Origin of the sequence: Microcoleus sp. S36a_B3 (assembly GCF_036700745.1) — a bacterium.
In the GTDB taxonomy this organism is placed as follows: domain Bacteria; phylum Cyanobacteriota; class Cyanobacteriia; order Cyanobacteriales; family Microcoleaceae; genus Microcoleus.
Window position 1 is genome coordinate 1 of sequence record NZ_JAUBPN010000019.1, and the last position, 115,343, is coordinate 115,343.

General features: G+C 45.7%; 84 protein-coding genes (1 of these 84 running past the window's edge). 36 read left to right on the forward strand and 48 right to left on the reverse strand.

Annotation, left to right across the window (positions count from 1 at the left end; genetic code table 11):
- Positions 1-363 precede the first annotated feature (363 nt).
- On the forward strand, positions 364-969 hold the full coding sequence (locus tag QUA01_RS19390) for a hypothetical protein (protein ID WP_333092218.1): 606 nt from the start codon (positions 364-366) through the stop codon (positions 967-969).
- Between the two features lie 66 nt (positions 970-1,035).
- Here the strand turns inward: QUA01_RS19390 and QUA01_RS19395 are convergent, their stop codons facing one another.
- The 3 genes from QUA01_RS19395 to QUA01_RS19405 form a co-directional block, all read right to left on the reverse strand.
- On the reverse strand, positions 1,036-7,737 hold the full coding sequence (locus QUA01_RS19395) for a glycosyltransferase (RefSeq protein WP_333092216.1): 6,702 nt from the start codon (positions 7,735-7,737) through the stop codon (positions 1,036-1,038).
- A gap of 151 nt (positions 7,738-7,888) precedes the next feature.
- Positions 7,889-8,521 (reverse strand): class I SAM-dependent methyltransferase, encoded by a 633-nt coding sequence (locus QUA01_RS19400; protein WP_333092214.1) that lies wholly within the window; start codon positions 8,519-8,521, stop codon positions 7,889-7,891.
- Positions 8,522-8,555: 34 nt separating this feature from the next.
- Entirely contained in the window at positions 8,556-9,506 is a 951-nt protein-coding gene (locus tag QUA01_RS19405) for a cephalosporin hydroxylase family protein (protein WP_333092212.1), read from the reverse strand.
- 443 nt (positions 9,507-9,949) lie between these two features.
- Here QUA01_RS19405 and ftsH3 point away from each other — a divergent pair, with 443 nt between their 5' ends.
- Positions 9,950-11,788 (forward strand): ATP-dependent zinc metalloprotease FtsH3, encoded by a 1,839-nt coding sequence (gene ftsH3 / locus QUA01_RS19410; protein ID WP_333092211.1) that lies wholly within the window; start codon positions 9,950-9,952, stop codon positions 11,786-11,788.
- A gap of 174 nt (positions 11,789-11,962) precedes the next feature.
- Here ftsH3 and QUA01_RS19415 read toward each other — a convergent pair whose 3' ends face one another.
- Positions 11,963-12,604 (reverse strand): hypothetical protein, encoded by a 642-nt coding sequence (locus QUA01_RS19415; RefSeq protein ID WP_333092210.1) that lies wholly within the window; start codon positions 12,602-12,604, stop codon positions 11,963-11,965.
- Between the two features lie 179 nt (positions 12,605-12,783).
- Positions 12,784-12,975, reverse strand: coding sequence for a hypothetical protein (locus QUA01_RS19420; protein ID WP_333092209.1), 192 nt, complete (start codon positions 12,973-12,975; stop codon positions 12,784-12,786).
- 144 nt (positions 12,976-13,119) lie between these two features.
- On the opposite strand from QUA01_RS19420, the gene QUA01_RS19425 reads away from it, so the two are divergent.
- Complete coding sequence (locus QUA01_RS19425; RefSeq protein WP_333092208.1) at positions 13,120-13,758, forward strand: bifunctional 4-hydroxy-2-oxoglutarate aldolase/2-dehydro-3-deoxy-phosphogluconate aldolase; 639 nt, start codon at positions 13,120-13,122, stop codon at positions 13,756-13,758.
- 101 nt (positions 13,759-13,859) lie between these two features.
- Complete coding sequence (locus QUA01_RS19430; RefSeq protein WP_333092206.1) at positions 13,860-14,381, forward strand: L,D-transpeptidase; 522 nt, start codon at positions 13,860-13,862, stop codon at positions 14,379-14,381.
- Positions 14,382-14,512: 131 nt separating this feature from the next.
- Here the strand turns inward: QUA01_RS19430 and QUA01_RS19435 are convergent, their stop codons facing one another.
- Both QUA01_RS19435 and QUA01_RS19440 read right to left on the reverse strand, forming a co-directional pair.
- Positions 14,513-15,340, reverse strand: a complete 828-nt coding sequence (locus QUA01_RS19435; protein ID WP_333092204.1) for a YwqG family protein — start codon at positions 15,338-15,340, stop codon at positions 14,513-14,515.
- Positions 15,341-15,469: 129 nt separating this feature from the next.
- A complete protein-coding gene (locus tag QUA01_RS19440) occupies positions 15,470-17,059 on the reverse strand; it encodes an Hsp70 family protein (RefSeq protein ID WP_333092221.1) in 1,590 nt (529 codons plus the stop codon).
- A gap of 210 nt (positions 17,060-17,269) precedes the next feature.
- Between QUA01_RS19440 and QUA01_RS19445 the strand changes: the two genes are divergently transcribed.
- From QUA01_RS19445 to QUA01_RS19470, 5 genes are all read left to right on the forward strand, one after another.
- Entirely contained in the window at positions 17,270-17,956 is a 687-nt protein-coding gene (locus tag QUA01_RS19445) for a CPBP family intramembrane glutamic endopeptidase (protein ID WP_333092203.1), read from the forward strand.
- A gap of 396 nt (positions 17,957-18,352) precedes the next feature.
- On the forward strand, positions 18,353-18,637 hold the full coding sequence (locus QUA01_RS27485; RefSeq protein ID WP_442921571.1) for a glycosyltransferase: 285 nt from the start codon (positions 18,353-18,355) through the stop codon (positions 18,635-18,637).
- Positions 18,638-18,877: 240 nt separating this feature from the next.
- Positions 18,878-20,248, forward strand: a complete 1,371-nt coding sequence (locus QUA01_RS19460; protein WP_333092201.1) for an O-antigen ligase domain-containing protein — start codon at positions 18,878-18,880, stop codon at positions 20,246-20,248.
- Between the two features lie 411 nt (positions 20,249-20,659).
- Positions 20,660-21,418: a WecB/TagA/CpsF family glycosyltransferase gene (locus QUA01_RS19465; protein ID WP_333092200.1), complete on the forward strand. Its 759-nt coding sequence runs from the start codon at positions 20,660-20,662 to the stop codon at positions 21,416-21,418.
- Positions 21,419-21,750: 332 nt separating this feature from the next.
- Complete coding sequence (locus QUA01_RS19470) at positions 21,751-22,194, forward strand: DUF4079 domain-containing protein (protein WP_194008195.1); 444 nt, start codon at positions 21,751-21,753, stop codon at positions 22,192-22,194.
- Between the two features lie 57 nt (positions 22,195-22,251).
- On the opposite strand, the gene QUA01_RS19475 is transcribed toward QUA01_RS19470, so the two are convergent.
- Complete coding sequence (locus QUA01_RS19475; RefSeq protein ID WP_333092199.1) at positions 22,252-23,148, reverse strand: alpha/beta fold hydrolase; 897 nt, start codon at positions 23,146-23,148, stop codon at positions 22,252-22,254.
- A gap of 589 nt (positions 23,149-23,737) precedes the next feature.
- Between QUA01_RS19475 and QUA01_RS19480 the strand changes: the two genes are divergently transcribed.
- The 4 genes from QUA01_RS19480 to QUA01_RS19495 all read left to right on the forward strand — a co-directional run bounded on the left by QUA01_RS19480 (position 23,738) and on the right by QUA01_RS19495 (position 27,473).
- On the forward strand, positions 23,738-24,106 hold the full coding sequence (locus tag QUA01_RS19480; RefSeq protein ID WP_333092198.1) for a FeoA family protein: 369 nt from the start codon (positions 23,738-23,740) through the stop codon (positions 24,104-24,106).
- 162 nt (positions 24,107-24,268) lie between these two features.
- Positions 24,269-24,511, forward strand: coding sequence for a FeoA family protein (locus QUA01_RS19485; protein WP_194067931.1), 243 nt, complete (start codon positions 24,269-24,271; stop codon positions 24,509-24,511).
- A complete protein-coding gene (feoB, locus tag QUA01_RS19490) occupies positions 24,511-26,853 on the forward strand; it encodes a Fe(2+) transporter permease subunit FeoB (protein ID WP_333092197.1) in 2,343 nt (780 codons plus the stop codon). Before QUA01_RS19485 ends, feoB begins: the two co-directional genes overlap by 1 nt.
- Positions 26,854-27,206: 353 nt before the next feature.
- On the forward strand, positions 27,207-27,473 hold the full coding sequence (locus tag QUA01_RS19495) for a FeoC-like transcriptional regulator (protein WP_333092196.1): 267 nt from the start codon (positions 27,207-27,209) through the stop codon (positions 27,471-27,473).
- A gap of 57 nt (positions 27,474-27,530) precedes the next feature.
- Here the strand turns inward: QUA01_RS19495 and QUA01_RS19500 are convergent, their stop codons facing one another.
- From QUA01_RS19500 to ubiG, 5 genes are all read right to left on the reverse strand, one after another.
- A complete protein-coding gene (locus tag QUA01_RS19500) occupies positions 27,531-27,725 on the reverse strand; it encodes a hypothetical protein (protein WP_333092195.1) in 195 nt (64 codons plus the stop codon).
- A 323-nt stretch (positions 27,726-28,048) separates the two neighbouring features.
- On the reverse strand, positions 28,049-28,786 hold the full coding sequence (locus QUA01_RS19505) for an alpha/beta fold hydrolase (protein ID WP_333092193.1): 738 nt from the start codon (positions 28,784-28,786) through the stop codon (positions 28,049-28,051).
- 223 nt (positions 28,787-29,009) lie between these two features.
- The gene (gene fldA / locus QUA01_RS19510; protein WP_333092191.1) at positions 29,010-29,522 is read right to left on the reverse strand and encodes a flavodoxin FldA; all 513 of its coding nucleotides are present in this window, start codon (positions 29,520-29,522) and stop codon (positions 29,010-29,012) included.
- A gap of 162 nt (positions 29,523-29,684) precedes the next feature.
- A complete protein-coding gene (locus QUA01_RS19515; protein WP_194008199.1) occupies positions 29,685-30,011 on the reverse strand; it encodes a cupin domain-containing protein in 327 nt (108 codons plus the stop codon).
- A gap of 383 nt (positions 30,012-30,394) precedes the next feature.
- Positions 30,395-31,246, reverse strand: coding sequence for a bifunctional 2-polyprenyl-6-hydroxyphenol methylase/3-demethylubiquinol 3-O-methyltransferase UbiG (ubiG, locus tag QUA01_RS19520; protein ID WP_333092190.1), 852 nt, complete (start codon positions 31,244-31,246; stop codon positions 30,395-30,397).
- Positions 31,247-31,487: 241 nt separating this feature from the next.
- Between ubiG and QUA01_RS19525 the strand changes: the two genes are divergently transcribed.
- On the forward strand, positions 31,488-32,219 hold the full coding sequence (locus QUA01_RS19525; RefSeq protein ID WP_333092189.1) for a TIGR04283 family arsenosugar biosynthesis glycosyltransferase: 732 nt from the start codon (positions 31,488-31,490) through the stop codon (positions 32,217-32,219).
- 32 nt (positions 32,220-32,251) lie between these two features.
- On the opposite strand, the gene QUA01_RS19530 is transcribed toward QUA01_RS19525, so the two are convergent.
- The 11 genes from QUA01_RS19530 to QUA01_RS19575 all read right to left on the reverse strand — a co-directional run bounded on the left by QUA01_RS19530 (position 32,252) and on the right by QUA01_RS19575 (position 37,629).
- A complete protein-coding gene (locus QUA01_RS19530; protein ID WP_333092188.1) occupies positions 32,252-32,572 on the reverse strand; it encodes a glutathione S-transferase family protein in 321 nt (106 codons plus the stop codon).
- 32 nt (positions 32,573-32,604) lie between these two features.
- On the reverse strand, positions 32,605-32,703 hold the full coding sequence (locus tag QUA01_RS19535; protein WP_333092187.1) for a glutathione S-transferase N-terminal domain-containing protein: 99 nt from the start codon (positions 32,701-32,703) through the stop codon (positions 32,605-32,607).
- A gap of 76 nt (positions 32,704-32,779) precedes the next feature.
- Positions 32,780-33,259: a hypothetical protein gene (locus QUA01_RS19540; protein ID WP_333092186.1), complete on the reverse strand. Its 480-nt coding sequence runs from the start codon at positions 33,257-33,259 to the stop codon at positions 32,780-32,782.
- Entirely contained in the window at positions 33,213-33,707 is a 495-nt protein-coding gene (locus QUA01_RS19545) for a hypothetical protein (protein WP_333092185.1), read from the reverse strand. The genes QUA01_RS19540 and QUA01_RS19545 overlap by 47 nt, the downstream gene beginning before the upstream one ends.
- An 87-nt stretch (positions 33,708-33,794) precedes the next feature.
- The gene (locus tag QUA01_RS19550) at positions 33,795-34,160 is read right to left on the reverse strand and encodes a hypothetical protein (protein WP_333092184.1); all 366 of its coding nucleotides are present in this window, start codon (positions 34,158-34,160) and stop codon (positions 33,795-33,797) included.
- Between the two features lie 27 nt (positions 34,161-34,187).
- Entirely contained in the window at positions 34,188-34,547 is a 360-nt protein-coding gene (locus QUA01_RS19555) for a hypothetical protein (protein WP_333092183.1), read from the reverse strand.
- Positions 34,548-34,638: 91 nt separating this feature from the next.
- Positions 34,639-34,851 carry a DUF6887 family protein gene (locus QUA01_RS19560; protein WP_333092181.1) on the reverse strand — a complete coding sequence of 71 codons (213 nt, stop codon included), beginning with the start codon at positions 34,849-34,851 and terminating at the stop codon, positions 34,639-34,641.
- The gene (locus tag QUA01_RS27490; protein WP_442921572.1) at positions 34,848-35,048 is read right to left on the reverse strand and encodes a DUF6888 family protein; all 201 of its coding nucleotides are present in this window, start codon (positions 35,046-35,048) and stop codon (positions 34,848-34,850) included. The genes QUA01_RS19560 and QUA01_RS27490 overlap by 4 nt, the downstream gene beginning before the upstream one ends.
- Before the next feature lie 184 nt (positions 35,049-35,232).
- Entirely contained in the window at positions 35,233-36,873 is a 1,641-nt protein-coding gene (groL, locus tag QUA01_RS19565) for a chaperonin GroEL (RefSeq protein ID WP_194067944.1), read from the reverse strand.
- 136 nt (positions 36,874-37,009) lie between these two features.
- A complete protein-coding gene (gene groES, locus QUA01_RS19570; RefSeq protein WP_194008182.1) occupies positions 37,010-37,321 on the reverse strand; it encodes a co-chaperone GroES in 312 nt (103 codons plus the stop codon).
- An 86-nt stretch (positions 37,322-37,407) separates the two neighbouring features.
- Positions 37,408-37,629 (reverse strand): hypothetical protein, encoded by a 222-nt coding sequence (locus tag QUA01_RS19575; RefSeq protein ID WP_333092180.1) that lies wholly within the window; start codon positions 37,627-37,629, stop codon positions 37,408-37,410.
- On the opposite strand from QUA01_RS19575, the gene QUA01_RS19580 reads away from it, so the two are divergent.
- Both QUA01_RS19580 and QUA01_RS19585 read left to right on the forward strand, forming a co-directional pair.
- Positions 37,623-38,048 carry a (2Fe-2S) ferredoxin domain-containing protein gene (locus QUA01_RS19580; protein WP_333092179.1) on the forward strand — a complete coding sequence of 142 codons (426 nt, stop codon included), beginning with the start codon at positions 37,623-37,625 and terminating at the stop codon, positions 38,046-38,048. The two genes, QUA01_RS19575 and QUA01_RS19580, sit on opposite strands and share 7 nt — an antisense overlap.
- A gap of 58 nt (positions 38,049-38,106) precedes the next feature.
- Positions 38,107-38,346 (forward strand): hypothetical protein, encoded by a 240-nt coding sequence (locus QUA01_RS19585; protein ID WP_333092178.1) that lies wholly within the window; start codon positions 38,107-38,109, stop codon positions 38,344-38,346.
- An 86-nt stretch (positions 38,347-38,432) separates the two neighbouring features.
- Here QUA01_RS19585 and QUA01_RS19590 read toward each other — a convergent pair whose 3' ends face one another.
- Positions 38,433-38,639, reverse strand: a complete 207-nt coding sequence (locus QUA01_RS19590; RefSeq protein WP_333092177.1) for a hypothetical protein — start codon at positions 38,637-38,639, stop codon at positions 38,433-38,435.
- A gap of 108 nt (positions 38,640-38,747) precedes the next feature.
- On the opposite strand from QUA01_RS19590, the gene QUA01_RS19595 reads away from it, so the two are divergent.
- From QUA01_RS19595 to QUA01_RS19620, 6 genes are all read left to right on the forward strand, one after another.
- Positions 38,748-39,392, forward strand: coding sequence for a response regulator transcription factor (locus QUA01_RS19595; RefSeq protein WP_194011504.1), 645 nt, complete (start codon positions 38,748-38,750; stop codon positions 39,390-39,392).
- A gap of 334 nt (positions 39,393-39,726) precedes the next feature.
- Positions 39,727-40,248 (forward strand): LabA-like NYN domain-containing protein, encoded by a 522-nt coding sequence (locus QUA01_RS19600; protein WP_006633075.1) that lies wholly within the window; start codon positions 39,727-39,729, stop codon positions 40,246-40,248.
- 271 nt (positions 40,249-40,519) lie between these two features.
- Complete coding sequence (locus QUA01_RS19605) at positions 40,520-42,154, forward strand: 2-isopropylmalate synthase (RefSeq protein ID WP_333092176.1); 1,635 nt, start codon at positions 40,520-40,522, stop codon at positions 42,152-42,154.
- Between the two features lie 144 nt (positions 42,155-42,298).
- Entirely contained in the window at positions 42,299-43,099 is an 801-nt protein-coding gene (locus QUA01_RS19610; protein WP_194069830.1) for a class I SAM-dependent methyltransferase, read from the forward strand.
- 150 nt (positions 43,100-43,249) lie between these two features.
- The gene (locus tag QUA01_RS19615; protein ID WP_333092175.1) at positions 43,250-43,546 is read left to right on the forward strand and encodes an antitoxin family protein; all 297 of its coding nucleotides are present in this window, start codon (positions 43,250-43,252) and stop codon (positions 43,544-43,546) included.
- Positions 43,540-44,022: a type II toxin-antitoxin system VapC family toxin gene (locus tag QUA01_RS19620; protein ID WP_333092174.1), complete on the forward strand. Its 483-nt coding sequence runs from the start codon at positions 43,540-43,542 to the stop codon at positions 44,020-44,022. Before QUA01_RS19615 ends, QUA01_RS19620 begins: the two co-directional genes overlap by 7 nt.
- Positions 44,023-44,094: 72 nt before the next feature.
- Here the strand turns inward: QUA01_RS19620 and hisC are convergent, their stop codons facing one another.
- From hisC to psaK, 7 genes are all read right to left on the reverse strand, one after another.
- Positions 44,095-45,141 carry a histidinol-phosphate transaminase gene (gene hisC / locus QUA01_RS19625; protein WP_333092172.1) on the reverse strand — a complete coding sequence of 349 codons (1,047 nt, stop codon included), beginning with the start codon at positions 45,139-45,141 and terminating at the stop codon, positions 44,095-44,097.
- 44 nt (positions 45,142-45,185) lie between these two features.
- On the reverse strand, positions 45,186-45,899 hold the full coding sequence (locus QUA01_RS19630; protein ID WP_333092171.1) for a glycerophosphodiester phosphodiesterase: 714 nt from the start codon (positions 45,897-45,899) through the stop codon (positions 45,186-45,188).
- Entirely contained in the window at positions 45,899-46,762 is an 864-nt protein-coding gene (locus tag QUA01_RS19635) for an alpha/beta fold hydrolase (protein WP_333092170.1), read from the reverse strand. Before QUA01_RS19635 ends, QUA01_RS19630 begins: the two co-directional genes overlap by 1 nt.
- Positions 46,763-47,414: 652 nt before the next feature.
- The gene (locus QUA01_RS19640; protein ID WP_333092168.1) at positions 47,415-48,224 is read right to left on the reverse strand and encodes a DUF928 domain-containing protein; all 810 of its coding nucleotides are present in this window, start codon (positions 48,222-48,224) and stop codon (positions 47,415-47,417) included.
- 38 nt (positions 48,225-48,262) lie between these two features.
- On the reverse strand, positions 48,263-50,227 hold the full coding sequence (locus QUA01_RS19645) for a CHASE2 domain-containing protein (RefSeq protein ID WP_333092166.1): 1,965 nt from the start codon (positions 50,225-50,227) through the stop codon (positions 48,263-48,265).
- A gap of 180 nt (positions 50,228-50,407) precedes the next feature.
- Positions 50,408-51,604, reverse strand: coding sequence for a site-2 protease family protein (locus QUA01_RS19650; RefSeq protein WP_333092164.1), 1,197 nt, complete (start codon positions 51,602-51,604; stop codon positions 50,408-50,410).
- An 81-nt stretch (positions 51,605-51,685) separates the two neighbouring features.
- Positions 51,686-51,970, reverse strand: a complete 285-nt coding sequence (psaK, locus tag QUA01_RS19655; RefSeq protein ID WP_194069813.1) for a photosystem I reaction center subunit PsaK — start codon at positions 51,968-51,970, stop codon at positions 51,686-51,688.
- Between the two features lie 136 nt (positions 51,971-52,106).
- On the opposite strand from psaK, the gene QUA01_RS19660 reads away from it, so the two are divergent.
- The 3 genes from QUA01_RS19660 (at position 52,107) to QUA01_RS19670 (ending at position 55,067) form a co-directional block, all read left to right on the forward strand.
- On the forward strand, positions 52,107-52,754 hold the full coding sequence (locus QUA01_RS19660; protein ID WP_333092162.1) for a phosphoribosylanthranilate isomerase: 648 nt from the start codon (positions 52,107-52,109) through the stop codon (positions 52,752-52,754).
- A 417-nt stretch (positions 52,755-53,171) separates the two neighbouring features.
- Positions 53,172-53,723, forward strand: a complete 552-nt coding sequence (locus tag QUA01_RS19665; protein WP_333092160.1) for a CPBP family glutamic-type intramembrane protease — start codon at positions 53,172-53,174, stop codon at positions 53,721-53,723.
- A 45-nt stretch (positions 53,724-53,768) separates the two neighbouring features.
- Positions 53,769-55,067 carry a HEAT repeat domain-containing protein gene (locus QUA01_RS19670; RefSeq protein WP_333092159.1) on the forward strand — a complete coding sequence of 433 codons (1,299 nt, stop codon included), beginning with the start codon at positions 53,769-53,771 and terminating at the stop codon, positions 55,065-55,067.
- Positions 55,068-55,236: 169 nt separating this feature from the next.
- Here the strand turns inward: QUA01_RS19670 and QUA01_RS19675 are convergent, their stop codons facing one another.
- The 3 genes from QUA01_RS19675 to QUA01_RS19685 all read right to left on the reverse strand — a co-directional run bounded on the left by QUA01_RS19675 (position 55,237) and on the right by QUA01_RS19685 (position 57,915).
- Complete coding sequence (locus QUA01_RS19675; RefSeq protein ID WP_333092157.1) at positions 55,237-56,910, reverse strand: BamA/TamA family outer membrane protein; 1,674 nt, start codon at positions 56,908-56,910, stop codon at positions 55,237-55,239.
- Between the two features lie 321 nt (positions 56,911-57,231).
- Positions 57,232-57,432, reverse strand: coding sequence for a hypothetical protein (locus QUA01_RS19680; RefSeq protein WP_194069799.1), 201 nt, complete (start codon positions 57,430-57,432; stop codon positions 57,232-57,234).
- Positions 57,433-57,657: 225 nt separating this feature from the next.
- Entirely contained in the window at positions 57,658-57,915 is a 258-nt protein-coding gene (locus tag QUA01_RS19685) for a hypothetical protein (protein ID WP_333092155.1), read from the reverse strand.
- Between QUA01_RS19685 and QUA01_RS19690 the strand changes: the two genes are divergently transcribed.
- The 4 genes from QUA01_RS19690 (at position 57,890) to QUA01_RS19705 (ending at position 62,454) form a co-directional block, all read left to right on the forward strand.
- Positions 57,890-58,717 carry an alpha/beta fold hydrolase gene (locus tag QUA01_RS19690; RefSeq protein ID WP_333092154.1) on the forward strand — a complete coding sequence of 276 codons (828 nt, stop codon included), beginning with the start codon at positions 57,890-57,892 and terminating at the stop codon, positions 58,715-58,717. The genes QUA01_RS19685 and QUA01_RS19690 overlap by 26 nt on opposite strands.
- A gap of 125 nt (positions 58,718-58,842) precedes the next feature.
- Positions 58,843-60,321: an ATP-binding protein gene (locus tag QUA01_RS19695; RefSeq protein WP_333092152.1), complete on the forward strand. Its 1,479-nt coding sequence runs from the start codon at positions 58,843-58,845 to the stop codon at positions 60,319-60,321.
- A gap of 489 nt (positions 60,322-60,810) precedes the next feature.
- Positions 60,811-61,170 carry a VOC family protein gene (locus QUA01_RS19700; protein WP_194069792.1) on the forward strand — a complete coding sequence of 120 codons (360 nt, stop codon included), beginning with the start codon at positions 60,811-60,813 and terminating at the stop codon, positions 61,168-61,170.
- Positions 61,171-61,173: 3 nt separating this feature from the next.
- A complete protein-coding gene (locus tag QUA01_RS19705; RefSeq protein ID WP_333092150.1) occupies positions 61,174-62,454 on the forward strand; it encodes a recombinase family protein in 1,281 nt (426 codons plus the stop codon).
- Positions 62,455-63,068: 614 nt separating this feature from the next.
- Here QUA01_RS19705 and QUA01_RS19710 read toward each other — a convergent pair.
- From QUA01_RS19710 to QUA01_RS19720, 3 genes are all read right to left on the reverse strand, one after another.
- On the reverse strand, positions 63,069-64,202 hold the full coding sequence (locus QUA01_RS19710; RefSeq protein WP_333092148.1) for an adenylate/guanylate cyclase domain-containing protein: 1,134 nt from the start codon (positions 64,200-64,202) through the stop codon (positions 63,069-63,071).
- A 36-nt stretch (positions 64,203-64,238) separates the two neighbouring features.
- Positions 64,239-67,310 carry an ATP-binding protein gene (locus QUA01_RS19715; RefSeq protein WP_333092146.1) on the reverse strand — a complete coding sequence of 1,024 codons (3,072 nt, stop codon included), beginning with the start codon at positions 67,308-67,310 and terminating at the stop codon, positions 64,239-64,241.
- Positions 67,311-67,455: 145 nt separating this feature from the next.
- Positions 67,456-68,985: a sensor histidine kinase gene (locus QUA01_RS19720; protein ID WP_333092145.1), complete on the reverse strand. Its 1,530-nt coding sequence runs from the start codon at positions 68,983-68,985 to the stop codon at positions 67,456-67,458.
- Between the two features lie 579 nt (positions 68,986-69,564).
- Here QUA01_RS19720 and QUA01_RS19725 point away from each other — a divergent pair.
- From QUA01_RS19725 to QUA01_RS19745, 4 genes are all read left to right on the forward strand, one after another.
- Positions 69,565-70,887: an AAA-like domain-containing protein gene (locus QUA01_RS19725; RefSeq protein WP_333092144.1), complete on the forward strand. Its 1,323-nt coding sequence runs from the start codon at positions 69,565-69,567 to the stop codon at positions 70,885-70,887.
- 200 nt (positions 70,888-71,087) lie between these two features.
- Positions 71,088-74,627 (forward strand): AAA-like domain-containing protein, encoded by a 3,540-nt coding sequence (locus QUA01_RS19735; protein ID WP_333092142.1) that lies wholly within the window; start codon positions 71,088-71,090, stop codon positions 74,625-74,627.
- 27 nt (positions 74,628-74,654) lie between these two features.
- Positions 74,655-78,221, forward strand: a complete 3,567-nt coding sequence (locus tag QUA01_RS19740; RefSeq protein ID WP_333092140.1) for an AAA-like domain-containing protein — start codon at positions 74,655-74,657, stop codon at positions 78,219-78,221.
- 24 nt (positions 78,222-78,245) lie between these two features.
- A complete protein-coding gene (locus tag QUA01_RS19745; RefSeq protein ID WP_333092138.1) occupies positions 78,246-81,833 on the forward strand; it encodes an AAA-like domain-containing protein in 3,588 nt (1,195 codons plus the stop codon).
- 123 nt (positions 81,834-81,956) lie between these two features.
- On the opposite strand, the gene QUA01_RS19750 is transcribed toward QUA01_RS19745, so the two are convergent.
- From QUA01_RS19750 to QUA01_RS19765, 4 genes are all read right to left on the reverse strand, one after another.
- Positions 81,957-85,271 (reverse strand): DUF4347 domain-containing protein, encoded by a 3,315-nt coding sequence (locus tag QUA01_RS19750; protein WP_333092137.1) that lies wholly within the window; start codon positions 85,269-85,271, stop codon positions 81,957-81,959.
- A 699-nt stretch (positions 85,272-85,970) separates the two neighbouring features.
- The gene (locus QUA01_RS19755) at positions 85,971-89,468 is read right to left on the reverse strand and encodes a DUF4347 domain-containing protein (RefSeq protein ID WP_333092136.1); all 3,498 of its coding nucleotides are present in this window, start codon (positions 89,466-89,468) and stop codon (positions 85,971-85,973) included.
- 754 nt (positions 89,469-90,222) lie between these two features.
- On the reverse strand, positions 90,223-90,711 hold the full coding sequence (locus QUA01_RS19760) for a hypothetical protein (protein ID WP_333092134.1): 489 nt from the start codon (positions 90,709-90,711) through the stop codon (positions 90,223-90,225).
- A gap of 353 nt (positions 90,712-91,064) precedes the next feature.
- Complete coding sequence (locus QUA01_RS19765) at positions 91,065-92,558, reverse strand: hypothetical protein (RefSeq protein ID WP_333092133.1); 1,494 nt, start codon at positions 92,556-92,558, stop codon at positions 91,065-91,067.
- A gap of 191 nt (positions 92,559-92,749) precedes the next feature.
- Here QUA01_RS19765 and QUA01_RS19770 point away from each other — a divergent pair, with 191 nt between their 5' ends.
- Positions 92,750-94,411 (forward strand): ArnT family glycosyltransferase, encoded by a 1,662-nt coding sequence (locus QUA01_RS19770; protein WP_333092130.1) that lies wholly within the window; start codon positions 92,750-92,752, stop codon positions 94,409-94,411.
- Positions 94,412-95,542: 1,131 nt separating this feature from the next.
- Here the strand turns inward: QUA01_RS19770 and QUA01_RS19775 are convergent.
- Together QUA01_RS19775 and QUA01_RS19780 are read right to left on the reverse strand one after the other, a co-directional pair.
- Complete coding sequence (locus QUA01_RS19775; RefSeq protein WP_333092128.1) at positions 95,543-99,982, reverse strand: response regulator; 4,440 nt, start codon at positions 99,980-99,982, stop codon at positions 95,543-95,545.
- 1,023 nt (positions 99,983-101,005) lie between these two features.
- Positions 101,006-104,107, reverse strand: coding sequence for an MFS transporter (locus QUA01_RS19780; protein WP_333092126.1), 3,102 nt, complete (start codon positions 104,105-104,107; stop codon positions 101,006-101,008).
- Between the two features lie 233 nt (positions 104,108-104,340).
- On the opposite strand from QUA01_RS19780, the gene QUA01_RS19785 reads away from it, so the two are divergent.
- Positions 104,341-104,547 (forward strand): DUF4915 domain-containing protein, encoded by a 207-nt coding sequence (locus tag QUA01_RS19785; protein WP_333092124.1) that lies wholly within the window; start codon positions 104,341-104,343, stop codon positions 104,545-104,547.
- Here QUA01_RS19785 and QUA01_RS19790 read toward each other — a convergent pair.
- From QUA01_RS19790 to QUA01_RS19800, 3 genes are all read right to left on the reverse strand, one after another.
- Positions 104,501-105,346, reverse strand: coding sequence for a lysophospholipid acyltransferase family protein (locus QUA01_RS19790; protein WP_333092123.1), 846 nt, complete (start codon positions 105,344-105,346; stop codon positions 104,501-104,503). The two genes, QUA01_RS19785 and QUA01_RS19790, sit on opposite strands and share 47 nt — an antisense overlap.
- 312 nt (positions 105,347-105,658) lie before the next feature.
- Entirely contained in the window at positions 105,659-109,153 is a 3,495-nt protein-coding gene (locus QUA01_RS19795) for a response regulator (protein WP_333092122.1), read from the reverse strand.
- Positions 109,154-109,677: 524 nt separating this feature from the next.
- Positions 109,678-109,941 carry a hypothetical protein gene (locus QUA01_RS19800; protein WP_333092121.1) on the reverse strand — a complete coding sequence of 88 codons (264 nt, stop codon included), beginning with the start codon at positions 109,939-109,941 and terminating at the stop codon, positions 109,678-109,680.
- Positions 109,942-110,685: 744 nt separating this feature from the next.
- Here QUA01_RS19800 and QUA01_RS19805 point away from each other — a divergent pair.
- Entirely contained in the window at positions 110,686-111,330 is a 645-nt protein-coding gene (locus QUA01_RS19805; RefSeq protein ID WP_333092120.1) for a GNAT family N-acetyltransferase, read from the forward strand.
- 668 nt (positions 111,331-111,998) lie between these two features.
- Here the strand turns inward: QUA01_RS19805 and QUA01_RS19810 are convergent.
- Positions 111,999-115,343, reverse strand: part of the annotated coding region (locus QUA01_RS19810; RefSeq protein WP_442922022.1) for an Ig-like domain-containing protein (this coding region is incomplete at its 5' end). 1,001 nt of the annotated region lie beyond the right edge of the window; 3,345 of its 4,346 annotated nt are in view.

The following is a 115,343-nucleotide window of genomic DNA, read 5'->3' on the forward strand; positions in this document are numbered from 1 at the left end:
GATTTTTGGCTGGCATACACTATAACTAATGATTGCTTATTTTTTTATATTATACAATCTAGCTGCGTCTCAGCTTACCCGAAGGGGCAAAAGTATTAGTAACAGTTTTACCTGATGAAGAAGCTGAGTTTTGGCTTCAAGCCAGTCAAACATCACTAGATAGAGTTTGGGACAATACTGAGGATGATGTTTGTGCCCAGTTACTCTAAAAATGACATAATTTTAGTTAGATATCCCTTTTCAAACTTGTCTAGTTCTAAGGTAAGAGTAGTGTAGTATTTACTACCCGATGGGTTCGGTTGTTCGTAAGCTGAGCTTTTTAGCAGACGTTAGACTTGAGAAGTCGTCATTAAGTAACAAATTATGCCTTTTACAACCTATGGCTTAGATAACTTCTTCGCTCAGGAACTTTCAGCATTGTCTGAGTGTAATGCTCCCGATTTAGCAGAGCACTTCGCTGAGGTAGAACCTTTGATTGATAACTTTATCCTTAATTCTATATTCACATTTCCTATTAAAACTGAGTACAAACCTTATATTTTTGGAATCATCCGTCGCGTACAAATGGCTTTAGTTGAGTATCAAAATGGTCGTACTCTACTGCTTTTATATTTAAATGAGAGCAAAAAGAACACATCTTTATATTTCCAAGCGCTTTCTCATTTTGAAATAGCAGTTACCCTCTTATATCAGGCTTACGAATTTTGGAGAAAACTAGGAAAAAAGATAGAGTCAAAGGAAACGAATTTGTTTAAGACAGGAGACGGTAGCTCTCTTGAAAAGCTTAATAAACTTTACAATATTAGCAAACATCTTGAAGCGTCAACTACACCTGAAGGAAATTTACACCATGTTTGGATTTCCAACAATGGTATTTGTGCAAACGGAGTCACAATGTCGTTTACAGAGTTAGCAGACCTTGTTAAAGAATACGTAGCTCTTGCTAAGGGCTTTTCTAATCCAAATTAAGTTTCAATTCCCTAACTAACGGCTCTTGCGTAGGGCGGGCCGCAGCCCACCCTAGGTTATATCCGTTTACTTCACAGCCACCTTAACCGCACCCCCAACCAACTGCTCGTAATCCGCCAACAACCAAGAAGGCAAACAACTATTCGCATCCTGAACCCGCAACTGTCCAGCCCGACAAAACAGCATCGCCGCCAACAAATTATTCACAGCTTCAGCCGCTCCAAACCCTTTACTCAACTCAGCAACCAACGAATTGAAAAACGCGCGATCGCTCTCCTTCACAGGCTCATTCACAAACCCGCAGCCCAGCAGAGCCTTGTAACCCTTCCCGAAATCGCTCCGATACAAAAGTTCTAATTTTTCGCCAGAAACACTCAGCCACAAATCAGCAATTTGTCTGCGAATTGACCGCAAGTCTGCTATTACCAATTCCGCCGTCGGGTCAATTTCATAAAGATTGACCGCAGCAGTTAATTGATTTAGCAACTGCGGCAAATAATCTTGTTTCACAATTGTTTGTTCCGATGCCAACAATGCGCTTTCAAACACATTTTCGTAATCCTCAATCAGCCACTTGGGCAAGCGGGTGCGAGCATCGGGAACCCGCATTTTTCCCGGCACAAAATACAGCATCGCACCAAGCAAAGCATTGATAGCTTGAGGATTCACTAACCCTTTACTAATTTCAGTTAATTGCTGCAAAAACTTCTGTTCTGCTTCCGTCATTGACTCGGCTTGCAACCCGCAGCTAAGTATTGCTTGATATCCCTTACGAACTTCGCCTCGGTAAACTGTTTCCAGTTGTTCTAAAGGAACAATCAGCCAAAAATCAGCCAGTTGTTTGCGGATTTGGCGTAGTTCCAAAACTACCGATACGTCAGAAGGATCTATGCGATAAAGATTGACGCATCCTAACAGTTGATTGGCAAATTGCGGAGATTGAATGTATTGCAATAACAAGTCAGAACTTGACTCGGACTTGACGGCAGCTTCTGTCTCAAAAACTTGTTCGTAATCTCCAATTAACCAGTGTGGCAAACGGTTACGAGCGTCGGGAATCCGCATAGTTTCTGGTGGAAAATATAGCATTCCCGCCAGCAAGGCATTGACAGCTTTAGGATGGACTAATCCTTTGCTAAGCTGAGTTAGTTGCTGCAAGAATATTTGTTCGCTTTCTATCATTGGTTGATGTTGAAAGCCGCTTTTGAGAAGGATTTGATAGCTATTACCGGGCGCGCTTTGGTAAGCTGTTTCGAGATTTTCGGCGGGAAGGTTCAGCCAAAAATCAGCGATTTGTTTGCGAATTTGACGCAGTTCGGATATTAGTGAAATGTTTGATGAGTTTCTCTGGTAAAGCTGGACGGCATTCGAGAGTTTTTCACCCAAGTCGGCTGGTTTGGGAATGCTATCCTGCAAGCTGCGGGCTGCTTCTAGGTGGCTGCTTTGCCAGTTGCTAAAGAGTTCTTGGAATAATTTCGCGATCGCCCCTGAATATGCCACACTATCAAAACAGGCGGGATTGCCCTGCATTCTTTCCTTAATTTCCTGCCGTTTTTGCAGCCGCAACTGCGGGTTAGTGCCGAGATTAACAGCTAGCTGAATATAAGATGCTTCGTCACGCGCAATTAAATCGGGCATTTGCAATTCCCGCAACATCGCCGCACCTTGGCGGAAGCGCAAAGCATTTCCCTCCACAACCACCGCCGGCAATCCTACTTGCAAAGGATCGATTAACGATGTAGCCCCAGCGTAGGGATAGGAATCGAGATAAACATCTGCTAGCTGCAAAAACTCTTTGACATCCGCGCGGCTGGGCAGTTGTTTCACGAACCGCAAGCGGTTGTTATCCACGCCGTATTTAGCGCAGATAGCGTTCATATTGTTAACAAAAGGTGTCACTGGATAGGTACGAGTCCATGCCGGCCCGAAGGGATATAAAATCAAGATTGAATTCGGTACAGCAGCTAGAATTTTTACCCAGGTTTCTCTCAATTCCGGCAGAATTTTGTAGAAGTTAGCGCCGGAAACAAAAACAGTTGTGTTGTCGGAAATGCCGAGACTTTGGCGCGTAGGTTTGACTGTAGCTACTTCCGATTCTGTAGCGTAGTTGAAACAAAAACCGCTACCTTCGAGTACAGCCAACTGTTCGCGATATTGTGCTTGATAACTAGCATCAGGCGCGGTAAATTTGCCTGCGATGTAGTAATCCATGTGCCGGATGCCGGTGGTTGTTGGGGAACAGAAAGAGGTAGTTTGTACCCTAGCTAAACGGTGCATTGCTAGGGAACCAACGGGTTTGTTGATAGCTGTTAAATTCGTACCAAAAAACAGGATATCTAAGTCGTCGGCGCGGATGGTTTGGACTTGCGATGCAAAGTCTTTCGGGAGTGCAACCAGTTTGTCGGCGCGACTTTGACAGTATTGTTCTAATTGGTGGCCGCTGGTGTTGAGGGCGTACAGGTAAATCTCGAACTGGTTGCGGTCTAAATGCTCGAAAACCGGGATGGTGGCGAAGGTTTCGGTTTGCGGGGCGAAATGGTCGCTGATAATGCCGAGGCGGATTTTTGTCCGGTTGGGCGATCGCGCCGGGAAGATACAATCAATAGAACAACCGCGATTTTTCAGCGCAAACTCGATAATTTCTGCTCGTTTGGTATAAATATCGCGCAGGTTTTCCGTCGTAAAGTACAGCGGAATAAAGTTAGCAATTTGCGCGAATAACACACCAATATTCTGCCACAGAGGCGACTCAGAATTTTTGAACAAATTCCTATGTACGTAATCAATCCATCCTCGAATAAATTGATAGTAACTCTCTGCTTCTCCTTTGGTTTGAAAAAGGTTAGGACAGGTGAACATAAATTTGAGATATTCGTTGGCGAACCAGTTAGGAATTGTCGCGCGATCGTAGTCGATCGGCAATTGGTCGGCGCGACGGTACAGCATCGCTGCTAGCAGGTAATTGATAGCTTTCTGGTCGTTAAATCCTTTCGCCACATTGGCTGCTAATTCCCTCGCAAAAGTCTCTTCTGCATCGCTTAGCGGTTCATCTCTAATTTCGCTGGTAAGCAGGGCTTGGTGCTGTTTTCCTGTATCGCCCGCAAAGGCGCTTGCCACTTGTTCGGCAGGTAAATTCAGCCAAATATCAGCAATTTCTTTGCGGGTAGTTCGAGTGTTTACCGCAGCAGATGTGTTGCTTGACTCTTGCGGTTGCCGATCGATAGAGCTGGAAAATCCGGTAGAAGGTTGATGAGATTCACCAAGCAATAGCAGTGAAACTAATGCTTCTTTTAATTGGGCAGATTGACTGCATTTGAGTCCTTCTCGAATTTGAGCGATCGCCGCCTCATGTTCTCCATCTGTCAGGAGTTTTTTAGCTGTCTCCAAAGCATAGAAAGCATAGTGTTCTCGGGCTTGATTCGATAACTTATCGGCGATCGCCCTTGGCAAATATGATTGAGAAATGTCGATCGATCTTCGCACATCAGCAATTAGCCCGCCAGATTTGAGCAAGCGAGTATTGTCTGACGAAGAATGCTGGCGATACCAAGCCAGCGGTTCCGGTTCGTACCAAATCGGATAATGCACTGCAACTCGCTTCCACATCTCCCAATCAGAAGCAGCACCAGCTTGAGGGCAAAAACCTCCCAAACTTTCGTAAACACTGCGTTTAACTGCGATGGGAGAAGCTTGCAGGCGACACATCACAATAATCTGTTCCAACCAATCAGTCAGTACCCCAGGAGTTTCTCTTTCTAACCAAGATACCCAACGCTGATTTCCCGCTTCGTCTGTATAAATGTGGCGGCAAAAAGCTGCACCCACACTCGGTTCTTTTTCTATACCTTCTCGCAAGCGACTGTAAAATCCCGGCAATACAACATCGTCGTCGTGCAAAATGTGAACCCACTCACCGCGCGATCGCTGAATGCAGAGATTAAAGATAGCAGTTTGACCGATATCTTGCTCTGGATGTCGGTAAAAATTAACTCGTCCACCGCCTACAGCATTAACAATTGCCTCCATTTCATCTTGGATAGATTGGTTCGAGCAATCGTTAACAACTTCTATTTGCATTTCCTCAGAACCAGGAGCCTGTTGCAGCACACTTTTTAACGCTTGCTCCAAATATTTTACCCGGTTGTAAGTAGGAATCATTACAGACCAAAAAGGTCGGTAAATATTAGAAGCAACAGGAGAAATTTGCGCCACTTCTAAAGCCGCAGCCGGAACAACAGGAACAGCAGTAACATTTACCTGCTGTTTTTTTCCTCCAGCTAATAGTTGCATCCAGTCTGCCGCTTGATTAGTATCACTCATCCGATTTTTTACTTCAGAGTTCAATAAATTAAAATACGAACTGTGTAAAATTTTCTGGTGCAATCTTTGGACATCTTGCACGATTTCTCCCTTCAGCAAGTTTTCTCTTGTCAGTTGATCGAGGTGAACGCGCCAGTTGGATAAACTTTTGTTGACAAAACCAATTTTGTAGTGGCTCATAATTCTGAACCACATTTCAACATCCACTAATTGCTGCAATTCTACATCAAAAAATCCGACGCGATCGAAAACATCCCTTCTAATCAAAACTGTACTCGGTTCTCCAATTTTATTAATCGGATTGTTCAACAGATTAGGATCTGCCAGCAGTGTTTTGCCATCTTGTACTCGCTGCAAGTTTGACCAGTTTTGAGATATTTCTAAAGCACCTCTACCGATTGCTTGACAAGCCGCATCGGAGTTAGCGTCTCCTGCTAGCAAAACTCCCCGCCGCGAAAATACCAAACCTATTTGCTCGTCTTGTTCTGCTAAATTCACCAGTTCGGCAATACAGTCCGGTTCTAGCAAATCATCTTGACATAACAGCTTAATATATTTCCCTTTTGCCTGAGAAATACAGTGATTCCAATTTTTAACTAATCCAAATTTCTCGTGCACAGAAAAGTTGAACTCGCCGGGAAACTTGTCAGTGAGTGACTTAGCGATCGCCATTGTGCGATCGGTCGAACCGTCATCCGAAATAATAATTTCTAGGTGGGGATAAGTCTGACCCATAGCGCTAAAAAGTGCCTCGCTCAGATATTTCTCGCCGTTATAAGTAGGAATGCAGATGCTAACTAAAGGCTCCCTTCTTTCAGTCGGGTTTAACTGTTGGTGCATCTTCCTCACTAAATACTGGCTGAAGCAACGATCGCGATCTATTAAATTTTTCCACCTTGATACCATCAATTTAGACGCTGATTCTTCAATCTTTAACTGTTCTTCATCACTCAGTTCAAACGCCCAACCTTTTAATTCTTGATGCCAGACTTTGGTGTGACTTATATATATATTGTGATAGCCCTGAGCCATCATTTTTAAACACAAGTCAAGATCGCTGAATACAATGGGTAAATTTTCATCAAAACCGCCGCTACTGGTAAATACTTCCCGGCGACACATCAAGCACGATCCCGTAACAGCCGAGACATTATTAGTAAATCCTATGTGTACTATGTCCTCATACTGTAATACCTTCTTAACTCCCTTGTAGGCATGACTGGCAATCCCGTTCACACCTAAGATAAATCCTGTATTTTGGATAGAATTATCAGGATATAGCAACAGCCCTCCCACAGCGCCAATTGACTGTCTTTGAGCTTGCTCGACCATACCATTTAGCCAGTCTTTCTCCCTGATTTCGGTATCGTTATTTAAAAAGAGTAAGTAATCTCCTTGTGCTTTTTGTGCGCCAAAGTTATTCAGGCGAGAATAATTGAATGGAATGTCTGATCGGTAGCATTTAAACTTATTTGGCTGTAAAGTTAGCCACTTGTTGATAAAATTATTGGTTTCAACTTCTACACTGCCATTGTCTATTACCACCACTTCGTAATTAGGATACGAAGTTAGGGCAAAAATTGATTGTAAACATTTATTTAAAATACTCCCAAAATCCCTGGTAGGAATGATAATACTAACCAGTTTGTAACTCTCGATCGCGTACCGAACAGTATAGTGACCGGGGTAATTTTGATGCGCTATAACTTGTCCGGCTTCCCCTCTTCTGTGAATTGTATCTGTGATGGCTCTCGCTGCTGCTTCGTAGGCATAAGGTTTAGCATCCCTAGAAGCAGAGGCAGATTCGGGGTGAAATCTCCAGTGGTAAAGGATTTTAGGTATGTGGAATATTTTGTTAGTTTTTTCTGTAAGCCTCAAAACCAGATCGTAATCTTGACTGCCATCATAATCTGCTCTAAATCCACCGATTTCGTTAATTAGCGATCGCCGGTAAGTACCCAGATGGCAAGTATACATCCGAGACAAAAATGAATCGGGACACCAATCTGGCTTGTAACAGGGAAGACAAAAATTGTTGCGCTCGTCTACCTTATCTTCATCTGAATAAATCATGTCTGCATCGGGATGCTGGTTCAGCAGCATTACCACTTCCTGCAAAGCATCTGCAGTGAGCAAATCGTCGTGATCTAGCAGCGATATAAACTCACCAGTTGCTAATTGCAGTGCCGAATTTGACGCGCGAGATATGTGACCGTTTTTACTTCTAAGAATTCCCTTAATTCTTGCATCTTTTGCCGCATATTCTTCTAAAATTAGCTTGACATGAGGCTGTGTAGAAGCATCATCAGCAATGCACAATTCCCAGTGAGTGTAGGTTTGATTTAAAACAGATTGAATTGCTTCTCTCAAAAACTGCTCTGGTGTATTGTAAACTGGCATCACAATACTGATAAGCGGCTGATATTTCAACTGATTTGTAGAATTCATTTCTGGGAAACCTCTGTGTTAAATAATTAATTTTGAGCTTGCTTGTCTTGAAAAATGCTGCTGTTAGCAGCCAATTAGCTCAGGTACGAGGGGAGCATCTCAGTTTTGATTTTATAGCGTGCGAGCTTAATATCTCACACAGTAAATTTTTTCAAAAAGGAGATGCTCCCACTCGGTAAGCCAGCCAAAACCCGTTTCCTACCTTGCTGTCGGGATCTTCGGTACCTAGCAGTTGCCAATTCACAGCCGGAATGCCGTCATTAGCTGTTTTGAGATTCTCAAAGAATTTTCTTAGAGTTGTTGAGGTAAATTTCCAGTAGTGCCCGCCTTTACCACCGTATAAATTCTCCGCTGGAGCAGTCTCGATCGTCCATTTTTCTCGGTGTGCTTTAATTAATTGCGCGTAGGTAGATAGGGGGCGATTGTCTCCGGCGAGAGCATCCGGCTGGGGGACAATCATCACCACATATCCCCCAGGCTTGAGAACTCTTTGCCATTCTAATAAAGCAGATATGGGATCGGGAATGTGTTCAAATACGTGACTGGATAAAACAAAATCCTGGCTGTTGTCTTTGACAGGAATGTTGTCTGCTTCGCCGTACATATCGATCTTTGTCGGTTGCTCTCCCATGTTAACTTGGTTGTCTTGAAACAAATCTTCGTCAAATTTTGGAGCAACATTAATTGCATTCACTCCGTAGGGATTGTGCGAGGCTGCTCCCAGTTCGACTCCTGAGAGTCCTGTCAATAACTGGAGGGTTGGTTGGTGCAGTGGAAATTTCATGGCAATCTTTGAGTTGCAGTACAATTTTAAATATTTAGCGTCGAATCAAGAATCCAGCAGTTGCAAAAGTAAAGCCAAATTTCTGTTCGCGCAAATCATCTCTTTGATAATCATCAGGGTAAATGGCAAAATATTCTTCCATTGCTTCGTATGGCCCTTCTCCCCATCCGGGCAAAACTGGGTGTCCGTTTATATTGCTATCTTCAACTACGACGTAATCGCCTGTTTGCAGTAGCGGTCGCAGCAGTTGCATCTCGCCCAAAACGTGCTGCTTTTCATGGTTGCTGTCCAGGATAGCAAATATCGGCCCGGGAAATTCTCTGCGTAATTCGACTATTCTTTGAGAAACTTGAGGGGCGGTTGAGGATGACAGCATTAACTCGATGCGGGGATGATTTCTCACTTGGGGATTGAGAGATGTATGGTCAATATCTACCGAAAACACTTGAGATTTATTATTGATTTTTTCAAGGAGCGAGGCAAAAAATAAAGTACCTCCACCATAGAAACTGCCAAATTCTACGATCAAACTAGGTTTCAAATCCCAGATGATTTCTTGGTAACTCCACATATCGCTGGGAGATTTTAGTGCTTTGACTCCTGCCCATGTGGTGGTATTCCAAATTTGGTTGTTGTAGTACCACAAATGATAGCGCAGGCTTGCGTCTGTTGTCGAAGCGAGCTGATTTTTTGAGAGTTGATATTTGATTTTTCCCAACAAACACAAAGCATCTGAATTGTCTGGCTGACTGTCAAGAATTTTGGTACAAATTAACTCTGCCTGAAAGTGGTCGCCACAATTATATAAATTAGTTGCCACTATAATATTATCTGCGAGGTTGTGCATATCAGTTAAAAAGCCAGTTATTTCAATTTTCCTATGCGGCGTTTTTTCTGTGCCGAAGATGGCGATCGCCTCATGTATATTTTTTCTCAATACCCCAGCGCTCAAACTGCTGTCAGCTTGGTAGAGTACATCAGCCAACCGCATCCGCACTCAGAAAATCTGAACTGTTGCCGCGCTGAGTCAGGTAGTTGCCGGGGCTTCACTACCGCTATACATTTGTTCTGCCTCAAAAACAGCAAGAGATTGCACCCATATTACCTCTAACTCAAGCATCGATCGCGATGCGCGCTTGATTGAGACGACGATCGTCCATCTCCCTCTTGGCCTCAACTCGTTACCCACTCAATCTGCACATTGACAAAAATCACTCGATCGTGTAAGCAAAAATTTACCTTTTGCGAGGAAAGCATTTCATCACCTGACGCAGTGAAGCCACGTTCGGTTTCCACCACCATGCAAGCAAGATCGCCCTAACGGGGATTCTTGCAGGCCGCAAACAAGTTACAATTACGTTAAGATTGATGAACATAAATAAAAAATCCCAAACTGTAGGGACTAAATAATTAGGAGGATCGACCTCGGTGAATAAACGGTGGAGAAACGCTGGACTGTACGCACTGCTGGCTATTGTAGTCATTGCCCTAGCCACGGCATTTTTTGACAAACAGCCCCCAAGCCGGGAAGTTTGGAAGTACAGCCAATTCATTCAGGAAGTAGAAGGCAAGAGAGTAGACAAAATAAATATCAGTTCCGATCGCAGCAAAGCCCTCGTAACGGCTCAAGATGGCAACAAGGTACTCGTCAACCTGCCGAACGACCCCGAACTGATCAACATCCTGACCAAAAACAACGTAGACATTTCAGTTCTGCCCCAAAGCGACGAAGGTTTCTGGGTAAAAGCCCTCAGCAGCCTGTTCTTCCCGATCCTGCTGTTAGTGGGACTGTTTTTCTTGGTGCGGCGCGCCCAAAACGGGCCCGGCAACCAAGCCATGAACTTCGGCAAATCCAAAGCTAGAGTTCAAATGGAACCTCAAACTCAGGTGACATTCGGCGACGTAGCCGGCATCGAACAAGCCAAGCTAGAACTCGCAGAAGTCGTGGACTTCCTGAAAAATGCCGATCGCTTCACCGCAGTCGGAGCAAAAATCCCCAAAGGCGTGCTTCTGGTAGGCCCTCCCGGAACAGGCAAAACCTTGCTCGCCAAAGCAGTTGCTGGCGAAGCAGGCGTTCCCTTCTTCTCGATTTCCGGTTCAGAATTTGTGGAAATGTTCGTAGGTGTGGGTGCTTCCCGCGTCCGCGACTTGTTTGAACAAGCTAAAACCAACGCTCCTTGCATCGTATTTATCGATGAAATTGACGCGGTAGGCCGCCAGCGGGGAGCTGGTTTGGGCGGCGGTAACGACGAACGGGAACAAACCCTGAACCAGTTGCTGACCGAAATGGACGGTTTTGAGGGCAATACTGGGATCATTTTGATTGCTGCTACGAACCGCCCCGACGTGCTGGATGCTGCGCTGCTGCGTCCGGGCCGTTTCGATCGCCAAGTTGTGGTCGATCGCCCCGACTTCGGAGGCCGCCTCGAAATTCTCAACGTTCACGCCCGCGGCAAAACCTTGTCGAAAGATGTGGACTTGGAGAAAATCGCCCGCCGGACTCCCGGTTTCACAGGTGCGGATTTGGCTAACCTGCTGAATGAATCGGCAATTTTGGCAGCCCGCCGCAACTTGACCGAAGTCTCGATGGATGAAGTCAACGATGCGATCGACCGCGTGCTCGCCGGCCCGGAAAAGAAAGACCGCGTGATGAGCGAAAAGCGCAAAACCTTAGTAGCCTACCACGAAGCCGGTCACGCTTTAGTCGGTGCCCTGATGCCTGACTACGATCCAGTGCAGAAAATTAGCATTATCCCCCGCGGCCGCGCTGGCGGTTTGACTTGGTTCACACCGAGCGAAGATCGGATGGATTCTGGCTTGTATTCTCGCTCTTACTTGCAAAATCAAATGGCGGTAGCCTTGGGTGGCCGCATTGCTGAAGAGATTGTCTTCGGGGAGGAAGAAGTCACGACTGGCGCTTCCAATGACTTGCAGCAAGTGGCAAGAGTAGCGCGGCAAATGGTAACTCGCTTCGGAATGAGCGATCGGCTAGGCCCTGTAGCTCTCGGTCGCCAACAAGGGAATATGTTCATGGGTCGCGATATCATGGCCGAACGGGACTTTTCTGAAGAAACCGCTGCCACGATCGACGATGAAGTCCGCTTGTTGGTAGAGCAAGCTTACCTGCGCGCTAAAGACGTGCTGGTTGGCAACCGCCACGTCCTAAACTCCTTGGCAGATATGCTAATAGAAAAGGAAACTGTGGATGCTGATGAATTGCAAAATTTGCTAGCCAACAGCGATGTCAAGATGGCAACAATTGCCTAATTGATTTGGGATTTAAGATTTAAAATTTTGGATGGAATCTAAAGTTTGAAATCAATAATTGGGGTGATTCTGGGATTGTCTGGAATCGCCCCAATTTTTTATAGTAGGGTGCGTCGCTGCGACAATTCTCGCTATTTGCAGTTATCCCAGAGGGACGCACCCTACCCCTACCTACTAAACCTTGATTGTCCTGCCTGATTTTGGCTGACGAGCTTTGGCAACAACGGCACTGCTCATACTTTTTACCATTAGCAATAACATGACCGACAAACCCAGGCCTACTACATCATTAAGCAAGAACAACCATAAAGGCTCTATTTCTGGACTCTGCCTCTGCATTCTTGAAAATTCACGGTTCAACATATTTGAGGCAATAGTTAAAGCATAAAACCCTCCGATCAGGGGATTTATATACTCGGCAAACTTTGCTAATTCTCCCCCTTCCTGATTAAATCTGTTGGCAAATGTTGAGAGTGCATTCCAAATTCCCCATATACTGTATATCGGTATGAGAAATCTTGCCATCGCTCCTCCTGGGGTGATAGGATAATCATTGAAAAGAACCTTGAGATCGACGTGCAAGCGATATAGCCAGACTAGAAAAAGCACGAACAAAATCAAGGCGACAAGAATTGTAACAATCAACAAAATCTGCTGCAAACCTTGAAGTGGCGCCTCAATCGTTGGTGCAATTGCTTTCACCGAAGTTAAAAGCAGGGAAACGACGTTTAACGAGACGTTAGCCCAAGCGAACTGCATTAATAATCGACTAACTCCGTGGGACTTGAGAGGAGTAGCTGCATCAGAATTCTTCATTAGGTCTCCCAGAAAATTTGCCGCAGGAGGCTGCACCCACAGCAGACACGACTATATTAGTTTACATTTTTTTGTAGAGAGCAGCAACGGGTAACTTCTTCCCAAGGAACTCTTGGTTCATCTTTTCTAGATTCAATAGTCAGACAGTCGTAAACATCCTCCCAAAGTTCGCCGTGCTTCTAGAAGTCAAGTAGCACCGCAATTTTTTCGCCTTGAGAATCAACTAAAAACTGAAAGTCTGTCGGTTCGCCACATTCGGCCAGCACGTCGGCCCAAAATGCACTGTGTTCTTTGAGGTCAACAATTGCAGCGGTTTTGTTGCCTAGATTGTCTGTTAAAAATTGCACGCCGCGCATATTGTAGTTTGGCATATATCGGAGTTAGTAATGTGTACTAAAATTATATGGGAGTCAGAATGATATGAGTGTCAAATTTAAGCTCGTTCCCAATTTAAAATCCTTCGACTGAGCGATCGCACCGAAGTCTAAAATCTAAAATCTAAAATCTAAAATTGTATGAATCGTCAATCTTGGTTGGCACAACTCAAAAAACACCGCGGCATCGCCGTGATCCGTTCCTCCGAAAAGGAACTCGCTTGGCAGATGGCATCAGCGGTAGCAGTAGGCGGATTTTTGTTTATTGAAATTACTTGGGACACTCACAAAGCTGCTGAATTAATTGCCGAACTCCGCTCGGAATTTCCTACTTTTAGTATTGGTACTGGCACTTTATTAAACTTAGAACAGTTGCAGGAAGCCATAGATTGCGGCGCTCAATTTTTGTTTACTCCGCACACAGATGTAGCTATGATTAAAACAGCAGTTGATGCCGGAGTGCCGATCGTCCCCGGTGCTTTTTCTCCCACGGAAATAGTGACAGCGTGGCAAGCAGGCGCTACCTGCGTTAAAGTGTTTCCGATATCGGCTTTGGGAGGCGCAGCTTACCTGAAAAGCCTGCAAGGCCCTCTGGGACACATTCCTTTGATTCCCACTGGCGGGGTGACAGTGGAAAATGCGAAGGTATTTATTGACGCTGGGGCGATCGCCGTTGGTTTGGCGGGAGACTTATTTCCCAAACACTTAGTGGAAAATCGCGATTGGCGGGCGATCGGTCAAATTGCCCGAACTCTTACCAAAAAGTTAACAACTTGTTAAGCCCTCTTTCCCAATCTAAAATCTATAATCTACAATCTAAAGTAGTACAAGCTAATCTAAAATCTACAATTTCAAGTCTAAAATCGTTTTGGGTGTGAGGAATGAACAGCATTATCAACTCAACTTACTTTCGCCGCGCCGGCATTTTCTGTGCCGGCTGCGCCCTCACAGTTGCTGCATTTTGTGGCGGGCCAAATCCTGCAATTGCCGGCTCGCAGCACAACAAAATTGCCAATAGAATTATGCAGTTGCAGCAGTCCAGTCAGCGCTGGATTGAAATTGATTTGTCAAGACAAAGATTAACAGCTTGGGAAGGAAGCAAACCTGTTTATGCGGTGACTATTTCCAGCGGCAAATCATCGACTCCCACCCGCACGGGAACCTTTGCCGTTCAAACCAAATACCGCGTTGCCAGAATGACAGGGCCGGACTACGATGTGCCCGACGTTCCCTATACAATGTATTACGACGGAGGAATGGCAATTCACGGCGCTTACTGGCACAATTTGTTTGGCAATCCCGTCACTCACGGCTGCACGAATGTAGCTGTAAATCACGCTAAATGGCTGTTCAATTGGGCTTCGGTGGGGACACCCGTGGTTGTGCACAAATCTGAAATTTAGACCCTTGGGCATTGGGCATTGGGCATTGGGCATAGTCAAACACTATTCAATCTGTTAGAACCCCTACTTCTTAAAGAAGTCGGGGTTCTGGGTACTATGTTTTTTTAGGTGTGCTTACTTAACTGCTGCTTTTAACAACAATCCCAATTGTATAAAACCTTACTAAAATCTAATTCTCTGAGTGCTGATTCATTAATAAAAAAGTTACCGACACCACTGTCTCCCCACATGATATCTACTGTCTCATTGGCATCGGTATCCATTTGGAATAGAAGAATATCTAGCTTTTGTTTTTGCTCAGATGTATTACTATATTTTCTTGCGTCGTCTTGTGTAAAATAAGGATAACCACCTATTTTATGACCAAAGGAATGCGATATTTCTCGGTACTCATCCTCAATTTCAGGGTTCATAAATAACTCTTCAATTTCCGATCCTAAAATTTGTGTAAATTGGTAGTCACTGGTACTAATCGGCGCATATTTTTTAGTAAATTGCAAGCCGTAACAGCCCTGAACAGGAAAATATTCTGGTTCCGGCAAAAAATCATAATTGGTAATGATGTTTTCAACTTTGAAGTCGGGCTGAGGAAAATAGATTATTTTGAATTGGTCTTCGATTGTATGATTATCTGCATTGGCAGAATTGTCCAAATTTAAACCATATAGGTCATCGTCAGCTATATAAAACTGCAAAATTCCGCGATCGGGAAAACCATCTAAAGGCAGTATTTCATCAAAGTTGAGTTGTGCTAGCAAGAATAAATATTTACCGTCAGCAGTTTTTGGATACTCAAAGCCTTTAGGTAAATAGGGCAATCCCCCAAATTTACTCTGCCACAAATTAACCCGAGCATTATTCTGGATTTTAATTTCAATGTAAGGTTTAATGGTAGCTTCGATTCGGTCGCGATACTTTTCTAGTTCGGGAGAGAGTGGAAATTCTAGTTTGTAGTTCATCTGCTTTTAATAATTTTAGTCCTGGACACACTCCATCAAAGAAACCGGGTTTTTCACTTAATCTGCGGGCTGCAACGAAGGATTTTCGTAAAAAACCCGGTTTCTGAGATCCCATGCGTTCAGGAATGCTTAACTTAGCTGCACCACGGGTTTATCCTCCAACAAAGTTTGATTTGTCAGCAAATCTTCCACGGTAATGCGTAAAAAGCGCTGTTCGTCAACGCGAAACAAAATTTTGACGCGATCGCCCCCCGGATACCCCGGCGGTGTCAATTGCGCGATACTGCGAGCTCCATCTTTGTCATTGAGCGGCTGTACCGAGGTTTGGCCCGCGATTTGGCGAGTAATAAGCCTGTCGCCGTCAAAATATATCTCCGTGCCGCCAGTTTCCGCTCCCAATTCACCGATAATTAATTCAATACTCGGCTGATTTTCTAAAGAAGCTCCCAAGACTAATTCTACCGGTTCGCTCATCGGATAAGACTGGCCGGATTTGATTAAACTGTGCCAACTGTGGCAATTTTCGCGGCGGTTCCAGTAGCGAATTCCGTAACTGTGATAGAGAAAATCTTTGATTTCTATGCCTTGACTCAGTTGCAGAGCACCTTGGGCGATCGCCTCAAAGGGTTTGTCGCACCGAATCTTTGCCGGCTCGAAATATTGCTCAACCCAACGCTTTACGGCGGGAATTTGAACAGTACCGCCAACGAGCAAAACTGCATCAATGTCGTCAATTTCTAAGCCTTGGCGGCGCGCTTGCTGCAATACTTGATTCATGCACTCGTCGAGGTTGTCAAAAAACTGATGTTCGGCGAGGATAGATTCAAAGCGCGATCGGTCTAATTCTAATTCGTAACTCTCAAAATTTTCATCATCAAAATAAACTTCAACCGCCTGATTTACCAAAGATAACTGAATCTTTAACCGTTCTGCCAATCTCGTTGTAATCGGAGATTTGGCCAGCCCTTTTGTTTTGACAAAATAGTCAACCAGCCAATTATCAATATCCGAACCGCCCAAATTTTGTCCGGCTTTAGCCAAAACCCGAGCAACTTTTGCCTTTTGTGCGGAAGATTCAGCTAATAATTTTTCGCCCCATTTGAGCAGAAAACCCAGGGGCTTTTGGCCAGCAGAAATGTCGAGGCGCACTAAAGAAAGGTCGAGAGTTCCGCCGCCGAAATCAATGACTAAGAGAATTTCGCGATCGGCTAAACCATAGCCCAAAGCAGCCGCCGTCGGTTCGTCCAACATCCGCACCTGTTCTACTTGCAGAGATTCAGACACTTTACCCAACCAATGGCGGTAAGCTTCAAAACTATCTACAGGCACTGTAAAAATCAAAGAATCTACCGGCAAGGGCAGTTCGCGAATTGAGCTGACAATTTTGCTCAAATACCACTCACCTACTCGTACAAAATCCACAATTTGCCCGTCTAGTTCCGGCACAAAACCCTGAACCGAAGTGCCAATTCCTCGCTTGAAATTGCGGAAAAACCGAGAATCTCCACTCAGATCGAGACCTCTGTCGCGGACTTGTTGACCGAGTATTATTTTATTTTGAGCAGCGTCCTCAACGTAGAGCAAACTGGGAATTAGGGGCGGGTTTTGAGCTGAGATTGCCGACAATCCCGGTAATTTCAAAGTTTCTGGCTGCTGGATGGCCTGATTCCAGCGAGCGACGACGGTGTTGCTAGTTCCAAAGTCAATGGCGATCGTCATTGGGCCAAAATACACAGCTATTAGGGATTAGATTATATTATGGTATTTTGAGCCGCAAATGCAAAGAGGCGATCGAATTGTTCTTACATGAACATTTTGTTGCAACTGAAAAGGCACGCCACTTTGATAAGCGGCACAAAACTCCCCTGTCTGCAGCAGCCAAGCTTTTACCTTCGATCTCAATACAATTTTTCAAATGTAGCGTAAAAAATGCTGGATAATGGCGATCGCAAAACAGCACTCTTAGCTATCACATTGCTTGTCCCTGCCGCCAGTATTGGTGCAGTAACAGCATTGTATATTGGCGGAAGCTGGGGACAAACACTGTCAGTTTTGTGTCAAGTTTGGTTGCTGGTTTTTCCGATCGCGTGGTCTGTTTTTGTCGATTGCATTAACCTGCGTTTCTCCCTCCCCAAGCGCCGAGAATTGCTGGCTGGAGCTGTTTGGGGAATATTCATGTTTGCGGTGATTGTGGGTATCTACAGCCTTTTCGGTCAGCACTGGATCGATCCTGTAACTGCTAAAGAAAAAGCGCAGCAATTGGGTATTAGCAGCCCTAATATTTACTTGATAATTGAAGCATATTTTGTGCTAGTTAATTCACTGATTGAAGAATTTACTTGGCGGTGGTTTGTCTGCAACAAATGCCAGATTTTGATACCTGGAAAAAAAGCAATATTTCTCAGTGCATTATTTTTCACCCTCCACCACATTTTTGTAATCGCAGCCTACAGCGATTGGCACGGTGTGATTTTAGGCTCATTAGCTGTCTTCGCCGCCGGAATAATTTGGTCGCAGTGTTATCTGACTTATCGTTCGCTTTGGTCTAGTTATATCAGCCACGCGATCGCCGATTTAGCGCTAGCAATTATTGCTTGGCAAATTCTTTTTAAATAGCTAATTTTTTAGCGATAATCGCTGGTAATTATACAGTGAAATTTTACATTTTATCCAACTAGCTCTCCCGACTAATATCTCCCGCAATGATCAGACATAATTTATTTGCGAATAAGCGTTTAAAGTTCCAAATTCGTACTGCCCTACCGCAGACTTGTCCGCAGGAGTATCTGTGTTTTCCAAAAAGCATTTTTTTTATTATAGAACCCATTTGACATCTTTTGTAAAATCCTTACAGAGCAACTATTCTAGCCTAAATCTAGGATTTTACTGATTCGGCCCAAACCTAGTTGTGGTAATAAGTCTGGAATAGATGTCAAATGGGTTCTATAGTTATGAAAATTACTTTTGTCCTTTCTACCCTCGGTCTTACGGGTGGGATGAGGGGAATATCCTGTGGCGTATTTGCCGCTGCCACCTGTTACTGGGTATAATAAAGAACCTAGACAAGACCAACTCAAAGAATTTTACAGAAAATGCGATGCTTGGCTGTTTTCCAGCAGCTCCGAAGGCTTCGGTTTGGCAATTTTAGAAGGGATGGCTTGCGGTAGGTACTCCAGTCATCGGTACGACCGTTGGTGCAGCTCCAGAATTGCTGGCTGGCGGGGGCGGAATCCTGGTCAAGCCAGAAGACCCAGAGGATATGGCAAAGGCGATCGAGTAAATTTGTCAGTTATCTGATGCCGAATGGCGGGTAATGTCCGAGACTGCTTTGGAAACGGTGATCAATTATACTTGGAAGGATGCGACCGACCTATTCTAGGCTGCACTGGACACGGCTCTGGAAGGTCAGCCACAATTAACGAAGAATGCGTAAAATTGAGGTGGATTTAAAAGCTCGGGGTTGGGCGATCGTTTAATCGAGAACTTCGATCGGGCAAATTGAGTTCTCTTTCTGCAATTTTACTGCAAAAAAAAACTATGGTTGCATTAATCCCAATTGCTCTGTTCGGCTGGCTTCCGATCGTTTTTTATCTGTTTGTGAGATTTCCGCCTCACCGGGCGGTAATTATCAGTTTTATTGTAGCGTGGCTATTTTTGCCACAAGCTTCTTATCCCATCCCCCTGTTGCCGCCTTATGACAAAGTTTCGGCATCTTGCTACGCAATTTTGCTTGCTACTATTGTCTACGATACTTCGCGCCTCACCACTTTTAAGCCCGGTTGGCTAGACGTGCCAATGGTAATTTGGTGTTTATGTCCCATTGTTTCACAAGTTACTAATGGCGGCAGCCCGATTTCTCCGACTTTCACCCAAATCGTTACTTGGGGTCTACCTTATTTTGTAGGACGCTTGTATTTCGGTAGTTTAGACGGGCTGCGACAACTAGCGATCGGCATGTTTGCCGGTGGGTTGGCCTACATTCCTTTTACTTTAATTGAAGGAGTTAAAGGCCCAATTCTGCACCAAATGGTTTACGGCGTCAATGCCTTTGAGGACTGGGGTCAAGCAAGGCGTATGGGGGGGTGGAGACCGGTAGTATTTATGCAGCACGGTTTGATGGTGGGCGTGTGGATGATGACAGCCGCCTTAATCGGAGTTTGGCTTTGGCAAACTGGGACGCTGAAAAAGTTTCAGGGCCGCAACATCAAGACTCTAGTAATTGTATTAACTATTGCTTTTTTCTTGTGCCGTTCTACTGGTGCTTACAGTTTATTTGCGTTCGCATTAATCGTATTATTTTCAGCGAAATTCTTTCGCACCTCTTTGCCCCTGTTATTCATAATTGGATATATAGCATTTTATCTGTACATAGCAGCATCGGGTCAATTTTCTAGTCACGACGTGATTGACTTCATCACTCAAATATTTGGCGAAGAACGAGCATCCTCTCTGAAGTTTAGATTTGACATGGAAGAAATATTGGGGGCAAAAGCACGGCAAGCATTTCTTTTTGGTTGGGGAGATTCGGGTGGAAACCGCGTGTACAACGAGTACGGTAAAGATATCTCGGTGACCGACAGTTTATGGATTCTTGCATTTGGGGTCCACGGTGTAGTCGGTTTAGCTAGTTTATTTTCTTCATTGTTGCTTCCTGTTGTCGTCTTTTGCCTGTCCAAGTATCCCGCCAGAACCTGGGCTCATCCCAAAGTAGCGCCCGCTGCGGTCTTGGCAGTGTCCTTAACTATGTACGTGTTTGACTGTGTTTTGAACGCTATGGTTAACCCGATTTTTGCGGTCATTGCTGGAGGACTATCGAGTTTGCTTTTAAAAGCTCCAGAAAGTCTTAAAACCAAGAAAACCATGTCCCCGTCCAGAAGAAAGTCGTTGGTTCACCAAAAATCAGGATGATTTTGAGGAAGGCGAGCCGATCGCACTCACAGCTTAAATATATCTGGCATTCGCTGCATACACAAACTAAAAAACCTACCTTTTTTGCCTCAAACCTAGTTCGGGAGTTGCGCTCTATTTTTCAATTGCTCAACATTAATTTACAATCTTTTAACTATTCGCACGAAATAGTCTTGTTTAGAAAATTGTGCTGCGAATTGTAAACAAAAAAAATGGCTTGATACACTTTTTGCTAAAACTAGGTGATTCTTTACACAATCTTTAAAATTCATTACTAGACAGGTAGGGTATACGGGCATATACTGAATAAAGTATATTCACCCCCCGCGCCCAAAAATTGAAAATACGAGGTTGCCGTGTGGGTTAGAGTTTGACTTGCCGTTTAATATAAAGGGTGAAAGGAAATAACAAATGAAAACCGTTAATTTATTGAATGTCTCCATAGATAACCTGTCAATAACAGAATTGTTTGAAAAACTCGATAGCGAAGGCGGTGTTGTATTTACGCCCAATGTAGACCACTTGATTAAGTTGCAGTATGACCGCGACTTCTATGAAGCTTACAATCAATCTAGTTATCGAGTATGCGACAGTCAAATATTGATGTATGCCTCAAAATTCTTGGGTACCCCAATTCAAGAAAAAATTTCAGGTTCGGACTTGTTTCCTGCATTTTATATGTATCACAAGGATCGCGAGAACATGAAAATATTTTTGCTCGGAGCGGCTGAAGGTATTGCGAAGAAAGCCCAGGAAAAAATTAATCAAAAAATTGGCAGACAAATAGTCGTTGAAGCACTTTCTCCTTCTTTTGGATTTGAAAAAAATGAGGAAGAATGCGAAAAAATAATTGACGCTATCAATAAATCAGGAGCTACAGTTCTGGCCATAGGAGTGGGATCTCCAAAGCAAGAGAAGTGGTTGATTAAATACCAGAGCAAATTTACACATATCAAAATTTTCTTAGCCGTAGGTGCAACCATTGATTTTGAAGCTGGTTGCAAAGCAAGATCGCCCAAATGGATGAGCGAAGTTGGCATTGAATGGGCGTACCGACTGTTAAGCGAACCGAGAAGGTTGTGGAAAAGATATTTGATAGACGGCCTGCCTTTTTTTCGATTAATAGTCGAACAAAAATTAGGGTTTTATAAAATGCCTTTCTTTCATTGACAGCAAAAACACGAAGCTAGAATGGTAAGGATGCTCCTCAAAACTGGATTGACAAATCATACCATTTTAGATTTTAGATTGAAGAATTGGGAATGATTTACTGAAGATTAGTTTGGAGTTTGCCTGTAGTTGCATTTTTGGGAAAATTGGTATCAATAACGTCAATAAAGCTGAGTATGAGCTTTAGCGTTTGACTTCGGGTTTGTAAGAAAGATGCAAGCTGTGGATAGCCCGATCGCCCTTTCTGCCAAAAATCTGCATTTTTTGCTGGACAATGCCAGTAAAATCGGAAGGAAACCTTTTTTAGAAATCCCTAATTAGGGATGCAACGGATGAATCTGCCTTCTTTCTTGTGGTTGTGGAAAATAGCGGCTTGGTCAATGGGTATTTCCCTCTTAGCTTACCTGTTGCTGGCCGTTACTGGAACATGGATGTTTGCCGCCCGCAGTACCAAACAGCAGCGCCCAAAATGGCTGCGTCCCTTTCATTTGGCGACTGGTACGGGAATGGCGACTTTGGTAATTTTACTGCTGGGAATTGGCGTAGTCGGTACGCTGGGATACTACGGAAATTTGGGTCACTCAGGTCATTTACCGGCCGGGTTAGCTGTGGTGGCTTTGGTGTTGGTTTCTGTTGGGAGTGGTTTGCAAATTGGCCCTAAACATCCTTGGGCGCGCCCCATCCACATTGGCACTAATATATTTTTAGGTGCTGGATTTGTGACTGTGTTGCTCACGGGATGGACGATCGTACAAAAATACTTACCGAAAGTTTAATGTTAGTAGTAAGGACTTCAGTCCTGTGATAACAGATGCGGACTGAAGTTCTCATTACTAACCTGCTGCTTTAGCTGTGAAATCTAAGATATGTTGAGCGGTAATTTGCGGTTTTTCTAGGTGAGGAACGTGTCCGCAATCCGGTATCCAAATTAATTGAGAATTGCCGATCGCACTTTCAAGCTTTTCCGCATCCGCCGTCCCCAAAATTCGGTCTTGTTTTCCCCACAAAATCAGCGTTTGCTGCTGAATTTGCGAGAGTTTTCCCCCAAAACCTCCGTAACCGCCGCTTTTTGTAAAAGCAATTAAAGCTTGATTCCAGTTAGGCGTTTCTAAGTGCAAAGCAGCGCAAGTTTGAGCATCCACCGTAGCCAAAGTTCGATCGAAATAAGCATTGACGCTAATTTTTTGGCGGATTTTAGGGTTTCGCAAAAATGAAGTTGCCAAATATCCTAAAGGAGGAATGAGAAATTTTCCCTTGTTAGAAGTGACGGCAAAACCTGCACTGTCGATCAGCACTAATTTTTTGACAGCTTCGGGATAATTGAGGGTAAAATCAATTGCGGCAGCACCTCCCATCGATGCGCCAACTAAGATTACAGGCTGCGAAATTAGCGATTTCCAAAAATAGTAAAGATGAGTGCCAATTGCCATGGCGCTAAATGCCAAATCCGCCCCTCTTTCTGTAAAGCCAAAACCCAATAAATCGATCGCCCAAGTTTCATTTTTTTCAGCAAGCAACGGCAGCAGGCGGCGAAATTCAAATACGGAACTGTCGAAGCCGTGAATTAGCAAAATCGGCGTGTTGCCGCTCCCCTGACGCACGTAAGTGGTGGCTATTGGCTGCGGGCTCAGCGGGGTTGTAATTGCTGACTGTTGAATGCTTTGGGCTAAGGCGATTGAGGTAGATTCTGTGAGTTGTGCGATCGACTTTGGCAGAAAACTTGCTGGCATAATTCTTGATAAATTGTTAATTCCTAGCGGCGGTGTTCCCGCGATCGCCCTAACACTCAAGTATAGCCCTTCTCAAAAAGGTAACAAGTCAGTCGATTTTAGATTTTAGATTGGGGGATGGGGGAGATTGGGGGATTTAGCGGTCAATACCTCATTTTTCGCTCGAATTGCTATATGCTCGATCGGCTTCTAGGACTTGGGTCGATCGCCCTGTAGTCTCACTCCGTCCGGCTAAGGCTGAGTTTGTTAAGCAAATGCTAAAATATTTGACAATTATTGCTAATAATTTCTTTTTCGTTTACTATGCTTAAGGACAACAGGTATTGGTTGCTAGTGATTGCAGCGCACATGAGTATCTAACGCGCATCTAACGCAAGAGACATAAAACTAGGGGCCCGCGAAAAATCTGCCTAATTATTAGGCCTGGAGAATAGTATTTTCCGAACTATTCAACGGGAAATAGTTCGCTAGAACCGGGAATTTAGCCCTGTCTGCGATCGCGAGCCGAGCGTATTGAGAATATATCTCAAGTTGCTGGACAAGCCAGTCCAAGCAAGAAGTTACTAAAGTCGATCGACTTCCAAAACAGATGAAACAACAATACAGCCAACAAAACCAAGAGTCAAACCCCGGACATTTCAAGGGTTTTACCTTTTATGGAAAAACAGCAGAAGCCTCAGAAACCGAAAACAGCACAGAAGCTCAGATAGAAGTTCAACCAGACTCAGCCAAGAGTAAATCATTCCCCCTAGCAATGGCAAGCGTCGGCGAAAAGCTGCGAATAGTCACACTCAGGGGTTCAGAAGGCTATGTGCGTCGCCTCATCGGCATGGGATTTGTCTCCGGTACCGAACTTCAAATTATCAGCCACTCCGGCGGTTCAGTGATTGTGGCAATTGGCGAAAACCGCATCGGTTTGGGCGCAGGTATGGCACAAAAAATTATGTGTACGAATTAGGAAAAGTGCCATAAATCTACAGCAATCCTATTTGATTTGCGAACCTTTTTTTAACTGCCGGGGGCATCAGAAAAAATCGAGATATTCACAAATGCTGAGAGGGTTGCTGCCTTCAACAAGTTGATTGAATTTGTACAAATTTAGGCTAAATCAAAACAACAAATGAACGACAAAATACAATTGGGAGATTTAGCTGTTGGTAGCACAGGCAAAGTGGTTGGCTATGAAAAAACAGCCCGCGGCTACAAAGGCAAATTGTTAGCAATGGGATTGACACCGGGAACCGAATTTACTGTCACTCGCCACGCACCTCTAGGAGATCCCGTAGAAATCCTAGTGCGGGGTTTCAAGCTCAGTTTGCGGAAAGATGAAGCCAAAACCCTATTTGTAGAGGAGATGAAATAATGGCCAAGCAAATTATTGGATTGGTGGGCAATCCCAACTGTGGAAAAACTACCTTATTTAACGCTTTGACAGGTGCTAACCAGCGAGTGGGAAACTGGCCGGGAGTAACCGTCGAACGCAAAGAGGGAAAATATACTCATGATGGTTTACCAATTACGATTGTTGACTTGCCGGGAGTTTATTCTATAGATGCCGAAGATGGAGATACGGGCCTTGATGAATTGGTAGCGCGAGATTATTTGCTATCTGGCGAAGCAGATGTGATTGTTAATATTATTGACGCTTCCAACTTAGAGCGCAATTTGTATCTCACCACCCAAGTCTTAGAGATGCGCGTGCCGATGATTGTAGCGCTAAATATGATGGATGTTGCCAAAGAACGGGACATCCGAATTGATGTTAACAAACTTGCAGAACGATTGGGCTGTATGGTTGTGCCGATGAGTGCTTCGTCAAATGACGGAGTGTCTCTGTTGCGGGATGCTGTGAATAAAGCGCTACAAAAGCCGATCGCACCATCTGCGTATGTCGCTTATCCGGCTGTGATCGAAGATGCGATCGTCCAACTCATCCCGCATATTGAACAACACAGCCCCAATCGTCAAGTAGATGCCCGCTGGACAGCCCTGAAACTATTAGAATATCAGGATGAAGTCGCCCCAGAACTCGCAAACAAAGACTTAGAACAAATAGTCGTCCCCCACCGCCGCAGAGTCCACGAAACCCTCGATGACGACTTAGATATTATCATCGCCGACAGCCGCTACACCTACATCCGCACCCTCACCCAAGGCATAGTAGAATCTTCCAGAGAAGTCAAAACCAACATTTCCGATAAAATCGATCAAATTGTGCTCAATCGCTGGTTAGGTATCCCCGTATTCTTGATGGTGATGTACTTAATGTTCACCATTTCGATTAACGTTGGTGCAGTGTTTATCGACTTTTTTGACATCTTGTTAGGAACAATCTTTGTAGATGGTTTTGCTCAGGTTTTAGAAAGCCTCAATTCCCCTGGATGGTTAATCGGAGTGCTGGCAAAAGGTGCTGGTGGCGGTATTCAAACTACATCGACTTTTATTCCTCAAATTGGGATGATGTTCCTGTGTTTGTCAGTGTTGGAAGACTCTGGCTATATGGCGCGGGCAGCCTTCGTCATGGACAGATTAATGCGATTTGTCGGACTTCCCGGCAAATCCTTTGTACCGATGATGGTAGGTTTTGGCTGCAATATTCCCGGAATCATGGCGACGCGGACATTGGAAAATAAGCGCGATCGCATGATGACGATTATGATGAATCCATTCATGTCTTGTAGCGCCAGATTAGCAGTTTACGCCTTATTTTGCGGCGCATTCTTCCAAGTCGGCGGGCAGAACATGGTATTAGGGCTTTATTTATTAGGAATTTTAGCAGCAGTCTTCACCGGATTAATCTTAAAAAACACCATCCTGCAAGGAGAAGCTGCACCCTTTGTTATGGAACTGCCGCCCTACCACATTCCCAAACTCAAAGGCGTACTGCTGCGGACTTGGGACAGACTGAAGGCTTTTATCAAAAAGGCGGGAATTGCGATCGTCCTCATGGTAATTGTACTCGGATTCATGAGCTCCGTCGGCACCGATGGTTCCTTCGGCAAAGAAGATAGCAAAGATTCAATTTTGAGCGCAGTTGCCCGTTCAGCAACACCAATATTTACTCCGATGGGAATTACCAAAGAAAACTGGCCGGCCACCGTCGGATTACTAACAGGAGTATTTGCCAAAGAAGTAATGGTTGGCACCTTAGACTCTCTCTACACCCAACTATCCGACGAAGAAAAAGCAGCAAGTGCAGAACCAGAAAAACCAGAGGAACCCTTCAGTTTTTGGGGTGGCGTTAGCAAAGCATATCTCAGCATTCCAGAGAATATCGCAAAACTTCCCGGTCAACTTTTTGACCCATTAGGCTTAAGTTCCGCCAATATCACAGACCAAAAACAGGCAGAAGAAGATCAAGGTATTTCTAGTAGCACCTACGGACAAATGTCGCAAAGATTTGGTTCCAATCACGCAGCCTTTGCTTACTTATTGTTTGTATTGCTGTACTTTCCTTGTGTTTCGGCAACGGCTGCATTGTACCGCGAAACTAATTTAGGTTGGACAATATTCGCCTGTGCTTGGACTACTGGTTTAGCTTATTGGGCGGCGGTGCTCTATTATCAGGTTGTGACCTACGCAGAGCATCCAGAATCTTCAATTATTTGGGTAGTGACACTAGCAATAGCTATGGCCCTGACACTGGCAGGATTAAAAATGGCTGGTGCAATGCGTCCCAAACGGCGCGAAGCAATAAGTCAGTAGTTAGTATTTATTAAATTGTAGGGTGCGGAGCCATCAAAAATCCCTAAATCAAGATCGCAATCTCACATATCCGCACCTTACAAAATAGATTGATTCGGACAAGCAAAATTCTAGCTGAGATTGTCTTTTGGGTGGGGCGGGTTTACAAGATTATTTATTTTTGCTATAAATTGTCTGTGAACCAGCCCCTACAAACCATAAAATTATTAACCAATAAATTCAGAAAAACAACATCCCAAAATTCTGTTGGGTGGGGTTCACCAACTACCTACAAAAAAAGACCAAAAATCTCATAAACCCGCCCCAAACTAATATTCGCATCAACATTTTACGAAAAAGAAAGGATAAAGACCATGATTTTAAGCGATATCCAACAGTTTATTGCTGACAACAAAAGAGCTTCTCTTGCCGATTTAAAACTCCATTTCCGCATGGATGGCGATGCTTTGCGTGGAATGCTCAACCGCCTCATCCGTAAAGGCCGCATCAGGAAAATGGCAGAGGCGAAAAAGTGCGGCGGATGTCACAGTTGCAACGAGGATGCTACCGAGATTTATGTGTGGGTAAGTCCCGATCAATCAGCACCTGTAGAGGAACCAGTTTCTGCAAATTGCCATTAATTTAATTAATTAATTAGAGATTTTAGAAAGAACTATGATCGTGGGAGCATCTCAGTTTTACAAAAAGCATTTTTTTTTATTATAGTGCGATCGCTTCAAGAACTCGCGTATTGTACAACTCGCGATCGGGGAGGCTCGCACTATATTCGATCGACTTTTGAAGTCTCGCACTGCAAAAGCTGCTTGATTTTCAACTTCCTTACGCACTCCTGTTTCGAGGCTGTTGGCAAATCCGATTTTTACTGTGTGCATCACCAATAGCAATAAGCTGACGGAAAAACCTCAGAACTGTACGATAATTATCAGGCTCAAAGGTTCTTGGAAGTAGGGTTGCAGCTTTCTTGGGCTGTTTTTGCGTCTGCCCGCAGGTTTGTTTTTATTCATATGGTTACTGCAAGTAATACTCATTAAGTTGTGATGGTACATTCCCCGGTAATTGTCATGCTTGGAAGTGCGATCGCACCTGTAGTGCTTTCAAGCAATCGATACCTCGTTAAATTGGGGAAATTAGGCAAGTAGATTGCTTTTCAGGCCAAAATCTGTTAATAACTTTGATTGATGGTAGCGATACACCCTTAATATCTAAAATCTAAAACCGGTTGCCGACTGTGTAGAGATAGCCAAAAGTTCAATATTTCTTCCCCGACTTGTTCTGGATAGAAGTGATGGAAAAAATGCCGCCCGTCTGGACATTCCCAAAAGCGATCGCCTTTTTTAAGAAATTTTGACCAGCGGCGCATCACAATAGGAGATACCACAAAATCAGTTTTGCTGCTGCATATCAACAAAGGTACTTCTACACCCTCATCGCGGGAATTATTCATCCTAAATAAGGAGTGAGGACAAGGAGAACAGGCTAAGTCATCCTCAAAATATGGTATAAATTTTTGACTAATACTTTGATTTTGACATCCCAGCATATCGTCCACCATTTGAGTCAAAACTTGTTTGCTACTCCACGGAAAAGCTGCAAGATGCGTATAGTAATGTGCTTGCCAATTAACAGAAGATGGCAAACCGACAGCTAAAAGTCCTAAAGAACTAACTTTGTGAGGATAGCGGCGCGCATACATTAAACCGACTAATCCGCTGGTACTGTGGCCGATGAGATGAATTGGGCGATCGCGCATTGTTAAAAAATCGTGCAACAGTTCAACAGCCATATCCAAAGAGCAACCTTCGTCTTCAGTTTGCTGGTATTCCCATACTTGCACAGGTACAGAATCATTTAAATAAGAAAGCAGCGAGCCATCGAAGCATAGCAAACTCGGACTTACACTTAACCAAAGCACATCATCTGAACTAAATTTCATCTATTTTCAGTTGGAGATAGAGTTATTTATCACTTAAGCATAACGTTTAAATGTAGGGTGCGTCCGCGCACCTTACTTCAACTGCTAGGGCGTATTTTATTGCGTCCTTTATCTCCCCGACTCAAAAAAAAAGGGGCGAAAATCCCCTCAAAGTGGTTCTCCTTAAGGGGGATTTAGGGGGATCAGGAGCGAAAAAATTAGTTTTAAAATACACCCTAACAGTCTACAAGCTAAATTCTTTCTTGAGTTGAGATACCCAAGATTTAATTCGCGCTTCCGTCAGATCCGATTGATTGTCTTCATCAATAGCAAGACCCAAAAACTTGCCATTGACTACAGCTTTAGATTCATTAAAATCATAACCGTCTGTGGGCCATTTACCGACTGTTTCGCCGCCTTGTTCCGAGATTTTTTCAGCCAAAATCCCCATTGCATCCATAAAATTATCCGGGTAGCCTTCTTGGTCGCCAGTTCCCAAATAAGCTACTTGTTTGCCGCTAAAATCAATATCATCCAGTTCGGGGAAAAAACCTTCCCAGTCGCTTTGCAGTTCGCCGATATTCCAAGTCGGACAAGCGATAATCAGACATTCGTACTCGGCAAAATCATCATTGTCAATGCTACCGATTTCGTGAAGAGTCACGATATCGCCGCCAAATTCATCTCGGATCATTTCAGCGATCGACTCAGTTTTACCAGTAGTAGTTCCGTAGAACAGACCAATTGCTTTTGACATTTTTACTCCGAATGTGAAATTTGATAGTGCTTGATATTTCTGGTTTTCGATTCACAAATTGGCATTTCTTGCCTGCAATTGAGACAAAACCAGTAGGTGCGATTGTGGCGAACCTGAGAAATAAGAGAGTCAAGGCAGCAAGGGCAATGTTTTTTCATTTGGTTAAAGTTGAAAATTCATTAACCAAGCTGATTCGCTCAGATCTGGGTCTGGTTCGCAGTCAATTAGTAACAAGTTCAGCATTGTTTGTACTTTGAGAGTGCGCGGGATCTCGGCGGGTACAAACACAAATACTCCGGGCTTTAAAGTGACTGTTCGATCGCCCACCGTGAGAGTTCCCACTCCTTCTAAAACCGCTAGGGTGATATCTTTGGAGCGATCGAGGTCGGGTATTTCAGAATTTTTACCCAAACTCATCAGTTTCTGGCTATCGGCTGGTTGTCCGTCGCTGATTCGCGACGCTGACGCGGAAACTATTGCTGCTGTCACGGTGATTGACCTCCAGGTACTGTTAAATTCCGGCAGTTATTGCAATTAATATTCAATAAGCTACCATGCAATTTAGATATTTTGTCAATTAATTTATGTTAAGATTTGTTACAAAGATTGGCTGCTCTAGATGCACGAGCAGCGATTCCAGCCTAAAGTTCAGATATGGCGGTGTTTTTGGGCGATCGGACTGCGAGGGGCGATCGCACTTCATTCGCCAAATACTTGGCAATAATTTGCAGTTAATTATAAAAAATCATCAGTTATCACTAGCAGCTAACTCATAACTGATGACTGATGACTGATGACTGCTAAGCTAAGAGGGCCCGCACGCACCCTCCACCGCCCCTACCGACTGACAACTGATGACTAACGACTGATGACTAATTATTCTTCGCCCCTACGCCAACATACATAATCGACGTATCCTCATTAATTTGGATTTTAAACAACCCAGACTTTTTGTAATCAACATAGTTAGCGAGATTAGAAAGTAGCACTTGAGAAACCTGTTGAAAACTCGCCAGGGAAGGAAATAGTTGTTTTCCCCCCGTCAGATTTTCCCAAAAACCGTGCATTTCGGTTAAAACATAACCCATTTCTCCAAACATATCAAAACCTTTAATTTCAATATTCCCAAAACCAGTATTTCGCATTACTGCAGACAGTTCCTCCGGGGTAATAAACTTTTCCCAATCGTGAACGCCGCGCCTAATTTCTTGCAAAATATTTTCCATCAGCCCAATCATCACAACTTGCGAAGAAAAAGTTCGGTTGATGGTATCAAAAAAGAAAAGTCCTCCGGGTTTGAGAATTCGGTGAACCTCTGACACAACCTTTTTGTAATCAGCAACGTGTTCTAAAACATCTACGCAGATGACGACATCGAAGGTATTGTCCGCGTAGGGCATATTTTCGGCAAAACCTTGCCTGTAGTCAATCTCAAAACCGCTGGTAACTGCATGATTTTGAGCTGCTACGATGCACTTGTCCGATCGATCTATTCCAGAAACCACAGCGCCCCTCTCGGCCATAAACTCGCAGGAAAAACCGCCGCCACACCCGACATCCAAGGTTTTGAGCCCTTGCCAATTAGTCGCGTGTCTGTCAAAAAACTCAAATCTGGGTTTATTTAGATGGTAGAGAGCATAGATTTTAGCATTTTCGTCCCACCAATTATCAGCATTTTCGTCGTAAAATTCTAGATCGTTTTTTACTTCTATTTTCGTTGGCACGATTTTTTTAGTCCTAATTAGTGGAAGATATAGATGCAGACAGCGGTTGAAACCAGGTTGACAAAAACTTTCGTTTGCGTCTGCAGACTGAACAAGACAACGTAATTTTAACCGCCCGGTATTCAACCCACTATGCTAGGGTTTGGTTCGTATAGACCTGGTTTTAACTGCCCGGTCTTCTGTTTTGTTGCGAATCGTCACAATGTTTTAGTATAATACTTTTGGCATGAATTTCAACCAGATGAATCGCGTTTCTATTATCATTCCCGCCCTCAATGAAGCGACTTGTCTGGAACGCACTTTGCGCCAACTCAGCATTCTCAATCCTCCGGCTTGGGAGGTGTTAGTGGTAGATGGCGGCAGTCAAGACGATACAGTGGCGATCGCACTTTCGGCCATCACTAGAGTTATTTCTAGCAGTATAGCCGGACGTTCCGCGCAAATGAACCTAGGTGCAGAAACCGCCACCGGTGAAATTCTGTGCTTTCTCCACGCCGATACTTTAGTTCCTGACGACATTGTAGCAGTCATCCAGAAAACATTGTCCGATGCTAAAATTGTCGGAGGCGGGTTTATCTCGGTGATGGCTGGTTCGCAGCAAACAAGATGGGGTTTTTCGCTGCACAATTATCTAAAAACTTACTACGCGCCGCTGTTATTTCGACCTCATTTATTTTTTAAAGGATTGCGCTTGTTGTTTGGCGATCAGGTTATTTTTTGTCGCCGTACTGTTTTTTGGGAAGGCGCGGGTTTCGATGCGGCGCTGCCAATTATGGAGGAAGCGGATTTGTGTTTGAAGTTAGCGCGCCGGGGGAGACTTAAGTTAGTAAATCGGGTGGTGGAAAGTAGCGATCGGCGGGTGGCGCATTGGGGCGAACTTAAAGCAACTGCCATCTATCTGGCGATCGGTTTTTTGTGGGGTTTTGGGGTTTCAGCGAGGTATCTCAAACTGTTTTATGAAGAAATTCGCTGACAGGTAATTGTGCAGGGCCATAAAAATGCGCGTTAGCGAAGCCCTCGAAGAGGATCGTCCAACAAACCTTCAAAGAATTTCAACACAGTATCGACTTTTTCCTTAGCCTTTTCGATTACCTGTGGTTCAGGAATTCCCCATCCCATTATTTCACTGCTGAGGGGGTCAAGTCCCGGCAGAAGTTCGTTAACCGTGACCAATTCTACCATCTTCACACCCGCCAAATCTTTCGGTTCTTTCGGCAGCATTGCCGGTTCGAGATACTTTGTTTCTAAATAGTCAAGAATTGCTATAGACTCGACGACAGTGAAGTCATCAGCGACCAAAGCAGGGATGCGGTGAAAAGGATTCATGGCGACAAATTCTGGATCTAAGCGATCGCCGTCTAAGTGATTTCTACCAATTCAAAGTTGAGGTTTTTTTCTATGATGGCGATCCACACGCGGCGGGAGTTGGGGGAAATGGGACTATGGTAAAGTTTCATAAATGGTGGGGGTGGTTATTGAAAGGTAATAGAAGCCACATTTTGATTATGCACCTTCACTGTCATTTGATTTATTTTATTCAACTTTATCCTCTCCAGTTTCATCGTCTCCACTGTCGTCTAAATTTTTACTTTCATCGGAAACTTCATAATTATCCATAATTTCGAGCAATAAACGCTTTAGATTCTGATCCGGTGGGCGTTTTTCAAATTCTGCGTGCGTGTAAATCCACAGCAACACAACTTCTTTTTTTGTAATATCTAACAAATATATAAGTCGCCCCTGTTCAGCGGCTCCGCGAAGCTGAGGCATTTTAAACTCCAACTTCCACAGTTCCCATCCATCACGGCTACTGCTTTTTGGCCAAGGTTCTAAATGTCCCAACGGTGGACGGGGACGGGGGTCAACGCTCAAAATTCTGAGGAATTTTTGGAGTAATTCGACAAATTTTACTAATCCTGCCTGATTTTTACGATAGCGATCGCGGATCAGTTTTTGCTGAGTTTTATCAAAGTTCTTCGAGAGCTTGATATGAAATTGCTCTGATCCGTTCACAGGCCTCCTCCGCTGTCATCGCCTCGATAGTTTCTAACTCTGTAAAAGTCTGTTCCAGAGCTTCAGATAGTGCTTTTTGATAAGCAATATCTTCCCTTTCTATTCCACTCAAAATCGCATTAATAAGTCTATTAAAGGCGTTAATATAAGCTACAAAACTATCGAGTTCACCTTTAAGTACAATCCAAGGTAAAGCGATAGCCAAAGAAAAAAGCCCCACAAATTTAAGCAACCTCTCTTTAATTCCTTGAGGGGGTTCAATGAAAGTATAGGCAAAAATTTTGAGTAATTCTCGCGTGTCAGCGGGAATCTGCTCCCAACGAGCCTCAACTATCACAGCTAAATTGTTTGCTTTTTGAGCCAGTTCCCAAAACCTTGAAGCGCTGGACGTGCGGGGCTGAAATATCTGCCGAATTTCGCTGGGGCTAATTGTGATGGTGGCTGACATTTGTCTGACCTCTGCTCACTTTACGATTAATCAGTCATTCTGAGTATATCATCACAACAAACTTCTGGAAATCCTGTAATTGGCTGATTATTTACTTATTGTGACTTCCTGACCCACAGATGCGGTAATCGCCTCTACTAGGAATAGTCGCTCGCTAAGTGACAAATTAAGCGTTAATTTCATTAATTCTTTTGCATATTCGGAAGAATTATCATTTCGACCGGGCGAAAAAACATCATCAGAACTTAAAGGCTTGACTGAAATATTATGCTCTAAACTTTTCTTCATGTCTGCGTGGAGAAGCTCTAAAAATTTAATATCGTTCCCTAGATCGGCAGACTCATCCTCATCTACATCTACATCTTCAATTACTTGCAAACGTTCTTGATAGGCATTGATTTGATGTTCAATGGCTTCTATAATAAACTTTAAATCTTTAAATGATAGATTCATGTTAGCTTACTATCCTATAAATTACCTCTACAGGTAGTATGAGGGATCGATTTCAGAGTCATCGCTAGAGGTGCGTTCGGCACGAATCTCGTCCATAATTTCCTGAAAATCTGGATCGTCTTTAAACACACCCGCAAATTGCATCCAGGTGGGTTCTGAAGCCTGAATCGGTACTTCCCAGGAAATAGCTTCAATATGCTTAAGTCTTTCTAACAATGTGGTTTGAAGTTGGGTAATGGCTTCTTCCCGAGTTGCTGCTTCAACTCGACAGTGCGGAAACTCGAAAACAGAAGCAGAAACCTGTCCTGATGAGAGAGTTTCTAACAGGAGTGTCACTTTCAATTGGCTAGATGGTTGGGATTGCAATACATTTAAGCTTGTTACCATATTTCAATCACGATTTTTAATTGCTGTCTTGATTGTATCGCAAAAAAAAATACCTCACCATTTCAGGCAAGGGGCGATCGCTTTTTTAGAGCTAACTCGTCTTCAGTTGCTCTAATTTTTGTCTAACCAAGATGTCAACTTCCTCAACCTCAGCACTTGATTTCGGGAGGTCAAACGTCTTGGTTGAGGCTTCAGAGGTAAAACGGTCAACAAAGGCATGAAACGCTGTTCTATCATTGGGGTGAGCAATGACATAAGCTCTTAGCTCTATTTTAGTCATCCTATTAAATTCAGGCTCGCTCACAAAAACCTCGACGAACCATCGCGATCGATTTCTATCTCTATATTATCTCCTGCCAGTATAAATAGATTACCTGTTCGCTCGTCTAGGCGGATGAAAACAGGGATGGTGAATTTATTGGTTAAGGATTGACATAGTATGACACACATGATGCTTTGTTCAGCAGTTGGCAGGTTCATTTTAACTCCAAAAGTTTTCATTAACGGTCACGCGGGGTTAGGTTTTTGGGTATAACCTAGCTGAGTACAGAGGCACGGGGCCTTATAGATTGTGCGTTTAGTTAATTTCGTTCAGAGTTAAAGTTATGCCTATGCTAAAAACCGTTACCAAAATAACAGGGCAGGCCCTAAAGCCCGCCCCATCAAACGATCGACTATCGATTAATTAGTAATCGAAGTCGCCGCCGCCCATGCCGCCGCCAGCGCCAGCAGCAGCGCCATCCTTCGGTTCAGGCTTGTCAACGACGATGCACTCGGTTGTCAGCACCATGCCAGCAATAGATGCGGCATTTTGCAAAGCAGAACGAGTTACCTTCGCAGGGTCAACGATACCAGCTTCAAACATATCGACAAACTCATTTGTCGCTGCGTTGAAACCAACGTTGAATGGCTTTTCTTTGACGCGCTCAGCGATGACAGCGCCGTTCAAACCAGCATTTTCAGCAATCCGCTTCAGAGGAGCAGCCAGAGCCCGTGCCACAATCAAAGCACCGGTCAATTCTTCGCCCTTGAGAGTGCTATTAGCCCACTCTTCCAATTGAGGAGTCAGGTGAGCCAAAGTTGTACCGCCACCAGGGACGATGCCTTCTTCGACAGCAGCTTTGGTTGCGTTGATCGCATCTTCAAGACGCAGTTTGCGATCCTTCATTTCGGTTTCGGTAGCCGCGCCGACTTTGATGACTGCAACGCCGCCAGCCAATTTGGCCAAACGTTCTTGCAGCTTTTCTTTGTCGTAGGAAGATTCGGTTTCGTCCATTTGACGGCGAATTTGTTCGCAGCGGGACTTGACGGCGACTTCGTTACCTTCGGCAACAATTGTGGTGTTGTCTTTGGTGATGGTGATGCGGCGGGATTTGCCCAGCATATCCAGCTTGGTGTTTTCCAGTTTCAAACCAGCATCTTCGGTGATTAGTTGACCGCCGGTCAATACGGCGATATCTTCTAACATGGCTTTGCGTCGATCGCCAAAACCAGGTGCTTTAACAGCAGTCACGTTCAACACGCCGCGCAGTTTGTTGACAACCAGAGTAGCTAAAGCTTCTTTCTCGATGTCTTCTGCAATAATCACCAGCGGGCGGCCGGAACGGGCTACTTGTTCGAGTACGGGTACTAAGTCCTGTACCAAGCCGATTTTCTTGTCTGTCAGGAGGATGAAGGGTTCTTCTAGAATCGCTTCCATCCGTTCGGTGTCGGTGACGAAGTAGGGAGAAATGTAGCCTTTGTCGAAGCGCATCCCTTCGGTGATTTCGAGCTCGGTGGTCATAGACTTCCCTTCTTCTAGGGAAATTACGCCTTCCTTGCCCACTTTGTCCATTGCGTTGGCAATCATTTGGCCGACTTCATCGTCGTTACCGGCAGAGATTGAGCCTACTTGGGCGATGGATTTGGAATCTTCTACTTGTTTGGCGTGTTCGGCAATTTTTTCGACCAAAAAGCTGGTTGCTTTGTCAACACCGCGTTTGAGGGCGATCGCATTTGCGCCGGCTGCGACGTTCCGCAGACCTTCTTTGACCATTGCGTGAGCTAGAACGGTAGCTGTTGTGGTGCCGTCGCCTGCTGCGTCGTTGGTTTTGGAGGCGGCTTGACGGATCAAGGCAACGCCTGTATTTTCTACGTGGTCTTCTAGTTCGATTTCTTTGGCGATGGTAACGCCGTCATTGACGATTTGAGGAGCTCCGAATTTCTTTTCGAGAACTACGTTACGACCTTTGGGCCCGAGGGTGACGGCCACTGCTTCGGCCAAAATGTCCATGCCGCGTTCGAGGGCGCGACGTGCATTTTCGTTGTAGATTATACGCTTAGCCATAGTTTTTGGGGATGAAAAGGTTTGAGATTTTTGATTGGGGAGGGATTTTAGTCATTTGTCCTGTGTCATTAGTTGTTTTGCGGCCTTGGCTTTAAACTGATGGCTGATGACGGCAGGACTGATGACTGATGATTAATTAGTTAACGATCGCCAGAATGTCTTTTTCGGCTAGCAAGACGTATTCGTCGGTGCCGAGTTTGATGTCGGTGCCTGCGTACTTCGAGTAGAGAACTTTGTCGCCAACTTTGACTTCCATTTCAACGCGCTTGCCGTCGTCATTGCGCTTGCCGGGGCCCACGGCCGCGACTTCGCCTACTTGGGGCTTTTCCTTTGCTGTGTCGGGCAGAAGGATGCCGCCGGCGGTTTTTTCTTCGCTAGCGCTTACTTTCACGAACACGCGCTCGCCTAAAGGTTTAACGGTAGAAACACTCAGTGATACTGCTGCCATAAATAAATCTCCAGATTACAGATCCTAGTCAGTTAGCCTGCCGGGGTCGCTATGAAAGCAACTGCCGACTGCTTGCTACTGACATATTAGCACTCTCGACTCCTGAGTGCTAATTTAGCTTTAGTTAGGGGCGATCGCAACTTATCTGTCTGTACGGGTTCCCGAACCGAAAATGAGGGGGAGAATGGGGTGATGGCTGTAACGGCTTGCGGGCGAGGGTAAAGATGGGGGGATATGGGAGATTGGGTGATGGGGTGATGGCTTTCGATCGCCGAAAAATTAGTGTTGACAAATGAATATAATGACAAAAAATCAGGATGAATCTTGCAGCCAAGGCTTGAGGGCTTGTGTCAAAAGCCTGGGAATCGATCGAATCGACCGACATATTTTTATCTGTGCCGACCAAACGGTGCCTAAGTGCTGCGATCGAGAAACCAGTCTGGTAGCGTGGAATTACTTAAAAAAACGTTTGCAAGAATTGGGCCTGGACAAACCGAGTGCCGATCGGCCAAGCTGCATTTTTCGGACTAAAGCCAACTGCCTGCGAGTGTGCGCGTCGGGTCCGATTATGGTGGTCTATCCAGACGGAGTATGGTATCGGGACGTTACGCCCCCCGTCATCGAGAGAATTATTCAGGAACATCTGATCGGGCAGGAGGTCGTGGAAGAATACGCTTTTTTAACTCATCCTTTGCCACAGCCCGATCGCGGAAAACCAGCCATTTAAATTTATGTAGGGGTCTCAAAAAGCAGAGCGTTATAAATAAGGTGCTAAGTTTAAGGCTTTGAAGCTCAGATTCTCCGGCGCAAAAGGCGATCGCGATCGAACAACTGTACTTTCGGGTCAGTCTCTGGTAATCTTGCCGGTCGCTTTAATTTTTTTGAGGAGGGTGACGGGAAGAAGTTCGATCGGGCGACAATTTGCCCAAAAGTTTTTCAACAGCAGACATCAGGCAGTTTGCCAAACTACACTAGAAATAGTTAAATACGTAAGTAGGGAGTCTTTAAATTTTTCTAAATTATAAAGTAACAATTAAAATTGGGGCATCAACATACAATTGAACGTATCCAGATTAAATATCTTACGCTAAGCGCTTCGAGCGGGTCGATCCTATAAATCAAGGCCCGACCACATCATCGATGACTGTTGGCGAGGAAGATAATTTTTGTTAACTTCAGCCGGATCGTCATGATTAATCGGGCGATCGTCAGTCATAGGTTTTGGCTTTGTTCCTAGCGGTAAGGCATTTACAAACAAAGTCCGGTTGGGAAAGAAAGCGGTAACACCCGCCCCGCTTTCCCCTGAGCGCAATAGCATCACTCGCTTTCGCCGTCCGCCGTCAAGGGGGCGGCGGTGTCAGCGGGGGACAAAAATAAACAAGTGTGAAAACGAGAAATTGTGCGGGGTACTGTAGCGGGAACAAACATGAAGGATAACTCAGGAGACCAAAAAAGGCTGATGCTGGTTGACGACGACCCAAACTTGATCTTGCTAGTCAAGGATTACTTAGAATTTCGGGGTTATAACGTCATCACAGCAGAAAACGGCAGACACGCCCTAGAAAAACTCGAAGAAGAAATCCCCGACTTGATCATCTGCGATGTGATGATGCCAGAAATGGACGGGTACACTTTAGTCAGACAAATCAGAGAAGACCCGCGCACGAACTGGATTCCAGTTCTTTTCTTGTCAGCAAAAGGTCAAAGTTCCGATCGAGTAAAAGGCTTGAGCACTGGGGCTGACGTTTATATAGTTAAACCTTTTGAACCCGAAGAACTGGTAGCTCAAGTAGAGTCTTCCCTGAAAGCAGCATCTCGTTTAATTCGCCACTCTACTCCAGGTATTGAGAGCGGCCCAAGAATTAAAGCCCGTCGCCATGTCGAATTGACTCCAACTGAGTTAAAGGTGGTACAGTTGCTAGCGCAGGGTATGGCAAACCGCCAAATTGCAGACATCATGAATGTTAGCCAGCGGACTATAGAGAGCCACGTCAGCAATATGCTAGGCAAAACAGGTCTGCACAACCGAACAGAATTAGCTCGCTGGGCCCTGGAAAGCAAAAAGGCTTGAGCACTTCTACCCTCAGCTATCAAATTAGGGGAGTATAAGGTAAAGTAATGCGCTGGGTGCAAGCCTGCTTGGCGGTAGTTTCAACCCCAATTAACTTTGACCCAGCAGCCGACAACGACTGAACATGAGTTATCGGGAATCTGGTTCGATCGACCTTGCTCGGTCGATCGAATGCAAGCAGCTTTAAAATCACCCTCTGGCGGTAGAGCCGAAAATATGAAATACTGGAGGGATGGAGTTTTCTGAAGTTTAATCTATTGCCTCAGTTAGCTCCATATTGCTAAAATGTGATATTTAGATTAACTTCTTTCTACAATTATTAGGTCTAAGTTCTATGACAAACTTAATGAACCGCCTTTCTATTTTTGTTGACGGGAACAATATGTTCTACGCTCAACAAAAGAACGGTTGGTTTTTTGATCCTCGCAGGGTGCTCGAATATTTCAAAACTTCGCAGCCAAATGTCATCTTGATCAATGCTTTCTGGTATACGGGTTTGAAAGACCCGCAAGATCAAAGGGGATTTCGAGATGCTTTAATTAGTCTGGGTTACACGGTTCGTACTAAGATTCTTAAGGAATATTACGATGATGCTTCGGGCAGATATTCTCAAAAAGCTAATTTAGACATAGAAATTGTGGTTGATATGTTTAATACGGTAGATCAATACGACCAAGTTGTACTGTTTAGCGGGGATGGAGATTTTGAGCGGGCGATCGAGCTACTGCGGTCAAAAAATACTCATATTACTGTGGTATCCACCGAAGGAATGATTGCTAGAGAGTTACGAAATGCTACAGATAGGTATATAGACTTAAATGAAATTCGGGAACATATCGAAAAAATGGATTATTAGTCAGTAGTCAGTAGTCAGTAGTCATTAGTCATTAGTCATTAGTTGTTGGGAATTGGGAATTGGTTATTAGTTATTGGTTATTAGTTATTGGTTACTTGCTACGAATTCCCACTTTCCAATTCCCAATAACAACTAACAGTCAACAGTCAACAGTCATCAGTTATGGGTTATTAAATATTCGTTATTGGCGGGAGACATGGGACTGGTGACTGAAGGCTAAAAATCCAGAAACACAAACAAGTAGAAATCAGGAAAACACTTTTTTAGAGCTATGAAAACTCAACCAAGTCAAGACCGGATTATTATTTTCGATACGACTTTGCGGGACGGAGAACAATCTCCGGGCGCATCTCTGAATGTGGATGAAAAGCTGACGATCGCTCGCCAGTTAGCTAGATTGGGCGTGGATGTGATAGAAGCGGGTTTCCCTTTCACCAGCACGGGAGATTTTGAGGCCGTCCAAAAAATAGCGCGATCGGTCGGCACGGAAAATGGGCCGACAATTTGCGGTTTGGCAAGGGCGAGAAAGCCGGATATCAAAACAGCAGCCGAAGCTCTGAAACCAGCGGTAAATTCGCGAATTCATACGTTTCTGGCTACGTCTGACATTCACTTGGAATATAAGCTGAAAAAGACGCGGGCTGAGGTTCTGGAAATTGTGCCGGAAATGGTGGCCTATGCTAAGTCTTTTGTGGAAGATGTGGAGTTTTCGCCGGAAGATGCTTGTCGTTCGGAACCAGAGTTTTTGTATCAGGTTCTGGAACGGGCGATCGCCGCCGGTGCAACTACTGTGAATATTCCCGATACTGTCGGCTACACGACTCCGAACGAGTTTGGGGCTTTGATTCGGGGAATTAAAGAAAACGTGCCGAATATCGATCGGGCAATTATTTCAGTTCACGGTCACAATGACTTAGGATTGGCTGTTGCTAACTTTTTGGAAGCGGTAAAAAATGGTGCCAGACAGTTAGAATGCACGATTAACGGGATTGGCGAACGGGCGGGAAATGCGGCTTTGGAAGAGTTGGTAATGGCGCTTTACGTGCGGCGACAATATTTCAATCCGTTCTTGGGCCGGCCAGCCGATTCTGAAGAACCGCTGACGAATATTGACTCGCGCCAAATTTACAAAACTTCCCGCTTGGTTTCCAATTTAACGGGAATGTTGGTGCAGCCAAATAAAGCGATAGTCGGGGCCAATGCTTTCGCCCACGAGTCGGGAATTCACCAAGATGGAGTGCTGAAAAATAAGCTGACATACGAGATTATGGACGCTGAGTCGATCGGCTTAACGGAAAATCAAATCGTACTGGGCAAATTATCCGGCCGCCACGCTTTTCACACTCGCTTAAAAGAGTTGGGTTTTGAAATGGCTGACGATGAGCTAAATAAGGCTTTTGTCAAGTTTAAGGATTTGGCGGACAAGAAAAAAGAGATTACCGATTGGGATTTGGAGGCGATCGCCAACAACGAAGCCCACCAAGCACCGGAACTGTTCCGGTTAGAATTGGTGCAGGTTTCCTGCGGCGACAAATCTCGCCCGACAGCAACCGTTACGGTGCGGAATCCATCGGGAGAAGAATTGACGGATGCTGCGATCGGCACTGGGCCTGTGGATGCGATTTACAGGGCAATCAACCGCGTGGTAAACGTACCGAATGAGTTGATTGAGTTTTCTGTACAATCGGTAACAGCGGGCATAGATGCGATCGGCGAAGTAACAATTCGTCTGCGCCACGAAGGGAAAGTATTTTCCGGTCACTCAGCAAACACCGACATCATAGTCGCCTCCGCAGAAGCATACATCAGCGCCTTAAATCGACTGTACGTGTCATTGCAGCCTGAAAAATCCTCCGAACAGCCAACTGCGATCGCCAATCAAGTTGTTGCACAAGCACAGCGCTGATCAATTTGCAGTCAACCATCTTGCTTAAACCAAACCGCAGACGAACCCAGATCGAAGCAGAGCAAACTCAATTAATCTGCCTTAATCCGCGTTCATCTGCGGTTAAAAAATTAACTTAATTACCTAAAAATAATCATGTAAAAAATGCAAGAAGAAACCTTAAACAAAGAGCGAGAATTCCACGATGCCTGGGCATCAACAATAGATATTGACGGCATTCGAGTCAATGATTACTTTGAAGCTTGTACTGCCCCAGAAAATAGATTTATCCTCAAACAAATAGGTGATATTACCGGGAAACGCCTCTTAGATTTAGGCTGTGGTGCCGGAGAAAATAGCGTTTATTTTGCCAAAAAAGGCGCGCAATGCGTAGCTGCAGACTATTCTCAGGGCATGGTAGATGTGGCCTTGAAATTAGCCGAAAAAAACGGCGTTATCATAGAAGGTTGCACTGTCAATGCAATGGCGCTAGATTTCCCCGATAACAGTTTTGATATTGTTTACGCTTCTAACTTGCTGCACCATTTACCGGAACCAGAAAAAGCAATTCGCGAAATGCAGCGCGTGCTGAAACCAGGGGGAAAAGCTTGTTTTTGGGACCCGATGAAGCACAATCCGGTGATTAATGTTTACCGCAGAATGGCTACTGAGGTGCGGACTGAGGATGAAAGTCCTTTGGATATTAATATTGTGAATTTTGTCGAGTCTTTGTTTTCAAAGACGGCTTACGATACATTTTGGCTGGCGGCGCTGTGGATTTTTTTACGCTTTTATTTGATCGAGAAAATACATCCCAATGAGGAGCGTTACTGGAAAAAAATTATTATTGAACAAGAGAGATTGAAACCGGAATATTCTCGATTGGAAGGGTTGGATGGGTTGTTAAAGAAGTTGCCTTTGATGAAGCGGTTGGCTTGGAATTTGGCTGTAGTAGCAACGAAGTAGTTACAATTTCATAAAGTAGCGCTAGATATTACCCCCCCAACCCCCCCGCGATTTCGGGGGGGCTAAGACTTCATCTATAGTACATCTTTAGAAAAATGGTATAATTAAAAGAAGTACAATAAGTCAAAGCATTTAATTAAGAGGCTAAGTATGCCCGAAACTATTACTGCTGTGTACGAAAACGGGGTTTTTCGTCCCCTGACTCCTTTGTCGTTGAATGATGGGGAAACTGTGCAGATTCAACTCTGGCTTGACGATTCAAAAAAGCAGGCAGAATTGGCAATCCAGTTGTTAGTCGATCGAGGATTGGTGACTCCACTACCTAACACTCCCCAGAATGTCGAGGCTCTAACCGACGAAGATGTGTATGAATTGGCTAAAAAGTTAGGGGGAAAACCGGGGAAGCCTCTATCAGAAATGATTATCGAGGATCGCGGCCCGTGGTAAACATTTATTTTTTGGATAGCAGCGCTCTCATCAAAAGATATGTGGTTGAAATTGGCAGCCCTTGGATCAAGACTCTCACGGATTCCCAGACTGGTAACTCGCTGCTTCTCATCCGCATTACCTGGGTGGAAGTTCTTAGTGCCTTTGCACGAAGACAGCGTGAAGGCGGTATAAATGCTGCAGAAGTTGCTGCACTTATTCAAAATTTTCGCTCTGAATTCAATAGTCGGTATAGAGTTATTGAAGTTGATGAGGCACTGGTTGAAAGGGCGGGTGAACTGATTGTTCAATATCCGCTGCGGGCTTATGATGCTGTGCAATTGGCGGCTGCTTTGCGCGTTCAATCTGTTTTAAGATCAATGCCAGAAACTCAACTAATTTTTGTTTCGGCGGACAACCGATTGCTGGATATTGCTCAGTCGGCCGGGCTGGCGATCGATAATCCTAATAATTATCCCTCATCAAACGGTTCGTAGTGAGGAATGCAAGTCTTAGGATGGATGCGGACACCAGGACGCACTACGAACCTATATTAGTGCGATCGTTATTTAGAGAATTTCCTTCAAGGTTTTAAGTAATATTTGATTCTGTTCTTCCGTACCTACACTAATTCGCAATTTGTCTTCTAATCGCGGCTGATTGAAGTATCGAATCAGTATTCCCCGTTGTTTCAGTGTTTGATAAATTCTTTCTGCATCGCCGCCCAGCGGCCTAACTAACAAAAAGTTGGTTTGCGATGGCCAAACTTCAAAGCCTAATTCTTTGAAAATGACGGCTAGTTTTGCTCTGGAAGCCTTGACTTTTTCGGCGTTGGCTGTTTTGTGCTCTGAATCTGCGATCGCACTCGCCGCCACTGCATAGGCTACAGCATCAACATTGTAGCTGTCTTTGATTTTATTTAATTCAGCCAGCAGCAGCGGATTTGCTATAGCAAAACCCAACCTCAATCCTGCTAGAGAATAACCTTTTGAAAGAGTTCTCAAAACTATAACATTACTGTACTTTTTTGTCAACTCCAAAGCATTGTCTTCGGCGAAATCTACATAAGCTTCATCAATGACAAGAATACCCGATAACTCTTGAGCCAATTTCTCCAAATCTGCCACAGAAATAGCTGTTCCCGATGGACTGTTGGGCGAGGCTACAAATGTCACAGCACCTTTAGCAGCTATTAGCAAATCGACTGGTAACTGGTAGTCGTCTGGATAGGGAACTTCGACAAATTCTGCATCTTGAATTTGTGCCAAAGTGCGGTACAATACATAGGTTGGCGCGGGACAAACAATCTGTTTTCCCGGTTCGCCCACAGCACGAACTATCAAGTTCAATAAATCATCGCTGCCGTTACCTACAGCAATCCAATCGTCAGGAACTCCCAAAACTTGACTAGCAGCGATGCGGAATTTTTTACCCGTTGGATCTGGATAGCGCCGCAGCATTTCTCCGTCTATTTCTTGAAGCACTTTTAAGGCTTTTGGAGAAGGCGGATAGGGATTTTCATTAGAATTTAATTTAATAATTTTTGTGCCTAGCGGTGGCTGTTCTCCCGGCACGTAACCCGACATTTCCTGGATGCTTTGGCGAAAATAATTCATCTATTATCTGGCGTTAATCTGCGTTAATCTGCGGTTAAAAAAGATCATATCAAACAATTAGTGACAATCCGAGTTATACCCAAATCAATTAATTTTTGCCTATCTTCTGGATCGTCCACCGTCCACACCACAATGTCAACTCCCTGACTCCGGCTTTCTTGAATCAGTGCGGGATTTTCCAGCAAAATGCGATACTGGCTGCTAATCAAGCGATCGCCATGCGCCACAGCTTGAGATAATTGAGTTTTGTATGCTTCTAGATTAGCAACGATATGTCCGATCGCCAAATCGCCAGACAGCCGCCGCACTTGTGCCAAAAATCCATCACTAAACGAGGTAATAACGCATTTTTCTTTGATTCCTGCACCATTCAAAGTATTGACAAAATCCGCAACTTCTGCATCCGACCATTCGCAATGGGGCTTGACATCAAAATAGAGAAATTTGTCAACTTTTTTCAGGATAACTAATGCTTCTGCGAAAGTAGGGATTTTTTGTCCTGAAAATTCATCGCTAAACCATTTTCCCGCATCAAGTTTCTGCAATTGAGACAGAGTTTGTTCCCTGACTTTACCAGAAAATCCAGTGATTCTATCTAGTGTTGTGTCGTGAAAAATCACCGGTACGCTGTCGGCGGATAGTTGGATGTCAAATTCGATCGAATCGGCTCCACGGGCGATCGCCAGTTCAAAAGCTGCTAAAGTATTCTCGGGGGCGATCGCCGAAAAACCCCGATGTGCGATAATTTCTACATTCACTATCTCGCCCCCTCTAAAAAATTGGCCACAGTTTGATTAAAAGTTTCCGGTTGAGTCAAAAAACACCAATGATTCCCCGGTACTTTGGTAGCGGTAAGATTTTTCAAGTATTTCTTGTAGGGCTGCATTTGCCAATCCATGCGATTTACGCCTTTTTCCGGCTGTACGAACAAAGTTGGAATTTCAATATTTTCAGTCAAACCGGCAACTTTCATCACTTCTGCAAATATCTGATTTCTGGCGGGAATCGTAAATTTACTACCCCAACTTCCGTCTAATTTTTGTTCGACTTGGTGTTGGAATATCATTTGCTGCGCGTCACTCCAACCAGCGTATTCTCCCGATTGTTTGGCTGCGGCTTCTGCTTGGGATAAACTCGCAAACGGGCCCATACATTTGAGACAGTCTAATTTTCGGTAAACAATTGGGAGGGTGAGTTTCATCGCCGCCGGCAGTTTGGTGATGAAGATCGGGTCTACTAAAATCATACTGCAAAAGCGATCGGGGTTTTGTCTCGCCCAAATCGGTGCTAGTTTTCCCGTCCAAGAATGTCCTAAAATGTGGCAGGAAGACCAGTTGAGATGTGCCATCAAAGCTTCTAAATCTGCGATCGCACTTGCAAAAGTATAGCCTGTTTCCGGTTTGCTGCTCTCTCCGTGGCCGCGCATATCCGGCGCTACAATATGATAGCGGTTCGCCAAGTAATTGCCGAGGCTAGTCCAGACTGCGGCACTATCTGCTAAACCGTGCAACAGCAACAAGCGCGGAACTTTTTCTGCTTCTTTTTTGCTCTCGGTTGCTGAGTTCCATTCTAGGTAAGAAAGTTCAATTTCTGGTAATTGCAACCTGTTGCGTGCCGGCATAATTAGCGGTAGTTTTTAGCGGTTGTTAGCAAAAAAGGGTGGATTTTGTACCTAGATTGTGTGTTAGATGATTCGGCGGTTGAAACCGCATCTACACAAACAATGTCGGCCTGCGCCGACTAAAAAATAAAGGGGGTGGCTAACCCGGAGTTGGTAAGTAGTAAGACACAATTAATTACACAAAACTCTGGGCTACAAGCCTTGTCTAGTAAATAATCAGCAAAAAATCAGTTTGTAATTAATTCTGTCCAATTACTTATTATACCAATTCCGGTTGCACTCCTCATGATGTTAACAGTTAACAGTTAACAGTTAACTGTTAACAGTGAATTTACTCTTCTGATGAAGAGAGGATTTGATATTACTTGTCTATGGCGCGATCGCCAGCCAAAGCCTACAATTATCGCAATATCCGCACTTTACGAATAGTAGAAACCGGGTTTCTAGGATTTTTGCTCAATCGTAGACTTCTGGCAAAAGTTGTTTTTTCGGATGTTGCTTTGAGCAACGCTTTATACCAAATCCGGGTTTTGGAGATTCTTTACGAACCAGTCGGAGCCGGCCGACTTTGTTTTTGTAGACGCGGTTGAAACCGCGGCTTTGTCTGGGTTATTTGGAATTTTTTGATAAAATTTGCTCGTCTTCAACTACTTTATGGTTGTGGTTCAGATACTTCAGTTTGGACGATCGGCTCTTTGGCAATTTTGCTCAATTTCACTGAATCCAACAAGCTTTCCCAATCAGCCTTGAGGGTTGGATCGTCAGGCTGAGCCCGTCTTGCTGCAGCTAGGGTGCTGATGGCATCTTGCCAAATCCCATTTTCAGCATAAATAAAGCTTTTCTGGCGCGGATCTGCCTTTTCTAATTGACTGCGGATATCTGGACTGAGTTCAACTCGCCGCACAGTACCCATTTGGAACAGATCGCCGGATCTATCTTGAGGATTGTCGCAAATCACTGTCAAACTCCAACGGTAATTTTTTCCTACTTCCAATGGCGGCACATTTTTATTAGCGGGGATACGAACCTCGACAGTCCCTGATAAATTGCTAATTTGGAGAGTCTGTTTATAAATCTCCTTGTCGTTTGGATCTAGCAGACTAAATTCGGCTAATTTCGCTCTTATTGGAGGCCAGTTGAAAAAGAATGTTGGATAGTCGGAAACAGTCCGTGCGAAGTTATTTGGAGGAACTAAGGGTATGAGATATATTGGATTTGGGTTGGAGTCGAGCGCGCAGCCGCCGCGCGTAATTCGTGGTGTTACTGGTGGCTTGAACTGCATATCTATATCTTCACGGGGCTGAACGAAGCGCGGCCCTCCCGATTGAGTCGGCGGTTTGCCTGGGTCTTCCCTCGGCTCTAGCTGTGCCAGACTTGCCAATTGGCAAGTATTAAATGTTGCTATCAATAATATGCAACCAAAGGCGATCGAGTTGAGCCGAAAATTACTAATTTTTTTCATCACCGTTGCCAATGTTTTTTAATGTATATTGTCTCTGTTTACTGTACCCATTTTTTTTCTCCCAACACGCGGTATACATTAACTTTTTGTTCCCTGCCTTTTAAAGGTAAAGATCCCCAAGATTCTACTTCAAATTTTCCTTCTAGATGTACTAAAGTTTCTTCGCCAATCAAGATCCGGCAGGTGTCTTCTTGCCGATGTTTTTCGCAGCTTTCGAGGCGAGAAGCGATATTTACACTGTCGCCGATTACTCCATATTCTAAACGGGTTTTGCCTCCCAAGCTGCCCACGACGATCGGCCCTGTAAAAATTCCGACTCGCATTTTTGCCGCTGGTAAACCGCGATCGCTCCAATTTTGATTCATGGTTGGTAAGCGCGAACTTATAGCTAGAGCGCAAGATACCGCAAGGCGAGCATCTTCGGCAATTGCTTCGGGAGTTGTGCGGGGAATTGGCACCCCAAATACTGCCAGCATTCCATCTCCGGTAAATTTATTAATTACGCCTTGATGTTTTTGCACTTCCTCGGCCATTGCTGATAAATACTCATTTAACCAAGGCATTACTATTTCTGGGGGTAGTTTTTCAGAAATTGTGCTAAAACCTTGCAAGTCAGTGAGCAGCATTGTAGCAGTTACTTTTTGCCCTGGCAATAGCCCGGACTGGAGGAGATGGACGCGCTCTTTCCACAAAGCATTGGCGATCGCCGGTGAAGTTTGTTGTCCTAACAGTTTCATAACAATTTCTTGCTGCTGTCTTGACTGATGGTACTTGTAGGTGATGACGGCTACAGGGGCGATCGCCAAGGCCAGAGTCGGCGCTGTCACAGGTATCCACCCTTGTTGAGTGAATAGAAAAAATGTGAATCCCCATAAGATGCCGCCAAGTGCGATCGCGCTAACGGTGAAACTGAGCGTATTTTCTAGCCGCCAAGCCAAACAGCCGCCAACTCCTCCCCAAACAGCAATCCAAAGCATTTCTTGCCATTCATCCCAAAACCAAAATAGCCCTTTACCATCTAAAACGGCGCTGATAATTTGGCTAGTTGTTGTTGCGTGAATCAATACTCCAGGCATCAGGCGGTTTTCGCTGACAGTAGCGCTGTAAGGAGTAGAAAAGATATCTCTTACAGTTGGGGCTGTAACGCCGATTAGCACTATTTTATCCTTGACCAATTTGGGGTCAACTTTTCGCTCCAAAACTTGACTTAGTGTCACCGTATTTGCGACATTTGTAAGAGAGCGGTAATTCAGCATGATTTGATAGCCTTGACTATTAATTATCTGATACCCTCCTGAATCCGGCTTCAGTCGCCGAAACACTGTTTTTCCTATTTGGATTTCGTTATTTGCTGTAATTATTGTTTCTATTTTCTTGGTGTCAAAATAGTTATAAGCCAACCGCATTCCCAATGAATTAAGCGTCGAATTTTCATAAAAAGTAAACAGAAAATTGCGGCGAATTATGCCGTCTGGATCGACGATTAAATCGCTAAATCCTATCTGTTTTTTGGGTAGTTTCGGAGGGGGTCCAGCTCGCTCGCGCTCGGAGTTGCCGAGGGAGGTAATCGCGATGATTTTGGGGTTTTTGAATTGAGCGGCCAATTCTGCATTTCCCGGTTCGTAGGGGATATCGCGAATAATATCCATACCAATAACTGCGGGTTCGAGACGGGATAATTCGGCGAGCATTTTTGCTAAAACGCGATCGGAAATTGGCCATTTCTTAAAAGCACGAATATCCTGTTCTGTGATTTTTACTACGAGTAATCTAGGGTCAGCGCCCGGATCGGGACGCAACTGTACCATCAGGTCAAAAGCTTTTAATTCCAATGGCTGCAACCAACCTAAATGTCGCACTCCTAAGAGAGTTCCCGTCACGACAATCCAGGTAATCGCCAGAGGTTGCAAGTCAGCGAAGGGGAAGGAATTAGTTAAGTTTTTCCAACTCCAACGTTTCTCTCCCAATTGATGATGGAATCTCTTAAAGAATTTGGGCATCATAATTCTTTTTTTTCAAATTTATTGGACAAAGTGCGATCGGAGGCGGTCATAATTAAAAGAATAATGCGATCGCCCTGAAGTTCCTTACAGTAAGGAAATTAGCTTTTCAGGTTTAAGGTTTATTTATGCACGCCTGCTGGCATCTTAATGTCAATAATGCCAATGATTGATGCCCAATTTTTAATTTTCCTGTGCTGTTTTGGCGATCGCATTTAACTGTAATCCCTGGGGATAAATGTTTTCTTCTTTGCTGCGCTTGATGTCGGCTTCGGAAATCTGGGGTTTGAGGTATTTCGCCAAAACTTTCACGATGTCGCCCCGATCGATCGTCCCTACGACTGAACCAATAGGCGAGAGGACGATGATTCGGGGGAGTTGACGGGCTTCCATGCTGTTAATGACTTCGGCGATGGATGCTTTTTGTGAGACTGTGGGGGTTTTTCCTAGGGGTTGCAAAATGTTGTGCAAAGTCTGAATTTGCCACTGACTGCGTTCTGTCAAGCGGATATCGTCGATCGACACTAAGCCCAAATCTCGCCCGTTGGTCGCAGCAATGTAAAATGGAAACGGGTTGACTTCTAACAAATAGCGATCGGCAAATTCTCGCAAACTCAAATCTGCATCTACAACTCGAAATTCGCGGCTCATCGCATCAGCCGCTTTAGTTGTGAGCAAAGCTTCTTGCAGAGCAGCAAAGTCTCTGTAGGCTGTGGCATTCCGAATCGCAAACCAGCCGATTAGCGCAATCCACAAGCCGCCGTACTGGCGCGCTAACAAACATACACTTACACCAAAAACAACCGCCAACCAACCCAAAACTTGTCCTGTTTTTGCCGCCCAGCGAATGCCGACAAATCGAGAGCCGGTAATTTTCCAAATAGCTGATTTTAAGACTTGTCCTCCGTCCAAAGGCAAGCCGGGAATTAAGTTAAACAATCCCAAAACTAAATTTATTTCTGCTACCCTATCTGTTACAATAGCAATCAAACTTGTTTGAGGGAGAACTTGAGAACCCAAACCGAGGATTAAAAACAGCGCGAAGCTGATCAGAGGGCCGGCGATGGCTACTTGAAATGCTTGACCGGGAGTTTTTGATTCCGAGTCGATCGATGCAACACCACCAAATAAGAATAGAGTAATAGAATTAACTTTAATCCCTTGCGATATGGCAGCCAAGCTGTGTCCTAGTTCGTGCAACAGCACGGAAGCAAACAGCAGCAGAGCTATGGCTAACCCAGCACTCCAGGAGAGCGCAGGCCCCCACAAGCGGTAACTGCTAGCATATTCGCGGGTTGCGAGGGCTAAAATTATAAACCACGAATAATCTATCAGTAGGGGGATGCCAAATAAAGACCCGATTCGCCAACCTGTCTGCATGAAATTTTCCTGGGAAAGGAGAGCAAGAAAGAGTTTCTATTATATCTGTTCTTCTCCTTGCCTTTCCCGTTGCCGCGGTTTCTACAGAACTCCGGCGTTACCCAAGCCCAAGATTACTCCAGCCCCCAACAAGTGGCCGAGGCTGGTTGTTGCCAGCAATTCCGGGATGCCGAAGCCTTTGAACATTCCGGGGACTGCAACGGGTAAAGCAGGGCCTTTGCCTCGGTTTTGCTTGTTGATGCCGTAGTAGCCGATCGCGATCGCCAGCAAATTGCATAAAATCATTGTCAGGCCTACCATTGGCGACCACTCCGGCGTTGAGGGAGTGGTAGACTGTATGGCTAACAGTAAAGATGAGTTAATCATGTTGTTATTTCCTGATTTCACAGATAATATCGAGCGCTACAAAATTATAAAAAGCATTCTGCATTAAACTAAAATTTGTTTTATTAATTAACAATTTGTTTATATTTTGATACAAATTCATCGCGGAGGAAAAAAAGTGCGGGTTAAAATTTGCGGAATCACGAAACTCGATCAGGGAATGGCGATCGCCCGTTTGGGAGCTGATGCTTTGGGGTTTATCTGCGTGCCCGCTTCCCCGCGCTATGTCAGCCCCCAAACTATTCGCCCGATCGCGATCGAGTTGCCGGAAAATGTCGATTGCATCGGCGTTTTTGCTAACACCACAATAGAAAACATCTGTCAAGTAGCGATCGAGTCAAATTTAAGCGGGGTGCAGTTGCACGGAGATGAAACAGCAGAATATTGCGCGAGACTGCGGGAGTTTTTGCCGGGAATTGAAATTATCAAAGCCCTGAGAGTTAAGACTCCAGAAACTTTAGCGACCGCTGCTATTTATGCCCTTCACGTCGATACTTTACTGCTGGATGCTTACCATCCCGCTCAACTCGGCGGTACTGGCAAAACTATAGACTGGGTGATGTTGGCAGAGTTTAAACCGCCTTGTCCTTGGCTGCTCGCGGGCGGTTTAACACCGGAGAATGTTTTAAATGCAATTGATAGCGCCAAGGGCAGTAATTTCAGCGGTGTTGACCTTTCTAGCGGCGTAGAAATAGCGCCGGGAAATAAAGATTTGACCAAAGTAGCTCAGTTGTTTGCTAACTTAACTCAAATTGCTAATCATTGATAATTGGTAATTGAGAAAAAGCTAATTTGTAACACATACTTTGTGCTTTTGATTCTGATGTACTAGACTTGAGTTGCAGAAGTCGGATCTCGATCTTTTAACCGCAGATATCGGGCAGATGTAACCAACGATTGACGCAAATAATTTCAGGGTGTTTGCCGATTTTGGGAATTGCTCGTCTGCTCAGTTCCCTCGCGCACCGCAATTCAAAAACTCGGTTTCTCCATCGCCCGTCTCTCGAAAAGCAGGCGCAACCTTCAAAGAAACCGAGTTTCTGCGATAATTTACGCATCCTCACCAAGAGCGAGGAAGAAACCCGGTTTCTGATTCCTCGCACACATCCCAGAAACCGGGTAATGACAAGGCCTTATTCCGACTACTAATATAGCCTTAAAACTTTTAATGTTAAATTTGATTATGTTAAATTTTAGTGCGATCGGGCTGCTGGACTTACTGGCGCGCCGCCTCACCCTGGCTTTTTCAACTATTCCCGATTTCACCGACTGGCTGGTTGCAGCTATGCTGGTGCTAGCTTACACTGCGATCGCGCTTCCCGTCGGTTTTTGGTCGGGATTTCTGAAAATAGACGTGCAAACCTCTTGGCCTACCATTACCGGAGTGCTGATAGGCTGTTTGTTAAGTCCGGGGCTTAGCGAGGAAGTATTTTTCCGCGTGTTAATGCTGCCGCACCTTCGGGAGAATGTTCCTGGGTTAATGCTGTGGTTTTGGGGATGGGCGAGTTTGGTGCTGTTTGTAGTTTACCACCCGCTGAACGCGCTGACTTTTTATCCGATCGGTCGATCGACCTTTATGAATCCAGTGTTTTTGCTGCTAGCGGCAATTTTGGGAGTAGCGTGCTCCATCGCATACCTGCAAAGCGGTTCCATCTGGCCGGCGGTAGCGGTTCACTGGCTGGCTGTGACAGCTTGGCTGCTGCTATTAGGCGGTTACAGGAGGCTGTATGGTTAAATGTACAAAGTCCAGCATCACTATATTGTCAGGAGGAACTCCATCGTGGGTATCATAGGAGCGATCGTAGGTTTTTTGGCAGGGGTAGCAGTTGCTTACTCATTAGTGGAAAAACGATTAAAAAAGCAAAAACAAGAATACTTGCAGCAAACCCGAAGAATAGCTCAGGATATAGAACTAGCTCAGATATCTCGGATGCAGCCCACTGCCGATTCCCAGCCAGGAGAACAGGAAGATAAGCTTAGACAAGCCACTGTCGAACACGAAAATTTACTCAGACAAGTTACAACTCAATACGAAAGTCAACTCCAACAAATTGCCGCTCAATACGAAAATCAACTCCAACAAGTTCGAGCAGAACGCGATCAACTCCAACAAGTTGCTGGCGCACAGGAAAATCAACTCAAACAAGCCAGCGAGGAATTAGAAGCAGCTCAGAATGCTAAATTGCAAGAAAACCTGCAATCTTTGCAATCAGAACACGAAAATCATTTACTCAGAGTTGCTGACGAATTGCATCACAATTATCAAGCTCAAATCGAAGAACATTTGCAATCTTTGCAATCAGAACACGAAATTCGATTGAGACAGACTGCCGAGGAATATCAGAACCGCGAGGTTGAGATGCAGTTACGTATGGAAGCTTTGCAAGAGGAATACGAGAGTCGGTTGCAAGCAGCTCACGAGCAGTTGCAAGCTCACGAAACTCAGATGCAGACTACTATCGGGTCTTTGCAACAGCAGTACGAGAATAATGTCCAACAACAAGAAGTTCCCGATCGACAGTTTGGTCAGTTAAATCAAACAGAAGTTGGAGAATATTTACCCGAACCAGAAGTAGGACAGGAACAGTCAAGCGAGTTAAGCCAAACAGAAGCTCAACAAGAGTTAAATGATACAGGTTTTTCGGAGCCACAATCAATTGATTCATATCAACAAACCGCAGTCGAACAACAGCCTGAAATAGCCAGACAATTAGCAACCTATTCGGTGGAGCAATTGATGGGATGCGTTCAAAGTCCAGACTCAGAAACGCGCAAGTTTGCAGCGTCTGCTTTAGGTAACTTGGCTGCTGCAAATGCTCTGACAGACGACAGCCATCGAGTAATAGAAACCTTGGGCCAATTACTTCGAGATTTGCAGCCGGAGGTGCGCGAAGCTGCTGTGGAAGCACTAGGATCGATCGAGTCGGAACAAGTAATTCCGCTGTTGGAACAAGCTTTGCTAGATACAGATAGGGCTGTGGCTGTGGCGGCTAGTGCTGCGCTCAATAGGTTGAAGTTTGATCCGCAGACTCCGGCGGTGCAACCGACAATTGTTGATATTGAGGAAGCAAATAGTTAAGCGGTTACGTAGGGAGCATCTCATTTTTGAAAAAAGCATTTTTTACAAAGCACGCGAACTCTTGCGCGATCGCACTTATCAAATCAAAACTGAGATTCTCCCGACGACTTTCGCGATCAAAAAAAAGTTTTTACCCTAGGGGGCTATAACTTTAATGAGATTGCGGACTTTAAAATCGCTGCTTTGTACCGAGCACAAATTTAGTTTCGCCGGAGTCGCCAATACCCACGTCTAAGCGAATTAATCCAATGGGCGATCGCACCCTTAAACCCAACCCAACAGCCGCCCCAGTCCCCGGTTTATCCCTCACCGAAGCCGGTTTTCCCAACACGCTGTCACCGGTTCCCAAATCCGAAGCAAAATCAACAAATATCACGCCGCCGACATCGCTACCGACGGGAAACCGATACTCGCCGGAAGCCAAAAAATAACTCCGCCCGCTACCAATATCCCCGCTATCGTAACCCCGCACGGAATTGCGCCCGCCGAGGCGAAACGCTTCTGTTGGGGGCAAATCTCCGATGACAGTCCCCCCTTGCAAGTTAAAAGCCAGCATTTCTGGCAGGTTTTCGGACTCGCTGATGCCGAGCAAAGTGACGGGGATATATTGTATATAGTTTGCCAAGAGGCGGTTGCTCACAATGTTCCCGCGTCCCAGAGGTATGGACTGCTCGGTGCTGAGGGTGAGAATCGAGCCGCTAGTGGGGTTAAAGGGATTGTTTCGCCGATCGCGCGTCGCGCCAAAAGAAACAGTGTATAACTCATCCACGCCGGAACCGCTGAAAGTGAGAGGATTGCCCCGTTCGTCGCGGCGAGCAATATTTAAGTTGCGATCGCGCGTGCTGATATTGGTATAATTCAATCCTAAAGTTCCCCGCCAATCGCCCAAAGGTCGCGTAACTGCGAGATTTCCCCCGATCCGAATTTCCCGAACTCGATCGCCGTTGGGCAAATCGATATCCTTGTTGAAAATTTCGGAGATTTTGCGATCGCCAAAAGCTCTCACACTGTATCCCAAACGGTCTTCGGCAGCAATGTAAGGGCTGACAAACTCGACATCGTATTGGATACCTCGGAGGCTGGGTTCAAGTTCCACCGATAGCTGCTGTGCGTTGGTGCCGAAAGTGCGATCGACATAGGAAAGAGGAATAGCAACACCAACATCATCGCTAATGCTAGCACTCACGCCAAAAGAACGAGCCGATCGCTGTTGGACATTGTAAATTACATTAATATCCGTCCCAACTTCTTCAGTAGAAACCGTCACCTTGTCAAACAATCTCAACTGCTGCAACTGCTGCAAGTCAGATCGTACAACTTGCTCGGTGTAATTATCCCCCGCCTTTAGTTTGAGCTCGCCCCGAATAAAATCTTCCGAAATTCTGCCAACAATCGGATTGCCTTTTTTATCAACTGCTTCGCCTCTGGAATTGACAAAGCGAATTTTCACCTCAGCCACATAAACGCCTTCAGCATTTCCCGCTTGACTGATTTGTCGAGTACCGTCTAGCTGTCGGGCGTTGCTGTTTACCGGTTCGGTTTCGGGTTTGGTGGCGATCGTCCCCGGAGTTTGTAACACAGATGTAAAATCTTTATGGCGATTCGACTTGAGAGAAGGCGATTTAACTTCTCCAGTAACCGCGAGCTCATCAGATGCCGGCAAATCCCGCACAATTGGACTCACCTCATCCTCATCCCTCTGCGCCCTCTGCGCCTCTGCGGTTGCTTCTCTAACCTCCACTTGACGCGGTGCGTCTGTCGGATCGAGAGCCCGCGCCGACAACTCCCCACCAGCCACCTGCGCCAGAGTCAAAAATGCAATAATCGGAATTCGCATCAGCATAAAATTTAAGCATACTCAACGCATATTACCGAAAATCGGTAGCGATGCCCAATATCAAATCGGGATTTAAACCGCGTTTACTCTAGCGATTCCCAGTATCCCCTCGCGCCGAGGCGGACGAAAGTTCGTACAGGCGCGGTTTCAACCGCCAGATAGCATCGCGCCTGCGGACACGATCAAACGAGTACAACTCACAAATTCACTACAATTAGGCGAAAAGAAACCCGGTATCTTCAAAAATACCGGGTTTCTGTGATGCGCTGAAAATTTGCCAAAGGTCGATCGCGGGCGATCGTAAAATTGGGGAAACCAAAAATTTATTTATAGAAATTGTCTAGAAACACGTTTCTCAAAATGAGCCTGAGTCTGCTGCAACAATTGTTCGCGACTGTCCTTAGCGGTAGTAATGCTAGGGAGCAAATTGCGAGCTTGTAAAGTCATGTGAAGCTGTAGGTGTGCGACGTACTCACTGACGTCTTCGCGCACGGAGCAAGCTGGGTAACGTTTTAAAGTAGAGTTCAAAGTGTTCTCCTGCTTTGAGTTTGCAGTAGTTTCAATAACATTAGAGAGTATCACGGTCTACGTCTAATTGCCTACTCCGCAATGAAGTTTAACCTTTGGGAGGCTTTTTTGTTACAAGTGTTTACATACAATATTGCTTAAATAAATAAATCTACCCGATCAAAGGTAAAATACCGATCGCTAAAAAGCCCGCTGTGTATGTCTTCTTCCTTCTGTCCTAGATAACTAAAGCCCTCTCCCCTCTTCCTGATGACGTTGTACCGAAAGCTCGGAGGCGACACACTGATGACTAATGACTAATGACTTCTTCCCTCTTCCCTCTTCCTGATGACGTTGTACCGAAAGCTCAGAGGCAACACACTGATGACTAAGGACTAATGGCTTCTTCCTTCTTCCTTCTTCCTTCTTCCTTCTTCCTTCTTCCTTCTTCCCTCTACTTATAAGGAGTCGATCGCCCGTGCAGTCAATAGCAATAGCACACAAACACACACTAACCACATTTGTCAATAGCAGCAGCCAAACAGCCGCCTACCTCGACATCGGCAGCGGCCCACCGTTATTGCTGCTGCACGGTTTCTTCGGAGAAAAGACTTGCTGGCTGCCATTAATTGAAATATTGCAATCTCAGTTTCGGTGCATCAGTTTAGATATGTTAGGTTTTGGAGAATCCAGCAAACCACAAATCCAGTACGACGTAGCCGTAGAAGTTGCCTTTGTGCGACAAGTTATAGAACAACTAAACATCGAACCCTGCAGCATCATCGGGCATTCTTTTGGCGGTTGGGTAGCCTCTGCATATGCCCTCAAATATCCTAATTCCGTCAGCAGTTTAATATTAGCAGCACCAGCAGGAATTCGGGACGACAGTTTTTGCGGTCAATACGATGCTTTGCGGCCGCTGCTGTGGCAAACCCCAGTAGTTGATTGGGCCTTGCAGTTGGCCAAACCTGTGGCTCGTCTTGCAGGAAAAAGTGACAAATTGCAGGAAATTTCCGGGTGGCGGCGCGAGTTAATGTCTCAACCAGTAGCCCGGTCATTTTTAATGAGCCGGATGCGGCCGGAAGACGCAGTTGATACAGTCGAAAAAGAAATTCACAAATTACAAATTCCTACCTTAGTCATCGCAGCCGATAGCGACGAAACAATTCCTCTGTGGCACTGTGAAACCTACGCCAAGGAGATACCGGGGGCAGAATTAGTAATTATTCCCAACGCCACCCACGGGTTGCCACAAACTCAACCTCAATTCATCGCGAAGTTGATTTGTAATTTTTTGGATAATTAAGAAAACCTTTGCCAAAAGCCGAATTCTAAAAATTGTGATAGACAACTAATGAAAAATAATTGTATTTTAGGATACTACTTCAACAGAAAATACATAATATATTGGTAGTATTGTAATTTTTTTTTATGTCTATCACACCTTGTGTCAGCACGAAATACAGACATTTAGTAGATTCTGAGGTATTACGAATGGCAGTGCGGAGCAACTACTTTAATCTGGAAGAAATTACCACAGCCAGAAAAGTTAGTGCTGCAGTAATCAACATCAGTGGCCGCCAGCGAATGCTTTCCCAGCGATCGGCTTTTTTTTGCATGAGGTTAGTTTGCTCTCAGAATGCCGCAGAAAGAGCCAAACTGCGGGGGAACTTGTTAGAGGCGATCGCGCTTATGGCAAAATCGCACCGCGACTTAATTAATACTCACAGCAGCAACTTATTGAGTCCCCCTTCATCCACCGTCAAAGCAATGTATTTTGAGGCGCCGCTGTACCTAGACAAGCAAGTGCGCGAATATATCGATCGAATAAAAGCATTAATGCAAGTTCCCGATGCCGAACTCAGCCTTGAAAATCCCGATCTAAAGTATATTATCGCAGCAGCGGGCGACGAATTGCTAGCAGCTTTCGATGCTGTCGTGAGTCAGTACCAGCAAGAAAGCGAAATCGAACAATTTGAAATCGACTTCAAACAGATTGAACTGTATCAAGAAAGCTGTGCTGCTACCTCGAAAGCCGAAGCTCAAGCCGCCGAGATCGATCGCGCACTTCGCGAGCTCAAACAAACTCAAGCCCAACTGATGCACAGCGAAAAAATGTCTTCGATAGGAGCATTAATGGCCAGCATCGTCCACGAAATTAACAACCCAGTTAGTTTTATTCACGGCAACTCGATCCATGCCAAAACTTATACTGAAGATTTGCTGCACCTGCTATGTCTCTATCAAGAATACAATCCTAATCCCTGTGCCGAAATTAAAAAGACAATCGCAGAAATAGACCTCGAATTTCTAGTTGAAGACTTGCCTAAAGTTATGTCTTCCATGCAAATTGGTGCCGAACGAATTCGCGAAATTGTCAAATCTATGGGCAGCTTTTCGCGAACAGATAACAGTAAAATGACGCAGTGCGACTTGCACGACAGCATCGACAGTACCATCTTAATTTTGCGAAACCGTCTCAATGCTAAAACAGACCGTCCCGACATTCAAATAATTAAGAATTATGAAAATATTCCTGGTGTTGAGTGTTATGCCGGACAGATAAATCAAGTGTTTATGAATCTAATTAGCAACGCGATCGATGCTTTAGAGGAGACAGCACAAAATCAGCCCAATGCTGCGTTAAAAATTTATATCCGCACAGAAGTAGCAGGGAGCGATCGCGTGAGAGTGCGGATTACTGACACGGGAGGGGGAATGACAGCAGAGGTAAAAGAACGAATGTTCGAGCAATTTTTTACCACAAAGGCGATCGGTAAAGGTACAGGCTTAGGATTGTCTATTGTCTACAAAATCCTAGTAGAAAATCACCGAGGAACGCTCAGGTGCGAATCAGAAGCGGGGAAGGGAACAGAGTTTATTATTGAACTGCCGGTGGAGCAAATTTAAGCAATTTATCAAACTCAAAATTTATCCAATTTATCCGTAACATTTGCCTAGATTCGATTTTTCGCAGTGAAAAATTACACATATCCTAATTTAGTTGTTTCTAGTTTCCAAATAAAATACCTCGTAATAATTGCCACTCACTTCATCGGCAAGTTACCTAACTTCGGCAATTTTTTAATTGTGAATAGCTGCGAATTCAGCAGATTGAGGTGGAGTAAAGTGCTTTATTTTGGGAATGATATCGAGTTCGGAACTCGCGTAAAATTTTTCGGTTTCAGCCGCTAGGTGAGAGCAGCATTTTTTTGATTGCCAGTGCAAAATTCAGCATTAACTTATATAAATAATATTGCTTAAATTGTGGTAATCAGTATTAAAAGTGACAGCTAGTGTTATCATGTCAAAAATTAACAAACATCAACCAATCTGCGTTGATCGGCGCTCATCAGCCAGCATCAGCGGTCAAAAAATTAATATTCAACAAAAATAAAAATGCAAATTACTCAACCCCTCCACTGTGCTATCCTAGTTTCCCAACTAGAAACATCTGAACACTTTTACAGCAATGTATTAGGACTGCAAAAAATCGATCGAGAATTAAAATTTCTCGGAATCTGGTATCAAATCGGCAACTTCCAGCTTCACCTAATTTTAGCAGCAACAATTATACCAGATGCCATAGATTCCCAAAAATTGGGACGCAACCGACATCTAGCATTTTCTGTGGCAAACTTAGAGGAGGCAAAACAACAATTAATAGCCAGCAATTGTCCGGTACAAATGAGTGCGTCAGGTCGATCGGCATTATTTACCCAAGATCCCGACGGTAACATCATTGAACTCAGCGAGTAACAGATGAAAATCATCGCCTACTCTTACAGCGAACCGCTACTAGAAGCTGCGCCAGCGCCCGAAATTTGGGGCCAAGAGGTCGATCGCATCTATCAAGACTTAGGAGGGCGACAGCAACTGCAACAACTCCTAAAAGATTGCCAAGCAGAACCAGTCAAATACCTATTAATTCAGCGCTTTGAAGAACTGGGCGACACAGTACAGCAAGTGTGCGCGCACCTAGAAAAACTCGAAAACCTCGGCATCGAACTCATTGTCACAGACGAAAAACAAACCGAAAATAGAGCAAACTTACTCAAACTCCTCGCAGAAGTCCAGCGCAGCCAACACAGCCGCAGCATTCGCAAAGGACACGCCCGCAACCGCATCAAATCCCTTCCCCCACCAGGAAAAGCCCCCTACGGCTACCGGCGCGGCAAAGACAAATATACGATCGACAAAACCGCTTCCCCCGCCGTCAAAGACTTTTTTGATCACTTTCTCATCTACGGTTCCCTGCGCGGTTCCGTGCGCCATTTAGCAAAGAAATACAACAAAAAAATCTCCGTCAGCACAGGCCGCCGCTGGCTGACAAATCCCGCCTACCGAGGCGATTTAGAATATCAAAAGGGCCAAGTCATTTCTAACACCCACGTCCCGATTATTTCCAGAGAAGAAGCCGCCCAAATAGACCGATTGTTGCGCCGCAACCGCCACCTTTCTCCCCGCAGCGCCAGCGCCCCGCGTTCCCTCGCAGGTTTAGCAATTTGTGCGGAATGTCGATCGCCCATGACAGTCGCAAAAGTCACCTCCTACCGCAAAGATCGAGAATACCTTTATTTGCGACCGATTAACTGTCTGTCCCAGCCCAAATGCAGCGGTATTTCCTACGAAGAAGTATTGCAATTAACTATAGCAGGAATTTGTCGGGATTTGCCCGATGCCGTCGCCCAGTTGCAAATGCCGCAGATGAACGCAATTAAAGCAGGAATTGCCGGATCTATCTGCTCGAAACAAGAAATCATAGAGCAATTACCAGCCCTGATTGAAAGTGGCATTTTTGACAAAGAAACCGCCGAACTGAGAGCATACAAAGTCCGCACGGAAATAGCCGAAATGCAAAGCAGGCTCGCACAATTGCCCCCAGTCAACTTGCGAGAAACCGCGCAAACAGTTTCTCTTCCCCAGTTTTGGCTGGATTTGTCGGAATCGGAACGCAGGTTTTATTTTCGTGAGTTTATCGAGCGCATTGAGATAGTCCGGGAAAATTCCCTATTGAAACTGCAAATTATTTTCATTTTTTAACAGTCGTAAATCAGCCCGGACTTGCTATAGCCCAATACGGTTTACTTAAGACGATCTCCCTGGCACACCCCTTAAAAAGGGGGGAACAAGAATCCCCTCAAAGTCCCCCTTCTTAAGGGGGATGCGAGGGGGATCTCCGGGGCATAAATATGTTAAGTGAACCGTATTGTGCTATGGCCTTTCTCAAAAAGGTGATATCATTTCTGGTCGATTACCATAGAAAATACTGTTTGTGCGTGTCCACAAAAGTACCAAATATTGAGCGTATGCAAGCCTGCACTACGAACCTTACTTATTGTGGTAAATCGATCCGACACGATCTGAGAATTCAGTCGATTTTAGATTGAATAATTTTAGTCAACGTAGGGTGCGTCGCCAAGAACAACTCTCGCTATCAACTACAATTAAACGAGTGACGCACCCTACAACTGATAACTTAAGTAAACCGTATTGTACTATAACGGTTCTCAAGCGTGGTGAGGTATGCCCTGTTTGGCCTGCGCGGGCCTGTTTGGCCTGTTTGCCCAATGCCCTGCGCGGGCCAATGCCCTATCCCGGATAGTACCTCCTATTAGAGCTCTAAAGACTATATAACTTAGCAATGAGTTTTAACTCTATTTTTTAGCCTTTAGCCAATAAACAATTAACTCTCCTTTACCTTTAACCGCGATCGCGCCTCTTTCCTCCAATACATACCGCTCTTTTAACTGCTCGCAAACAGCCGAAGTCACTTGAATATATCCCGGTAATCCTTGACATTCCATGCGAGAAGCAACATTAACAGTATCTCCCCACAAGTCATAAATAAATTTTTTAGTGCCAATCACCCCAGCAACTACTGGGCCTGTATTAATGCCAATCCGAATTTGAAAGGGTTCGCCCGTGTCGGTTTTAAAATCTGCGATCGCATCCTGCATATCCAACGCCATATTTGCGATCGCCCCTACATGATCTGCCATCGGCACAGGTAAACCCCCCGCCACCATATAAGCATCCCCAATTGTTTTAATTTTTTCCAAACCGTGTTTTTCAGTTAGTTCGTCAAACTTTGAAAAAATTTTATTGAGAAACCTTACCAATTCTAGCGGTGAAATTCTGGCAGCAAGAGACGTAAAATCGACAATATCTGCAAAAAGAACTGTTGCTGACTCAAACCTTTCAGCAGCAGAACCCTCGCCTTTTTTTAAATTTTCAACAATCGCAGCCGGTAAAATATTCAGCAATAAATGATCCGATTTGTTTTGAGCCAGCCGTAAAGCTAGCTCAACTTTCTGCCGATCTTTAATTTCCTTTTGCAATCGATCGACAAACTCTTCTAGTTGCTTAGTTTGATGTTGGAGCAGTCGTTGCTGATTTTGAATTATTAACTGATTTGCCACTCGTGCTAATACTTCTTTACCTTGAAAAGGTTTAGTAATATAATCAACCGCTCCCACATCAAAGGCTTTCACCTTATCTGAAGCGTCATCTAAGGCGCTTAAAAAAATCACTGGAATCGAACTGGTTTTTGGTGAAGCTTTCAAGTTTGCACACACCTCATATCCATTCATTTCTGGCATCATCACATCCAGCAGAACTAGAGTCGGCGGAAACTCCTGCACCGTCGCCAGAGCTCTTTTTCCGTTCAACGCTTTGCGAACCTGATAGCCTTGTTCAGTTAGGATTGTAGATAAAAGCCGCACGTTATCTGGTTTATCATCAACTACTAAAATGGTGGCTGGAATTGTAGGAGACTGATTGCTGTTCATGCGATCGCTAACCGTATTTTTTCAAAATCCAATATATTAAGAGTCACAGGCCTTAATGGCAGACTTCGCTAACTCAATAATATCATCAAACAGGAAATCACGTGCTAAATCAGTTAAAACCTGTGCAGAGACAGCAAACTCTACAGGCATCTCCTCAATCAACCGAAGAATCTTATCATCGTAGCATTCATGAGCAGCATCATGGATATTATCCAGCCACTCACTAGGCATTTGAGCGAGTTGTAATCCTACGGATTCATTGCTGCTAACCCCACTCAATTCGCTTTCGTTTTCAAGATTATTATCAACAGATTCATCGTAAACATAGCTAAGTCCTAAGTATTTCTCTATGATAGCAAACAAGATTTTAGCCTCAAACGGTTTACGCATAAAATCGTCGCAGCCTGCTGCTAAAATAGTTTTTCTTTCCTCTTCAAAAGCGCTAGCTGTGAGGGCGACAATCACCGTTTCTTTTCCGAGAGGATGAGATTTAATTTGTCTGGTTGCTTCATAACCATTCATTACAGGCATCTGCATATCCATCCAAATCAGGTGCGGTTGCCAATCTTTCCATACATTAATAGCTTCTTGACCATTTTTAGCTTCTCGCACGAGGAAGCCTAGCGGTGACAATAATCTATCTATGACTAGACAATTATCGGCACGATCGTCAACCACCAAAATCCGGTACTCTGGTTGATCTGGTGCTAAACCAATGACTTTTTTATGCGGTTTAAGCATTTGAATTTCGGTGGCATCGGCCAGACCCAGTTGAATATCAAATGAAAACGTACTTCCAAAATCAGGTGTACTGCTGACAACAATATCCCCTCCCATCATTTGGACAAATTTGCGACTAATTGGTAAGCCTAGTCCGCTTCCCTGTTCGGATTTATAACCTGCTTTTGTTTGCTCGAATGGTATAAATAACTTATTCATTTCTTCTGCAGCAATGCCGGGGCCAGTATCTTGAATTTCAAACTGAAGGTGTAAAGATACCGGGCGAATAGAATTCGAGTCTGCACAATCAAAATTCGCAGGCGCGGACTTTTCATATCCCCTGTCGGCGGTTTTTGTTTGCGTGCCTTTCAACTCTACATTTTCAGTCGCCAAATTTTCTTCTACCTTATTTTTCATTCGCAAGGTAACGCTACCCGTCTCTGTAAACTTAATGGCATTTCCGACAAGATTAATCAAAATCTGGCGCAATTTACCCTCATCTCCATTAACAAAGTACGGTACATTTTGGGCTATTTCAAATTTTAGCTGCAATCTCTTAGATTTAGCTTTCAGTCGAAACATTTCTTCTAGGGTTTCTAGCAGGCGAATTAAATTAAAACTGCTTTCATTAAGTTGAATTCTGCCTGCTTCAATTTTGGACATTTCCAAAATATCATTAATTAGCGAAAGCAAATGTTCTCCGGCGCGATTAATAATTCCTAAGTGTTGTTGGTGTTCGTTGTTTAGGGATGAATCGCGCACCATCACCTGACTAAATCCCAGAATTGCATTCAGGGGAGTACGCAATTCGTGACTCATAGAAGAAAGAAATTCACTTTTGGCGACGTTGGCGGCATCAGCCACCCTGACAGATTTTTGCAGCGCTGCTTCTGCCAACTTGCGATCGGCAATTTCTGTTTTCGCTTGTTCAAATAGCGTACATTGCTGGATGGCAATTGCTAGCTGTACAGAAATTTGCTTGAGAGATTCTATCTCAGAAGAGTTCCACTGTTTTTGACTGCGGCAGTGATGAGCAATTAGTAAGCCCCATAAATTTTCCCCTTGCAAAATAGGAACCACGAGGTTAGCTTTAATTTGAAACTGGCTGAGTAAATTAATGTGGCACTCTGAAATACCAGCCGTATAAATATTATCGATCGCCCGAACGCGCCCCTGCTGGTAAACAGAAATATAGCCTTCGCGAAAACAAGGGTCATTAATGTCAATTCCTTGAATCTGCATCACACCCCTTGCTACCGATTCGACAGCTATAAATCCGCTCCAATCTCGGTTGAAACGGTAAATAACAGTCCTGTCTGTTGACAAGAACTCGCGAACTTCTTCAACAGCCATTGTCAGAACTTCTTCTAGGTTAAGAGAAGAGCGAATCCGCTCTTGAATGGAATTCACCAGTCGCTCTCTTTTTAGTTGCTGTTGCAAAGCTGCTTCTGCCTGTTTGCGAGCAGTAATATCTACTCCATAACCAACACACTCCACAGGTATGCCAGCAGCATCTTTGACCAACTTAACCTCATCGTAAATCCAGCGATAATTACCGTCTTTGTGCCGTTCGCGGTATTCGTAGGAAATCGATTCTTTTTCCAATATTTTAGCGAAGGCCGTATCTACAATTTCTCGATCTTCCGGGTGAACGAGGCTGTGCCAATCAAGGGAACCTTCAAAAAAATCTTGCGCTTCGTAGCCAATCAGTGAAATAATGTTCTCGCTGACAAAGGTTACGTCATAATTTCCCCCCACTTGGCAGCTAAAAATAACTGCGGGAGTAGTAGCCAACAAATATTGCAAGCGTTCGGTAACAGAGCGCAATTTTAACTCGGCTTGCTGGCGATCGCGAGCTTCAGTTTCTAAGGAAGTGTTAGTTTCTGTCAACTGTAGGGTACGCTCTTGCACTTTAATTTCTAAATCTTCATAGGCGCAGCGCAGAGCTAATTCTGCATTTTCACGCACGGCGATTTCCCCCTGTAATTTGATATTAATTTCTTCTAATTCTTGAGGGCTTTTTAATGATAAAAACTGCGGAATTAGCCCGAACAGCGTTCCGGCAGTGTAGCAGGAAACGAGACCAGTCACTCCTTTTTCAATCCCGGACAGCCAATAAGCGGAATGCCATAGCGTCCAAATATCTATCAAGTGACCCGTACCGCAAAGAACAATAAATGTACTAAATAAAGCAAATATTCCTGAGAACGGAACGTCGCGTCGCTTCAAAATAAAATAAATCAGCATCGCCGGAATTGAATAGTAGGCGATCGCGATTAAAAAGTCGCCGGTTACGTGCAGCCACACCAAAGGCGTTTGCCACAGATAGCAGTGACCGTGCGGCATATACTGAGTTGGAGAAAAGATATTTTTGACTATTTCCCACATGATTTTTACAGGCAAATTATATTAAGTGCAACACTCTTCTGGTTCTTGTGAGGTGGGTTTTTATAGCCAGCCCTGTCTCAAGGTTAGGGCTGGTTATAATCAACCGCCCTACAAGTTGATTTACCAAAACGGCATGAATCAACATTTACAGCTTTACCAAAACTTTTTCAGCAAAAGTTGCTCGCTGAGGTTGGGATTTTAAGGGAATTTTAATAATAAACTCAGTACCCATCCCAACCTCGGAAGTGCAGCGCAAATAACCTTCATGGCTTTGAATAATTTGATAAGAAATTGCCAAACCCAGACCTGTACCATAACCGATAGGTTTAGTCGTATAAAATGGATCGTAAATTTTAGCGATCGCCTCAGCATCTATGCCACTGCCATTATCAGCAATGTGAATCTGCACCCACTCGCCGTCAACCATAAGCGTGCTGATACGAATTGTTAGCCGTTGGCAATGGGCATATTGCAAGCGATCGGGTAAATTTTTCCCCCAACAGTCTTTTTTGACCGAATGCTTCTGCACCGCCATCTGTTCTAAAGCATCAATCGCATTAGAACAAATATTCATAAATACTTGGTTGAGCTGTCCGGCGTAGCATTCCAAATCTGGCAAATTTCCATAGTCTTTAATCACTTGGATAGCCGGACGGTATGGCTGTTCTTTCAGGCGGTGCTGCAAAAGCATTAAAGTGCTGTCGATACCTTCATGAATATTTACCTTTTTCATATCGGCTTCGTCTAAGCGGGAGAAGGTGCGTAAAGATTTAACAATATCTTTGATGCGCTCGGCTCCAATTTTAATCGAACTAAAAATTTTTTGCAAGTCTTCTAAAATAAAGTCGAGTTCGATGCTGTTAATCTTGTCAGCAATTTCCGGTGGAGGAGTAGGGTAATAAACTTGATAAAATTTAATCAATCCCAAGATCTCTTGAATGTATTCCCGGGCCGGAATCAGATTGCCATAGATGAAGTTAACGGGGTTATTGATTTCGTGAGCGACTCCAGCTACCATTTGCCCCAAAGAAGACATTTTTTCAGTTTGCACGAGTTGGGTTTGGGCACTTGTGAGTTGTTGTAGAGTATTTTCGAGCTGCTGAGTTTGTTTTAACAGTTTAGCTTCAGAATGTCGCAATGAATTTTCAGCCAAGGAGCGATCGCGATTTTCCTGTTGCAAAAGCTCGTTAGCAACCTTTAAAGCTTGCGTCCTTTCAATAACTCGCTTTTCCAACTCCAGCATTAATTGAGAGAGTGCTTCCTGAGCTTGCTTGCGATCGCCCACCTCATTTTGTAAAGCCAAATTTGCCGCCGCCAATCGAGCGGGACTGGGGATAGCCAAGATTTTTGGGATTAGTTCCACCAGCACTGCTGCTGTGGATAGCGAAACTAGCGCCGTAATCGCTTTCAGAAAACCTGAAAACCAATAATTAGGATGCCACAGCGTCCATATTTCCATAATGTGGGTAATGCCACAGCAGACAATAAAAGAGCCAAACAACATGAAAACCCAGTCAAACGGCAGGTCTTTCCGCTTCTTGACAATATAAATCAGCGTGATGGGTATCGCAAAATAAGCGCAAGCAATCAAAGCATCAGACAAAATGTGCAGCCCCACTAATCCAGGCTTCCACAAATAGCAATGACCGTGAGGAATAAAATAGTTAGAAAACATTTTATGAACCATTTGTGTGAAATAAACTAGGTTATTTGCTAGCCAAGTTTAGGAAAAGGATATTGCCGGACGATTTCCCAACCATCCTGCAACCAAAAGTAAAATTAGACTTTTGGACTGAACACTTGTGATGAGTCGATGCAGCGATTTGAAACTACTTTTAATTAAATTAACATCAATCGATTAATATAGAGCGATGTCAACTGTCACATTCTTACTTTTAGCTTCACGACGAACTGTGACACCTACATGACATTTTGGCCAATTGCTTTGGAAAAACTCAGCGCTGCTACCTGAAAGCTAACCCCGCCAGCGTCTCTTGAAATTGGGTTGTGGCACTCAGCGACCACTCAGGCAACCGGGCAAATACCAGATTTAAGGGATGTCACGGATTTAACTCGCCGAAGAGAACCCTTCTCAAAAACCTGTAGATTCGGGTTGACTCTTCATTGGTGTCACATTTAGCCGCCAGGGACTTAAGTCCCTGCGGAAGGTTTAACTTTAGATTGACACCAACTCAGCTTTAAATTACATCACAAGTGATAATATCAACTATAAACTTACCGGCAATTGCCAATTATGACCATAGATGAGGTACTACAGCTAACTCGTGCGCAATCGCAAAAAGATTTACATCCCGTACAAGAAATCCTGCTCCGCCAAGTCTGGGAAGGAAAGACTTATACAAGCATCGCATCTGCCTCTCATTACGGAGAGCATTACCTGAGAAACATCGCCTCTGGCTTGTGGCAATCTCTCTCTGAAATCTTGCATATACCTATTAGTAAATCTAATTTTCGCTCCTCTCTAGAATCGCGTTCCTTAACCGCAGAGGAAGCAGAATTAATTGAAAAATTTACCTGCAGCCAATGCCTAGCAACACCTTTAGAATATCCCGGCTCTCCCGTACCCCTCGGTTCGCCATTTTATATCAATCACCCGCTAATTGAAGAACTAGCCTATCAAGAAATTGCCAAACCAGGGAGTGTTCTGCGGATAAAAGCTCCCAGGAAGATGGGTAAAAGTTCACTTTTGCTGCGAATTTTAGACCGCGCTAATTCTCTTGGCTACCGAACTGTAAGTTTGGATTTTCAGCAAGCTGAGGAAGCTGTTTTAGACAACCTCGATAAATTTTTACGGTGGTTTTGTGCCAACATCAGCAGGCATCTAGATTTTCCACCTTTATTAGATGATTTTTGGGATGAAGATATGGGCAGCAAAGTAAGCTGTACCATTTATTTGCAGCAATATATATTAACCAAAATAAATCGCCCTTTAGTCTTAGCTTTAAATGAAGTCAATAGAATTTTTGAGTATCCCAAAATTGCCCGAGAATTTTTGCCGCTGCTGCGAAGCTGGCATGAAGAAGCAAAGCGGAATAAAACCTTGGGAAAACTGCGGTTAATCGTCCTTCATTCCACAGAAATTTATATTCCTTTAAAGCTAACTGAATCGCCTTTTAATGTCGGTTTGCCGCTGCAATTGCCCTATTTTACAGAAGAGCAGATACTTGCTTTAGCACAGCGTTACCGACTCGATTGGACAGATAGCCCCGATGCCGAGCGACTGATGGCAATGGTGGGGGGACATCCTTATCTAGTGCGGCTCGCTTTTTACCATCTCTATCAAAAGGCTGTAACGCTAGATATGCTTTTGCAAGAAGCTCCCACCATAGGAGGAATTTATAAAGATTACTTGCGGAATTTTTGGGTGACATTGCAAGCAGATACTGAACTCGCAATTGCCCTTAAACAAGTGGTAAAATCTGAGCGCGGTCTGGAATTAGAGCCGATAGTAGCTTGTAAATTAGTGAGTATGGGGCTAATTCATATCGATAACAACCGCTGTACGCTAAGCTGCGAGTTGTACCGCCTGTATTTTGGTTCGCCAAACTTTATTTAGTGATTGCCTACCGTAAAAATCTGTGCTGCTGTTAAGTTTAAGTCTGGGAAGGCGAGGGATCGCACCACATTATCACCTCTAAATTGATTAACTACATACTCACCGTTGGATTATAATTCAGTAGGGATGGTGACAAAAATAACGCTCAGACTGCCTCTTTTTATACTCAACTTTCACTTTTAAACCAACCCGTAAACGGCATGACCGAGGTAACATACCAAATTGGTGGCAGTCTTGCCAGTGATGCCCCTACATACGTAGTGCGAAAAGCAGATGACCAACTCTATCAAGCCTTAAAAAACGGCGAGTTTTGTTACGTCCTCAACTCGCGGCAAATGGGCAAATCTTCGCTACTGGTACGCACCTTCCATCGATTGCAAGCAGAAGGATTTCAATGCAGTACGATCGACATGACCCGCATCGGCAGCGAAAATATCACTCCCTTACAATGGTATAAAGGAATTGTTGGGGATTTGTGGCGCAGTTTCAATCTGGTAGGAAAAGTTAATTTAAAAACTTGGTGGAAAGAAGAAGAAGTTTCCTTTTTGCAAAAATTGAGCTATTTTATTGAAGACATTTTGTTGACTCAATTTTCTGAAGACAAAATTTTTATATTGGTCGATGAAATTGATAGCATTCTGGGGTTAGATTTTGCGGTAGATGATTTTTTTGCTTTGCTTAGGTATTGTTACAATCAGCGAGCGATTAATCCAGAGTATAACCGCATTACTTTTGCAATTTTTGGAGTAGCCACGCCAAGCGATTTAATTGCAGACAAAAAGCGAACTCCTTTTAATATCGGTCGTGCTATAGATTTGCAGGGTTTTGAACTGCACGAAGCCCAACTATTAGTTAAGGGATTAGAGAGTGCCGTCAGTAATCCTCATACCGTTCTCAAACAAATATTAGCTTGGACTTCAGGACAGCCATTTCTCACCCATAAAATTTGCTATTTGGCGTATAGATCCAGCCTAGAAACGGCGGGAGGATTAGTAAATATTCCCCCTGGAGCCGAGGCATTTTGGGTGGATAGTTTAGTACGATCGCAAATCATCGATAAATGGGAATCGCAAGACGAGCCGGAGCATTTAAAAACGATAGGCGATCGCATCCTGAGAAACGAACAACGCGCCGGAAGATTACTCGGCATTTACCAGCAAATCTTACAAGACGTGGAAGTGCCAACCGATGACAGCCGAGAACAAATCGAACTATTGCTATCGGGTTTAGTGGTAAAGAATGCAGGCTATTTGCAGGTAAAAAATAGAATTTATCAAGAAGTATTTAATATAGAATGGGTAGAGAAACAATTAGGGCAACTGCGTTCTTACTCCCAATCTTTCGATGCTTGGGTCGCTGCCAAACAAACAGATGATTCGCGCCTTTTGAGGAGACAAGCCTTAAAAGATGCTCAAATCTGGATGCAGGGAAAAAGTTTGAGCGATTTAGACTATCAGTTTTTAGCAGCTAGCGCCGAACTCGACAAGCAAGAAATGCAACTAACCTTAGAAGCAGAAAGGTTAAAAGAAGTCGAAAAAAATGCCAGACGGCAAAAGTGGTTTATTGCTGCACTCTCTTTGGCATTAGCGATCGCCCTCTTTCTCGGAACAACTGCTTTTTGGCAATATCGTCGAGCTACATTGAGTGAGGTAGAAGCGATCGCCACCTCCTCCGAAGCCCTCTTCACCTTAGAGCAAAAATTAGACAGCCTCATCGCCGCCATCAAAGCCAAGCGCAAACTGCAACAACTCGGCAGCGCAAATCCCGAACTAGAAAAGCGCGTGCAATTATTACTAGAGCAGGCAGTTTATGGAGCTTCCGAGTTCAACCGCTTATCAGGACATCAGGCGACACTGTATAGATTAGCAATCAGTCCCGACGCTGGGACAATTGCCTCTGCAAGTACAGATAACGAGGTCAAACTCTGGCAGCGAGATGGAACCCTGATTGCGACTCTTCCCCACAACGGTATAGTGTGGAGGATGGCTTTTAGCCCCGACAGCAAACTCCTCGCTTGCGCCAGTGGAGATGGCACACTTAAAGTTTGGCAGCAACAGGGAACGTCTTGGTCGGGTCCCAAACTCCTACACACCCTTGAGGGACACAGTAAGGAGTTTAACGGTGTGGCGTTCAGTCCAGATGGCGAGACTTTAGCTGCATCCGGTGAGAATAACACCGTTAAACTCTGGGACAAAAACGGCAATTTATTAACCATTCTCGATCGCACCGATGCGGTGAGGAGTCTTAGCTTTAGCCCCGACGGGGAAATGCTCGTTAGCGCAAGTGCCGAGGGTACGATCCGATTGTGGAAAAAAGACGGCTTATTCTGGGCCTCCGTAAAGTTACTGCGAGCGTTTCAAGGGCATAGCGCTGCGATATGGGAGGTCGAGTTCAGTCCTGACAGCAAGATATTTGCCTCCGCCAGCATGGATAAAACTGTTAAACTTTGGCCCTCCCATGCCCCGTCAGACGAAGAGTTACAGCCCCTGCGAACCCTTAAAGGTCACGCATCTGGCGTTGAAAGTCTAGATTTCAGTCCTGACGGTGAGATTATCGCCACAGCCAGTGGCGATCGCACAATCAAATTTTGGAACAAAGACGGCAAAGATCTGAGAACTTTTGCAGGACATCGGGGTGCAGTATGGAATATCGATTTCAGTCCTGACGGCAAATCAATTGCTTCGCTGGCTATAGGAAATACTGTCAAACTTTGGCAGCCGAAAAACATTTTTTTCTTGCCCCTGCTAGGTCACGACGCTGCTGTTTATAGAGCTGCTTTCGCTGCTGACGGTAAAATCGTCGCCACAGCCAGTACAGACGGCACGGTGAAACTTTGGCGCGTCGATGGCACGTTGCTGAAAACGCTTCAGGAGGGTACAGGGGGGCTTTGGGATGTGGCATTCAGTCCTGACGGTAAACTCATTGCTTCAGGGGGTGAAAAAACAGTTAAACTCTGGCACAAGGATGGCAGATTTCTCTCAGAAATCAACGCCCACAAAGGTGTAGTTTACGGAATTACTTGGAGTCCGGACGGTAAAATTATTGCCTCCGCAAGCTCAGACGGCACGGTGAAACTCTGGCAGCCAGACGGCGTGTTAGTGCGAACTCTGAAGCTAGATGGCAGCGCCTTCTGGAGTGTGGCCTTTAGCCCTGATGGAAAAGCTTTAGCTGCCGTCGGTAGCAGCGGTACTCTCGCTATCTGGAAGCCCGATGGCACTTTGTTGCAGGCGATTGATGCCCATCAGGCTATGAGTATGGGGGTCAGTTTCAGTCCCGATGGCAAGACTCTAGCCTCAGCCAGTACAGATGGCACCGCCAAACTCTGGAAATTAGATGCCTTATCGACTCTTATTGACACCTCAGTTCCTCACTCTTCACAGCTTCTGCGAACGCTTAAAGGTCACGCACAGGGAGTGCAGGGAGTTTCCTTTAGCCCGGATGGTGAAATCGTCGCTACGGCAAGTCTGGATAACACGGTGAAACTCTGGAATAAAAATGGCATCTTGCTGAGGACGCTCACGGGACATAGAGGTTTGGTGACAAAAGTTTCCTTCAGTCCCGACGGCACTTTCCTTGTCTCCGCCAGCCATGACCAAACGGCGATTTTGTGGGACGTGAAGCGAATTCTCAATACAGACCCCCTGGCTTATGGTTGCGACTGGGTGCGGGATTATCTGCGGACAAATGCCGATGTGAAGGAGGAGGATAGACATTTGTGCGATGCAGTGGGCGATCGTTAAATTCTCCGAAACAATTAACTATCAATTATGAAAGATTACTCTTACCAAATTGGTGGCAGTCTCACAACTGATGCGCCTACTTATGTCGAACGCCAAGCAGATATCGAACTTTATCAAGCCTTAAAACGAGGCGAGTTTTGCTACATTCTCAATTCGCGGCAAATGGGCAAATCTTCCCTTCTCGTTCGCACCTTCCACCGATTGCAAGCAGAAGGTTTTCAATGCAGCGCGATCGACATGACCCGCATCGGTAGCGAAAACATTACTCCTTTACAGTGGTATAAAGGCATCGTTGGGGATTTGTGGCGCAGTTTCCATCTTGTAGGAAAAGTTAATTTAAAAACCTGGTGGCAAGAACAAGAAGAAGTTTCTCTCGTGCAAAGATTGAGTCAGTTTATTGAAGATATTTTATTGACCCGATTTGCGGAGGAGCGAATTTTTATATTTGTCGATGAAATTGATAGTATTCTCAGTTTAGATTTTCCAGTAGATGACTTTTTCGCATTGATTCGTTATTGTTACAACCAACGAGCTATTAATTCAGAATACAACCGGATTACCTTCGCGATTTTCGGAGTAGCTACACCCAGCGATTTAATCGCCGATAAAAATCGGACACCTTTTAATATCGGACAAGCGATCGATTTGTCAGGATTTAGCTTAGAAGAAGCGCAACCATTAGCGAAAGGTTTAGAAAATGTCATAGCCAATCCGCAGGCAGTTCTCAAAGAAATCTTAGATTGGACGGGAGGACAGCCATTTTTAACGCAAAAAATATGTGAATTAGTAGTAAAAATGGCGGGGTCAGCCCACAGCGGTGATTTAAAAATACCACCGGGAACGGAGGGTTTCTTTGTGGAATCATTGGTGAGAGAAAACATCATCAATAAATGGGAATCGCAAGATGAGCCAGAGCATTTAAAGACAATCCGCGATCGCATTATTGGCAACGAACAACTCACTGCACGTAGCTTAGGTATCTATCAAAACCTCTTACAATGTGGTGAAATTGAAGCGGATGATAGTCGAGAGCAGATCGAACTGCTGCTATCAGGTTTGGTAGTAAAACAACAAGGTTGTTTACAGGTAACTAACCCGATTTATCAAGCAGTTTTTCACCTACAATGGGTAGAAAAACAGTTAGAGAAACTGCGTCCTTATTCGCAAGCTTTTAACGCTTGGATCGCTTCAAAACAAACCGATGAATCACGATTGTTGCGCGGACAATCGCTAAAAGACGCTTCCTACTGGGCCCAGGGAAAAAGTTTGAGCGATTTGGATTATCACTTTTTAGCGGCTTCTGGTGAATTAGACAGGCTGGAAGTGCAGCAAGCACTGGAAGCAGCGAGGCTTAGAGAAGTTGAAGCCAGACTCACAGAAGAACGCAAGCGGTTAGTTTTAGAGCGAGAGACAGCGAAGCGGCAGCGAAGATTTCTTGGGGCGCTCAGCGGAGCGCTAATAGTTGCGATCGCCTTTGGCATTCTTGCTCTCTGGCAATATCATTACGCCATCACCAGTGAGCAGCAAGCCCGCATCAGCGAAATTCAAGCCCTCACCTCCTCATCGGCAGGGCAATTCGCATCCCAACAGCGATTAGATGCCATCGTGAGCGCCATCAAAGCCAGACGCAGGATCGACAGCCTAGCTAATTCCAGTCCCCAGTTGCCATCTCAAGTTCAACAAGTGCTGCAACAAGCCATCTATGGAACGGCAGAATTCAATCGCCTGTTGGGTCATTCCAGCCCGGTTCTGGCAGTTGATGTCAGCCCAGACGGTCAACTCATCGCCACCGGAGGCGGCGACCAAACAGCCAAAATCTGGCAACGGGATGGCACCTTGCTGCACACTCTCCAACACACGATCAGCAGCGTCTACGCCCTTCGTTTTAGTCCCGACAGCCAGCGCCTGGTAACATCCAGCGTGGACGGCAACATTTATCTGTGGAGTCGGGAAGGCAAACTGCTCAAAACCTTTCAGGGACACAAGGCTGCCATATGGGCGATCGCCGTGAGTCCAGACGGTGAGCGCATCGCCTCCGCCAGTGAAGACAGCACCATTCGCCTGTGGAGTGCCGATGGCAAACCGCTCAAAACCCTCAGCGGACATCAAGGTGCAGTTTGGGGTGTTGCCTTTAGCCCGGATGGAAACCTGCTCGCCTCTAGCAGCACTGATAATACTGTCAAGGTTTGGACTCTAGATGGCGAACTGGTGAGCACTCTGGAAGGTCACAGCACCACCGTTTGGGACGTTGAGTTCGCTTTACTTGCAGACAATAGCGGCGTAAAACGTCCCGCCATTATCTCTGCCAGCGCTGACAACACTGTCAAACTCTGGCAACCCGATGGAACCCTGCTACGAACTCTTAGCGGTCACAGTTCGGAAGTGTTTGAAGTCGCCGTCAGCACAGCAGGTGATATGATTGCTTCCGCCAGCGCCGACCAAACTATCAACCTCTGGAAGCCGGACGGGACAATTTTGAAAGTCCTTAAAGGGCATCAATCGGGAATTCGAGGCGTTACCTTTATTCCCAACAGTCAAATGGTTGTCTCTGCTAGCGACGACAATACCGCTCGACTCTGGAATCCGACAAACCCCTTCTCGAAAGTCCTTTACGGACATGGCGGCACGATTTGGGATGTGGATTTCTCCCCCGAAGGTCAGATGCTAGCTTCCGCCTGTTCCGATGGCAGTTTCAAACTCTGGGCGCGAGACGGCACGTTGCTGAAGTCTTTTGCCACAGATAAGGCTGCCGTTCGCTCTGTTGCTTTCCTCTCTGGTGCTAGCTTTGCCAATCCTGCGATCGCACCTTTCCTTGCTACCGCTAGTGAAGATAAAACAATTAAATTCTGGCAGTTCGACGGGACATTACTGAAAACCATAACAGGTCATGAAGCTGGAGTTTGGGATATCTCCCCAAGTCCAGATGGCCGGCTACTGGCTTCTGCTAGCAACGATAAAACTGTGAAACTGTGGAACAAGGACGGCACTTTGCTGAAAACTTTCACAGGGCATCGGGCCAGGGTTTACGATGTGGACTTTACCCCTGACGGACAGAGGCTGCTTTCAGCCAGTAGCGACAGCACTGCTCGGTTGTGGAGTGTTGACGGTAGGTTTTTCAAGACTCTAGAGGGTCATCGCAGCCCTGTTTGGGAAGTTGCCATCAGTCCAAACGGTCGCACTTTGGCAACTGCCAGCAGGGATGACACGATTAAACTCTGGACGATCGATGGCACGTTGCTCAAAACCCTCAAGGGAAATACCAGAGGCATGATGGCAGTTGATTTCAGTCCTAATGGTCAAATGCTGGTGGGGGGAGGCTCAACTGGCGCACTCAAACTTTGGAAGGCAGACGGGACAGAAATAACGACGCTAACCGGACATGAAGGGAACGTTTGGGGAGTTGCGTTTAGTCCTGATGGCAAACAAATTGCCTCAGCCGGGGACGATCGCACTGTGATTTTATGGGATCTAGAGCGTATTCTCAAACTCGATGAACTGGGTTATGCGTGCGATCGCGTCCGGGATTATTTGCGAACAAATGCCGATGTGAAGGAGGAGGATAGACATTTGTGCGATGCCGTGGGCGATCGCTAAATAATCATCAACTATTAACTCAAAATGATTAACGATTATCAATACCAAATCGGCGGTAGCCTCGCCAATGATGCACCGACCTATGTAGTGCGACAAGCAGATGCCGAACTCTATGAAGCCTTAAAAACAGGGGAATTTTGTTACGTCCTCAACTCGCGACAAATGGGCAAATCTTCTCTCTTAGTCCGCACCCTGCACCGACTACAATCAGAAGGTTTTCAATGCAGCACCATCGACATGACTCACATCGGCAGTGAAAATATCACCCCTGTACAGTGGTATAAAGGAATGGTCGCCGATTTGTGGCGCGGCTTCAATCTTTTAGGACAAGTTAATTTAAAAACATGGTGGCGCGATGAAGAAGATGTTTCGTTTTTACAAAGATTGAGTCATTTTATTGAAGATATTCTGCTGGTTAAATTTCCCGACACTAAAATTATTATATTTGTTGATGAAATTGACAGCATTCTTAGCTTAGATTTTCCGGTTGATGATTTTTTTGCCCTAATTAGATTTTGCTACAATCAACGAGCAATTAATTCAGAGTATAATCGAATTAATTTTGCAATTTTTGGTGTGGCGACACCAAGCGATTTAATTGCAGATAAAAAACGAACTCCTTTTAATATTGGTCGAGCGATAAATTTGCGCGGTTTTGAACTGCACGAAGCCCAACCATTGGCGGCGGCTTTGGCAAGTGCAGTTACTAATTATCAACCTATTTTGAAACAGATATTAGCTTGGACTTCTGGACAGCCATTTCTAACTCAAAAGCTTTGCTATTTGGCGTATATGGCAACTAAATCTACAACCAAAACAGTGACTTTCCCAGCGGGAACGGAGAAGTTCTGGGTAGATTGTTTAGTGAAAGAACATATTATAGATAAATGGGAATCGCAGGATGAACCAGAGCATTTAAAAACCATAAAAAATCGGGTTGTTAGCAACGAACAACGGGCAGGGAGATTGCTCGGCATTTATCAGCAAATATTACAATCAAGATTACCCATAATTTTGGATTGTGAAGGGGGTAAATTTGATTGTCAGACAGCTTTTGGGAATCACTCAAAATCACCTTTTTTAATAGGAACAACGGGAATATCTGCCGATAATTCTCCCGAACAAATAGAACTATTATTGTCGGGTTTAATTGTTAAAATCAATGGTTTTTTGCAGGTAAGAAACAGAATTTATGCTGAAATTTTTAACCTGCGATGGGTAGATAAACAGTTAGGACAATTGCGCCCATATTCCCAAACTTTCGATGCTTGGATTGCTTCACACCAAACAGATTATTCCCGACTTTTGCGGGGACAAGCCTTAAAAGACGGTCAAATATGGGCCCAGGAAAAAAGTTTGAGCAACCTAGACTATCAGTTTTTAGCTGCTAGTGCCGAACTAGACAGGCGAGAAGTTCAGCAAGCATTAGAAGCAGAACGAATCAAGGAAGTTGAAGCACGACTAGCACAAGAAAAAAAGACTGCAAAACGGCAAAATTTATTGCTATTTTTAGTGAGTATTGCACTGATGATTGCTAGTGTTTTAGGAGTAACAAGTTATTCTCTGTATTGCCGGGCCACTATTCGGGAACGCGAAGCTCGGATTAGTGAAATTGCAGCGTTGGTTTCTTCTTCTGAGGGATTGTTTGCGTCCGATCGTCGATTGGATGCACTAATAGCAGCGATTAAAGCTAAGCGCAGACTGCAAAAGTTAAGGAACACAGAGACACAGATTGAAAATAAAGTTATTGATGTATTGCGACAAGGGGTTTATGAAATAGATGAATACAACCGTTTATCGGGACATAAAGCGGCAGTGATGACCGTGGATATTAGTCCTGACAGCCAGTTAATTGCTTCTGGAAGTGTGGATAAAACCATTAAACTGTGGCGGCGATATGGTACAGAAGTGGCAACGCTCAAGGGTCATCAGGCGATCGTCCGATCGGTCAAATTTAGCCCGGACGGTCAGTTTATTGCTTCTGGAGGTGATGATGGGACTGTGAAAATTTGGCAGCGAAACGGCACTTTGTTGAAAACTTTTCAGGGTCATACTGCTGGTATCTGGACAGTGGCGTTTAGTCCCGACGGTCAAACAATTGCCTCTGCCAGCATGGACAAAACGGTGAAACTCTGGAACTCTGACGGCAAACTGTTAAGAACTCTCCAGGGTCATACTGCTGGGGTACCCTCAGTGGCTTTTAGTCCAGACGGTAAGACTGTTGCTACCGCAAGTGGAGACAAAACGGTGAAACTCTGGAACTCTGACGGCAAACTGTTAAGAACTCTCCGGGGTCATACTTCTGTGGTATCTGCAGTGGCGTTTAGTTTAGATGGTCAGATTGTTGCTACCGGAAGTGGAGACAAAACGGTGAAACTCTGGAACTCTGACGGTACTTTGCTGAGAACGCTTGAAGGTCATTCTGCTGTAATATCTGGAGTTGTTTTCAGTCCAGACGGTCAGACCATCGCTACGGCAAGTCGGGATGGGACTGTAAAACTATGGAATGTTGACGACGGAACAGAACTGACGACTTTTAGAGGTAACACTGCTGGGATTTGGGGGATGGCTTGGAGTCCTGACGGCAGTTTTATTGCTTCGGCGGGTGCAGAAAATACGGTGAGGCTGTGGCAGAGTCACAACCCTTTGCGGACGATTATTAGTGCACATAAAGCTGGGATTTGGGCGATCGCACTGAGTGCGGATAGTTCTACAATTGCTACAGGTAGTGAGGATGGCACGACTAAACTTTGGAGTCGGCAAGGCAAATTGTTGAGGACTTTCACTGGACAAAATACTGCGATTTATGCTGTGGCACTGAGTCGCGATGGCAAGTTAATTGCTTCTGGCACAAACGATAATCAGGTGAATATCTGGACTCGAAACGGAAATGCGATCGCAAATTTGGTAGGTCATAACGCTACGATTTTTGGATTGGCTTTCAGTCCTGACGGTCAAATTATTGCTTCTAGCAGTCAAGATAATACTATTAAACTTTGGCGGCCCAATGGTACTTTATTGCATACTATGACAGGACATCATGCTCCTGTTTGGCAGGTGGTATTTAGCCCGGACGGTCAGCTAATTGCCTCGGCTGGGGGCGATGGTACTGTTAAGTTGTGGAAGCTTGACGGTACTTTGGTGAGAACTTTTCGAGGTCATACTGCTGCGGTGTGGAGGGTGGCGTTTAGCCCTGACGGTAAATTTCTGGCTTCTGGCAGTGGGGACAATACTGTTAAGATTTGGACTGTGGATGGTAAGTTAGTGAGAACTCTTGAAGGTCACGCGGCGGCGGTTTGGGGGGTGGCATTTAGCCCTGACGGTAAGATTATTGCTTCTGGTAGTGTGGATAATACGGTGAAGTTGTGGAACTCTGACGGTACGGAATTAACGACGCTCAGAGGTAACTCTGGGGCGATTCGGGGAGTGGCGTACAGTTCTGATGGGGCGTTTGTGGCTTCTGTGAGCGAGGATAATAGGCTGATTTTGTGGAATGTGCCGCAAGTTCTGAATCTGGATTTATTGAGTTACGGGTGCGATCGCCTGCGGGATTATTTGCGGACAAATGCGATGGTGGAAAAGGGCGATCGCTTGTTGTGTTCGCCCCTTTGAATGATTTAACCGCGAAGACGCAAAGAACGCGAAGAGAAGAGGAAACAGTAACATACTCCCCTTGACGATTCGGCGGTCTGAGGCCGAATCGTCAAGAATCTCCAAAACCCGGATTTGGTATCACTACTGACTAATAAAATCGCTAGCGGTGAGAGTACCGGGCGCTATACCGTTCAGTTTTGCTAACAATTGATTGCTACTGGTGACGCTAATCAAAGTTTGATTGTTGCTCCCAGTAATAGTTAGTTGATTGAAACTCAAACCGGAATTTAACCCAATTAAATCCTCGCCTTGGCGGAAATCTGTAATGATATCACTGCCTAAACTTTGAGTTAGCAGAAATACATCATTCCCCGAACCGCCAGTCAAAGTATCATCTCCCACATCACCGCTAAGGAAATCGTTGCCAGCATTGCCGAAGAGGCTATCATTGCCTTTGCCGCCGTACAGCGTATCGTTGCCTGTATAACCTTCGAGCAAATCGTTTTCGTTGTTACCGAATAGCAAATCGTCACCATCGCCACCGCCGAGACTGTCATTGTCTTTGCCGCCGTAAAGCGTGTCATTTCCAGCCTTACCAAAAATTAAATCTGCACCTTCATTTCCGAAGGCAATATCGTTGCCGTTGCCAGCATTAATTGTGTCATTTCCTAAGTTGCCTAACAGATAGTCGTCGCCATCTTCCCCCAGCAAAATATCGTCATCTTTGCCACCAAAAATGGTGTCGTTGCCAAAGCCACCGGCAACAGTATCTTGGCCTAAATCTCCTCTCAAAAAGTCGTCGCCGTCTCCGCCAACCACAGTGTCGTTATCTTTGCCAGCGTAGACTGTATCGTTGCCGGTGCCGCCGAAGATTAAGTCATTGTCGGTATTGCCGAAGATGGAATCGTTACCGCTGCCGCCGTCGATGTTGTCGCTGCCCCCCATTCCGTAGAGGGTGTCATTGTCGCCAAGTCCGTTAATTGACTCGTTGATGCCATCGCCTATGATGAAATCGGCGCTGTCACCGCCGTTGAGAGTTTGTTGGGCGGGATTTTGAGTAATACTGCCGGGGTCGATTTCTGGGGCTGGTAGGGGTTCGACGATCGCATTATCCGTTGTCGGTGTTGGCGTGGGTGTCGGTGTGGGAATTGGTATCGGTGTGGGAGTTGGTGTGGGAGTTGGTGTGGGTGTCGGTGTGGGAACTGGTATCGGTGTGGGAGTTGGTGTGGGTGTCGGTGTGGGAACTGGTATCGGTGTGGGAGTTGGTGTGGGAGTTGGTGTGGGAGTTGGTGTGGGAGTTGGTGTGGGAGTTGGTGTGGGTGTCGGTGTGGGAGTTGGTGTGGGAGTTGGTGTGGGAGTTGGTGTGGGAGTTGGTGTAGTTGTGAATTCAAAAGCGCCGATATCCACGATCGCACTTCCATTATTATCACCATCTTGAGGGCGAGTCACGCCCCGCTGATCCGCCGCCGGCGCGCCCGCACCAGTACCGGTATCAATGGCGGGACTTCCTGCTAGCAGCGGTAGCACGAAAGCGCCGTTAATATTTTGTAAAGGGCCGAGTAATGGATCGGCGATCGTCACAGTTGCCGTCACATTATTGTCGTTAGGATCGCCCGTCGTCAGTTTAGCAGGAAATTGCAGATTATTTCCCCCGTCAATTAGTGCCCTTCCAGTTTGGTATTTAACTTTATAAGGATTACCGGCCGTATTGCTATCAAAAATCGAATTCTTGACAGTAATTGGCTGATTTCCAAAAGTCGCAATACCGCCAGAATACTCCCCAGCCCTATTATTGGCTAAAGTCGAATTGACAATGTTAGTGGAAAAAGAATCTCTATTGCCGACAACTATTCCCCCGCCCTGTTTAGCAGCGGTGTTACCTGAAAATGTACTGTTGACAATGCTGACATTTCCATTTTCTCCCAACCACAAACCGCCGCCGTTATCGTCGGCTGTGTTGTTAGCAAAGGTACAGTTTGTCACAGTTAAATCGGCATTTCCGTGGCGAACTCCACCTCCTGAACCTCCACTCCCTGATGAGTTTTTTACGGCTTTGTTGTTAATAAAAGTGCTGTTTTCCAAAACCACTGTATCTGGAGGATAGCCAAACAGAAATGCTGCACCTCCTTCTCCAGAGGCGATATTGCCGTCAAAAGTGCTGCCTCGGATGATAACATTGCCACCAACAGGCCCCGGAGTTGCATTGGGGCCTGAAGCATTAGCGCCATCGACGTAAACTGCCCCGCCAACCCCTTTTTCTGTGCGGTTCCCTGTGAATTTAGAGTTTTCGATCGTCAGGCTGCCCAACAGGTTATTAACAGCCCCGCCTAAGCTGCCTTTGTTGTTGGTAAATTCGCTATCTCTGATAGTCAGAGAACCGCCGCTTTTAGTGGCGATCGCCCCGCCGCCGCGTTCGGTATTATCCGCCAAAGAACCGTCATTGTCGCTAAACTTACTGTTAATGACAGTTGTGGTGCTGCGGAAACCTGTATGAACGCCGCCACCAAAACCGGCAACATTATTATTAACTTGGCAATTTTCTAAGGTTAAAGTGCTGTTACCTCCTGTTTTAATGCCGCCGCCAGCGCTAGTTGTTTCGTTATTCGGATCGGTTCCAGAGACTTTACCGTTGGCAACAATCAGGTTTTTTAGAGTAACATTGGTTGAACCTTCGGTGAGGATTACCCGCGAAGTGTTGTTGCCACTAATGGTTAAGTTGGCTGCACTAATTGCGTCAACTGTCAAGTTTTTATTGATGACAAGTTGACCGGAAGTTAGAACAATTGTTTGATTCGCAAGACTGGAAGCAAATTGAATAATATCGCCGGCTGCTGCGGAGGCGATCGCACTTCTCAAGGAACCGGGCCCGCTATCATTATTGTTGGTAACGGTAACAGTCGCTAAAGTCCCTCGGTAATCGGCCATAGTCTCTGGAGTCAAGGCACTGGATGCCTCAATATCACCCTTGGTAAACTCCAAATTCCAGTTACCAGTGCGGCCGGTGCGATCGCTAGATGCCGCAATATCAGCCCCAGTTAACTCCCCCAGGCGATCGACAAAATTAGCCCCATCACCCGCAGCCACATCGCAACCGTAAAGCATAATATCAGCTTTGTCGCTCAGCGCATTTCGCCACCCTTGCAACTGGCTGGCATATTGCGGCAAACTATCCGCATTCAACGTCGCAGAACCTAACCGCAAACTGCCAGAATTGCCATGAGAAAAAATGTGAACTTCGTCTAAAGTTCCCCCCGCAGCAGCGATGGTTTGCAGTTTAGCAGTAATCTGCTCGACTCCGTTACCATTTTTATCTAAAATGATGACTTCTGCATTCGGAACCGCGCCACCCGCAAGAGTTTGATAGTCATCTAAGTCCGACTCAATAAAGACAATAGATTTAGGACGAGAATTGCGGAGAACAGATTGTGAATCAATACTGGCCAAATTTGAACTCATTTCGCATACCTATGAGAATGTTGATAATTTGCTGGTAGATTCACCTGAAAAATAGAAAACTTTTTTATGCTGAAGGCAGCAGGCAGAATTAAAACCTCAGCGGTCGAACTGGGGAATCAAAACTTAGGTAAAAACTTATTTTCTTATATAACAATTCATCCCTTGTATCCGCAATCCGGTTTTGCTGCGTGAAGATTGCGATTTTGCGAACAATTAACCGCAGAAGATGTAATATCAAATCCGCGCTTCATCGTCCCGTATTCACCTCTCTCTGGAATCTTCCTCTGTGTTCTCTGCGCCCTAGTAAGGTTAAATAATTCCGATCCAACTGGAAACAATATAATGTAAATATTCCTCGATGCAGAACCTGCAAATCTAGCGTGCTGCGTATGTACGATCCGCACCTACTATCCTCTATTAAATGCCGAACAGCTTACGTCCTTCCTTCGCGTTCTAGCGCTGACGCGCGGCGAAAGCCTAAAGCGTCTTCGCGGTTCGATCGTTCCAATGCTAACAGATTGGATATGACATATTTGCCGATCGCACAAATCCCAAAAATCCGAAACTTAGGTAACTAACCCTAGGCGTGACAGGCGGGAGAAAATCTTTACTTGTTCCTCAAAACATTCATCCCGCCCTGCACCCTAGCCGATGTTTCACTGCTAGTAAGGCGCGCGTCGCGCACCCTACCAGAGACAGTTAGATTGTTACCTGAATGAAATCGCTAGCGCCGAGAGTAACGGGCGTACCGTTAAGCTTCGCTAACAATTGATTGCTGCCCGTAACGCTAATCAAAGTTTGATTGTTGCTAGACGTAATGCTGAGTTGATTGAAACTCAAACCGGGAGCTAACCCAATTACATCCTCGCCCTGACGGAAATCAGTAATGATGTCGCTTCCCACACTTTTATTGAGGAAAAACACGTCATTTCCCGAACCGCCGGTCAAAGTATCGTCCCCAACATCGCCGCTGAGGAAATCGCTACCAGCACCGCCGATGAGCAAATCGTTACCCTTGCCACCGTAAAGCGTATCGTTGCCGGTGTTGCCGGAGATTACATCATTTTCATTGTTGCCGAATAGCAAATCGTTACCATCACCGCCATCGAGACTATCGTTGTCTTTGCCACCGTAAAGCGTGTCATTTCCAGCTCCGCCAAAAATCAAATCTTCACCTTCATTTCCGAAGGCAATATCGTTGCCGTTTCCAGCATTAATTGTGTCATTTCCTAAGTTGCCAAAAAGCTGGTCGTCACCATCTTCCCCCAGCAAAATATCGTCATCTTTGCCACCAAAAATGGTGTCGCTGCCAAAGCCGCCGGCAACAGTATCTTGGCCTAAATCTCCTCTCAAAAAGTCGTCGCCTTCTCCGCCAACCACAGTGTCATTATCTTTGCCGGCGTAGACTGTATCGTTGCCAGCGCCGCCTTGGATGAAGTCATTGCCGATATTGCCGAAGATGGAATCGTTATCTGCACCGCCGTCAATGTTGTCATTGCCACCCATGCCGTAAAGAGTATCGTTGCCAACAAGTCCGTTAATTGACTCGTTGATGCCACCGCCCATGATGAAATCGTCTGTGTTACCGCCGTTGAGAGTTTGTTGGGCGGGGTTGGGGGCGATCGCACCAGAGTCGAATTCCGGGGCGTTGAGGCTATCTAGCGGGGAAGCATCTGTCACCGGAGTTGGTGTGGGCGCGGGAGTTGGTGTGGGAGTTGGAGTCGGCGCGGGAGTTGGTGTGGGCGCGGGCGTCGGCGTGGGCGCGGGAGTTGGTGTGGGAGTTGGAGTCGGCGCGGGTGTTGGAGTGGGCGCGGGAGTTGGTGTGGGAGTTGGAGTCGGCGCGGGAGTTGGTGTCGGCGCGGGTGTCGGTGTCGGTGTTGGCGTCCCTGTAGGCGTCGGTGTGGGCGCGGGAGTTGGTGTCGGCGCGGGAGTTGGTGTCGGAGTTGGAGTCGGCGCGGGAGTTGGTGTCGGCGCGGGAGTTGGTGTCGGAGTTGGAGTCGGCGCGGGTGTTGGTGTCGGCGCGGGTGTCGGAGTTGGCGCGGGCGTTGGTGTGGGAGTTGGTGTCGGAGTTGGGACGACAGTACCTCCGAATTCAAAAGAACCGCTGTCTACGATCGCCCCTGGAATTGTATCACCATCTTGAGGGCGAGTCTGGCCGCGCTGATCCGTAGCTGGTGCGCCGCTTGGTACTCCTTTGTCAATGGCCGGACTTCCTGTCAGCAGGGGCCTTACGAAAGCGCCGTTGATATTTTGCAGTGGGCCAAGTAAGGGATCTGCGATCGTCACACTTGCCGTCGCATTGACATCACTGCCGTCATTAGGGTTTTTGGGCGGCCACTGAAAATTCCCTCCTCCATCGGCGTATTCGTCGGTGACGTGTTGGTTAATTCCCCAAGGGTTTCCTCCGTTAGCCGCTGTATTGTTGGCAAGAATCGTGTTTTTGAGGGTGACATCATTGGCAGCGGCGAAGATACCTCCACCAACCCAACCAGCACTATTATCGGCGATCGTCGTGTTGACAATAGTTGTGGGTGCACCCAGAGTCATTGCACCGCCGAGTTTGTTGAAATCATCAGCAGCAAACGCGGTGGAGTTGCCAGAAAACGTACTGTTAGTAATCGTAGCAGGGGCATTCCGCGTCCACAGGCCACCACCTTGATTGTTGGCTTTGTTGCCAGCAAAGGTGGTGTTGGTAATAGTCAATCCCTGGTTGGTGCTGTCGCTCAAATTCGTTACCGCACCACCGTTTCCAGGACTTCCACCGTTGGGTAGCTCCATAATCTCGTTATTTTGGAAGGTGCTGTTTTCCAAAATAACCTTGTCTTGGCTGCCGGTGAACAGATAAGCTGCACCTCCTTCACCTCGACCTTTATTGTCTTGAAATACGCTATTGGTAATCTTGATTGTGCCGGAAGCTTCGCTCGGATTGCTGGCTCTGTCTGTGTAAACTGCGCCACCAAAACCCCTTAAAAAGGGATTATCTTGGCCTGATGCGAAAACGGCTGCGGTGGTGTCGTTACCGATGAATCGCGAGTTGTCAATTGTTAACTTGCCCTGAAGGCTGTTAATTGCTCCGCCGTTAATTCCTTTGTTGTTTGTAAAGTCGCTGTTGGTGACAGTAAAAGCTTTGGAACTCAAAAAGCCGATCGCACCTGCACCGCGTTCGTCATTGGCTGCAGTGGCCGTGTTGCCGTTAAACTTACTGTTCGTTACTGTCAGAGTATTGTTGAAATTGCCGAAAATTGCGCCGCCACCTTGATCGGCAACATTATTATTGAACTGAACATTGTCTACTGTGACGCTTACTTCGTCCGTTGTACCGATCGCGCCGCCTCGCTCCGCAGTTTTGCCGTTGGTAATAGAGAGATTTTTGACTGCAAAATTTGTAGCAGTCACCACATTTGCATTGACAAAAAAGGCACGGGATGCGTTATTGCCGCTGATGGTTAAACCCGCTGCTGCTGCGCCGTCAATCGTAATATTTTTGCCAACAGGAATATCGAGTTGACCGCTGGTGAGGGTGATGGTTTGACCGGCCAAACCAGGAGCGAAGGTAATGGTATCGCCGGCTGCAGCGGATGCGATCGCAGCTCTCAAGGAACCAGCACCGCTATCGCTATTATTGCTGACCACGATAGTAGCTAAATCACCTTGGTAATTAGCCATTACATCTGACCGCAAGGCTAAGTCCGATTCAATTTGACCCTTAGCAAATTCTAAGTTCCAGTCGCCTCCGCGGCCGGTAATGTTGGTGGATGCGGCAACGTCAGCTCCCGTTAATTGGCTGAGTTTGTCAACGAAATTAGCGCCTGTACCGGATGCTACATCGCAGCCGTACAGCATAATGTCTGCTTGTGGGGCTAGTGAAGTCTGCCATTGTTCTAACTGGCTTTTGTATTGCTCGATGTTATCCGAACCCAGAGCGGTATTGCCAAGTTGCAAGTTGCCAGAACTACCGTGAGAAATGATGTGAACCGAGTCGATCGCCCCATTGGTAGAGGCGTATTTTTCAATTTCAGAGGAGATTTGTTCGATACCATTTTTGGTGCGATCGAGTATCACTACCTGCTGTCCAGGCAGCACTCCTGCTGCAATTGAATCGTAATCTTCCACGCCGGAATCAATGAAGACTAAGGAACGCGGGGGCAGTTTTTCAAGAGAAGATTTTGAGTTAACTTGGGCGAACGTAGAAGTCATATTTGATACTCCATTATGGGCGTTATTGGTAGATACATCCCTGGAGTAATCTTATCAGCCTTGTTTTAATACATATTAACATTGAATATTTAAAAGCACAACAATTTTTGAATAATTATTTAATTTATTTTTTTTCCGGGTTCCACTTCGTTTTAGTTGTAGTCAACCGGATTTTTGCTCGCAATTGCTAGCAAGAGAGGGAGCATCTCACTTTTGCAGCCAAGCTAGAAATTGGAGGTAGGAGGCAGGAGACAGGAGACAGGAGGAAAGAGGAAGAAAGAAGGAGTCAAAAGAAGTCTTTTTACAAATATGAGATGCTCCCGCAAGAGATAACACAAATATCGGGAATACAAAAAAAATCCTGCTTTTTTTAGCAGGATTCTTTTAGCCTTATTTGGCTGGGGATACCGATAATTACAGGCATTGGGGCATGGGTTTCAGGGTAATTTGCTCCAGACTGAGATGGCAATCTCCCGTCTATAGCTGTACTATAATTCTCCTAAAAAGTCTGTTAAAAGCAAGCATTCTCCCAAATTCACAATTATTGGAATGTCTATTTTCTCTAATTATATCAAATCCTCTCTTCATCGGAATAGTAAATTCACTGTTGACTGTTGACTGTTAACTGTTGACATCATGTATAAGTGCAACTATAATTAATATTATTCAAGATTAGTTTTATGATTAATTTTGAATAATTCAGACAATTAAAAAATAAACTCAAACACAGATTACGATTTTGTTGTGGCATTTACTAACATTCAAAACAGTCTGATATTAAGTATGGGTTAATTGCGGGCGATTCCCGAAGAGAATCGCCCGCCGTGCAGTTACCGAATGTATATAACGAATCTAATCCGCTGTTGTCGATCGGCAACTGTACCAAAATACTTGCTGGGCACCTGCAGATTCGGTGAAAAAACCCGGTTGCTTCGGGGGCGAGTATTTTCTGGAGTGTTGGCAATTGGCTTTTGCACGGTTCTAGGTAATCGGAAGTGCTGCTAGAAATTGTCCAAAATTTGTCAATCTCTCCAAAGATAGAGGCATATTTTTGCAGTGCCGAGGTAACTTGCTCGATGCCATTACAGCGACTAAACTCGACGAAAATTAATGCCAGCGCCATCAAAATCTCAGAAATAAAATATCCCCCAGAATTAATGCTGGAATCGTTAAATACACAGCTTTTGGATGGGGCATTTGGGTATTCCGAAGCAGGATTGGTTTCTGTCAAAGAAGTGAACATTTTCCTTCCTCCAAAAGGGTGTTGAACGGTAGATACACCCTGGGAGTCAAATCACAGGAAACTGGCAGCGACCTTGTTTGTGTTGCTCGTCTCCATGTCACCCTTTTATTAGTTTCGCCCATCTGTTTGGCGCTGCCATCCGCGATCGCACGGAATTTATATTTTTTGTATTTTCCAGAATTGCCTAATGGCCCGTAATTACCGATGGTTTCTGTATCCTGTAGGTAACACCACTTTCAAGTCAGAATACCACTCGGTAGCCCGTCCTGCAAAGCCTTTGGCGATCGCTCCTATCCCAAATCTCAAATCTCAAATATCAAATTGTCTGAGAGTCTGTGGCGCGCGTAAATGTATCAGTCGTCAGCAGATGGCGGTTTTTTCCCTGAATTACGAATATTAACAATCTTGTTGAGCGCATCGAACCAAAAACTAGCTCCCATTGAAATAGCTACGCCGCTCAAGATCCAACCAAGCAATTTTGCCATGAAAGCCGGCAACAATAAATTACCCTGCGCGTCTATTTCTAACCTGTTCGGTTCGCTCCATCCCAAAGGTAGAGCTACATTATCCAAAGCTCGATCGACATCCTGCTGAACTTGCCTAAGACCGGTTAAATTATCTAATTTAGTCTTAGCGTTTTTTTCTACCAACTGCTGAGCATACAAATTAACAGTCGATCGCAGCATCGAATCCTTCGACAACCGATTAACAATATGAATGCTATCAGCATTAGCAGCAATCGCGATCGTAGTTCCGAGCAAAATCGCCACCCCTCTAGCATTTCGCTTGTAAACGCCGGAAGCACGCTGCATCGATTGGTCGAACCAAGTTTCAATTTCTTGCTGAAACCGCTGCAACTGCTCTTGACTATCTCCGCCGCCTTTTTCAGCACGCTGCGCTAAAATAGAAAGGCTGCGTTTCAAAGATTCTGGCATAATGCTCAAAATTTCTTGAATTTCTTGGTACATCAAACCGTTTTCTTGCTCCTCCATAATTTCTGCTACCCTATCCTGAGTTTTTTTAAAGTTCCTCACACTATTTAACAGATTGCTCAAACTCGGTTCCAGTTGCGATCGCAGCGCCTCCCGCTCGTATTCGCTATCAAAACTAGCCTTAATAAATGCCATCTGTCTTTGAAAATCTCTCCCTCCTAGCTCAGTTTCTGGCAGATAAACCTGAGAATCATTAATATAAAATTCTAGTTTTTCCGACATCCGCTCCAAACTGTTGTTCAAACTCGTCAAATCTTTTTTATAATCTTCAACAACCCGATTAAACTCCGCCGTCAACCAGCTAAATTGTTGTTCAACAATCGATTTTGCAGACTCCGGCAGATTCAAATGATTGCTAATTGCTTGAATTTGTGCCAATTGTAAATCTTTAAATCTTTCCAATCTGGCTTTAGATATCGCTCGGATTGAATTAGAAATTTTTAAAGTATCCAAAAGGCTAGCAGAAAAACTCTCTGGTGGAATATAAGAAGGCCCTGTTGATTGATTGCCGAAAACATTCTTGGTGCGAGTCAGCAGGCGGTACAAATCACCCATAAGGTGCGTAATAAGTCGAAATCCTTGGGAGAAAATCCCTTTGGCTCCCTGATTCAAATCCTTGATAATCGGATTAGCGTAGAGCGCATTAGCAAATTGTTCGACTCGCTGAAATTGCAGCGGCTCTTTGGCCGCGTCGCTGCCGTTAGAAATTAGCACTTCGATCGACTTCTTTAAATGTTCCGCCCGCCATTGCAAAACAGTAGCAATCAGTTCCTGAATTTCTGAAGCTAGCAAGCTTAAAGTCAGGTAAATAAACACTAGGCCAATTATGATATCTATAATTACAGGTAAGTTCATGGTATTTTCCTTGTCGCCAATAACTGCTGTCTAAGTTTACCTTCTGTTTGGGACGCGAAAAATTCTTTTAAGCCGAGTTTCCCAAAAGCATCCAAGCACCCTAGCCCACGATCCCAACCCTGAATTTATAAGTGATTCCCAATTCTTCAATTCTTTAATCTAAAATCGAAAATCTTAAACGGTCATTCCTTATGTCAAAAATCTTTCCATTCTCGGTAGGTAAACCGAAAACTCGCTTCAATGACAGCTTGACAGACAAACTGTGGATGCTGGCTTTGCTGTTGGCTGCGGTGCTAATTTTCGGGCTCAATCTCGGCGGCCCGGCGTTGCGGGATTGGGATGAAGGGATTGCTGGGCTGGTAAGTCGGGAAATTTGGCGCGGCAATTTAAATTGGCTGTATCCGACGATCGACTCTATGCCTTATTTCAACAAACCGCCGCTGGTACACTGGCTGATCGGGCTGTGTTTTGCCAACTTCGGCGTTAGCGAATTGACGGCGAGGTTGGTACCGGCGATGCTGACGGCGGCTTCTGTGCCCATGCTTTACGCCATTGGGCGGGAGTTGTATCCGCAGCGCTCGATCGCCATTTTTTCGGCTCTCGTTTATCTGACGCTGCTTCCGGTAGTGCGGCACGGACGTTTGGCGATGTTAGACGGAGCAGTTTTGTGTTTTTTGCTGGCATCGATGTGGTGTTTGTTGCGATCGCGCCGCGACTTGCGCTACGCCTTGGGGGCGGGGATCGGGTTCGGACTCATTTGTTTGACTAAGGGCGTGATGTTGGGGCTGCTGCTGGGCGCGATCGGCTTAGTTTTCCTGGTTTGGGATACCCCGCGACTCCTCACTTCTGGGTATCTTTGGGGCGGATTGGCGATCGGAACTTTCCCCGTAGCTGGTTGGTATTTTGCCCAATGGCTGCACTACGGCCAAGATTTCATCAACGCCAACTTGCTAAACCAATCTTTCCGGCGCATTTGGGAACCAGTAAGCAATCACAACGGCCCGCCCTGGTATTATCTTTTAGAAATTTTAGAATCAGCTTGGCCGTGGCAGTTATTTTATCTGCAAGGGCTGTATTTTAGTTGGGAAAATCGCAATTTTCCCGGGCCGAAATTAGTCTTAGTTTGGACAGGAGTATATCTGCTGGCTATTTCTGTGATGAATACGAAATTGCCTTGGTATGTTTTGCCAATTTATCCAGCTTTTGCTTTAGCCGTTGGCAGTTATTTCGCGGAAGTTTGGGAGCAAATGTCGCTGCCGCCAGAGCCTATCAAAGATGAAGCAGAAGAACGTTTTGATGCTATATCTTTTTTGCCTCATCCTGCAATTTTGGCAATACTGGCGGTGGTGGCTGTAGTCGGTTGCGCGTACTTTAGCGGCTTAATACCGATTGGGGGACAAATTGTATCCCACCAGCAAGATTTGCAGTTAATGATGATGTTTGTAGCTTTGACAATGACACTGGCGGCCGTGTTGCTGCACAACAAAGACAGACAATTTTTATTAGTTTTAATTTGGGGAACTTACGTCTCGCTGTTGGTATTTGTCGCTTCCGACAACTGGGTTTGGGAACTGGCGGAGGATTATCCGGTTAAGCCGATCGCCCAAATTGTCCGCGAAGGAACGCCCATCGGCCAAGAAGTCTTTACTTCTCACCGCCTCCCGCGTCCGTCGCTGAATTTTTACAGCCAGAGGCAAGTTATTGTCGCCGACGCGCCTACACTGAAACAGAAATGGCAATCTCTCCCGCAACCTTATTTTCTGCTAGAAAAACCTGTCCTCAAACATCTAGATTTGCAGAATGCTGAGGTTGTAAAAACAGCCGAGGATTGGGTTTTGGTAACACGAAAATAAGTTTGCCAGTCAATCGATTTTAGATTTTAGTTTTTAGATTTTAGATTGACCCCACGAATAAATTCGGGGGGCAAGTTTCATCTGATACAGGTTTTTTATTTCTCCACGGATGAATCCGGGGGCTTGTATCCTGGATGGTTTTGGTCACAAACCCGGTTTTTTACCCGAAAATTTGATTGCAGCACACAAAAACCATCAAAAACCCGGTTTATTGGGTTTTGATATCAAATCCGGTAGCATCGGAATGATTCAGATATATATTCTCTCCCTCTGTGTACTCTGCGTTCTCTGTGGTTAAACCATTCCGATGCAACCGGAAACGATATGATGCGTCCGGGACTGAATTATTTAACATGATTATTTCCTGGGCAGTGGTGAGGATTAGGGAACCACTTACATTTAATTATGCCACCGGATAGCTTTTCTAACTTAGCAGGAGTGTGCCCTGCCCCGAATATATCGAGGTTGAGATTGAGGGCTACTTTTGCAGCGTAAGCAATGTAAAAAGTAAAAGGTATTGATACAGAGAATATTACTATTTTAGCAATTAGATTGTAATCCATAATATGTATTGAGGTACTATGCGACATTGGGCATAGGGCATAGGGCATAGGGCATAGGGCATAGGGCATAGGGCATAGGGCATCTTGCCCGCTCGCGAAGTCGAAGGGTGGGCATAAGGCATACCTCACCACGCTTGAGAACCGCTGTATGTCGTTGGTTTTGGGTTCAATAGTTTCAGGACAAAGGCTTTATTTGTATCAACTTTAACGGCTAATATCAATTTCGGTAACACTCAAACATGATATAGCAATCCTAAATCGTTTGCATAATTATTGTAAGGGTTATTGGCCCCGTGGTTGCCCGATAGATAGGGGGGGTAGGCATTCTTGGCACTACCCTACAAATTTATCTGATATCGTTTAGAATTGCTATTATATTTTCCCAATCTATCTATCACCTTGCTGTGAGGATTTAACTATTTTTTTATGATCGAAAACTTAATAACTTAAACACCTCCTACAGTCCTCTCTCCTGTAAGTTGCCAGATCAACAAACAATCAACAATCAACAGTCAACAGTCAACAATCAACAGTCAACAATCATGTTTGAGTGCAACCGGAATTGATATTACCCATCAACATATTGCATTTCCATTTTCAACGCCGCCTCAACTCTTTGATACTCGGCCTCAACCTGTTTTAAAAGCTCGCAAGCTGGAGCAGGTAAAGCTTGGTTGGCTTGTATTCCGATGCGGCCCATGATTTCGAGTTGCTCGCACAGCTTAAACAAGCCAAAAGCACCGAGAGTACCGCTAATCGATTTCAAAGAGTGAGCATCTCGCCGCAAAGCCAGCGGATCGGCGCTCCTGACGGCCGTAGAGATGCCTCGCAGCAGTTCGGGAGCTGTTTCGAGGTAAATCTCGATCGCCTCCTCTAAAGCTTCCACATCTCGCAATCCTTCTATAATCTTGGCACTCAGACAATCGGGACTTTCTAACAAAGCCCGATCGAGATTTGATTCACCAAACCCGACAACTGCGCTCGAATTGGAAATTGTCTGTTGTGCATTTTCCGCAACAATCGCATTCGACCGCACTTCTAATTCACTCGTTTCTCCGATCTGTTCAATCTGCGAGTTTACACAAACAATCGGCACCGGGCGATCGCACTCTGGGCGCGATCGAGATTTACACGCCTTCAAAGCTCGAACCAACTCCTCAATGGCGATCGGCTTGCTCAAATAATCGTCCATCCCCGCAGCCATGCACTCTTCGCGATCGCCCTGCATCGCATTTGCTGTCATCGCCACAATCCAAGGGTTCGTCGATTTTAGATTTGGGATTTGGGATTTGGGATTGTTAGATTGTTCCTCAGTTTCAGAAACTTCTGATTCTTCAGTGGAATTTTTTAAGGTAAAATCCTCTGAAAATTGCTCGCGGATGAGGCGGGTAGCTTCCAAACCGTCCATTTCCGGCATTTGCACATCCATCAACACCAAGTCGTAAGGCTGGCGGTGCAAAGCTGCGAGCACTTCGATCCCGTTTCCCGCCACATCCGCGCGATAGCCCATCCGCTGCAAAATTTGCAAAGCCACCTTCTGATTCACCAAATGATCGTCCGCCAACAGAATCCGCAGCGGTAAGTTATCTGCCAGCACTGGTATGCTTTGGAGGAAAGCCCCGCTAGTGCGCGGCCCTCTCATTTCAGTTACTTGTGGTTCCCCAAAAATATTGATTAAAACATTGTAAAACTGAGATTGTTTAATCGGTTTATTCAAAAAAGCAGCAAAATTCACATCAACTGCAGAGCAGTTAATTTCTGGTAGGCCGATCGAAGTTAGCATCACTAAGGGCAACTTTTCGCAATCAGGATACTGGCGAATTTCCGCTGCTAAAGCCAACCCGTCCATTTCCGGCATTTGCATATCCAAAACTGCAAAATCAAACGCCTCCTTAGCAGCTAGCCAATCTAAAGCCAAACGAGCCGAAGCTGAAGCTCTAGGCACCATTCCCCAAGACTGAGCCTGCTGAGTCAAAATTTGGCGGTTGGTAGCATTGTCATCGACAATCAAGACTCGCTTCCCAGCCAATTCCGGTTGACAATTGGTCGAGTTAACTGACAAAGAACTTTTGCAGCCACGAACGATCGTGCTGAAATAAAAAGTAGAGCCGGCGGATGGCGGATTTTGGTCGATCGGCTTGGTGCTGAGTGCGGATTTGACAGAGCAATATTTTTCGGCAATTTCACAGGAGTCTCCCCATTCCACCTCAAAAGCTGTTGCTTTAAAATCTACCGGAGGCTTGCCGGCAATACAACCCATACTTTCTACCCACATCCTGCCTCCCATCATTTCGGCCAAACGCTTGCTAATTGCCAAACCCAATCCGGTACCGCCGTAGTGTCGGCTTGTTGAAGAATCTACCTGGCTGAAGGATTTAAACAGCCGATCCATGCGATCGCCCCGAATGCCGATACCCGTATCTTTGACCGCAAATTGTATTTCGTATGCTTGGTTAATTGCTAGCGGTTCGCCATTAATTTCTGGCGGTTCTGCAGGGTTTGGCGGCACTGAAATCTTTTTTGCCGTCACCGAAACCACTACTTCTCCAGTTGCGGTAAATTTCACAGCATTGCTGAGCAAATTGATTAAAATTTGCCTCAAGCGAGTGCTGTCGCCGATCGCCATTGTCGGTACCGAGCGATCGATCAAGTAACCCAATTCCAGTTTTTTTTGTGCCGCCTTGGTAGCTACCAAGTCAAGAGATTCCTCAATGCAAGTGCGGATGTCAAACGGATGTTCCTCCAAGTCCAATTTGCCCGACTCAATTTTCGAGAAATCTAAAATATCGTTGATCAGCGTCAGCAAGGCATCGCCGCTGCTGCGGATAGTTTCTACAAAATCGCGCTGTTCGCGAGTTAAGCAGGTATCCAACAGCAAACCGGTCATGCCGATGACTCCGTTCATGGGAGTGCGAATTTCGTGGCTCATGGTGGCTAAAAATTCGCTTTTAGCTTTGGTAGCTGCCAGTGCTTCGTCGCGAGCTTTTGCCAAATCTACGCCTGTTTGCTGGCGTTCTAGTTCGCTTCCCACCCACTGACCCATCAGTTTCACCAACTCTCTGTCTACAACTCGGAACGGTTCTGTCAGAGGAGTTGGAGAAAGGAAGCACAAAGTGCCGTAAACTTCACCTGTCACGGTGACGGGAATGCCCATGTACGCTTCGATCTTGAATGCTGGATCCTCGGTGTTGAAGCACAAAGCTGCAAACCTCGCCGACTCAAAGTACATGGGTTCTTTTGCCATTACTGTAGTCCCGCAAAAGGTTTTTTCGAGGTCGTAGATTTGTGCTTTCTCGATCGACCCGTCGGGACATTCCACAGCCACGATTTGATATTTGTCGCCTTGAATGCGCGACAAAATTCCCACGGACATACCCAACTGTCGGCATCCCATCTCCAGCAGTTCTTGGAGGCGCAAATCAAAGGTAAAGAGGCGGCCCTCCGGGTCAGTACGGGGAGCCGAGGTCACTTGGTACAAAGCTTTAATTGCAGATTCGCTTTCTCGCAGTTCTTGTTCTGTTTGCTTGCGGACGCTGATGTCGCGGGAAATACCGATAATTTCTTGCACCAAACCAGTTTCCGGATCGCGGATCGTGCGGCTGGTGGTTTCAAACCAAATGTATTTGCCGTCTTTGCGGCGGATGCGGTAGCTGACGGTGTAAGTAACTGGAAGCGCCAGGACTTTTGAGTGAGCTTTGCTGATGGCTTCTAAATCGTCTGGGTGAAAATAATGGTTGGGGCTCGCGCCGACGAGTTCCGAAGGTTCGTATCCGAGCAAAGCGCGGCTGGCGGGGGACACGTAAAGAAACACGCCTTCGGGGTTGTGTCTGGTAATCATGTCGGTTGAGTTTTCGGCCATCAACCGATAGCGGTCTTCGCTTTCTAAGCGTTCGACTTGAGAGTTGCTCAATGCTTCTAGCATTGTGTTGATGGCGCCGGCCAGGCTTGCGAGTTCATCTTTTCCGCTCATATGAACGCGCAAGTCTGGGTCTCCGTTGGCTCCGATGTTGCTGACGCTGGTGCTTAGGTCTGCCAATCTTGCCAAGACTAAGTTTTCTAGCAACAGCAGGGCGATCGCGCTAAATACTAAACCTACTGCCAGTATTGATAGGGTAAACAGGCCCAAGGTAGCCTGACCTTGGCGGTAGATGATGCGGTCTGCCTCTACTCGCAGCAGCAGCGCTAGGTTGCCTCGTAGGTCGCGAATCAGGGCGTATCCTGCGACAACGTAGTCGCTGACTGGTTCGACTAAAATTTCTACTGATTTGAGGTTAGAAATTTTGATTTTGATATTGTCTAAATCCTGGATCGATCGGGCGATCGCCTTAGCCCCCGGTTTGGAGTAGTTCGCAGAACCCAATTTAAAATCTAAACTCGGCAACCTAAAATCGACTGACAGGTGAGTCAGTTCCGAAAGCAAACCAATTTCGCTGCTGTCGAGATAGCGTCCCAAAACCAGCGTCCCGCGCGGCGGGCCTTGAGCGTTGCTGTTGACGATCGGCCTCGCAGAAATTAGCAGCCTAGCTTCTGGGAGGGTAATGACGCCTGCTTTTGCCCGATCGCGATCGCCCTGCGGTGTCGAGGGTTCTAGCAGAGCCTCAATCAATTGCTGTTTCAAGCTTTCGGGAATCGGCACTTCGGTTTGGGACTTCAGGTCGAAACCTTTGCTAAAAATCGTCTGACCGCTGGAGTCCAGCACTAGCAACAAGTTTAGTCTCAAGGAAGTAAATGTCGAATCAACGAAATTGGACTTGACAAAAGCCTCATTTTGTGTATCAACAAAAGAGTAAGTATCGTCCCACTCGGCGTAATCTTGGGCGCTGGTGTCTAAATTCGACAAGTCGTCATCTAGGGCATCCAAAGCCCGCGCGACATCCTGGCGGACGTACTGGGCCTCAAGGTTTTGAAAATCGTGCAGCAAAATAGTTGATGCAGTGGCATAGAGAACCAGAATCAGGCTGATTAGAGCTGCACCGATGATTAATAGTGTTTTTTTTCGGAGTTGCATGGCGTCGCCCCCCTCACTGTGCTACTAGGCAACTAGCCTGGGGAGTTTTGAGACGTAGGTTGTTTAGCATTGGCTCGACAGGGCCTGCATATTTTGACTGTTGTGGGCCCACTGGCAAAAGTCCTTGGTATTTCCAAGATATCCGATATGTCGCCCCCACATCAGTGTAGTATTTTCACATCTTTAATTACCTTCTTGACACTCCCGGGCGTGAACGCGCGGGGATTCTTGGTTTACTGACACACCTTTAAACTATCCATCCTTTCGGCAATATTTCAACCAAAAACCCGTCCTATTGAACGAAGTTGCGAGTCTAATTTGAATAGCCCCAGAGGGCTTGTCTCCCCAAGCGTTAAGGAATCACTTCCCAGGTTCCCGTATGCCCTTGGCGTACATTTAACTACTAAATTTTTGATTTTTCTGGTATGGGTGCGCGGTGGCTGCCCTAGCTATGTTTTTTGTGGTGTTCGCTACCCACTAGATATTATTGTTTTCTAGCCAGTCGTTTTGGATTATCGCCCGTTTGTACTAGCGGTTATGCTATAGCGGTTCTCACAAAAGTGAGGTGTGAGGTATGCCCTATGCCCTATGCCCTATCCCGGATAGTACCTCATCTTTCTGAGAAAGGCTATACCTGTATCTATCTCTACTATACTAAACTTATGGAAAATACTGTCAAGTATGAAAAAGTTTTTCAATATTATATCAAATCCTCTCTTCATCGGAATAGTAAATTCACTGTTGACTGTTAACCGTTAACATCATGTATGAGTGCAACCGGAATTGATATGAATCGAGCCGACACGCTCTTGAAAAGAGGAGCATATCATATTTGTAAAAACACTTCTTTTGACTCCTTCTTTTTTCCTCTTTCCTCCTGTCTCCTGTCTCCTGTCTCCAATTTCTAGCTTGGCTGCAAAAGTGAGATCCTCGCCTTGAAAACTCTGATAAAAATAGTGCCTGATGTCAGTAGGAACTCACATCAGGCACTATTAGCTTGCACGGCGCAAATTCAGTTTTTAGTTACCGGATAACAGCTAAAGCACCGGCACCGGCTGCTGCTACGGCCGAGGTAAGAGCGGTAAAAAACAGCCACCAAGAAGCAACTTCGGCTGCTTTCCGGGTTTCTTCAGCTTGTTTTTCAGCTTGAAGTTTGATGCTTTCAAGGCGAAGCTGGGCTTCTTGCTGCAAGCGTTCTGCTCTTTGCAACACTCTATTGCGGGTGACTTCAATTTGGTCGATCAAGCGGTTAGCATCGGCTTCGGAAATGTCCTCGCGGGAACTGATTAGTGCTACTAAAGTATCGCGGTTGAAATGACCTAGCCGATCGCGCAAAGCATCAAATCCAGCTTGGGGATCGTCAAATAATTGACGCACGTCCCGCGTAATCCCTTCATAATTTAGTTCAGGGCGATCGAGCGAATTGAGGTAATCCCGAACTTTTCCGAGAACCCCGTCAATTACCGACTGAATGCGATCCTGAATTTTCTGGATTTGTAGTGCAAACTCATCGCGCACCGACAAAATTCCATCCACAATGCGAGCAGCTTCTGCTTCAGAAATATCCTGCCGCTGAGACAGCAGAGAAACCATAGTCTCTCGATCGATGTGCGACAGACGCTCGCCCAAGCTGTAAGCGCCGACTTTTGGGTCGTGCAGCAGCAGTTGCAAGTCGCGCTTGATGGCTTCGGGATTTAATTCATCCTTGCCCGTATTTCGCAAATAATCCTCTAAAACGCTCTGAAAATCCTGGACTTGGGTTTGTACCCGCTTCGCCAAACGGCGAGGCGCTTTCACGATCGAGCCCAGAGTTTCCTGCACTTGGTCGATAATTTGATTGACTTGTTCTTCAGTCAAATCATCTCTCTGAGAAAGCAGTTTTACCAAAGTATCGCGATCGACCTGAGACAGGCGTCCCCGCAGCGCTAAAGCCCCTTCCTTGGGATTTTCCATCAGTTTCGTCAAATCGCGCTGAATCCCTTCAGGATTGAGTTCTGATTTGCCAGTATTGCGGAGGTAATCTGCCAGGGCGGTCGTAGTTTGGTCGTACTGATCCTTAGCTTTTTCTGCCAGTTGTTGCGGTGCTTGGAGCGCGCTGTGCCAAGTTTCCTCGGCGCTGTCTAGAAGCTCGTTTACTTGGTTTTCGTTGAGGTCTTTGCGCTGAGATAGCAATTTTACCAAAGTATCGCGATCGAACCGAGAAGCTCTAGCTCTGAGCGCCCAAATTCCCGCTTCTGGATTGTCCAGCAGTGTTTTGAAATCGCGCTTGATGCCTTCGGGATTGAGTTCTGATTTGCCCGTAGACTGCAAGTATTCTTGTACTTTTTGCCACTGATTGTCTAGTCGGACTTGCGCGGCTTCTTGCAGGCCTTTAGCATCTGCTAAAGCGACATCTCGCGTCTTTTCCAACTCGTTGACAATCTGTTCTACTTCCTGAAAGCCGAAGTTTTCGCGGCCTCTGAGAATTTGCACAAAACTGTCGCGGGTGTAAGGAGAAAGCCGATCGCGCAACTGTTCGTAAGTCGCATCGGAATCATCTAAGATTTTTTTGAAATCGCTCCCGATACCTGCTGCTGTCAGTTCCTCTTTCGGGGTCAGCTTCAAATAAGTTTCCACCCGCCACTGCAAGTCCCGAACTTTTTCTTGCTCTTCAGCAAAGATAACGGTTTCTAAAACTCGCCGTCTTATTCCTTCTAAATCCTGGGAAATTTCTTTAATTTTGTCTTGGGTCAAAACGCCTCGACTCGCGAGAATTTCCGCAAACTGAGATTTATTGAGTTTTTCTAATTCGCGGCGCACAGTTCCCGGATCGGCCGTAGGATCGTAGATCACGTCACGAAATTCGCGCTCGATCGCTTGCGGGTTCATCTGCCACGAATAAGTGTTGAGCAAGTAGTTTTCTACATCGGCACGGATCGGGCTATAAGTTTCGGGTTCGCCTTTGACTTGAGCGGCAACTTTATCAGCTTGGGCGCTAACTTTATCTTTAGCTGTTTTGAGCTGACCGACTACTTTTTCTACATCGAAATCGGAAATGTCCGTGCGGCCCAAAACTATTCCCATTAAAGCATTGACTGCCATTGTCGTTGCTTGGGCTCTCATGGTGGGGCTTTGGCCGGAATTTTGACCGCCCAGACTGCTGAGGGCTTGTTCTACCCTACTTGTCAGTTGTTCTGAGAGCAAATCTCCCGATTTTGCAGATTTGAGATAATCTACCAATTGGCCGATGCCGTCTGATTTAGATTCTTGTTTTTCTACTTGTTTCCAAGCATCTTCGAGTTGGTCTACAATCCGGTTGACATCGCGCTTTGACAAGTCCGATCGCGAACTTACTAAATCTACTAGAGTTTGGCGATCGATCTTCGGCAAATTTTCGCCCGCAATGCTTTTGAGTTGCGGATCGTTGAGCAATTTTTCAAACTCGCCGCGCATCGCTTTGATGTCTAATTCCGGCGGCTTGAGGGCTTGGATGTAGTCTTCGACGTTTTCCCGCAAGCTTGTGGGGTCGATCGCGCTACCGAGTTCGTGTCCCACTGCGGCGGCGGCTGCTTTAGCTGTGGCCACTACTTGGTTGCTAGCTGCTTTCGCGCCCAAGGCTGCGGCTGCGGTGCCAAAAATCGCTTGAACGCCAGATGTTGCGGTGTTGACGACGGAACCGATCAGGGAACCGACGGTGGTGGAGCTCACCCAGACGAGAAGTGAGAAATAGGTAGCCCAGACAACTAAACCAACGATCGCCCCCAAAACCGGACTGCTAATCAAGCTTAGCTTTACCGCAAGCAAGCAAGCGAAGAATAGGGCGACGGTGACGGTGATTAGCGTCCAAGTGCCAACTTTGCTGCCGATGTGGCGCAGTGGCGGGCTGCTGCTATCCGAGTGGTGTCCGTCATCGTGGGATTGTCCGATATAGGAAAGGCCTGCAGCTACTGATAAATTTGTTAGCAACAGTTGGAAAGCGCAGGCTAGAACGACTCCAGCGATTAGGGCGATAAAAAATTGCGGCCCGGAATAGAGGAGTGCTGTTTCTTCTACTGTGTTTGTAGTTGTAGTCTGTTCTACTGGCACTTGGGCCAGCAAGAACCCGATGTTATACATTTCTGGATTTATTGGAAAATTTTGATACATAGTATATGCCTCGTTAAAGGGTGGGTGCGCGCGATCGTTGGCGCGAGTTGACTAATTATATAGTTTTAGATTCGTGCCCCCAATGGCAAGCATCGCTTTATTGACGAGCTAAAGCATCCCCCTACAGTCGGAAGTGTACAAATATGTCTGCGGACTACTATCACTTTAGGCAGATTTGTGGTATGTCAATTTTGTGCTATTGGTCAACTAGACTTGTTTTGAATTAGGACTTTATGCAGGGATGGGTAGCTGTAGATAGCAGCGGACAAGTAATGTTGATCAGCACATTACTCAATTGTATAGCCACATTGAGCGCTCGCCACATTGATAAACCTTTATGGAAACCACCCTTTATTTCACAAGATATCAACGAAGATCACTTTCACCCAATTCTCAATTACCAGCCAAACAATCTAATTGTGCCTGCATTTGAGTTGTAACTAAATCGAAACAAGCATCGACATAATCGCGATCGCCCGCCGCCTCTTTTCCGTACCTCTCAAATACGATCGGTTCGCACACGCGAGTCCGAATTTGCACTGGCAAAGGCAGGTTAGGCAAAGGCCCAATACTCAGTCCCCAAGGCAATCCCAAATACACCGGAAACACCACCGGATCGATGCCAAACAACCACGGCATCCCCAATTCATGCAATTGCTTAGCTTGTTCGTACAAATCCGCCAAAACTATTAAAGTATCGTGGGCACCGTGGGATATTATTGGTATAATTGGCACCTCTTCTCGCAATGCTAATTTAATAAATCCCTTGCGTCCGGCAAAGTATATTTTATTACGCAAGTGATGGGGGCGAAAAGTATCTTCTGCGCCGCCCGGATAGACGAGAACCGGGGCATTTTTTCGCAAAGCTGCGATCGCCATTTTCGGATGCGCCTTCAGGGCACCGCACTGCACCGCCATGCTAGCAATCTCTGGCGAAACTTGCCAAACCGTCGGGTGCATCAATCCGTAGGCCAAGCGTTCGGTGCCGTACCTGTGGAACCATTCGTATAGAAACATAAACATATCAGGAGCGGCGATTCCCCCGTTGTGGGAGCCGACAACGAGCATTTTTCCGCTAGCGGGGACGTGGTGCCAGCCGTCGCTTTGTACGCGAAAATAGTAGCGGTACAGCCATTCCCAGATGGGCAGCAAAAGTTGAATGAAGTCGGGATTGCGATCGTCCAAAGATAAACCGTCAAAGGGATAGCTAGAGGATTTTTTATTAGTATTTTTTGTCACTTTAAAAATATTTTAGTTAGTCAGTAGTCAGTAGTCAGTAGTCAGTAGTCAGTAGTCAGTAGTCAGTAGTCAGTAGTCAGTAGTCAGTAGTCAGTAGTCATTGGGTATAAAAGCATTGAGAATTGGGTCTAAAAACAGAAAAGCATTGGACATTGAAATTGGGAGCAAACAACCAATAACCAGTCACAAACAACCAATCACAAACAACCAATAATATCGTTTCCGGTTGCATCGGTATTGTTCAAACAGTCAACAGTCAACAGTCAACAGTCAACAGTCAACATCATTCCGGTGAAACCGGAATTGATATAACTAATCACAATTCAAGAGAAAAGTCAACACAGTTTCATCAATTCCCTTAAGTGTCAGCGACTTATATTTAACAATTCGATCTTCCTCAACATAATCTGCAACCGCCGCCGAAATCAGTACAGAATTTGCTTCCGCCACCTCTTGCAAGCGCGCAGCAATATTCACGCTCGGCCCGATCGCAGTATAATCCGATCGATCCGGGCCACCAAACATTCCCACCACCGCAGTACCCTGGTGAATTCCGCAGCGAAACCGCACCGGAGGCATCCCATTTTCCCCCACAATTCCCTGCTCCACCCAGCGCTCGTTAAGCTCCTTAAGAGCTCGCAGCATTTCCCTTGCAGCAGCCACCGCGCGGCGTACTTGCTCATTAGGCGTTAGTTCCTCCGGCGCGCCAAACAGAGCCATTACCGCATCTCCCACAAACTTATCCACCGTACCTCCACTGTCAAAAATAGCCTTAGTCATTGCCGCCAAATATTCATTCAACAGCTCAGCCACCCGGCGCGATCGCAGCGTATTTGCCATCTCAGTAAAACCGACAATATCGCTAAACAAAATAGTAATCAAACGCGGTTCCGGGCGCAAATCCAGCCCCAAATCTCCCGCCGCAGCCGCCTTCACCATCGAGGGCGGCAAAAAGCGGCGCAGCACCGACTCAGTTAAATAACTGTTCAACTGCTGCACTCGGCGCTCGTTTTGTTTGAGAGCGATCAAATTTCGCACTTCGGCCAACAATTCGCGATCGTTAAAAGGCTTAGACAAATAAGCATCAGCACCCCGTTCTACTCCTTCAATCCGAGTATCTTCGTCAGCTTTCGCCGTCAGCAAAATTACCGGAGTCCCCTTCAATTCCTCATCTTGTCGAATCATCCGAATCAAATCTAAACCCGAGATTAAAGGCATCATCAAATCCGTGACAATTAAATCCGGGCGACGATTTTGGGCGGCTGCAAATCCTTCTTCGCCATTGCGAGCGAGCAAAACTGCAAAGCCGGCATTTTGCAAAATTCCCGACACATAAAAGCGCAAATCTGGATTGTCGTCAACAACCAAAACAGTGCCGGCTGCTGTTTCTGAATTGATCGGTTGGATCGCCTCAAAACTCTCATTGGCAAATTCAGCATCAGACAAATCACCTTCCACATCTGCCAGTTCCACCGCTGCTTTGGATGAATGAAACTCTGCAGGTATTTCTAGTACCTGTTCCGGTGGTAAGTGAGTAGAACCGAAGTGCAGCCAGACGGTAAAAGTAGTACCTTCGCCGTAAACTGACTCCACGGAAATTTGACCGCCGTGGAGTTCGACTAATTCCTTGACAAGCGCCAAACCCAAGCCGCTGCCTTCGTAGGAACGGTTGGTAGAACCTTCGGCTTGGCGAAAGCGCTCGAACAAATAGGGAATTTGTTCGGTGCGAATGCCAATGCCGGTGTCTTTTACTTGCAGCAAGCAGTGAGCGCCTGCCGGTTTAATTGTCAGGGTAATTGTTCCGCCTTCTGGGGTGAATTTGACAGCATTTGATAGCAAGTTGTAAATCACTTTGTCAAATCTTTCAATATCCAAATAAAGTAAAGGACATTCTTGCAGTTGGGTAATTAATTGCAGTCCTTTTTTATCGCAGTAGGCGCGGAACGACTCTGCGGTAGAGTAACAGAAACTGACTAAATCGCAGGGGCGAAAACTCGGCTGCATCCGTCCGGCATCGAGTCGCTGCAAGTCCAGCAGTTGATTTACCAAGCGCAGGAGGCGGCGCGAATTACGCAAAGCGATTACCGCTTGTTCGTAGGGTAAGTCTTCTTGGCGGCCGCAAGCTGATTCCAAAGGGCCGATGGTTAGTGTTAGAGGCGTGCGGAATTCGTGGGAGATATTTTGGAAAAACTCGGTTTTGAGCCGATCGGCCTCTAGGAGCCGTTCTGCCTGTTGTCTGGTAGTCTGGTAGAGGCGCGACTGCTGCACGGCTAGAGCAGCTTGAGTTGCCACTATTTGAGCCAAGTCAACATCTGAAAGTTTCCAGCGGCGGATGGTGTGATTTTGGCGCAGGGAAATGCTGCCGATGATTTTGCCTTCGGAGATTAAGGGAACGACTAACAGGGCGCGGGCTGGCGATCGAACTTGCAGTTCTGTAACATTTAAATCGGGGCGTTCGTAGAGGTCTTCAATAGCCACCGGCTCTTTTGATACCATAACTTGCAGCAGCACCGGATTGCCCCGAATCGGCACCAAAGATTGCGGCAAGGAAGGATGGGCAAAAACCCAGGCGCCAGAGTTAACACCACTAGCAGAATCCGTTCCTGGCCCAGCAGAGTTTCCCTGGTTCCCCACTACCTCTGGATTGTTAAAACCCTGTTCTACAGCCACGGTATTCCTATTTGTGTCGTAGAGCCCCACGCACTGGACGTATTCATCATCTTCTGTCCACAAAGATAGGGCGCAGCCGTCAACTTGCAAAGCTTGGCCTAGTTGTTGAGTAATGGCTGCAAAAATATTTTGGGGGTCGAGGCTCGATCGAATTGCCGTAGTAATAGTATTGACTAAGGCCTCGCGCTTGGCCAGCGCCCGCACCTTTTCGTAAGCCCTGGCTTGAGAAAGCGCCAAAGCCGCTTGGTCGGCCACCGTAATTACCAACTGTACCTCATGGTCTTGCCACTGGCGCGGTCGATCGAACTGGTGCAGCGCTAAGACAGCCATCAGTTCCGTTTTGTAAAACAGCGGTACGATTAAGCTCGATCGAATATTCGCAGCTTGATAAGCCTGCTGTCGCTGGGGATTGTCCCAATTTAAAACTCTCTCATCAGTTTCGGCATCTTGAATCACCTGCACATCCAGAGTTTTCCAAACCAAATCCGCCAGCAAATCCGCCGAAAGTCCAGAAGCATCTAGAGGTATGGTTTCCGGCGCATGGTAAACGAACTGTTCGTCAGCCGCCCGCCCGTCTTGGAAAGGTCGCAGCAGACAACAATTCACCTCAAACATCTGCCCGACGGTTTCCACAATTCTTTGCAGCATTTGCTGGTAATTGGGGGCCGATCGGATAGTATTGGTAACGGCATAAAGCAGCGATTCTTGCGAGAGAGCCCTACGCAGTTCATTGGTGCGCGCTTTCAGGATATTGTGAGTCTCAACAGCTTGAGTGACAATAGTTTTAAGTTCTTCCGCATCCCAAGGCTTCGTAACGTATTTGAATACTTTGCCAGCATTAATCGCTTCAACTAAATCTTCAATATCCGTATAGCCAGTTAAAATAATTCGGATGACATCCGGGTATTGAGCCGCCGTCAGGCTGAGAAACTCCGTACCGCTCATTTTTGGCATTCGCTGGTCGGAGATAATCACAGCAACTTCTCCCTCTTTTGCCAAAATTTCTAGGGCGGCGGGGCCAGATTCTGCCCTGAACACTTTGTAGTCTCGATGGAAGGTGCGGTAAAGCAAGTCGAGGTTATCCGGTTCGTCATCGACGATCAGAATTTTTAACTTAGGATTTGATTGAGAATTCATGCACCGTTCTCCTGTGCCCCGGGGCTGTTCGATTTAATAAGTCTGATGAAAAAAAGAATTCGCCGGTTTCAATTGTTGAAGTCACAATAGTTCGTGAATCTGAAGTTGTTGTGAGTTGGCAGAAGCAAGAGTCAACCGGGAGAATTGGTGTTTTGCATCTTGTATTGTGCCATCGGGAAGTCGCGAGTTGTACAATACGCGAGTTGCCGAGGGTTCGCACTCTAAAAAAATGCTTTTTACAAAACCCAGATGCTCCCAATCCAGCTTGATTTTTGAGAATTTAGTTTTAAATCCAGAATTATTCTGAGCCACAATTGTCTGTCGTACACCCTAATTTTATTATTTAATGATATTCACATAAACTCGTCTTGCGGTAAGTGTCCCTTACCCATCACCTCTATGCAGGAGCAGAAACACGAATCCGGCACTTTTAAAAGCTGTCTGGATATCTCATAATACATAGGAATAACCTTCGCGGTTGTGAGTTAATTTGCCAAATTTATGTCATATTCTCCCTCCTTGGTCTATTTTATTTGGTATGTGAAAACTGCTGTCAGTACGATATAATAGACCACCAATATTTTCGCCTCTGTTTTTTCGACTGCCAAGGTTACAGCAACTTTAACAGTCCGCAGCTCGATACTGTCGGCGAGCCTGCGCCGGTTCCCCTGACGGATATTCGGGGGGTGGCTGACAGACCAAACTGGCTTTGAGTGCGGGTGACGCAATTGCTGTACCATTTGAGTTAGACTTGCACTTTTTCCGCGATCGCGGCATTTTTGTGCCATCGCAGATTTTCGAGAAGCCAATTAGTGCGGCCAAACACTGTAAGCCAGAGCGTCCATCTGTTAATCTTAGCTAGGGATGTACTCTGTGGAAACCGGCAAATTAGCTTTCTTCGAGATTTTGACAGTCTCGATCGCCCTTTGCACAGTATCGCAGCACAAGATCGAGCCGTGAAGGAAAACCCCCGCAGAATGTTTCTGACCATCCAAATTTAAATTGGACGGTGGGGAGAGTGATCCCTAGCGCCACAGGTAAAGCCAATTCGTGACGGGACGGGCTTGCTGATTACCCATAACTGCTGAAAGCTGGGTTGTCCGGTTCACCGGGCCGGTGGCGAAGATCCGACGTGCAAGCGGGCCCGATGTTAGTGCGGTCAGTCGTTGAGTTTTTCAATTTTATGAGCGAAAAGTTATATTCGATGCGATCGGATATTTGAACCAACACAGATCCGCAGGGTTCCGGGAACCTGACATTAAAACCTTTTTGATTGTTTTTAATACCTTAGCAGTTACCCACCAATTTAGTATTAGGGGATTGGTTTTGATTGATAGGAAATTGATTCTTAAATGCCAAAAACTGGCACACAACATCCAATACTACTTAAATTAAAGCATAAAATAATGTGATTTAATGATAGGAATCAACGATATCTATAAATTATCTCATAATATCATAACATCAGAGAAGTTTCTTAGGTAAAAGTCCGAGAAAATAGCGTAAAAAAAATAATATAGTGACCTTAAATTGTGAATCCTTCTTTTTTTTCCTCACCGTCTCACGAACAACAAACTCCCCGACTTTCTGCCTTTTCGATCCGCGTCGCTGTGTCGAACGACTTGACACAGCTAGCCGATGTTTTAGCCATGAGCTTTCACTCCCGCCAGGGATTGGTAGAATGGGTGTATCCGGTGTTGCGTTTGGGCATTTACGAAGATTTAAAAAATCGACTGCGTTCTAAGGCAGAACATTACATTTGTCTGGTTGCTGAGCTAGTCTCGCGCGAGGAAGGAATGCAGAATTATCGATCGCCCCGACTTGGGTGCGTAGCAGGAACAATAGAAATGGCCCTGCGCGCTCGTTTCCCTTGGCAAATTCCAAGTTCAGACTATCCTTATTTGTCAAATTTAGCCGTTCACCCAGAGTATCGGCGGCAGGGAGTTGCTCAACAATTGCTCAGCAACTGCGAGGATACAGCAAGAGAATGGGGATTTTCGGAGATTTACCTCCACGTTATGGAAAATAATCACGCAGCCAGACAGTTGTACTATCAAGCGGGCTATCGCTTGCAACAAGTCGATTGGCATTGGACTCATTGGCTGTTCGGTCAACCGCGCCGGCTGTTTTTACGCAAGCAGATTTCGCTTTCACAAGCTAATTATTTGAAGCGATAGTGGGTAATTGGTAATGAGTTGTATTTGTTGATTTTAGGCGATCGCACAACTCTCATAAAATTGTTTCCAGAGCTTCGACCTGCAATAGGAGGTACGATTTGATTGTAGAAAAAAACGTAATTTGTAGACTTATTGCATATATTTTGATTGATAGGTCAACCGCAAATTAACGCAGATTAACGCAGATTAACGCAAATTTTTTTCGAGATACGATCTAGCAGTTAGAGGTAAAGATCGAGTATTGATATCATGTCCGGTCGATTAATAACACAAATCTCCTGTAACTTGCCTTCCTCAAAGGAGGCAGAGCCTCCGGTTCTGCATTACCAGGCAGAGCGAAAGTAACGAGCAATCGCTTAAGTTATTAAAATTTCATTCCTTATTGCGGTTAATCGACCGGACATGATATGACAGATAGAGTTCTCAATTTCCCAATCTAAAACTTGTTTTGAGCGACTTGTGCTGAGCGTAGTCGAAGGGAGCCGAAGCAAGTCAAAAAATCTAAAACTTGTACAGCGAACCCGAAGTATCTAAAATCTAAACTTTTTGATAAAGGCTATATCAAAACCTCCTAACCGTCGGACGAAGTAGCCCTACAAAGAACGCCACAGAAGTTTTGAGCGGCTGTGGCGTTTTGTTATGAAAATAGGGAACTTTCGGCGCTAATTCTAGCCCTCAGACAAGAGATTAGATAGGAAATCCGAAGAGCCGATCGCCCCGTTAACCCCGATAAAGTTTCCTAACACCCGATCGGTTCCTGCTATTCGCAGCAAAGTACCGTCAGGAGTAGCGCTAAATTGCAACTGCTGGAAACTCACGCCGCCAGTCAAAACAAACTTATCGACACCTACCTCGAAGTTAATCACAGTATCAGTGCCGCCATCAGCACTCAAAATAAATCGATCGCTCCCCATACCTCCAATTAAAGTATCCTCGCCCAAGTCGCCAAACAGCCAGTCATCTCCAGCGCCCCCATTGAGAAGGTCGTTATCTTTACCACCAATCAGAGTATCGCTGCCAGCATCTCCGTTGATAGTATCTTGGCCTTCATTGCCGTAGAGCAAGTCATCGCCGTCACCGCCGTTGATGCAGTCTTGCTGGTCGTTTGCCCCCACCGAGACAGCCCGGTTATCAGCACGATCGCCATAGATGGTATCGTTACCCTCGCCACCGCAGAGTTCATCGCTGCCATCACCGCCGTAAATCAAGTCGTCACCCTGATCTCCGTGTATGAGGTCATTAGCTTTGCCACCGTAAATCAAGTCGTTGTCTTGACCACCACTGATGGTATCGTCACCCTCATCGCCGAACAGCACATCAGCACCGATGCCACCAAAGAGCAAGTCCTGACCGCCAACATCATTAGCTCGACTTCGAGCACCGCCGTACATGGTGTCGTCGCCGCTGTCGCCAACAAGGGTATCAGAGCCGAGTTCGCCCCAAATCAAGTCATTATCTTTGCCACCCCAAACACAATCATTGCCTTTACCTGCTTGGACGGTATCATTACCGTGCCCGCCGCCTATGATGTCGTTGCCGCGGTCGGCAAAGATTAAGTCTTGTTCACCGAGATCCCCGATGGACTGGGAACTGCCACTGTCGCCGAGCAGAGTATCAGCTCCTTCGCCACCGTAGAGGGTATCGGAGCCTAATTGACCGTAGATGATGTCATTGCCTTTACCTCCATAAGCGCGATCGTTATCTTTGCCTGCAATCAGCGTATCGTTGGCTTGTTGGCCGTTGAGGAAGTCGTTACCGAAGCCTCCGTACAGCAAGTCGCGTCCCTGGGAGTCGCTGGCACTTTGGTCGCGGATGCCCCCAAACAAGCTGTCGGAGCCAATGCCACCAAACAACGTATCGGAGCCAAGTTCGCCCCAAATTCGGTCATTTTCTTTACCTCCAAGGGCAATATCGTCACCTTTGCCACTATGGATGGTATCGTCGCCCTCGTTGCCGTTAATGAGGTCTGCACCCTCGCCTCCGAAAATCAAATCGCGAGCATCGTCAGGACTCTGGGAGTTGTTCTGCCCGGTGTCTCCGAGAATCGTATCCGCACCTCGATCTCCAAACAGGGTGTCAGAGCCTAAGTCGCCCGCAATCCAGTCGTTCTGTTTGCCTGCAAATACGATATCGTTGCCCTCGTCTCCGTAAACAATATCGGTGTCAATGCCCCCAAAAATGGTGTCATTGTCTTCGTTGCCGTAAATTTCGTCCGCGCCGTCTTCACCTAAAAGCAGGTCGTTGCCTTCAAAACCCACGATTTTTTGGTTGCCATTGGTGTCTACGATGAAGTCATCGCCGTCGGTTCCTTTGGTGGTTTGTCCCTCTGAAAATTGTGAAATAGGCCGGACAAATCCAACTGCAGGTGGTTGCTGCGGGGGCGCAAAGTTAATTCCCGGTTTTTCAATAATGGGCTGACACAAACAGTCGGTATCTGGTTCGGCGATCGGATTTGAGATACCGGGCGCGGGCGTTGGTGTGGGTGTAGGTATGAGTGGGGGAACAGTTCCAACTGGCCTCAAGATAGCAGCAACATTAGCGCTAGTGGGGCTGACTTTGCCGAGGTTGTCGGTGGCGGTGTAGCTGAAAGTTGCTCCGTTAAAGTCAACTGTGGCTACGAAAAATAGTTGTCCTATTTGTGCCGGAGTCAAAACTTGACCGGCTGTCACGGGTACGTCGCCGTTGACTGAATCTGATAGGAACAGGACTCCTTGGTTGGCCGGGGGGACGCTGGTGATGGTGTAAGAGACGATCGACCCATCGGGGTCACTTCCTCCCAATCCCAACACCTGCACGATGCCGTTAGTGGGAACCGTGAAGTTAATATTGTTAACCGATGGCGGTTGGTTGGAAGTCGGGGAGATAGCGGCAACTGTAGCAGTGGCGGGGCTGGTAGCGCCGCTGTTATCTGTGGCGCTGTAGCTGAAATTGGCACCGGTAAAGCTACCTGTGGATTGGAAAAATAGTTGTCCTATTTGTTCCGGTGTCAAAACTTGACCTGATGTCACGGCTACTCCGCCGTTGGCTGGATCTCCTAAAAACAGGATTCCTTGGGCCGCTGGGGGCAGGGTGTTGATGGTGTAAGAGGCGATCGACCCATCGGGGTCACTTCCTCCCAATCCCGGCACCCGCGCGCTGCTGTTGGGGTCTACGGTGAAATTAGCATTGTTGGTTACTGGGGGTAAGTTTAGGGGATTTGGTGTGGGAGTTGCTCCTGTGGAACCGAGAGTAGCGGTAGCCAGGGGACTGGTAGCGCCGTTGTTATCTGTGGCGCTGTAGCTGAAATTGGCACCGGTAAAGTTGCCGGTGGATTGGAAAAATAGTTGTCCTATTTGTGCCGGTGTCAAAACTTGACCCGGTGTCACGGGTACGCCGCCGTTGGCTGGATCTCCTAAAAAGAGGACTCCTTGGTCTGGTGAGGGCAGGGTGTTGATGGTGTAAGAGGCGATCGACCCATCGGGGTCACTTTTTCCCAATCCCGGAATTTGCGCGGTGCTGTTGGGCTCTAGGGTGAGGTTAGTATTGTTGGCTGCTGGCGGTTCGTTGGGAGTTGGTGTTGGAGTTGGTGTTGGTGCTGGAATCGGTATTGGTAATGGTGTGGGAGTGGGCGTTGGTACTGGTGCTGGAGTCGGCGGAGGTGTCGTTCCTGTTAAACCGAGATTGGCGTTAGCTGGGGGGCTAACTGCGCCGCTGTTATCTGTGGCGCTGTAGGTAAAATTGGCACCGGTAAAGCTACCTGTGGATTGGAAAAACAGTTGCTGCAACTGTGCTGGAGTCAGGACTTGACCTGGTGTCACGGCTACTCCGCCGTTGGCTGGATCTCCTAAAAACAGGATTCCTTGGGCCGCTGGCGGCAGGGTGTTGATGGTATAAGAGGCGATCGGCCCTTCCGGGTCGGTTCCTCCCAATCCAGGCACCGGGGCGCTGCTGTTTGGTCCTACCGTGAGGTTAGTAGGTGTCGCTACTGGTGGTTGGTTGGGTGTCGTTCCTGTTAAACCGAGATTGGCGTTAGC

What these genes read in the sequence shown, in the direction of transcription:
- QUA01_RS19600 (WP_006633075.1), top strand. Translation starts at nt 39,727, where the DNA reads ATGACAAACTTAATGAACCGCCTTTCTATTTTTGTTGACGGGAACAAT.
- QUA01_RS19535 (WP_333092187.1), bottom strand. Translation starts at nt 32,703, where the DNA reads ATGAAACTTTACCATAGTCCCATTTCCCCCAACTCCCGCCGCGTGTGG.
- QUA01_RS19675 (WP_333092157.1), bottom strand. Translation starts at nt 56,910, where the DNA reads ATGCTGATGCGAATTCCGATTATTGCATTTTTGACTCTGGCGCAGGTG.
- QUA01_RS19715 (WP_333092146.1), bottom strand. Translation starts at nt 67,310, where the DNA reads ATGTGGGAAATAGTCAAAAATATCTTTTCTCCAACTCAGTATATGCCG.
- QUA01_RS19750 (WP_333092137.1), bottom strand. Translation starts at nt 85,271, where the DNA reads ATGAGTTCAAATTTGGCCAGTATTGATTCACAATCTGTTCTCCGCAAT.
- QUA01_RS19635 (WP_333092170.1), bottom strand. Translation starts at nt 46,762, where the DNA reads ATGCCGGCACGCAACAGGTTGCAATTACCAGAAATTGAACTTTCTTAC.
- QUA01_RS19765 (WP_333092133.1), bottom strand. Translation starts at nt 92,558, where the DNA reads ATGAACTTACCTGTAATTATAGATATCATAATTGGCCTAGTGTTTATT.
- QUA01_RS19495 (WP_333092196.1), top strand. Translation starts at nt 27,207, where the DNA reads ATGATTTTAAGCGATATCCAACAGTTTATTGCTGACAACAAAAGAGCT.
- QUA01_RS19530 (WP_333092188.1), bottom strand. Translation starts at nt 32,572, where the DNA reads ATGAATCCTTTTCACCGCATCCCTGCTTTGGTCGCTGATGACTTCACT.
- QUA01_RS19555 (WP_333092183.1), bottom strand. Translation starts at nt 34,547, where the DNA reads ATGGTAACAAGCTTAAATGTATTGCAATCCCAACCATCTAGCCAATTG.
- QUA01_RS19775 (WP_333092128.1), bottom strand. Translation starts at nt 99,982, where the DNA reads ATGCAACTCCGAAAAAAAACACTATTAATCATCGGTGCAGCTCTAATC.
- QUA01_RS19580 (WP_333092179.1), top strand. Translation starts at nt 37,623, where the DNA reads ATGACAAAAAATCAGGATGAATCTTGCAGCCAAGGCTTGAGGGCTTGT.
- fldA (WP_333092191.1), bottom strand. Translation starts at nt 29,522, where the DNA reads ATGTCAAAAGCAATTGGTCTGTTCTACGGAACTACTACTGGTAAAACT.
- QUA01_RS19550 (WP_333092184.1), bottom strand. Translation starts at nt 34,160, where the DNA reads ATGAATCTATCATTTAAAGATTTAAAGTTTATTATAGAAGCCATTGAA.
- QUA01_RS19695 (WP_333092152.1), top strand. Translation starts at nt 58,843, where the DNA reads ATGTCTATCACACCTTGTGTCAGCACGAAATACAGACATTTAGTAGAT.
- QUA01_RS19590 (WP_333092177.1), bottom strand. Translation starts at nt 38,639, where the DNA reads ATGCTATTGCGCTCAGGGGAAAGCGGGGCGGGTGTTACCGCTTTCTTT.
- psaK (WP_194069813.1), bottom strand. Translation starts at nt 51,970, where the DNA reads ATGATTAACTCATCTTTACTGTTAGCCATACAGTCTACCACTCCCTCA.
- QUA01_RS19460 (WP_333092201.1), top strand. Translation starts at nt 18,878, where the DNA reads ATGGTTGCATTAATCCCAATTGCTCTGTTCGGCTGGCTTCCGATCGTT.
- QUA01_RS19465 (WP_333092200.1), top strand. Translation starts at nt 20,660, where the DNA reads ATGAAAACCGTTAATTTATTGAATGTCTCCATAGATAACCTGTCAATA.
- QUA01_RS19700 (WP_194069792.1), top strand. Translation starts at nt 60,811, where the DNA reads ATGCAAATTACTCAACCCCTCCACTGTGCTATCCTAGTTTCCCAACTA.
- QUA01_RS27490 (WP_442921572.1), bottom strand. Translation starts at nt 35,048, where the DNA reads ATGAAAACTTTTGGAGTTAAAATGAACCTGCCAACTGCTGAACAAAGC.
- QUA01_RS19400 (WP_333092214.1), bottom strand. Translation starts at nt 8,521, where the DNA reads ATGAAATTTCCACTGCACCAACCAACCCTCCAGTTATTGACAGGACTC.
- QUA01_RS19525 (WP_333092189.1), top strand. Translation starts at nt 31,488, where the DNA reads ATGAATCGCGTTTCTATTATCATTCCCGCCCTCAATGAAGCGACTTGT.
- QUA01_RS19740 (WP_333092140.1), top strand. Translation starts at nt 74,655, where the DNA reads ATGAAAGATTACTCTTACCAAATTGGTGGCAGTCTCACAACTGATGCG.
- QUA01_RS19665 (WP_333092160.1), top strand. Translation starts at nt 53,172, where the DNA reads ATGTTAAATTTTAGTGCGATCGGGCTGCTGGACTTACTGGCGCGCCGC.
- hisC (WP_333092172.1), bottom strand. Translation starts at nt 45,141, where the DNA reads ATGAATTATTTTCGCCAAAGCATCCAGGAAATGTCGGGTTACGTGCCG.
- QUA01_RS19755 (WP_333092136.1), bottom strand. Translation starts at nt 89,468, where the DNA reads ATGACTTCTACGTTCGCCCAAGTTAACTCAAAATCTTCTCTTGAAAAA.
- QUA01_RS19475 (WP_333092199.1), bottom strand. Translation starts at nt 23,148, where the DNA reads ATGCCAGCAAGTTTTCTGCCAAAGTCGATCGCACAACTCACAGAATCT.
- QUA01_RS19480 (WP_333092198.1), top strand. Translation starts at nt 23,738, where the DNA reads ATGAAACAACAATACAGCCAACAAAACCAAGAGTCAAACCCCGGACAT.
- feoB (WP_333092197.1), top strand. Translation starts at nt 24,511, where the DNA reads ATGGCCAAGCAAATTATTGGATTGGTGGGCAATCCCAACTGTGGAAAA.
- QUA01_RS19705 (WP_333092150.1), top strand. Translation starts at nt 61,174, where the DNA reads ATGAAAATCATCGCCTACTCTTACAGCGAACCGCTACTAGAAGCTGCG.
- QUA01_RS19445 (WP_333092203.1), top strand. Translation starts at nt 17,270, where the DNA reads ATGCTGGATAATGGCGATCGCAAAACAGCACTCTTAGCTATCACATTG.
- groES (WP_194008182.1), bottom strand. Translation starts at nt 37,321, where the DNA reads ATGGCAGCAGTATCACTGAGTGTTTCTACCGTTAAACCTTTAGGCGAG.
- QUA01_RS19545 (WP_333092185.1), bottom strand. Translation starts at nt 33,707, where the DNA reads ATGTCAGCCACCATCACAATTAGCCCCAGCGAAATTCGGCAGATATTT.
- QUA01_RS19425 (WP_333092208.1), top strand. Translation starts at nt 13,120, where the DNA reads ATGAATCGTCAATCTTGGTTGGCACAACTCAAAAAACACCGCGGCATC.
- QUA01_RS19440 (WP_333092221.1), bottom strand. Translation starts at nt 17,059, where the DNA reads ATGACGATCGCCATTGACTTTGGAACTAGCAACACCGTCGTCGCTCGC.
- QUA01_RS19430 (WP_333092206.1), top strand. Translation starts at nt 13,860, where the DNA reads ATGAACAGCATTATCAACTCAACTTACTTTCGCCGCGCCGGCATTTTC.
- QUA01_RS19780 (WP_333092126.1), bottom strand. Translation starts at nt 104,107, where the DNA reads ATGTATCAAAATTTTCCAATAAATCCAGAAATGTATAACATCGGGTTC.
- QUA01_RS19650 (WP_333092164.1), bottom strand. Translation starts at nt 51,604, where the DNA reads ATGCAGACAGGTTGGCGAATCGGGTCTTTATTTGGCATCCCCCTACTG.
- QUA01_RS19785 (WP_333092124.1), top strand. Translation starts at nt 104,341, where the DNA reads ATGCAGGGATGGGTAGCTGTAGATAGCAGCGGACAAGTAATGTTGATC.
- QUA01_RS19770 (WP_333092130.1), top strand. Translation starts at nt 92,750, where the DNA reads ATGTCAAAAATCTTTCCATTCTCGGTAGGTAAACCGAAAACTCGCTTC.
- QUA01_RS19720 (WP_333092145.1), bottom strand. Translation starts at nt 68,985, where the DNA reads ATGTTTTCTAACTATTTTATTCCTCACGGTCATTGCTATTTGTGGAAG.
- QUA01_RS19710 (WP_333092148.1), bottom strand. Translation starts at nt 64,202, where the DNA reads ATGAACAGCAATCAGTCTCCTACAATTCCAGCCACCATTTTAGTAGTT.
- QUA01_RS19390 (WP_333092218.1), top strand. Translation starts at nt 364, where the DNA reads ATGCCTTTTACAACCTATGGCTTAGATAACTTCTTCGCTCAGGAACTT.
- QUA01_RS19595 (WP_194011504.1), top strand. Translation starts at nt 38,748, where the DNA reads ATGAAGGATAACTCAGGAGACCAAAAAAGGCTGATGCTGGTTGACGAC.
- QUA01_RS19745 (WP_333092138.1), top strand. Translation starts at nt 78,246, where the DNA reads ATGATTAACGATTATCAATACCAAATCGGCGGTAGCCTCGCCAATGAT.
- groL (WP_194067944.1), bottom strand. Translation starts at nt 36,873, where the DNA reads ATGGCTAAGCGTATAATCTACAACGAAAATGCACGTCGCGCCCTCGAA.
- QUA01_RS19505 (WP_333092193.1), bottom strand. Translation starts at nt 28,786, where the DNA reads ATGAAATTTAGTTCAGATGATGTGCTTTGGTTAAGTGTAAGTCCGAGT.
- QUA01_RS19645 (WP_333092166.1), bottom strand. Translation starts at nt 50,227, where the DNA reads ATGATGCCCAAATTCTTTAAGAGATTCCATCATCAATTGGGAGAGAAA.
- QUA01_RS19800 (WP_333092121.1), bottom strand. Translation starts at nt 109,941, where the DNA reads ATGGCACAAAAATGCCGCGATCGCGGAAAAAGTGCAAGTCTAACTCAA.
- QUA01_RS19395 (WP_333092216.1), bottom strand. Translation starts at nt 7,737, where the DNA reads ATGAATTCTACAAATCAGTTGAAATATCAGCCGCTTATCAGTATTGTG.
- QUA01_RS19435 (WP_333092204.1), bottom strand. Translation starts at nt 15,340, where the DNA reads ATGAACTACAAACTAGAATTTCCACTCTCTCCCGAACTAGAAAAGTAT.
- QUA01_RS19420 (WP_333092209.1), bottom strand. Translation starts at nt 12,975, where the DNA reads ATGCCAAACTACAATATGCGCGGCGTGCAATTTTTAACAGACAATCTA.
- QUA01_RS19610 (WP_194069830.1), top strand. Translation starts at nt 42,299, where the DNA reads ATGCAAGAAGAAACCTTAAACAAAGAGCGAGAATTCCACGATGCCTGG.
- QUA01_RS19735 (WP_333092142.1), top strand. Translation starts at nt 71,088, where the DNA reads ATGACCGAGGTAACATACCAAATTGGTGGCAGTCTTGCCAGTGATGCC.
- QUA01_RS19615 (WP_333092175.1), top strand. Translation starts at nt 43,250, where the DNA reads ATGCCCGAAACTATTACTGCTGTGTACGAAAACGGGGTTTTTCGTCCC.
- QUA01_RS19470 (WP_194008195.1), top strand. Translation starts at nt 21,751, where the DNA reads ATGAATCTGCCTTCTTTCTTGTGGTTGTGGAAAATAGCGGCTTGGTCA.
- QUA01_RS19500 (WP_333092195.1), bottom strand. Translation starts at nt 27,725, where the DNA reads ATGCACACAGTAAAAATCGGATTTGCCAACAGCCTCGAAACAGGAGTG.
- QUA01_RS19605 (WP_333092176.1), top strand. Translation starts at nt 40,520, where the DNA reads ATGAAAACTCAACCAAGTCAAGACCGGATTATTATTTTCGATACGACT.
- QUA01_RS19415 (WP_333092210.1), bottom strand. Translation starts at nt 12,604, where the DNA reads ATGAAGAATTCTGATGCAGCTACTCCTCTCAAGTCCCACGGAGTTAGT.
- QUA01_RS19485 (WP_194067931.1), top strand. Translation starts at nt 24,269, where the DNA reads ATGAACGACAAAATACAATTGGGAGATTTAGCTGTTGGTAGCACAGGC.
- QUA01_RS19760 (WP_333092134.1), bottom strand. Translation starts at nt 90,711, where the DNA reads ATGTTCACTTCTTTGACAGAAACCAATCCTGCTTCGGAATACCCAAAT.
- QUA01_RS19640 (WP_333092168.1), bottom strand. Translation starts at nt 48,224, where the DNA reads ATGAAAAAAATTAGTAATTTTCGGCTCAACTCGATCGCCTTTGGTTGC.
- QUA01_RS19795 (WP_333092122.1), bottom strand. Translation starts at nt 109,153, where the DNA reads ATGAATTCTCAATCAAATCCTAAGTTAAAAATTCTGATCGTCGATGAC.
- QUA01_RS19725 (WP_333092144.1), top strand. Translation starts at nt 69,565, where the DNA reads ATGACCATAGATGAGGTACTACAGCTAACTCGTGCGCAATCGCAAAAA.